This window comes from Arthrobacter sp. NPDC056886, from assembly GCF_042788715.1.
GTDB lineage: Bacteria > Actinomycetota > Actinomycetes > Actinomycetales > Micrococcaceae > Arthrobacter.
The window spans coordinates 111466-224385 of the sequence record NZ_JBHUBT010000001.1 but is presented as its reverse complement, the minus strand read 5'-3'; the positions used below and the strand labels follow the sequence as shown (position 1 = coordinate 224385).

Below are 112920 nucleotides of genomic sequence, written 5' to 3'. Positions count from 1 at the left end.
CGTCTGCCGTCCCGCGGGCGAAGTCCTTCACGACGTCGCGCTGCCGGGCATCGGAGGCGACATTCGTCCACCACAACTGCCACGCCACAAAGAGCAGGAGAATGACGCCAGCGCTCATGAGCAGCTCGCCCGCGATCTGGATGCCGCGCAGGAGCGGACCGCGGCTGCGGGCCGTCGGGCCGGATCCCTGCGCAAACTGCAGCACTGCGGGTTCTCCTCCTGGGCAATTACGGGGTCCACGGTGTGGCCGGAACTACAGCTAGAATTGGCTCCGATAAAAGAATTCAAACTTGACCAAGAGTGCGTTGGCCGGCGGGGCTCACTTCCTGCAGGATATCAAGCCACGTTGCCGCTCTTGTTCCAGCCCGCCAAGGAGGATCAGTGCCCGAGTCGAAGCCGCGTAAAAGGACTGCCCGTGTGGCCCCGCAGACTTCTGCTGCGGAGGCCTACAAGCCCAATCCGGTCTGGTTCAAGCCCGTCATGTTTGGCCTGATGATCGTTGGCCTGCTGTGGATCATCACGTTCTACATCACCGAAGGCGCCTTCCCGGTTCAGGCTTGGGCCTCGTGGAACATCGTCGCCGGATTCGGAATCGCGATCATCGGCTTCCTGATGACCACACGCTGGCGTTCCTGAACCAGGCCCCCGTGGCGCAATTCCCTGACGGGCCGGTACACACAGTGTGCCGGCCCGCCGTCGTTAAACCCCGACACTAATCTCAGCCCCAGCGAAGGAATCCAGATGACCCCGGCAGTAAGCGGCTCAACCATTGGCAACGACGGACTGGCGCGGCCGGCGTGGGCGTCAGTTGATCCCATGCTCCGCGAGTACTACGACAACGAGTGGGGCATGCCCGTCCGGGATGAGCAGGGCCTGTACGAACGGATCAGCCTCGAGGGGTTCCAGGCGGGGCTGTCCTGGGCCACGATTCTGCGCAAGCGTCCTGCTTTCCGGGCGGCATTCAAGGATTTCGACCCGGACCTCGTGGCCCTGTTTACGGACGCCGACGTAGAGCGGCTCATGCTCGATGCCGGGATCGTCCGGAACCGGCTGAAGATTCAGGCAACCATTACCAATGCCCGCGCTACTCTGGCGTTGAGGGACGACGGCGGCCTGGTTGACTTCGTGTGGGGATTCCAGCCTGCGGCCACGCCCCGGCCCACCTCGCTCGACCAGGTCCCCACCACCTCTGCCGAGTCCATCGCGCTTTCGAAGGCGCTGCGCAAGAAGGGCTTTGCCTTCGTCGGGCCCACCACGATGTTCGCGCTGATGGAGGCTATCGGAATGGTGGACACCCATCTGCTGGACAGCCACCGGCGTGGAACGTCGGGCGTCTGGCCGCACTGACGGCCGGGTTGGATGGGGCGTCCCGAGCTTATCCACAGCTGTGCACAAGTCTGGGGAAACTTATCCACATTGTTTATAAGTTTCCGAGTTGTCCCAGCGTTTCGGCTCGGTTTAAAGGCCACAGCCGGGCCCAGCGCGGATGATGAGATCCACGGTTGGCGTTGAATTACAGGGTTGTAAGTTATTAACAGTGTGGATTGCCTGTGGAGAAGTACGGCGGACCCCGCCCATCGGCCCGATCAGACCTGGCGTGGCGCTGCGGCGTCCTCCCTTGACAGGCCCGCTCCCCGAATGAAGCCGCCCTACCGCGCTGAGAAGTAACCCGGCAAGTTATCCACTTAATAACACCCCACTACCCACAAGTTATCCACAACTGGGGATAACGACGGGAGGTTGGGAGCCGCTAGCCCCGCTGGGGGGCCATGAGCCGGGTTAGTTCCCCCGGAGAGTTCGACCATCGAGTTATTAACACTGTGAATAACCCTGTTGAAACACACTGCGGCTGTCCCAAGACCGTTCATTCCTATGGCCGGGCTCTGTGGCACTCTCCCATCCCCATCCGCCAGCAGAGGCGACAGCATGGGTAGGGGCAGTGCGGCGTAGACGACGCGGCGGTGGCGCGACAGGTACTCGCGCCAGAGACAGCGCCAGGCGTCATTCCGGCCGGCGGAGCGCGGGCTCGCGGATCACAGTTGTCCACTTACTCACAGGGCAGCCCACAGGAGTTATCCACAGGTGTGGAGATCAGGCCGGCCGCATCACCTGACCACGGCAAAATCGCCAGCACGGGCGGTCAGATCCGGGTGCCCACTAGGAACTACACGGTTGTAAGTTATTAACAATGTGGATAACCCTTGTGGAAAACTTTCGGGCCGCACCTGTGATCTTAGGCATTGGGACTGAATTCGGGCGTTGCGGCTTCGGCCCGAGATGGCACGCGCGAAGGTCCCCTCCTCTGGGAAGCAAGGAGGGGACCAAAGGCGAGGATGGAGGGTGGTGCGGACAGCAAACCCAGGCCCGCCGAATGCTACCGGGAATTGGCAGGGCTAAAGGAGCGGCTAAGCGCTGGCGCCGGCCATCCGGACGACGGACACGACGATCACGAGGGCAAGGACCCCGGCCAGGCCGATGGCCTGCAGCAGGGTCTGGCGGGGGCCGCGGGGGGTATAGGCAATCACAGCGGCGCTCAGGGCACCGGTCATGAGGCCGCCGAGATGGGCCTGCCAGGCGATCTGGGGCACCATGAAGCCGATGACGCCGTTGATGGCGATCAGGACTATGAGTTGGCGGACTTCTCCGCCGCGCTGTCGCTGGACCACCAGCAGCGCGCCGAACAAACCGAAGATGGCGCCGGAGGCGCCCACGAGACCGACGGGGCCGTTCACGGGGTACACCGGGGTCAGCAGGAGGAACCCGACCGAGCCGCCGACGGCCGAGAGCAGGTAGATGGCCAGGAAGCGGGCGTGGCCAAGGAGCGGCTCAAGGATCTGGCCGAAAATCCACAACGTATACATGTTCAGGACGATGTGGAGCAGGAATCCCTGCGAGTGCAGGAACGCCGAGGTGAGCAGCCGCCACGGTTCAACGTCAGTCAGGGCAGGAGCGTACGCCAGTTGCTGGTAGATCCCGTCGTTGGGAACTATCCATTGCAGTGCATAGACAAGGGCGCACAGCCCGATGATCACGTAAGTGACCACGGGTTTGCCGGCGCTCACGGCGCCGCCGTAGACGGTCCGGACAGTCGGCGTCGTGCGTTTGGTTTCGTTGACACAGTCAACGCATTGGAATCCGACGGCGGCCGCCCGCTGGCAGTCTGGGCACGCAGGGCGCCCGCACCGCTGGCAGCGCACATAGGCGGGCCGGTCCGGGTGCCTGGGGCATACCGGGACCTCTGCGGACGGCTCTGCCGCCGGAACTCCGTAGCTCATGGTGTGGGGTTAGAGCTTTTCGATATCAATGCTGTTGATGGTGACATCCTCGACCGGGCGGTCGCCCATGCCGGTACGGACGCCTTCGATCGCGTCGACGACCTTCTTGGAGTCCTCATCGGCGACTTCACCGAAGATGCTGTGCTTGCCCTGCAGCCAGCCGGTGGGGATGGTGGTAATGAAGAACTGCGAACCGTTGGTGCCGCGCCCCATCTGGACCCCGGCGTTGGCCATAGCCAGCTTGTACGGCTCGTTGAAGGTCAGTTCCGGGTGGATTTCATCGTCGAACTTGTAGCCCGGTCCACCGGTGCCGCGGCCCAGGGGATCCCCGGCCTGGATCATGAAGTCCTTGATGATGCGGTGGAAGATGGTGCCGTTGTAGAGCGGCGTGCCGGTCTTGTCCTCGCCCGTTTCCGGGTGGGTCCAGGCCTTCTCACCGGTGGCCAGCCCGACGAAGTTGTCTACGGTCTTCGGCGCGTGGTTGCCATAGAGGTTGACGACGATGTCGCCGAGGCTCGTGTGGATAGTGGCTTTTGCGGTTGCGTTGGCAGTCATAGCGCCTATTCTTCCATGACGGCTCCGCCCACATAGGGCCGCACAGTCAGTTCCGCGCTGGGTGAAATCCACTGGAAATCGGTCTGAAGAATAGCCGGTGCGTTCCTAGACACGTAGGCTAACAGCAGAACCGTCACATTAATCGGGAGGTAGTTGTGAAGAAAACGGATCGTATTGCCCGTGACCTGGAGCAGTCAGTCAGCACCGGAGTAGACAGCGCCAAGGATTGGGCGGCACCGCGGGTTGAGGCTGCCGTGAACTGGGCTGTTCCCCGCCTGCAGCATGGGCTGGATACCGCCTCTCCCAAAATCCAGGAGGGGCTCAAGTCGGCAGCCCACAATCTGGCCGGCGGCGTCGCCACCGTCACCCCGCGCCTCCAGGATGGCCTGGCCCAGCTTGCGCCGAAGATCCACGACGCCGCGGAAAACGCGACTCCGCGACTGCACGAGGCTGTAGACAAGGCGGCACCGGTGATCCTCAACGCACGAGACCGGGTGGTAGTCGAGTACCTGCCCAGGCTTTCCGACCAGATCGGACAGGCTTCCGTGGCCGTCCACCGCACTCTGGAAAACGCTCCGGCCCACGTGGACGCCGTCGCACAGAAGCTTGTTGATTCCGGCGTGGTCCACGGCGTCCAGGCACAGGCCCAGACTGCTAAGGGACATGCGAAGAAGGCGGGAAAGAACATCAAGGCGGCCGCCACCGAAGTTAGCAAGACGGCCAATGCCAAGCTCGCCAAGCAGCAGAAACCTAAGCACCGCGGCCTGCTGATCTTCGGCATCATCGCTGCCGCAGCTGCCGCCGGTGTCGCCGCCTGGAAGGCCTCCCGGCCCGTGGAGGACCCCTGGAAGGTCCCGACGCCGGTAGCGCCTGCCCCCGCCGCCCCCGCCAGCGAAACGCTGAAGGACGACGCCGCCGACAAGGTTGGCTCCGCGGCTGTTGCGGCAGCGGACACTGCGGCCGAAGCTTCCAAAGAGGCATCCGATTCCGTAGCTGCCGCGGCGGACAAGGCGAAGGAAGCGGCCAAGGACGCTGCCGACGACACCGCGAAGACTTCGGCCAAGGTTGCCACCGATGCCAAGACCGCCGTCCGCAACATTGCGGCCAACCTGAACAACGGGGCGAACAAGCCGGGCCAGTAGCTCCGGCTGGCAAAGGCCGGCTGAGCCGCGACCCTGCCAAGGGCAGTCCGGCTGCCGGCAGGTGTCCCGCATTCTCCCAAGGAGGGATTCCGCTTCGGCGGGATCCCTCCTTTTGTTTCACACGGTAGGTTTCACGCGGCGGATGTTACCCGGACTGCGCAGGTGCGTCGCGGTCCCCCATCAAACGGCAGGCTAGATGCTAAATTTGTGGTGATGTCACCCCATAGATCACCCCAGGATGCCGTGCTTACTGCTCCGCCACCGGCTGTATCTATTGTGATCCCGGCGTACAACGAGGAAAGTGTCATCCGGCAGTGTCTGATCGCCGCGGTCTATCAGTCGGTGCCTGCCCACGAAATCATTGTGGTAGACAACCTGTCCAAGGACCGCACGGCGGAGATCGTGCGGCAGATGCAGCTGGAGTATCCGGAGAGTCCCATCATCCTGCTCAGCCAGGACCGCGATCAGGGGCTGATCCCTACTCGCAACTTCGGTCTGGACCACGCCACGGGCGACATCCTCGGCCGGATCGATGCCGATTCCGTCCTGGAACCGGATTGGGTGGAGCAGGTACAGAACGCCTTCGCTGACGAGTCGGTGCACGCCGCGACCGGGCCGGTGGTCTACTACGACATGCCTATGCGCCGCTTTGGGCTCAAGGCGGACGACAAAATGCGTCAGCTAATGCTCAGGCTTGCCAAGCACCAGTATCACTTCCTCTTCGGCTCCAACATGGCGCTACGCCGCTCGGCCTGGGAAACCATCCGTGCAGAAGCCTGCCTGGACGAGCGGGACGAGATGCACGAGGACATCGATCTTTCGCTGCACCTGGCCGACCACGAACTCCGGATCCAGTACTGGCCGCAGATGATCTCGGGCATGTCGGCCCGGCGGCTCGAGGATTCGCCGCGGGATTACCGCTACTACGTGACGCGCTTTGACCGCACCTACAAGGCCCACAACGTCAAGAAAATGGCACTGAAGGCACCCATGGTGGTCTTCTTCTCGGTCTATTTCCCGGCAAAATTGCTCCGCGCCATTCACACGGTCAACGCGGCACAGCCGACCCGCCGCGGCGGCCAATAGGCCCGCCCCACCAACACGGCCACTAGGCCCGGCCACCAAGCGCGGCCCAGCCGGCGCCTAGTCCGTGCCGAGCTCCGCCAGCCGCTCCGAACCGGGGCCCTCCGCAGTGCGCCCCTCGGCCGTGCCCCGGACTGGGCGTGAGCCGCGCTGCCCAAGGACCACGACGGCTAGCCCCACCAGGATCATGGACAGTCCGGCATAGGTCCCGGCCGGGAGCGTCTCGCCCAGGAAGGCGGCAGCCAAAAGGGCCGCTCCGGGGATTTCCAGCAGGATGATCATGGACACCAGCAGCGGGCTCATGGTTGCCAGCAGATAGTTGAACGCAGTGTGCCCCACCAGCTGGGCGCACACGGTGATCGCGAGGATCCCCAACCAGCCGCTGGCTTCGAACCCCGCCAGCGGCTGTCCGGCCAACAGTGCCATGCCGGCCACAATCGCGGCGCACATGCCGTAGCACAGGGTTGTGTAGACCCCGGTGCCCAGGCTCTGCCGCGCCTTGCCTCCGGCGAGCGTGTAGATGCCCGCAAGGGCGCCGCCGGCCACGGCCAGGAGATCGCCCACGAGAGCCTCGGGCGAGGTGCCCATATCAAAACCGGTGATCGCCACGACACCGCCGAAGGCGAGCCCCAGCCCTACCAAGACCGGCCAGCGGTGCCGAACTCCCCGGAAGAGTTGGAAGACCGCGATCCAGCCTGACTGAAGACACACCAGCGCCGTCGCCGCCGCGACGGAGGTCAGCTGCAGGGACGTAATGAAGCACGCAAAGTGCAGGGCCAGGGCCACCGCAGCGGCGAGCGACCAGCGGAACTCGGCACCGGTCACCCTTGCGAACTGACGGGGGTTGCGGACCACAACGGGACCGGCCATCACCACTGCTCCGATAGCGTTACGCCAGAAAGCAATGGCCAGGGCGCTGACCGACGTGGCGCCCAGCGTGGCGGCAGTCAGCGGCCCGGACGAGGCCACCCCGAGCACCCCGACGGCTGCAAGTAAGAAGTTCACGTTCCAACCCTAATGGGACGGACCTCGGTGTCCCCTGCAGCCGCTACGCCTTGACCGGTACATACCCCAGTGCCACCCTTAAGTCGCGGTCTCACATCCCGATCTCGCCATCATCGAACAAGGAGACCATCATGGCGTCAATGATCCGCAAGAGCCTGGACAATCCCGAAGAAACACGTCCTGTTGCCCAGGGCATGGGCCGGGTGGACCTCGTCAACCTGGACTCCGGCCCGGTGGGGCGGGCCACATTCCTCCCTGGCTGGAAATGGTCAGATCACGTCAAGCCGATCGCCAAAACTGACAGCTGCATGGCCAGCCATACCGGCTACACGATTTCCGGACGCATCAAAGTCGTCATGGATGACGGCGAAGAACTCGAATTCGGGCCGGGCGACTTCGGCGTCATCCCGCCGGGGCATGATGCCTGGGTACTCGGCGACGAGCCGTATGTGTTCATCGACTGGCAAGGCATGGCAGATTACGCCAAACCTAAGGAGTGACTTCGAAAAGGGCATGAAAAAAGCCCCGGACCGCGTTTCCGCGGTCCGGGGCTTTTCCTATGGTGGAGGCACGGGGACTCGAACCCCGAACCCCCTGCTTGCAAAGCAGGTGCGCTACCAATTGCGCCATGCCCCCATAAGAAGCAACCCGACAATCATACCCTAGGTCCGGCGAGCTGATTTCCAGCGTCCATCCCCAGTTTCCGGGCTAGTCAACCGTATCGGTTGAATTGCTCCAGATCACTTTCCGGGCTTCGGATTCCTGCACTTTCCTGTAGAGGAGAACGCCTGCGACCGTGGCTGCGATAACCAGCAACTTCTTCACATGCACTCCGTTCCGGTTCAGTCATTGACGAACCTTCACTAACCTCTATCAGAACCAGTACAGGTTCCGTGGGCGTACCAGGACTTGAACCTGGGACCTCTTCGTTATCAGCGAAGCGCTCTAACCGCCTGAGCTATACGCCCCGATGCCTCATCGGGCCGAGATATGACTGTACAGCACATCCCGGCCCGATCTCAAATCGAGGCCTTTTCCCGCGGTATTCCGCGGAAAAGTGCGGGAATTAGTCGTCCGTGAGGGTCACGCCGATACCGCCCACGAGCGTTGCCGCAATGTTGTACAGCACCGCCGAAAGCATCGACAGGGCCGTCAGCAGCACCACGTTGATCACGGCGATGATGGTCGCGAACGAGGCCACCTGCCCGAGGGACGCTACCTTCTTCAGTTCAAAGCCGCCGCCTTCGGAGCCCGCGAGGGTCCCCAGCAGGCTGTCCACCTGGTCAAAGATCCCGGTCAGATCCAAAACGGTCCAGAGCACGATGGCCGCCACGACCGTAACGATTCCCAGCGCCACGGAGAGCAGGAAGGCCATCTTCAGCACGGACCAGGGGTCCACCTTGCTGACCAGCAGCCTGGCACGGCGCACCTTGGCCTTGGGAGCTGGCTTGATTAGCCCGGCTGTTCCCTGCCCGCCGGACTGGGCGGGGCGCTGGCCCGGGACAGCGGGGCGCTGGCCCGGGACAGCGGGGCGCTGGCCGGGGACCGTCGGGCGCTGGCCGGGCGCGGGGGGACGCTGTCCCGTTCCTGCGGCCGCGCCGGACACGCCAGGGCGCTGCTGCGGACGCGAGGGAGCGCCGCCTACGCGCGGTGCGGCGGCGGGTTGCCGCACTCCGCCCGGCACGCCGCTGCTGGGCTTGGGATATGAGTCGGAATTACTCACTCGTTACCTCCGGTGTTGTCTTCGTCCAGCTCGGCATTGCCTGATGACTCATCTGACTCCGGGGCCGGTACTGATTCTGCCACTGCGGAGTTGTCATGCAATCCGCCATTTCCAGCCAACGTTACGTCATCCGGCGCGGAAGCCCGATTTCCGGCGTCGTCAACTGCACCCTCGCCTGTATCTTCACCTGTGTTCTCGCCGTCGGCCGAGTCGTCGCTTTCCAGCCCGCGTTCGCTGTTGCGTGCAACGGCGATGATGCGGTCGTTCTTATCCGGCTTGGCAAAGATCACACCCATAGTGTCGCGGCCCTTGGCCGGCACACCGGTGACCGAGGAGCGGACCACCTTGCCGCCCTCCATGACCACCAGGACTTCATCCTCTTCCTGGACAATCAGGGCACCGACAAGGTGCCCGCGCTCCTCCTGGTACTTGCCGACCTTGATCCCGAGCCCCCCGCGGCCCTGGAGCCGGTACTCCTCCACTGCCGTCCGCTTGGCGAAGCCGCCTTCGGTGACGATGAAGACATATGAGCCGTCCTTGACGACGTCGGCCGCGAGCAGTTCGTCGTCCTCGCGGAACTTCATGCCGGTCACGCCGGAAGTGGCGCGGCCCATCGGACGCAGCGCATCGTCCGTCGCGGTGAAGCGGACGGACTGCCCCTTGCGGGAGACCAGCATGAGATCGTCGGTTTCGGAAACCAGCTGGGCCGAGACGAGCTCGTCGCCGTCGCGCAGGTTGATGGCGATCACGCCGGCGGACCGGTTGGTGTCGTAGTCCTCGAGCCGGGTCTTCTTGACCAGGCCGCGCTTGGTGGCAAGCACCAGGTACGGGGCGTGCTGGTAGTCGCGGAGGTCCAGCACCTGGGCGATGTGCTCGTCCGGCTGGAAGGCCAGCAGGTTGGCCACGTGCTGGCCCTTGGCGTCGCGTCCGGCTTCGGCGAGCTCGTAGGCCTTGGCCCGGTAGACGCGTCCGAGGTTAGTGAAGAACAGCAGCCAGTGGTGCGTGGTGGTGACGAAGAAGTGCTCCACGACGTCGTCCCCGCGCAGCTGGGCGCCCTTGATGCCCTTGCCGCCGCGCTGCTGGGAGCGGTAGTTGTCGCTGCGGGTGCGCTTGACGTAGCCGCCGCGGGTAATGGTGACCACCATCTCCTCTTCGGGAATCAAGTCCTCCATCGACATGTCGCCGTCGAAGCCCATGAGCACCTTCGTGCGGCGGTCGTCGCCGTGCTTGGCCACGATTTCGGCCAGTTCCGTGCTGATGATCTCGCGCTGGCGTTCCTCGGACGCCAGTATCGAGTTGTACTCGGCGATCAGGGCCTCGAGTTCGGCATGGCGGTCCTGGATCTTCTGGCGTTCCAGCGCCGCGAGCCGGCGCAGCTGCATGTCCAGGATGGCCCGGGACTGGGTTTCGTCGATGTCGAGCAGTTCCATCAGCCCGTCGCGCGCGGCCTCGGTGGTGTTGGAGGCGCGGATGAGTGCGATAACCTCGTCGAGCATGTCCAACGCCTTGAGCAGGGCGCGGAGGATGTGTGCTTCCTCCTCGGCCTTGCGCAGCCGGTACCGGGTGCGGCGGGCGATGACGTCCATCTGGTGGGTGACCCAGTGGCGGATGAACGCGTCGAGGCTGAGCGTGCGCGGCACCCCGTCAACGATGGCGAGCATGTTGGCGGCGAAGTTGTCCTGCAGCTGGGTGTGCTTGTAGAGGTTGTTCAGCACCACCTTGGCCACGGCGTCACGCTTGAGCACAATCACCAGGCGCTGGCCCGTGCGGCCCGAGGTCTCGTCGCGGAGGTCGGCGATGCCGGAGATCTTGCCGTCCCTGACCAGTTCGGCGATCTTGATGGCCAGGTTGTCCGGGTTGGCCTGGTACGGCAGCTCGGTGACCACCAGGCATGTGCGGCCCTGGAGTTCCTCGACGCTGACCACCGCGCGCATGGTGATGGAGCCGCGGCCGGTGCGGTAGGCATCTTCGATGCCCTTGTGGCCGAGGATCGTGGCGCCGGTCGGGAAGTCCGGTCCCTTGATGCGCAGGAGGAGCTCTTCGAGTAGTTCCTCGCGGCTGGCGGTCGGGTTCGCGAGGTACCACTGGACGCCGTCGGCGACTTCGCGGAGGTTGTGCGGCGGAATGTTGGTGGCCATGCCGACGGCGATGCCCGAGGAGCCGTTGACCAACAGGTTGGGGAACCGGGCCGGCAGGATGGTCGGTTCCTGGTTCTTGCCGTCGTAGTTGTCCTGGAAGTCGACTGTTTCCTCGTCGATGTCCCGGACCATCTCCATGGCGAGGGGCGCCATCTTGGTCTCGGTGTACCGCGGGGCGGCCGCGCCGTCGTTGCCGGGCGAGCCGAAGTTTCCCTGCCCGAGCGCCAGCGGGTAGCGCATGGTCCAGTCCTGGATCAGGCGAACCAAAGCATCGTAGATCGCGGTGTCGCCGTGCGGGTGGTACTGGCCCATGACCTCGCCCACCACACGGGCGCATTTGTTGAAAGAGCGGTCCGGGCGGTAGCCGCCGTCGAACATCGCGTAGAGCACGCGGCGGTGGACGGGCTTGAGGCCGTCGCGGACATCCGGCAGTGCACGGCCCACGATCACGGCCATGGCGTAGTCGAGGTAGGAGCGCTGCATTTCGGTCTGCAGGTCCACCTGCTCGACGCGGTCGGTCAGTACGTCGCCGTCGAGGATGGCGCCTTCAAGGACGGGCTCGGAGCCGGCCGGCACCTCGGGTGTTTCGTCACTCATAGTCTATATTTTCCGTTTCAGGTATATATCAGCTCTGGAATATTAGGCGGGCTTGCGCCCCTAGATGTCCAGGAACCGAACGTCCTTGGCGTTCTGCTGAATGAAGTTGCGGCGCGATTCAACGTCCTCGCCCATCAGGACCGAGAAGATCTGGTCGGCCGCCAGGGCGTCGTCCATCGTCACCTGCAGCAGGGTCCTGTGGTCCGGGTCCATGGTGGTGTCCCACAGTTCCGTGTAGTCCATCTCGCCGAGGCCCTTGTAGCGCTGGATTCCGTTGTCCTTGGGGATGCGTCGGCCGGCGGCCGAGCCCGAGAGCAGCTTCGCGTCGCGTTCACGGTCGCTATAGACGTAATCGTGCGGCGCATTGGACCACTTGATCCGGTACAGCGGCGGCTGGGCCAGGTAGACGTAGCCGTTTTCGATCAGCGGGCGCATGTAGCGGAACAGCAACGTCATCAGCAGCGTCGTGATGTGCTGGCCGTCGACGTCGGCATCGGCCATGAGCACGATCTTGTGGTACCGCAGCTTGGCGATATCGAAGTCCTCGCCAATGCCGGTGCCGAACGCCGTGATCATGGACTGCACCTCGGCATTGCCGAGCGCCTTGTCCAGCCGGGCCCGCTCGACGTTCAGGATCTTGCCGCGCAGCGGCAGGATGGCCTGGGTCTCCGGGTTGCGGCCGCGCTTGGCGGAGCCGCCGGCCGAGTCACCCTCCACGATGTAGACCTCGCACCTCTCCGGGTTCTTCGAGGAGCAGTCGGACAACTTGCCGGGCATGCCGAAGGATTCCAGCGGGCTCTTGCGGCGGGCGTTGTCCCGGGCCTTCCGCGCGGCCATGCGGGCCTGCGCGGCCGAGATGGCCTTGCGGATCACGTCCCGGGCGGGGCCGGGGTTGCGCTCGAGCCAGTCGCCCAGGCCGTCGGTGACAACGCGCTGGACAAAGCCCTTGACCTCGGAGTTGCCGAGCTTGGTCTTGGTCTGGCCCTCAAACTGCGGCTCGGAGAGCTTCACGGAAATGACTGCCGTCAGGCCCTCGCGGATGTCGTCCCCGGTGAGGTTTTCTTCCTTTTCCTTGATGATGTTCTTCTCCCGCGCATAGCGGTTGATGAGTGAAGTCATCGCGGCCCGGAAGCCCTCTTCGTGCGTGCCACCTTCGTGCGTGTTGATTGTGTTGGCGTAGGTGTGGACGCTCTCGGAGTAAGCGTTGGTCCACTGCATCGCCATTTCCAGGGCGATGTGCCGTTCCGTGTCCTCGGTCTCGAAGGCGATGACGTCCTCGTGGACCACATCGACCTTCTTGCCGGAGTTCAGGTGCTTGACGTAGTCCAGCAGCCCGTCGTCGTACTGGTAGACCACGGTGTGGAATTCCGCGGGGATTTCGCCTTCGGTGGGGACGGTGTCCAGGTCCAGGTCGTCGTCGTCGGACGCTTCCTCCGGAGCGCGGCGCTCATCGGTCAGAGTGATGCGCAGTCCCTTGTTGAGGAAGGCCATCTGCTGGAAGCGGGCACGCAGTGTTTCGAAGTCGAAGTAGGTGCTCTCGAAGATGGTGGCATCGGGATAGAACGTCTGCGTGGTGCCGGTTTCGGCGGTTTCCTCGCCCTGGACCAGGCCGCCTTGAGGCTTGCCGCCGTCGGCGAAGGACATCCGCCAGACGTGTCCCTGGCGGCGGACCTCGGTGTCGACGCGGCTGGAAAGGGCGTTGACCACCGAAATGCCGACGCCGTGGAGGCCGCCGGAGACGGCGTAACCGCCGCCGCCGAACTTGCCGCCGGCGTGCAGGATCGTCATGACGACTTCCACGGTGGGCTTGTGCTCGGTGGGGTGCATGTCCACGGGAATGCCGCGGCCGTTGTCGACCACTTTGACGCCGCCGTCGGCCTGCAGCACGATTTCGATGTGCGTGCAGTAACCGGCCAGGGCCTCATCCACCGAGTTATCCACCACCTCGTAGACCAGGTGGTGCAAACCGCGGGGTCCGGTGGAACCGATGTACATGCCGGGACGTTTCCGGACAGCTTCCAGGCCTTCAAGTACGGTGATGTCGCTGGCGCCGTATTCGCGCGATGTCGCGGTCCCCGAGGACGGCGCTGCCGCCGCCCCTTGCACTACCGCTTCCGCTACGTCTTCCACTGCCGGGATCTCTGCATTGTCGTTAGCCACAGGCGCTTTCGACTCCTCTATGTTCGTTGAAGGCCGGCCGTTGCCCCTTCCGTGGAAAAGGCTCCTGCCAACAGGCGCGTCACTGATGACGCCGGGTGTTCCGCTGACTTGGGATCCCGTCCGCCGCACGCTGAAATTGCGTCGGAAACGGACTCAGTCAACGCTTCACCGGCGCCCAGTTATCTACACCGATTCTATCGTGTTATAGGAGCCAAACCCGCATTCCAGGGGGCCAAACGGGCGGGAAAGTGCCGCTGAGAGGCCGCTGGCTCCCCCTGCAAGGCATTCGGGGTCCAGCCCTAGGGTGCCTATACGACTCAGGGGCGTTCGAGCGCCCTACACGCCGCTTGCGGATTTTTCAAGGTTTTTTGCAAGAAGTGCTTCAGATCCGGCGCGTGCCTGGGCCGGCGGGGCTAGCCGTACGTGTCGCGGGGCCCTCGGCCGTTGACCGTCCGGAGGCCCTTGCGCCAGCTCGGCGCGGCCGGTCCGAGCACTTGGATGCTGGTGACAACGCCCTCACCCAGGTCGGTGCGGAATTTCTCCAGCAGGCTGCTGCTGAGCAGCCGTAGCTGGGTCGCCCACGCCGTGGAATCGGTGCGCACATGCAAGGTGGTGTCAGTGAAACTCTCAGGGGTGCAGTGGGCCGAGATCTCCGGGCCCACCAGCACGGCCCACTGCGCCATGACGGAGCCGACGGCCACCGGCGAGCTCCAGCCTCGTTCGGCCACGAGGCGTCCCACAACCTTTCCCAGTCCCAGCGGATCCCGGCCGGTGCCATGGAACTGGGAGAACCCGCGGGTTCCCCGCGCCGTGCGGCCGGGTTTCTGGGCGGCGGCGCCGGGGCGGGGCGGAGCTTTGCGCCGGATTTCGCCGCGGGCCGCGGCGGCATCGCGCATCCTGTTCAGTGCGGCCTGCGCGGCATCGATGTCGTCGGGGTCGCGGCCCGGTTGCAGGCCGCCGTCGGTATCCTTATTCATCGATTTTCCTGCTCATCGATTCCTCCGGGGATGACCTTCACCCGCCGGCCGGTCAGTTCCGCCGGGATATCGGCCTCGACGGCGGCAGTGACCAGCACCTGCTCGGCGCCGGATACTATTGCCGCCAGTTTACGCCGCCGCTGGACGTCAAGTTCGGCAAAAACGTCGTCCAGGATCAGGATCGGGGGCGAGCCTCCGGTGCGGGCGTCATCGAGCATGACGTAGTAGGAGGCCAGCCGCAGGGACAGGCACATGGACCAGGTTTCCCCGTGCGAGGCATAGCCCTTGGCCGGGGCGGATCCCAGCACCAGCTCAAGCTCGTCGCGGTGCGGCCCGACCAGGGAGATGCCCCGTTCCAGTTCCTTGCGGCGGGATGCGGCAAAGGCCTGGATGTAGCGGTCGGTGAGCTGCCCGACGGAGAGCAGGCGCAGGTCCTCCGCCGGCTCGGCCGCCGCGGCGGGGCCATCCGCAGGTCTGGTCGCAGAACTGGCGCCAGCGCCGTCGTCATCCATGATGTCCTGCAGCGTGGAACGGTACACCGCAGCGGCCTCCTTGGAGCCGTCGGTCAGCTGCGCGTAGGCGTTTCTCAGGTGTGGCTGCAGGCGGTCCACAAGCTCCAGGCGCGCGTGCAGCAGTTCGGCCCCGGCCCGGGCCATGTGCTGATCCCAGACATCGAGCGTTGCCTCGTGGCCGGCGGTGAATTTTCCGGTCCGCCCCGATTTGAGCAGCGCGTTCCGTTGCTTCAGCACCCGGTCATAGTCACTCCTGGTCGCGGCGTGGCGCGGCATGAGGCTGACCAGCAGTTCATCCAGGAACCGGCGGCGGTTGGACGGATCGCCCTTGACCAGGGCCAGGTCCTCCGGGGCGAAGAGCACCGTCTGGCAGATGCCAAGCAGGTCCCGGGCGCGGACCGGGTTGCTCCGGTTGATGCGCCCACGATTGGCCCGGGACGCGTTGATTTCCAGTTCGAGCACGGTGGCTTGCTCACCGCGGACCAGCTTGGCTCGGATCATCGCCCGCTCGGTGCCAAAGCGCAGCAGCGGCGCGTCCGTGCTGACGCGGTGCGAGTTGAGTGTGGCCAGATACCCGATCGCTTCCATCAGGTTGGTCTTGCCGATGCCGTTGGAGCCCACCAGGACGGTGACTCCGGGCTCCAGGCTGAGATCGACCTGGGCGTAGCTGCGGAAATCTGTGAGCGAGAGTTTTTCTAGGTACACGCGGGATTCAGGACTTCGCAGGCAAGATTAATTGGCCGGCCGGGTCGCGTGGCCGCCGAACTGGTGGCGCAGCGCGGACACCATCTTCATGGCCGGCGAGTTGTCCTCGCGGGAGGAGAACCTGGCGAACAGCGCAGCCGTGATTGCTGGTGCCGGCACAGCATTGGCGATTGCTTCCTCGACGGTCCAGCGGCCTTCGCCCGAATCCTCGACGTAGTCCGAAATCGATTCCAGTCCGGGATCCTCGTCCAGGGCCTTGACCATGAGGTCCAGGAGCCAGGAGCGCACAACAGTGCCCTTTTGCCACGCCCGGAACGTCCCCGGCAGATCGGCGACGATGTCCTTTGCGGCCAGGAGTTCGTAGCCTTCCGCGTAGGCCTGCATCAGGCCGTATTCAATCCCGTTGTGGACCATCTTGGCGTAGTGGCCGGCACCAATGCCGCCGACGTGCACGAAGCTGTCGGCGCGTTCGCCGGCGGGACGGAGCGCGTCAAAGACGGGCAGCGCCCGTTCGATGTCCGCGGCGTCGCCGCCCGCCATGAGGCCATAGCCGTTCTGGAGACCCCAGACTCCGCCGGAGACTCCGCAGTCCGCAAAGCTGATTCCCTTTTCGGCCAGTGCCGCGCCGTGCTTCTGGTCTTCGGTGAACCGGGAGTTGCCGCCGTCGATCACGAGGTCGCCGGCGTCGAGCTTGGTGCCGAGCTCGGTGATTACGGCATCGGTGATGTCGCCCGAGGGGACCATCACCCAGATGAGTCGCGGCGCCGGGACGGCGGCGATGAGTTCGTCCACGGTGGCGACGTCGGTGATGTCCGGGTTGCGGTCGAGGCCGGTGACCTCGATCCCGCCGTTGCGCAGTCGTTCGCGCATGTTGAAACCCATTTTGCCAAGGCCGATTAGTCCGATGTGCACGGGATGAACTCTTTTCTGCGCTGGGGTGCTTCGTTGGGGGACGGCCGTGCCGGCCAGCGGGCTGCTGCTGTCCCGGCGGTCCAGGGCAGCAGCGGCTGCGCTAGTTGGGCAGCCGGACCGGCATGACGAGGTAGCGGTAGTCGCCCTGGTCCTCGCCCTCGGCGTCCTGCTGCGCTGTAATCATGGCCGGCTTGGGCGCGGTGGTGAAGGAGAAGCGCACGAACTTGGTTTCGATGACGCTCAGGCCCTCGATCAGGTAGTGCGGGTTGAAGGCCACGGTGATGTCCTCGCCGGACAGCTGGGCTTCGAGTTCTTCGGAGGCCTGGGCGTCCTCGCCGGTGCCGGCATCCAGGTGCAGCTGGCCCTGGGTGAAGGCGAGCCGGACAGGGGTGTTGCGTTCGGCCACGAGCGAGACACGGCGGACGGCTTCGACCAGTTCCTGGGTCTGCACGGTGGCATGGATGGGGGTGGAGTCCGGGAAAAGCGAACGGATCTTCGGGTAGTCGCCGTCCACCAGAAGCGAGGTGGTGGTCCTGCCGCCGCTCTCGAAGCCGATCAGCCGGCTGTCGTCGTCGGCGAGGGCGATGTTGATGTCGCCGCTGCTGCCCAGTGTTTTTGCCACTTCGTTGAGGGTCTTGGCCTTGACCAGAGCGCTCGTGGAGATGCCGGGAGTCACAGGCTTCCACGGGACTTCCCGCATGGCCAGGCGGTAGCGGTCGGTGGCCAGGAGGGTGATGAGGTCGTCCTCGATTTCCATCCGCACGCCGGTCAGGATCGGCAGGGTGTCGTCCTTGCTGGCTGCGATGATCACCTGGGACACCGCCTGGGCGAACGAATCGCCGGGAACGGTGCCGCTGATGGTGGGCAGGGCCGGCAGCGGCGGGTATTCGGCCTCGGGCATCGTGGCCAGGTGGAAGCTGCTTCGGCGGCACGTGAGTGTCACCTTGTTGCCGTCGGTTTCGACCTCGACGGGTGCGGACGGCAGGCTGCGGCAGATGTCCGCGAGCAGGCGGCCTGAAACCAGGATGGTGCCTTCGGTGCTGATGTCAGCAGGGATTTCGAGCCTCGCGGAGGTCTCGTAATCGAAGCTCGAGAGGCTGACGGTACCGGCTTCAGCCTTCAGGAGCAGGCCTGAAAGTACGGGAACGGGCGGCCGCGGAGACAACGACCGGGCGGTCCAAGTCACGGCTTCTGCCAGGACGTCCCGTTCGACTCTGAACTTCACGGAAGGGTGCCGCCTTTCATTGCTGCTGTTAGTGCCGAAAATCGTTAGGACTGCTCAAGCTGCCGCGGACCTCGGCAGGGACGCCGAACTCCGTCAACAGCCGAATTCCGTCAACAAGGGAATCGTCCGCCCTTCCCGGGCCTCATGGCCCGTTGGGAACCACAAAAGATGTCCGGGACGGACGCACTGCAGACAGCTTAGCCCCAAGGTGAGCGTTTCTCCCATCCCCGGGTTACATCAGTGTTGTTCGCGGGGCCGGTCTGCTGTGCCGGTCCGGAACGGGCCTGGGCACTGCTCGGAGGTGGGAACGAGATTGTTGTTTGAGGGAATTTCATTTTCTTGGGATTAGTAGTGTTAATAACTGCTGTGGAAACTGTGGATAACTCGATCCTGCCGTGCGATTCCGCGGTTAAGCCCTGTTCATGGACTGTGGGCGGAGCAGGTTTTAAACAGGGTGTGGATGGGGACAAGTTTTTTGGCCGGTTCGCTGATCCACAGGCGCCTTAAGGGTTTTAAGCCCATTAACCGCGGTTGTCCCCTTAAGTATCCACAGGGTTGTCCACAGGGCCCTGTTAATAAGGTAAGAGTGCGCCGACGGACGGCTCAGGAATTACGCTGCTGCTGCTTGATCCGGTTGGTCAGTTCGGTCACTTGGTTGTAGATGACCCGGCGCTCGGCCATGAGTTCGCGGATCTTGCGGTCGGCGTGGATCACGGTGGTGTGGTCACGGCCGCCCAGCTCCTGCCCGATCTTGGGCAGGGACATGTCCGTCAGCTCCCGGCACAGGTACATTGCGATCTGCCGTGCGGTCACCAGCGTGCGGGTGCGCGACTTGCTGCAGAGCTCTTCCATGCTGAGCTTGAAGTAGTCGGCCGTCTGCGTGAGAATCTGGGCCGAGGTGATCTCCTGGGCACCGTCGTCGGTGATGAGGTCCTTAAGCACCATTTCGGCCAGGGCCACATCCACCGGCTGCCGGTTCAGGCTGGCGAACGCCGTGACGCGGATGAGGGCACCCTCAAGCTCGCGGATGTTGCTGGAAATCTTCGAGGCGATGTATTCGAGGGCATCGTCCGGGGCGGAAAGGCCCTCGCTGAGGGCCTTCTTCCGGAGGATCGCGATGCGGGTCTCCAGTTCGGGCGGCTGGATGTCGGTCAGCAGGCCCCATTCGAAGCGCGACTTCATGCGGTCTTCGAAGCCGGCCAGCAGCTTCGGCGGCTGGTCCGAGGTGATGACCACCTGCTTGTTGTTGTTGTGCAGGGCGTTGAAGGTGTGGAAGAACTCCTCCAGCGTCCGGTCCTTGCCGGCCAGGAACTGGATGTCGTCGATCAGCAGCACGTCCACGTTGCGGTAGGTGGTCTTGAAGCTGGTGCCTTCGTCGTCTCGGATGGAGTTGATGAAGTCGTTGGTGAATTCCTCGGAATTGACGTAGCGGACACGGATCCCGCTGTAGAGCCGGCGGGCATAGTGGCCGATCGCGTGAAGCAGGTGGGTCTTGCCAAGGCCGGAGTCGCCGTAGATGAACAGCGGGTTGTAGGCCTTCGCCGGTGCCTCGGCCACAGCCACGGCGGCTGCGTGGGCGAACCGGTTGGAGGAACCGATCACGAACGTGTCGAAGACGTACTTCGGGTTGAGGCGGCCGAATTCGTGCGAAGTGCTCGGCAGCATCGGCTGCGGCTTCAACTCCACGGTCGGGTCGGCGGCGAGGGAAAGTTCGACGTCGGGTTCGGGTTCTGTGTGCAGGGGCACCAGATCGGTGTCGACGTCGATCGCGCAGCGGATCTCGTCGGAAAACACGCTGCGGAGGGCGTCGTCGAGGGCTTCCTTGACCTGGGTCTGCAGCACTTCGCGGGTGAGTTCGTTGGGGACGGCCACCAGAAGGGTGGAGCCGATCAGGCCCTGGGCCTGGGCCAGGATGACGAAGCCGCGCTGCCGGGGAGAGACACGGTGGTCGTTCTCCAGAAGGCTCACAACCCGCCGCCAGGAACTTCCGACAGTGTTGGCTTGGTTGGCTTCGTCTACTGTCATCAATCAGTTCCTCAAACTTGCTGGCCTGCATTACGTGCATCCACGCGGTCCGGAGCGGTACACCGGCCCGGCTCAATCCACAGGGTTATGCACAGTCCGTGGATAAGGGGTTACTGAGACACTGTAGGGGATGAAAACGCTAGAAGATAGCTGGGTTCAGTCCTGTGGATAATTACACCGTTGTGGTTCTCAAAAGGGGCGCGTGACGCACTTCATCCACAGGCTGCGGGAGCAGTTAGCCACAGCTGGGGATAGCTTGCGGAGCGACCCCCGGTTTGACTCGGGAGGTCGGCAAGCCCTAACGTTGTGAAGTCCCATGTGTACGCTTTTCGCCTCATCTGAATCTCGCCTGACGCTCCGCGTCGTGCGAGTTACGAGGGAAGCGGCACATACCAAAACTTAGCGTCGGCCAGTTCTTCCCCTTGATCGGGTGGGCGCACCTTTGATCCACTGGAGTAACTAACGTGAGCAAGCGGACTTTTCAGCCGAATAACCGCCGTCGAGCCAAGAAGCACGGCTTCCGCCTTCGTATGCGTACCCGTGCCGGCCGTGCCATCCTGGCAGCCCGTCGTGGCAAGGGCCGCACCGAACTGTCGGCCTAAATAACTGACTCGTCGGTCCATCCCTGTGCGAGTTGAACGGTGCTAGCCACCAGGAACCGTCTGCGGACATCAACCGATTTTTCAACAACTGTACGTTCCGGTGTCCGCAATGGACGCCGGAACGTAGTGTTATATGCGGCAGCTCTCGCTGCCGATGAACCAAGCCGGATCGGATTCATCGTTTCCAAGAGTGTCGGGAACGCTGTTGTCAGGAACCTCGTTAAGAGGAGACTGAGAGAAGCCGGTGCATTGTCGTTGCAGAAATACGGCAGCGGGTTCGCCATCGTGGTCCGGGCACTGCCCGCCGCGGCGGGGGCCAGCTGGGACCAGCTGCTCGCCGACTATGACGCCGCTTTGGAGACGACCATGAAACGGCTCGGCAACCGCCTTCCAGAGGCTGCTTCACCAGGTTCTTACGAGACAACACAGGAAGGGACCCCGCGTGCGTAACTCAACTGCCGCCGTCGTCCCTCCTGCAAAATCCACAGCAGCATGGCTGGGCCGGGCAGTCTGGAACTTGCCCCGCAACGTCCTCATTCTGTCGCTCCTGGCGTACCGCAAGGTGATCTCACCGCTGTACGGCCAGGTTTGCCGCTTCTTCCCCAGCTGCTCGGCCTACGCCCTCGAGGCGATCACCGTGCACGGCGCGGTGAAAGGAAGCTGGCTCGCGGCGAGGCGTCTGTCGCGCTGCCATCCCTGGAATGCCGGTGGTGTGGACCATGTCCCCGCCGGCAAACGCGAGTGGCCCGCAGACCGCACCCCCACAATTGTTGTGCTGAACAATCCGGACAAATACCTGGCTGCTCAGACTGATGGAGAAGGCCGCTCTGCGGCCTGACGAATAGGGATATCGTATGGACTTCTTTGAAACAATCATGTTTCCGTTCAAGTGGCTTGTGTCGGCCATTATGGTGGGCTTCCACGATGGCCTGAGCGCCATCGGCATGCCGGCCGCCAATGGCTGGACGTGGACCCTGTCCATCATCGGGCTGGTGCTGGTCATCCGCGCCGCCCTCATTCCCGTCTTCGTCAAGCAGATCAAGGCCCAGCGCGGCATGCAGCTGCTGCAGCCCGACCTGAAGAAGATGCAGGACAAGTACAAGGGCAAGACCGACCAGCTGTCCCGCCAGGCCATGGCGCAGGAACAGATGGCGCTGTACAAGAAGCACGGCACCAACCCGTTCTCGGCCTGCCTGCCCATGCTGATCCAGATGCCCTTTTTCTTCGCACTCTTCCAGGTGCTCTCCGGCATTAGTTCGGCGAAGGCGGGCGGCCATGGCATTGGTGCCATGAGCGCCGAGCAGGTCAAGCAGTTCGACGAGTCCACCATTTTCGGCGCTCCGCTGTCGGCATCGCTGCTGCACGGCAGCACCGCTGGCGGCGAGGTTGCCGTGTGGATCCTCTCCATCGTGATGATCTTGGCCATGACGGCCTCGCAGTTCATCACGCAGAAACAGATCATGGCCAAGAACATGTCCGAAGAGGCCCTGGCCAGCCCGTTCATGCGCCAGCAGAAAATGATGCTGTACATCCTGCCGATCGTCTTCGGCGTGGGCGGCATCAACTTCCCCATCGGCGTCCTGATCTACTGGACCACCACCAACCTTTGGACCATGGGGCAGCAGTTCTTCGTGATCCGGCGGATGCCTACCCCGGGATCGCCGGCCGCCAAGGCTCTCGCAGAGCGCCGGGCAGCCAAGGGCCTGCCCGCACTGCCCCTCTTGGGCGGCAAAAAGGCCGACGCCGAGGCAGCGGCGGCTTCCGCCGCGGCCGTCGTGGAAGCCAAGTCCCAGCGCGTCCAGCCGCAGCGTAAGAACAGGAAGAGGAAGTAATGTCTGCCGAGAGCACCGAAAACGCTATTTCCGCTGAGTTTGACGACGACCAGGACGCGGTCCAGGACTCGTCTGAGGACGTAGCCCAGGGCGCGGAGGCCGGCACCGGCAAGAGTATTTCCGCAAGCCGCCTCGAAGAAGAAGGCGACGTCGCTGCGGACTACCTTGAGGAGCTGCTGGACATCGCGGACATCGATGGCGACATCGACATCGAGGTCCGCAACGGTCGCACGTATATCTCGATCGTTGCCGAAGAAGAGTCGGCCGGGCTGGAGAGCCTGGTGGGCCGTGACGGCGAAGTCCTCGAGGCGCTCCAGGAGCTGACGCGGCTCGCAGTGCTGTCCGCGACGGAAAACCGGTCCCGCCTGGTCCTGGACATCAACGGGTACCGTGCGGAGCGTGCCGGCGACCTGCAGAAGATCGCTGAAGACGCCGTCGCCGCGGTTAAGGATTCCGGCGAGGCCGTTGCCCTGGCCCCGATGAGCGCCTACGAGCGCAAGATCGTGCACGACGCCGTCGCCGATTTGGGACTCGTCAGCGAGTCCGAAGGCGAAGGCGCCGACAGGCATATCGTTGTCTCCGCAGACTGAACCGTTGACTAGCTTGATGGTTGAAATTACCCCCGCCGAACTCAAGGCAGCAGAGTCCATCTTTGGTGACCGCCTGGAACTGGCAACCCGCTATGTTGAGCACCTGGCGACGTCCGGGACAGAACGGGGCTTGATCGGCCCCCGCGAAGTACCCCGGCTGTGGAGCCGGCACGTGCTTAACTGTGCCGTCATCGAGAGCCAGATTGCCCACGGAAGCCATGTTGCCGACGTCGGCAGCGGTGCCGGCCTGCCCGGACTGTGCCTGGCCATCGCCCGGCCGGACCTGGAACTGACCCTGATCGAACCGCTGGAGCGCCGTGTCATCTGGCTCCAGGAGGTGGTGGATGATCTTGGCCTCGAGAACGTCACCATCATGCGCACCCGCGCGGAACTCGCGGTGGGACTCGTGAACGCCGACGTCGTTACGGCACGCGCAGTATCCGCGATGGCCAATCTCGCCGGACTGACCATTCCGCTCCTGGCCGGCAAGGGTGAAGTCGTTGCCATCAAGGGACGGAGCGCCGGCGAGGAAATCGAAAAGGCCGCCAAGATTATTCGCAAACTGGGCGGCACTAAGACGTCCGTGGTAGTGGTGGGTGAGGACATGCTCGAGGAACCCACCACCGTTGTGCGAATCGTAGTGAACAAGCCTCAAAAGATTACCTAGCACCGGCCCCGGTGCCCGGGGAGTCCGAGGGGAAGAGGTTAGGCTAGTAACCGGCAGTAAAAGCCGAATGAGAGTGAGCGTGTCATAGTGAGCAGTAGCGAAGCCTCCACACAACGGATCCCGCCGTTTGTGTCCCTGGGGTCCGCACGGGCGTTTACGGCTCCTGCAGTAGCTTTTGACTTCTCCGGAAATCACACGGCTTCGGTTGCAAAGGCGACCGGGATGGCCGGTGTTTCACGTGAAACCTCTCTTTCGCATTCCGGGAACGTGCTCGACTCGATCGACGATTCCAGCCCCATCGCCCGGGAGCTCGCGCATGAAAACAAGCGCCGCGAGCGGTTGTTCGGCCGGCAACTGCCCAAACCGGAAAAAACCCGGGTCTTCACCGTTTCCAACCAGAAGGGCGGCGTCGGCAAGACGACGACAACCGTCAACATCGCCGCCGCACTGGCGGCCGCTGGCCTGAACGTGCTCGTCATCGACATCGATCCGCAGGGCAACGCCTCCACTGCCCTGGGAATCGAGCACCACGCCGACGTCGACAGCATCTACGATGTCCTGATCAACGATGTCCCGCTGAAGGATGTTGTGGCCCCGTGCCCCGACATCGACAACCTGATTTGTGCGCCCGCCACCATCCACCTTGCCGGCGCCGAAATCGAACTCGTCAGCCTGGTAGCCCGCGAGCAGCGGCTCCGCCGCGCAATCGATGTGTATTCCAAGGAGCGCGCCAAGAATGGCGAGGAGCGGCTGGACTACATCTTCATTGACTGCCCGCCCAGCCTCGGGCTGCTGACGGTCAATGCTTTCTGCGCAGCTGGCGAAGTCCTCATCCCGATCCAGTGCGAGTACTACGCCCTTGAAGGCCTCAGCCAGCTCCTGAAGAACATCGAGATGATCCAGAAGCACCTGAACGCCGATCTGGTTGTTTCCACGATTCTGCTGACCATGTATGACGGCCGCACCAACCTCGCCGCCCAGGTGGCAGCCGAGGTCCGGGAGCACTTCCCGAAGCAGGTGCTCGGTGCGGTGGTGCCGAGGTCGGTGCGTATTTCCGAAGCACCGAGCTACCAGCAAACCGTCATGACGTATGATCCTTCTTCAAGCGGCGCCCTGTCTTATCTGGAAGCCGCAGCGGAAATCGCGGAACGTTAGAATCTTTTCAAGAATTGCACTAACCAGAGCCAGGTGAATCCCGGCTCTTCCACTGGAGGGATTTATCCATGAGCGATAAGCGACGCGGCCTCGGCCGTGGACTTGGCGCACTCATTCCAAGTTCCGCCGCGGCTTCCTCCGGAAACGGTGCTGCCCCATCCCGGCCCGTGGACCTCTTCTTTCCCGAAGCTCGAAAAAAGACCTCCGACGCCGAGACGGCCCCGGACGTCACCGCCGCGCAGTCCAAGGCGCCGGAGTCCGCCCCCGTCGAGGCCGAGCCTTCTGATGTCGCTATTGACGCCGTTGAAGCCGGCGGTTCTGCTGCCGAAACCGAGGTTGCCGCAGACGCTGCCGGGGCGGGGTCCAAGAAGACTCCTGCCCGGAAGACGGCTGCCCCGAAGTCGTCGCCTGCTGCTGTCAAGCAGTCCGCGGCCGACGCCGGCGAACAGTTGGAGTTCGAGTCCACTTCGGAGCCAGGCGACGGGCGATCCGTTGAACTCGTAGAAGTGCCCGGAGTCAGGTTCGCCGAAATTCCCGTCACGGATATCCATCCCAACCGCAAACAGCCCCGCTCGGTCTTCGATGAAGACGACATGGCGGAGCTGGTGCACTCCGTGCGGGAAATCGGCGTCCTCCAGCCAATTGTGGTCCGTACTTCAACCGAAGAGGGTGGCGAACCCTACGAGCTCGTCATGGGCGAGCGGCGGTGGCGTGCAGTACAGGCCGCGGGCCTGGAAACGATCCCCGCAATTGTCCGTGACACCACCGATGACGACCTTCTTCGCGATGCGCTGCTCGAGAACCTGCACCGCAGCCAGCTCAATCCGCTCGAGGAGGCCGCGGCCTACCAGCAGCTCCTCGAGGACTTCGGAACTACGCACGAGCAGCTGGCGGACCGGATTGGCCGTTCGAGGCCCCAGGTGTCCAACACCCTGCGGCTGCTGAAGCTCCCCCCGCTGGTCCAGCGGCGTGTCGCCGCAAGCGTCATCTCGGCGGGTCACGCCCGTGCTTTGCTGGCACTTCCGGACGCCGCAGCCATGGAAAGGCTGGCGCAGAAGATTGTGGCGGAGGGCATGTCGGTCCGGGCGACCGAAGAAGCTGTCACCCTGTACCAGAGCCCCGCCTCGCCTGCCAAGAACAACATCCCCCGCCCGGGTGCCCGCCACGAACGGCTGGACTACCTGGCGTCGTCGCTGTCTGACCGCCTCGACACCAACGTCAAGATCTCGCTCGGCGCCCGTAAGGGTCGTGTCAGCATTGAGTTCGCGAGCGTCGAGGACCTGAACCGCATCATGGACGTGCTGACACCCGGGGCACCCAGCTAGGCCGGGAAGCGCTGAGTATTTCAAGGAGGGTCTGTTTCACGTGAAACGGACCCTCCTTTCTTGTTAATTCCGCTACAGCGGAGGCCAGCAAGTTCTCTGGGACCGCTCCCACTCTCGTTCGTCCGGCCGGAGCCGGCCCGCATATTGCGGCGTCAGTTCGTGGGCGGACACTTCGCAGTTTACGTGGCCCAGCTTTTGGGGTGTTCAGCGCAGGGAGCCCGGAGGGTTTTCCCTCCTGCCCAGTGAACTGGTGTTGCTCAGCGCAGGTGTTTGTGGAGTGCCCTGTCTACGGCCTGCCTTTGTTGCAGATGCCAGCGGAAGAGATGGACAAGCTGGGCTCTGGGCTGCCCCGGCTCGTTTACCCGAACACTTAGACGGCCCCGGTTCTGCTTTCTGCAGTCTGCGCTATCCGCGTGGACCCTCCGGGTTCTGGACACTCTGGCTTTTGGAGACGCTGAACGGAGCACGTGTGGACGTGGGGCACGCTGCAGAGTCCGCGCCACCATGATCGTTTCTCAGCCAAGCGGCCATCATCGTCCCATTCCAGGGCTCGTCCGACGTCAGCAGCGGTGTCACCGATCCATGTTTCACGTGAAACAGGACGTGCCCACCTGCTGTTTCACGTGAAACCGAACCGAGCCGGTCTGCACGCGGGCGCTAACATACGCGGAGACCAGGGCGGTCGACGGACAAGTTGCAATGAGGGCGGAGGTATCCCCTCGACGGCTGGGGGCGTTTCCTCAACCGACGCCCCAGCCGTGGGCGTCCGCCGGGACTTGGCACTCCTACTGGCAGTAGCCATGATGCTCCTACATAACAATGCTGCTTTGAACAGGGGGAATCTGGGTTGAAGTTCGACCGATTGCTGATGATCGATCAGATCATCACGGGCTTTGTCAGAAGAGGGTTCGGCCTCCCTGGGGAGCTGTCCGGCCCGATCTAGTGCCACCTGCACCACGTCCGGTCCGTAGACTGGTGCCCCATTCGATCAGATAGCACCATTCCCACAACCAGAAGGGAGCATAAATGGCCCGACTACATGGCTCGTTCTTGAGATCGCTGTTGAAGATGGGAACCGTCGACGATGGCTGGAGCCTCCCGCAAGACTAAGGTCCGTGGGCAGTCGCGGCCTCCTGGGTTCCATTAGAGACCCATCCGATGGCCGAAATGCGCTGCACGGGCTACCCATTGATCCAATCAACGCGAAGTAGGCCGAGCCGCAGAGAACTGGTGCGGCGGCATGTGCCGTGCCGAATGCTTCCATCCTTCGCGGAGTTTGCCAGAGTGTTGACATCCTGTGCATCCAGTGGGAACTCGGTGAGGAGAACTCTGGAAGGCAACCCCGGAGAATCGAGTGCCATGATTCTGACCAGGCGATGATGTTGCCACAAAGTCTCTGGACGTGGGCGTCCTGGTGAGGTGACGTGGTGCATGTCCTCGACGCATTCGGTTTTCCGTCAGCGGTCCCACGAGTCGAGGACTGAGAAGCGCCGCGTCAATGGGGCGGGCCGGCGAGTTGCCGGTGGCCGTAGGCGCCGTTGTCGGACTGTGGGCTGCAATGTGAGTCGATATGGATTGATGTGGCACCGACACTGCACGACTACCCAACCCTCGTAGTGTTGCGGCGGAGTTTCCCCGTGGGAAGTCGTACAGGTCCGCCTGGCATCGCAGTTCAACCACCCCAACTCCCCCGGCGGCTCGCTGGCGTACCGAATTCTCCAGAGTGTCACCGGCTATCTCGTCTCGGCCCCATGTTGCGGTGGGGTCTGTTTGTCAGACTGTTTGCGCCAGATTGCCGCACCGCCCTGGCATCCCAGTACGGCAATATGCGGCGTAGCAGCACGCTTGCTCGTCTGTTCCCCGGCACCCGGGCACCGCTGTACGCGCAGCACGGGGCATTGCAGCATCTTGGCACGGCGGATCCCCGGCACCTCAACACAGCTGCTCGCGGCACTGCAGCATCTCAGTACCTCGGCATCGCGGATCCCCGGCATGTCAGCACGCGGCACTCCATCACCTCGGATCCCCGGCTTGCCAGCATCCGGCATGTAAGCACGCGGCACAGCGTCACGCTGGCACCTAGTCCCCCACCGAGTCCACCGACTGCGCCCTACTCGCCAGCTTCCTGACCCAGCGAGAGTGCAGCGACGTTGATCCATCACTAAATGCCAGCTACTCCCACTCAGGGAAATCTCAGTCACTTCCCTCAGCAGCGACAGCGCGTGGAGTTCACAGCTCGGTGGCCCGCGAATTGTGTGCGGAAAGCAGCGCCGTGCTCTGAATAGATTCGAATTGTTGGTCGGTTGCCCCTGCAGCAGAATCAGCCCGGCCGGAATCGTCTGATGAGCTGGGGTTAGCCGCGGGCGCCACGGATGGGGAAGCACCCCGACGTCTTCACAGGTCCATATCGACGAGATCGCCTGGCCGTGCGCCCTCGTACTGGTAGCCGTGCTCCGGGCGGGCACTGAACGTAAATCCAGTCAGACGACCACACGCGTGCGGCGGGACCCGGTGTCTGCTCACTGTCAGGGGCGGAAGGCGGTGATGGCGGTAACCCGAGGTGTCCCGGACGAAGTAGCCGCGGGCGTCCTGGACCGCCGGCCTGCTCACGTTTGGCATTCGGGCTGTTGAGTGTTGGTCTGCGCCGGCTCGGGCAGTCCGGAGAGTTGGTCGTTCCCTCGGGCCGGAAGCGTCTCAACCACCGTCATCCGGTCTGCCGGACACGCGCGCCACTTCGGCGTTGCGGGCGGCGGGCCGGTCGGCAGCCGGATGGCTGACGATCCCGCGTCTACGCAGAGCCGCCCGACGAGCTTTGCGTCTCGTTGTCCGAGGTGAAGTGGTCTGGGCCAAAGGGTCGGGCACTTGAAAGCTAAGTCGGGGCCGCGCTCAAAGGGGCTGAGATGCGGCCACCGAACGATGTTACGAGGACGCTCCCGGAGCCGCCCACCGCTCCCGCTCATTCCAACTGTCGGTGGATAGAGCAGTGGATAGTGCGGTGGATATCACTGTGGATAACTTTGTGGATTATTTTCGAAGGCAAGCTCTGTGGATCGGATTGAAAGGGACACCGACCATGGCCGTGAGACCCACCTCGATGTTCCAATAAATACTCGTGTTCCGTTTCACGTGAATCATGATCGTCCGTTGCAGGGACGAGGTCTAAAGCATTGGTGAAGATGTACTAAATCGCCGCTCTGGGGTTAATTATTCGAGCTAGTAGGCATGTTTTCGCGTACTGGTCCCCGGTGCACTGATTCGTTCCACCCCGCAGAGCTGAGGCATCGCGTCCGGCCGGCCAATCGGTCATCGCCTTAGGACTGTCGATGCGTATTGGGTCACCAGCACGGGGGTGTGAATAATCTCTCACGCCCTGTGGATAACCATGTGAATAACTTCTGTGGAGAACGTGGTGGATATCTTTGACGCGAAGGCTCCGGCGGGCTCTTGGACTTGCTGGACGTGGGGATATGGTGTCCGTTGTCGACCTCAATTCGGCTAACCGAGGTGCTGCAGTCATGGCCCAAACTTTGACGTTCTGGTCCTCAAGGCAATGTCCTCAATGCAGTGTCGATTTGCTCAGGGCACGACCAGGGATCCCCTTCCGGTGGAAACCGGCAGAGACCTACAGTCATGGCTTCACGGGGACCGGCACGGATGAGGAAGTCCGCCGGTGCTGCAGCCCCCTCACTGCAGTTCGACTACTAGCGCTCTAACACGAGCCCGGAAGGAGAAGGCGCACGCCACCCTCCAAGGAACGAAGAACCGCGGTCTCTCGAGGGGATCAAACCCGTATGACCGCCAGGTTGGAGAGGCTGTCCAGGGCACGATAGTTAGTGGTGTCATAGAAATTGAGGTGCTCGAGACTGAACTCATCCGGAAGTTGACAGTCCGTTCAGCAGGTCTGAGCAGAGCCGATAGACGAGGTGCGACGGACGGGCCCGACTCTGAACCGCTACGGGGATTTACGGGCTGGCGACGGCGGGGCCCGCACCTGAAGCGCCGCGAGAGTCGAGGGGCCGGACACTTACGGGCTGGACTCTGAACCTAACCGATGCAGAACAAGCCGGGACGAATAGGTCATTGACTGGGGGCAGGATGGGACCGAAAGTACTGACGGGTTCGTCCGGCAGGCTCCCGGTTCGGCCCCGTTGGCGTCGGTTGCGGACCTAGCGGGGCGAGACCTGTCGTTGCCGGACTCGGTGTAGCGGGCGAACGCTCGGTGGGAAAGAGCTCCGTTCCCGCCATCCGATCTGCCGTGCAGTGCCAGCTGTGCGCCGGTGACTGAATGGACGTGGACTGAATAGGGAGGCTTCCTGCCGGTGCCTACTGCTGACCTAATCCAGGATTCGACTGCCGGCGCTGCATTGTTCCTTAAATCAGACATCATTAGCCGCCGAGATATCAGTGCGTCCCGGGGGTCCACGTGGGTCCGCCGAACCGCTTTCAGCCGAGCGGTGACTGATCGTGCGTGCTGGCGCTGGCTGGCTGCGTTTCCATGGCAACAACGGTGGTAGACGCTCGGACGCTTGCCGCTGAACTGCCCCAGGGCGAAGAGGATAAGTCGTTCGAAAACGGGTTTCTTCCTCCTCAATCTCTGCGTTCATGTCCCCCATCGGATATTCCCATCTGCCTGGTTATCGGGCGGCTGACAGACCCTGGAAATGTGGCGTCCATCCCCCGCCACTAGCCGTGTGAGCTGTTGCCTCTGCTGACTACGCCTCCTTAGATTGCCGCACTGACATGGGCATGTTTCACGTGAAACCAGAAGGTGCTGCCGTTGGCTTACATCGAACGGTAGCCGTACGCGAGGATCGAGACTGGACATGGAAGCAATTGGGCCGCAAATAGTCGAGGGGTCCCGCTGGACATGAAATGCCAGGCCCGGCGCGGTTGCGACTCCAACTATGAGGAGTTCTGAGGACGGCAAGCAACGCTGCCGAGGAAGTCGCTCTGAGTCGGAACAGAAGACGCCCCAGACTGCAGTCGGTGCGAGATGGGCCCCCATTCTCATCTGCCTAGTGAACGAGATAAAGGGACAGGGGTGTGACTGAATGCAGATCTAAGAGTCCACTGTCACTTCGGCAATGCTGCTTGTCGGAAACGATTCACGACTCAGGCTTGGTTTCACGTGAAACCTTGCGTTGGTTCCGTTGGCTCTCTATCTCCCTCAGGAGCAATACATGTTTCACGTGAAACAGGATGCTGGCTCCTGGCTCGATCGAACCCCGAACTTGGCACGAAGCGGATGTTTCACGTGAAACATCGGAACAAGTAGTCACCGACCGAGCGAGTGGCCAGTGGCGGGCGGCAGCGACCAAGACCGACGGTAGGCAGGGATGAAGCGAAGGGCGGATCGGCGAGTCTGGTGTTCGAGATTGGCTGGTGATCGTCGCAGAAATTCGCGTCCATTTCTGGTCTGGCCCCGCTTCTGAGGATCGATCGCCGCTGGACCCTGCATTCCGGCGGCGTTGCATTGCAGTGCCACCGCCAACGGTCGTCTTGTTGTCGCGGAATGTTCGATCACCCACCAGCGAGTGGCATACAGTCGTAAACCGTTGATGATGGCACCATCAGCCCGCCGCGATCTCGACAGCCTCTTCTCGCGCGGCCATCTCCGCCGCTTGCCGCTCGTTATGACCTTGCACCTTGGTTCGATGTTTCACGTGAAACTGGCTAGGCGTTGTACGCACTCCACCATCGGGCGGACGTAGAATCGTGGCCGTACACTCGTGGCATTGGCATTGGCATTGGCATTGGCATTGGCATTGGCTGCGGCTGTGGCCAGCCCATACCACGACTAGCACCGTGCACCCCGTCTTGCCGCGGCTCGCGGATCCGTGAGAATGCCATCGACTGTAGAAGCGCGCGCGAGTCCTCCATCCCATGTTTCACGTGAAACAAGAGATTCACGTGAAACTGGGCAACCGGCAATTGACCGTCGGGCCGAACAGCACGATTCGAGCCGAACCGCATCCGCCGACGCCCGTCAGCATTCCATCGGCGGCCGGCCTCCCAAATCCCTGCGTGAATGTGGAGCGGGCAGAAAATTGCATCGATAGGAAACCCCTGAAACTTGTACCCCCGCTTTGGGACGGAAACTCTCGCGATCCGGCAGGCCTGTCCCCCTCGGTGAGCGAGAAACACAACAAAAAATAGCCCCCGCCAGAGGCGGGGGCCATTTTCCGTCAGCCTAGTCAGTCAGCCTAGGACAGAACGTCCGCAAATTCCTTCTCAAAGAACTGCTTGGGGCGGGCACCGATGACGGTGCTCTTGACCTCGCCGCCCTGGAACAGGTAAACAGCCGGGATGGAGGTGATGCCGTACTCGGCTGCGATGGCAGGGTTGTCGTCAACGTTCACCTTGACCACATCAACCTTCTCGCTGTACTCGACCGAAATCTCGTCGAGGATCGGCCCCAGCTTGCGGCAGGGCCCGCACCATTCGGCCCAGAAATCGACGATGACCGGCTTCTCGGAGGCCAGCACATCAGTGCTGAAGCTGGCGTCACTTACATCTTTTGCGTTGCTCATAACCTTTGTCTCTCTTCCGTTGGTTGCTGCTGCACGCCGCTTAGGCGTGGAAATCTGCGAGGTAGTGCTCGACGTCGAGGGCCGCCACGCAACCGGATCCGGACGCGGTGATCGCCTGACGGTACGTCGGATCGATCACGTCACCGGCGGCGAAAACACCTTGGATGCTGGTCTTGGACGTGCGGCCGTCGACCGCGATGGTTCCCTCTACTGTCAGTTCGAGCTTGCCCTTGACCAGATCGGTACGGGGATCATTGCCGATTGCAACGAACACTCCAGTTACAGCCAGTTCGGTTTCCGTGCCATCCAGCAGATTCTTCAACCGCAATCCGGTGACTTTGTCCTGACCCAGAACGTCCTCCACGCCGGTATTCCACACGAAGCTGATCTTCTCGTGGGCCAGGGCGCGGTCAGCCATGATCTTTGAAGCACGGAGGGTGTCGCGACGGTGCACAACGGTCACGGTTTTGGCGAACTTAGTGAGGAACAGCGCCTCTTCCATGGCAGAGTCGCCGCCACCGATCACCGCGATGTCCTGATCCTTGAAGAAGAAACCGTCGCAGGTTGCACACCAGCTGACACCGTGGCCTGAAAGCCGCTTCTCGTTCGGCAGTCCCAGCTCACGGTAGGCCGAGCCGGTGGAGAGAATGATGGAGCGGGCCTTGAAGGTCTCCCCCGTCCCGATGGTGACAGTCTTGACGTCGCCGTCGAGGTCAAGCTCGGTGACGTCCTCGAACTGGATCTCCGTGCCGAAGCGCGCGGCCTGCTTCTCGAAGTTCTCCATGAGGTCCGGGCCCATGATGCCGTCCGGGAACCCCGGGTAGTTCTCCACGTCCGTGGTGTTCATCAGTTCGCCGCCGGCCGTTACCGAGCCTGCCAGGAGCAGCGGCTTCAGGTTCGCGCGCGCCGTGTACACCGCTGCGGTGTAGCCCGCCGGGCCGGAGCCGACGATGATGACATCACGTACTTCGGAGGCAGTGTTTTCTGCGTTGCTCACTGAACGGTGAACCTCTTCCTTTGTCGATGCGCCGCCTCTATGGCCGGCCACATGGCACAACTATTGCCGGGCATTGAATATTCCGGCCGAAATGGGCGTCACGGAGCAACACCACTACTCAGGGTACCGGTTTGCCGCGGCTGGGGCCGGAGACGGCCCCGGAGTACAGGGCGCGACCGCGCCAGACTGCTCCGGAATTCAGGGCCGCGACCGTACAGCCCGCGACCGTACGAGGGCCGCTACTGAACCTTGATCTCGGCCAGGCGCAGGCCGTAGCCGTAGCGGGTCTTGGGAGCTGCGAGCTTGGGAAGTGTCTTGATGGACACGATCACGTATTGCGCCGTCACCGGTTCAGCCAGCGGCATCGTCAGGTCCGGAGAGGTGAAGCTGTTGCTGCCAACCTGCTTCGCGCCGTCCAGGGACGGGCTGTCATTGGTGAAGACGCTGATGCTGCCGCCGGAGGCGCCGAGTTGGCTCAGGGTGACGGAGGAAACCTTGGAGGGGTCCTTCAGCTTGACGACGAGCGGGACCTCGGAGGCCAGTCCGCCCCAGTCTTCCGTGGCGAATTCCATGTCAGACCAGAAGCTCGCGCCGTTCCCGTCAAAGGTCTTGACGAGGTCGGAATCGTAATTTCCGGCGAAATCGAAGTTGCCGAGTCGCGTCACGCCCTCGATGACGGGCGGCCCGGCGGCCGGTGCCTCGCTGGCGGTCGACGTCGGTTGCGCGCTGGACTGTTCCGGCGCGCTGGACTGAGCGGAGGAGGCGGCGTTGGTCTGCGGGCTGCTCTTGAAGAGGCTGCCGAGGTTGGTGACCGCGAAGATGAGGCCCACTACCAGCACGGCAGCCAGGAGGCCGCCCACCAGCCAGCGCATGGAGCGCGGCTCCCGGTTGGGCTCGTCTTCGTCTTCGTATTCGTACTCGTCCACATCCTCGTCGACGGCGGCACGCGCGGACGCGGGGAAGTTGCCCGGAGCCCGATCCGCGGTGCCAAAGCCCGGCCCGGCCACTCCGGCGGCCGCTGCTGCGCCGCCGTGGTGCTCGGCACCACGCTGGTTGTCGCCGGTGTAGTCGCCGTCGGACCACAGGGAAACTTTAGGTGCCGCGGCGGTTGCGGGCTGCTGCGCTGCCGGCTCGGCCTGGCGGGACGTCTGGCCACCCTGGACGGGCTGCGGCGCCGTCGTATGTGCCGCGGTCTCTTGCGGCGCGGTAGTGGGGGCCTTGGGGGCCCTGGCGGACGCTGCTGCCGCTCCGGCCGCCATGCCCGCCGCGGCGGCGGGAGCCGACGAGGGGCGGGACGGTACTCCGGCAGGGGGCCCCGCGGGAGAAACCGGCGCCTGTCCGGCTGCGGGCTGGGTCTGCCCGTAGTCGATGTACCCAGCGTCGACTTCCTCGTCGTCGTAGAGTCCGTCGTAGGTTTCGGGTTCGTGGGAGCGGGCCTGCCCAAAAATTTCGCTGCCCAAGGTGTCCGTGAAGAAGGGTTCAACGTACGGCGGGCTGGACGACACCACAAGATCCAGGAGGTCCGCCGCGGAGGTGTGGTTGGTGATCAGGTACGTGGTGGCATCGCTGACGCCAAGGTCAAGGATCTGCACGCTGCCGGGACGTTCGCCCGTTGCCACTTCACGGGCACTCTGGGCCACCTGATCGGCGTTGCCCGGGCCGGCGACGAGGATGCTCACGGGACGGTTCAGCACCTGGTCCACACCGTCCAGCACCAGATCCTGGTCATGTGAGGTCAGTACGGTGGCAGTGACCTTGTAGCGGCCACCGAGTACTGATCCGACATCGATCGGGTGGGACACGGGCTCCTCCTAGACTGTCCGGGACCTGCCGACGTGGTCACTCTGAGAGCGACCGAGTGCCCTCCGGTAAGCCGGTTGACCGCTGGTCCGCAACTTCCCTTGTTAGTCTTCGATCCTAGCCGATGCTCTGTCCAGGCCGCGTGAGCACGGCGGTTTGAAACGGAGCCGGGCTCATTTTTTCTTTTTCCGGCTAAACGGGAAATAGGGGTTGTGACCGGCCGGGCCCTGGTAGGTCCGGCGGCCCGGCAAGGGAGCATCGCCCCGGCCCAAACCGCCCTGAGCGGTGCTGGGGAGGTCCTCGGCCGGCAGATATCCGCCCTCCGGACCGGATCGACGCCCGTAAGGAAACGAGTCCTCTTCCCGGATGTCGGGGCCGACGCGGAACGACTCGGCGTCGAACCCGCCGGAGATTCGCGGAATCAGGCCTGTGTCCACCGAGACGGTGGCCCGCTCCGGCGCCCTTCGCACCTCCGGTACGCCGGCTGCCTGCGGCTCCGTGCCCGCCTCGGGGGCCGGCCCGGCGGCGCGGCGCCGGAGCCGCCCCAGCAGCGGCTGGAGGAGGTCCTGCAGCTCGGTTACCCGGAAGAGCTTGAGCAACAGGAAATAGGCGGCCATCATGACGGGACCGACGACGACGATCGTCACCAGGGCGGCGAGCCGGTCGCTCCAGGCGTAGCCGTCCGGGTTGTAGCTGCCCAGCATCCACAGGGCCACGGCTCCGGCCAAGGCGGAACCCAGGGCCGCGTAGCCCATGCGGATGTAGGAGCTGGCGATCCGGGGTCCGTCCAGGTGGCCCAGGAACCGGCGCAGGAAGGTCGCACTGACGATCACGGAGAGGATATTGCCACCGGTATAGAGGATGGCGATGGCGAAGATGATCTGACCGAACGGCAGGAACTGGATCGCGAATGCGGCCGCCACATTGACCAGCGCCAGTACCAGCTGGATAAAGAACGGCGTCCGGGCGTCCTCATTGGCGTAGAACACCCGCGACATCATGAAGTTGGCGCTCATGAAGGGGGTGCTAAGGGCCAGGATGGTGAGGGTTTGGGCCAGCATGACGCCGTCCTGGCGCTGCCCGCCGGAGAAGAACATGCCCAGTGGTCCGGCCAGCGCGAAGAGCGCCAGCGCACCGAACACCGTTGCCACGGCCATGGTCCTCAGCCCGTGGGAGAGGGCGTTGCGCAGCGCTACCCGGTCGCCGTCCTGCGATGCCCGGGTCATCCGGTTGAACAGCACTGTCGCCAGCGACAGGGCAATGATGGAGTGCGGAAGTAGATACAGCTGGCTGGCAACCTCCAGCACGGCATTACCCGGAATGCTGGCCGCTGCGGGGTCCCCTGCTTGTTGAAGGCGGAGCCGCTCAGCGCCCGGGATCGTGGCGATGCGCATGACGTAGAGGAACGCCAGCTGCCCCACGGCGGCCGTCGCCAGGGTCCAGATGCTCAGCTTCGCGGCATGGCCCAGCCCCACCCCGCGCCAGCCGAAGCGCGGCCGCAGCCCCAGCCGGAGCCTGAACACGGGAATGAGCAGGATGGCGGTCTGGGCGACCACGCCGATCGTGGAGAACCCGGCCACGAGGATGGTCTGGAACGGCCCCCAGTTGTCGATCGTGTGCGGATTGGCGGCATTGGCGCCCATGATGGCGATGAACATGCCCAGGCCGGCGATCGCAACGATGTTGTTGATGATCGGTGCCCACATCGCGGGCCCGAAGGCTCCGTGGGCGTTGAGTACCTGGGTCAGAAGGGCGTACAGGCCGTAAAAGAAAATCTGCGGAAGGCACCAGAACGCGAACGAGACCGCGAGGGCCTTCTGCTGCGGCGAGTAGCCCTGGGTGGTCAGTTGAATGACCGAAGGCGCCAGCAGCGTGACCAGCAGCGTGAGCACCAGCATCACCAGCACCGCCAGCGTCAGCAGCCGGCTGATGTAGTCCGCTCCCTTGTCCGGCGCCTTGCTGGCCTTGATGATCTGCGGCACCAGAACGGCATTGAACACCCCGCCCGCGACCAGCAGGAAGATCAGGTTGGGGAGGTTGTTGGCGTTGATGAAAGTGTCGTTGACCGTGGAGCCCAGGCCCAGGGCGGCGGCAAGCATCCAGGTCTTTGCGAAGCCCAGGAAACGCGAAACGAGGGTTCCGGCGGCCATGATGGCACCGGAACGGGTCTCTCCGGATTGGACAGCTTTGGAATCGGCGGGGCCGGAGGGTACGGGGGCGGGTTTGGCTGATGACATCGTCTTCATCGTCTCACCCGCGCGGGGCATTAGTCGCTATCCGTGGCCGTGACCATCCGCTTCTGCGGCCGTCAGCGGTCTTCCGGGAGGACTTCTTTGGCCAGATCCGCGATGCGGCGCTCATTCGGAAAGGACAGCTTGCGGGCCAGCTCCTGGATAGGAACCCACGCGACGTCGACTGCTTCCTTGTCCGGATCGTTTTCAATGGTGAGTTCCCCGCCCGTGGCCCGCAACAGGTAGTGGTGCACGGTCTTGTGGACGCGGTGCCCGCTCACGGTGAACCAGTAGTCGATGCTTCCCAGCGGTGCCAGGATCCTGCCTTCGATGCCGGTTTCCTCGGCGATCTCGCGGACGGCGGCTTCCTCGTTGCTTTCCTTGCCTTCCGGGTGCCCTTTCGGCAGGCACCACTCAAGACGGCCGCCGCGGTTGAGGCGCGCGATGATCGCTACCCGGAGGTCGGCGTCGGACATGTCCACCACGACGCCGCCGGCGGAGATTTCCTCGACGGTGGGCAGGGAAGCGTGGCCCGTGTGCTGGACAGGCGCGACGTTGGCACCTATTGCCGACGGCAACGGTGCGTTTGTCCTCCTGCCGGGAGCGCTCGGTACGGGATGGGCCATGAGGTCCACTCTAACGACTCTTGCCCGCTGTTGATGACCTAAACATGGCCGGAAAGTGGACGGCCGGGAAAGTCGGCCCGCGCCGGTTCGTCCACAATCGTGACGAACCGGCCGGATCCTTGAGGGTTCCGGTGTGGTGCTGGCGCGGTTTTCTGACAAGCTTAAGTAACTATGGCGCACGCACATCACAAGACTGACTCCCACACCGTTTCTTTCCAGGTGGATCCGGTGGTTCTGGAGCTCGGGCAGCGGTTCGTCGACGCCGGCCACGAGCTGTCCCTCGTGGGCGGGCCCGTCCGTGACCTGTTTCTGGGCCGGGTCTCGCCCGACCTCGATTTCACCACCGACGCCACCCCGGACCAGACCGTTGCCCTGATCAAGAAATGGGCGGATAACTACTGGGAGATCGGGCGCGCCTTCGGCACCATCGGAATGCGCAAGGGCGACTTCCAGATCGAAATCACCACGTACCGGGCCGACGCCTACGATCCGGAGTCCCGCAAGCCGCTGGTGGCCTTCGGAACATCGCTCACGGATGACCTGCTGCGGCGGGACTTCACCATCAACGCCATGGCACTGCGGCTGCCCATGCTGGAGCTCGTCGATCCTTTCGGCGGTGTCCGCGACCTGCACGCCTCGGTCCTCAACACCCCGGGACCGCCGGAAACGTCCTTCTCCGACGACCCCCTGCGAATGATGCGCGCAGCGAGGTTCGCGGCCCAACTCGGGGTGTCGGTGCACCCCGAAGTGCGCGAGGCGATGGTGCGGATGGCGGAACGGATCAGCATCATCTCGGCCGAACGCGTGCGCGATGAACTGATCAAGCTCATCTGCGCCGCACAGCCGCGGGCCGGCGTGGACCTGCTGGTCGATACCGGACTCGCGGACCTGGTGCTGCCTGAAGTCTCGGCCCTGCGACTCGAATCCGATGAACACCACCGCCACAAGGACGTCTACCAGCACTCGCTCCAGGTCCTGGAACAGGCCGCCGCCCTGGAATCGAAGGCGGACGGCCCGGTTCCCGGCCCCGACTTTGTGTTGCGGTTCGCGGCGCTGATGCACGACGTCGGCAAGCCGGCCACGCGCCGCTTTGAACCGGGCGGTGCGGTGAGCTTCCGCCACCACGACATGGTGGGCGCCAAGCTGACCGCTAAGCGGATGAAGGCGCTCCGCTTCGACAACGACACCATCAAGGCCGTAGCCAGGCTTGTGGAGCTGCACATGCGCTTCTACGGTTACGGTGAGGCCGGCTGGAGCGATTCCGCGGTCCGCCGCTACATCACCGACGCCGGACCCCTCCTGGAGCGTCTGCACCGGCTCACCCGCTCCGACGTCACCACCCGGAACCAGCGCAAGGCGGACCGGCTGTCCTTCGCCTATGACGACCTGGAGACCAGGATTGCGGCGCTGCGCGAACAGGAATCCCTCGACGCCGTCCGTCCGGACCTCGACGGCGGCCAGATTATGGCCCTGCTGGGCCTCAAGCCCGGCCCCGTGGTGGGCCGCGCCTACAAATTCCTGCTCGAAGAACGCATGGAGCACGGTCCGCTCGATCCAGCCGTCGCCGAGTCCCGCTTGCGGGACTGGTGGGCGGTCCAGCCCGAGGCGGCGCCCGCCGGCCCCGAACTTTCCACCACCGAGGAGTCCTAAGTGTCTGCACCATCTAACGGCCCCCGCCCCCAACTGTGGATCCTGCGGCACGGCGAAACAGAGTGGTCCAAGAGCGGGCAGTACACCGGGCTCACCGACATGCCCCTCACCGTGGAAGGCGAGCAGCAGGCCGTGGAGGCGCGGCGGGTGCTCGAGACCGTCGACTTCGACCTCGTACTGACCTCGCCGCTGCGCCGCGCCCGCCGGACCGCCGAACTCGCCGGCTACCCTGACGCCCAGCTGGAGCCGCTGGCGGTGGAATGGGACTACGGCGACTATGAGGGCATCAGCTCAGACCTCATCCGCAAGGACAACCCCGAATACCTGATCTGGACGCACGGCGTGCCCAACGGTGAAGCGCTCGACGACGTCGCCGCCCGGGCGGACAAGATCGTGGCCCGGGTACTGGAATCCGGCCTCGACAATGTGCTGATCGTCGCGCACGGACATTTCTCCCGCATCCTGACGGCGCGGTGGCTCGGACTCGACCCCCGGGAGGGCCGGCACTTCGTGTTGGGAACTGCCAAAGTCTGCACCCTGGGATGGGATAAGAAGACCCCGGCAATCGTGCGCTGGGGACTCTAAAACCGCTTCTTAAAACAAAGTCAAAGAAAGTTTATGAATTCGGTAGGCAACTGCCGCATTCGTAGTGTATTTTTATTTCTGACCCCAGAGCGACTTGCCGGGGTCACGGCGCCCGTCGCCCGGCCAGTCAGCCGGAGCCACGGCAGAACAGAAAAGGAGGTTGGGAAAATGATGATTACTTTGACTAGCGGATGGATGTACACCGCCACCGCCACCCCGGCCTCGTTCGCTGTGCCGCGCCCAAATGTCGGACTGACTGTTTCCTGACCGCTCTCCCGTCCCAGGTAATGCAACCTGGGGCCGGCGGCAGCTGGCTTCCTCAACGGAACGCCTGGTAACGGCAGCCTGAACAGGCGGAACCACGTGGTTGCGCAGCCTCCCCATAGTTCGGAACCCAGCTTCTTGTTGGGGTCTCGGCGCTACCGCGTCCAGGGGCCATTCTCCATCGAATAACTTCTCCGTATCCGGAATTCCGGCTTAGTTAAAGCCTACGAATTTGGCGTCTATTGGTCGCGCCCGGAATCGGCTATTCGAATTCACTGCACTAATGGCTCTATTTGCCGTGCCCAAAATACCCCCGCCCGATTCGCCGATCCATTCCTGTCTGTCGGCTGTTTCCCGTCAGCCAGGCAGCAATCCCCACCAATGAAAGGTCCCTATGCCAACCCCAACCACCGCTTCAACCCACCAGACCGCCCCATCCGCAGTGCCCGCCGCCAAGTCGTACCGACCAAGCCCCCGAGGGGAGGTAAGAACCATGATGAACAAGCTCTATGCGATCCTGTTCCGAAAGCTGGCACACCGGGAGCCGACCCGCTTCAACGGCCAACTCTTGGACCAAAAGCGAGACGACACCTTCCTCGCCATGCATCAGGCCGGCCTGATTCGCTGAACCCCTGATCTGCCGAGTACCGGACACTTCCGCCACTGGTGCACGGACCAACCCCGTGCAGGGACGAAACCCGTGACCGGAAGGACTGTCCGCAGCGAAGGAGAACCTGATGGCTGAGATCGGAACCGATCCCAGGGAGCCCGTGCGGCGACGCGCGGGCTCCCCCATTTAAGCCCCCTCATCTCCCCCAGTTGCGCAAGGGGGCGATCCGACGTGCCAGAAACGCCACAGCGCCGCATGGGGCAACCGCCCCCGGTAAGCTCAAGGACATGCAGGAGACAAAGCCGCCGGAGCGCAAACGGATCCGATTGGTCATCCCGAGCCGCAGCGACCCTTTTCTCCGAAGCTTCACGGAACTGGTAGGCGGTCCATTGGGCCAGCGCTCGGCGCCCGGGATTGTTTCGCCAGGATTCTTCACGGTGGAGCGTGTTCTGGTGATCCTCACAGTCCTCGCGGCCCTGGCCGGGATTCTGCTCAAGAACTTCTGCCGCGCCCACGGCTGGGAAACACCCGGACAGTTCTACGCCACCTGCTACTCGGACTTTCCGGAACTGTTCCGCAACCGCGGCCTCGGCGATGGGGCCTTCCCCTTCATCACCCAGGGAAGCCTCTTTGAGTACCCTGTGCTGATGGGGTTCATCGCGGGCGCCACGGCGCTTCTGGTGCCCGGCGCCGGCACCGGGGACCCCCGCGTCCTCGGCTACTTTGACGTCAACGCCACCCTGATCGCCGCGGTCTGGATCGTCACCGTACTGGCCACGGCACGGACAAACCGGCCGCGGTCCTGGGACGCGGCGATGGTTGCCCTTGCCCCCGGCATTGTCCTGGCCGGTGTCATTAACTGGGACATGTGGGCCGTGTGCATGCTCGCCCTTGGCATGTACTTCTTTTCGCGAAACAAGCTTGTCCTGGCCGGAATCCTCATCGGACTGGGCACGGCCACCAAGCTCTACCCCCTGTTGATCCTCGGTGCCGTCCTGCTGCTGGCGCTCCGGAGCGGACGCATCAGGGCGCTCCTAATCACCGCCGGCGCCGCAACCGCGGCCTGGCTGGCGGTCAACGTCCCGGTGGCCGCGGCAAATCCGGACGGCTGGAAGTACTTCTACCAGTTCACGCAGGAACGGCCGGCGGGCTACAGCTCCCCCTGGTTCGCCTACAACCTGGTGGCCGACCGGCTGGGCTGGACCCCGCTTGAGGCCGAAGCCATCAACTCCCTGGCCCTGGACCTGTTCCTGGTGGCCTGCATCCTGATTGGCGTCCTCGCCCTGACAGCACCCCGGCGGCCGAGGATCGCGCAGTTGGCCTTCCTGATCGTGGCCGCATTCATCCTGACCAACAAGGTGTACTCGCCCCAGTTCGTGCTCTGGCTGATCCCCCTGATCGCCCTCGCCCGGCCCCGCTGGCGCGACTTCCTCATCTGGCAGACCATCGAAGCACTGCACTGGGGCGCCATCTGGATGTACCTCGGGCAGGCGACCAGCGGCGGCTCGACGCAGCACAACATCGACATGCCCTACTACGTCCTGGCAGTGGTTGCCCACATGCTCGCCACCGCCTACCTAATGGCCCGCGTTGCTTGGGACATCTGGGATCCGTCCTATGACGTGATCCGCCGCCACCGGATCGATGATCCGCACGGCGGACCCTTCGACGGCGCCCCGGACTGGCTGCGGATCAATCTCCGCCGGCCTGCGGCGTCCGTAATGCCGTGGCGGAAGGGTGCCGTGGCGGAAGGCCCCCGCACATGACTGACGTCGCCGTCGTCGGTTCCGGCCCCAACGGGCTGGCCGCGGCGGTCACCATGGCGCGGGCCGGACTCAAAGTCCACGTTTTCGAGGCGGCCGCTTCCCCCGGCGGCGGACTCCGCACCGCCGAACTGATGGAAACGGGCCACTTCCACGACGTCTGTTCGGCAGTGCACCCCATGGTTCTGGCCTCGCCATTCTTCCGCCGGTTCGAGCTGTCCCGGCGCGTGCCCCTGGAGGTGCCGGAAGTCTCGTACGGATCCCCGCTCGACGGCGGCCGTGCGGCGCTGGCCTACCGTTCCCTTGACCGTACTGTTACAGAACTCGGACGCGACGGCTCCGCGTACCGCCGGCTCATGGAGCCTCTCGTGCGGCGGGTGGAGGGAGTGGCAGACCTGACCCTGAACCAGCTGCTGCGGATTCCGAGGGATCCGGTGGCAGCCGCCGCATTCGGCCTCCGTGCGCTCGAACAAGGCTCGCCGCTGTGGAACGCGAGGTTCAGCCAGGACTTGGCTCCCGCACTGCTGAGCGGGGTCGCCGCCCACGCCGTGGCGCCGCTGCCCTCGGTGGCCGCCGCCGGGGCGGGCCTCATGCTGGCCGCCCTGGGGCATGCCGGCGGCTGGCCCATTCCGCGCGGCGGATCGGCCGCGATTGCCCAGGCCCTGACCGCGGACATCGAAGCCCACGGCGGGGTGATCGAGACCGGGAGGCAGATCACTTCACTCGCGGAGCTGCCGCCGGCCCGGGCCACCCTGCTGGATGTGGCGGCCCCCGCGCTGCTGCGCCTGGCTGAGGGCAGGCTCCCGGCACGCTACCGGAGCTCCCTGGAGTCCTTCCGCTTCGGAAACGCGGCCTGCAAGGTCGACTTCATCCTCTCCGGGCCGGTGCCGTGGGCGGCGCAGGGCCTCGCCGATGCCGGGACTGTGCACGTGGGCGGCACCAGGGCAGAAACCGCCGAAGGGGAGCGCCTGGTTGCGGCGGGACGCCATCCGGACCGGCCCTACGTTCTGGTCTCCCAGCCCTCGCGCTTCGATTCCGGCCGCGCCCCGGCCGGCCGGCACATCCTGTGGACCTATTGCCATGTTCCGGCCGGCTCCGCGGTAGACATGAGCGACGCAGTCATGGCCCAAATGGAGCGCTTCGCACCCGGCTTCCGGGACCTGGTGGTCGAGTTCAAGGTGACGACGGCGGCAGGCTTGGCGGCGTACGACGAGAACTTCGTCGGCGGGGACTTCGGCGCCGGCCGCATGGACCTTTGGGGGGTGCTGCGGCGGCCGGTGCTGAGCCCCGTTCCATGGCGGACCCCGCTGGCCGGCGTGTATTTGTGCTCGTCGTCCACCCCGCCGGGTCCCGGCGTCACCGGGATGCCCGGCTTCCACGCCGCCAGGTATGCCCTTAAGGACATGTTCGGGCTCGGCGTTCCTGGCCTCGGCTACCGGGTCCCCTAAGCCAACGGCGGTAACCCAACGGCGGGGCCGCCAACCGCGTGCCCGCTGCAGCCGGCGTCGCGGCCATGGAGGACAGCCGTCCGTCCCGCATGCTCGCCACGGCGTCCGTGAGCGGGACGAAGTCGGTGTCGTGGGTGACCATGACGGTTGCCACGCTGAACTCGTCCGTGACCTGCCGCAGCAACCGGACGATCGCCTCGCTGCGGTGGTGGTCAAGGGCCGCCGTAGGCTCGTCCACCAGCAGCACGGCTGGATCTCCCATGAGTGCCCGGGCAATGTTGACGCGCTGGCGCTGCCCGCCGGAGAGCTGGTGGGGCCGCTTCGCGAGGGCGTGCCCGAGGCCCACCAGATCCAGCAGACCTGCGGCGCGTTCGGCGGCCGCCCGGGCGGCTCCTCCGCGCAAGCGCTGGGTGATCACCAGCTGTTCCACCGCCGTGAGGGAGGGCAGGAGGTTGGGCTGCTGGAAGATGATGCCGATCTTGTCCCGGCGCAGTGCGGTGCACCCGGCGTCGGGCAGTCCGCCGGCGTCCTCGCCGTCGATCAACACCAGGCCGGCGGAGGGCGGGACGAGTGTGGCGGCGACGGCCAGCAGGGACGACTTTCCGGACCCCGAGGGACCGATCAGGGACACAAACTCCCCTGCGTGAACCTTGAGGCTCACGTGGTCAAGGGCCTTGAGGGTGCCGTCTCCGTCCGGGTACTCCAGCGTGACGTTGACCAGGGTAAGAGCGGGCTGCTTCAGGGCGGACTTGCTCAGGACTGTATGGTTCACTGCGGAATTCACTAAATATGCCTTTCGAGGAATATACGGGGCGAGGGTCTGGGGACCGGTCAATTGCCGCCGAGGGCGATAAGCGGATCGACGCGGGCGACGCTGCGGACCGCGAGGGCCGCCCCGGCCAGGCCCAGGAGCACGATTCCGGCGATGGGCAGCAGCGTTGTCCCGGGCGTGAGGAGGAACGGCGCCGCCTGGGACGCGAGGACCCCGCCGGCCACACCGGCCAGCCCACCCACCGCGGCGCCGGCCAGCAGAACCAGGGCTGCCTGCGCCATGGCGTCCCGGAGGATGTAGCGGGCGGAACCGCCAAGTGCCTTCAGAACGGCGATGTCCCGGGTGCGCTGGACCGTCCAGACGGTCAGGAAGGCGACAATCACGAGGGCCGAGATGCCGTACAGGAACGCCTGCATCAGCAGCAGCGAGCCGTTCTCGCTCTTGTAGGAGCCGAGGGCCTGGAAGGATCCGTCGACAGTGGTGCTGACGGTTCCCGCGGCTGCGTTGGCGGCGCCCGTATCCGCCCCGGGTCCGGCGTCGGGGTCAAACGTCACGGCCAGCACCGTCGCGGCGCCCGCGGCCTGGATATGTGCCAGTTTCTGCCAATCGGCCAACGTGGTCCACACGACTCCGGTGTGTGAATACCACTGCTCCGGAACGACGGCCGCCACTACGAAGTCGGTGCCGCCCACCGAGGCGCGGCTTCCGATGCTGAGCTCCAGGTCTTTCGCCAGTCCCGCTCCGACGGCGACGGTCCCCTCGGTCAGCGCGACGGGGGCCAGGGGTGTGCCTGGCTCGGTGCCGAAGACCGCAACGCTCGCCGTGCGTGCCGGCACGCCTCCGGCGCCGAGGGCCTGGAAGCGGCTCTGGCTGATCCCTAAGGCGTCGGCCCGGGCGACGCCGTCGCGCGCTGTCCATTCCGCCTGTTGGGCGCGGGTGACTTCGGATTCCGTGAATGAGGCCTTGGGTGGGCTCCCGGCCGGGGGGCCGAAGACCAGCTGGTCGGCCGGCAGGGCGGCGAGGGCCGACGTCGACTGGTTTCCCAGTCCGGCCGTGAGCCCGGAAAGCATGACGAGCAGCAGCGTGATGAGCGCGACCACCGCGCCCATCAGGGCGAATCGGCCCTTGGCAAAGCGGATGTCGCGGATGGCGAGATACATGGTTGTCCTTTTTCGTGACGTTTGCGGCGTTGCTTCCAGCCTTCCGTCCGCCCGGCTCCGAGGCATCGGCCGGCCGGTTGGACCGCCGGCACCGCGCGGACGGCGCCGCGATCAACCGAAAGGTTGATTCCGCCTGCGGCGGGCCGTTTTCCGCAGGAGCCCTGCCCCGCCGGCACTACGCTGGAAGCATGGAGGGCAACGCCAGCAACACGGTCCACGACTGCACTGGACAAGCGGGCACTGGCCACGGGGTCACACAAAACGCCGGCACACCGGATGGTGGCTATCAGCAAGCGGGTACGGAGCCCACCGGGGCGGCCGTCATTCTGCGCGTCCTTCGCGTGAGCCTTCACGTCGGCTTCGCGGTGCTGCTCCTGGTGGCACTGGTGCGGCTCCTGGCCGGCGGAATCACGGGCCAGAGCTGGGTCACCTTGCTGCTGGCCCTGCTGCTGGCCGCCTTTTACCTGGTGGGCACCGTCCTGGAGAAGCGGCACGCTACCAACCGGTCCCGGTTCGATCCGCGGCCCTACTCGGCCTGGTGGCTGGGCGGCGTCAGCGTCCTGTGGTTGCTCCTGGTCTGGACCAGCTCCGACTTCGTCTGGCTGGCTTTCCCGCTGTTCTTCCTGCAGCTGCACGTGCTCCGGCGCCGGCTGGCGCTGCCCGCGATCGCATTCAGCACCCTCTTTGTCATCGGTGCGCTCTGGCTCCACAACGGCGGTGCTGCATCTCCTGATCCGGCCAGTGTGGCGCCGCAGCTGCCCATGGTGCTCGGACCCGCGTTCGGCGCAGCCTTCGCCGTGGTCACCGGGCTGGCCTACCGGGCATTGTTTCTGGAGGCCGAAAACCAGCGGCTGGCGGCCGAGGAGCTCCGCCGCACCCGTGCCGAACTCGCCCGAACCCAGCACGATGCCGGCACCCTGGCCGAGCGCACCCGGCTGGCCCGCGAAATCCACGACACCCTGGCCCAGGGCCTGTCCAGCATTGTGCTGATGGGGCGCGCGGCCGAGAAAGCGCTGGACGACGGCCAACCCGCCGTGGCACGGGAAAGGCTCCGCATTGTCAGGGACACGGCCGCCGCCAATCTTGCGGAGGCCCGCAACTTCGTCCGGGCGCTCCAGTCCCCCGATCTCGAGGACGGCTCCCTGGTGGCCGGTCTCCTCCGGTTGTGTGAGGCGACCGAGGCGGAGACTGCCGCGCGAGGTACCGCACTGCGCTGCCGCCTCGACGTCGAAGGGGTTCCGGTGGAACTCCCGGGCGCCCACCAAACTGCCCTGCTCCGGGCTGCCCAGGCGAGCCTGGCCAACGTCCGGGTTCATGCGCAGGCGCGCACCGCCGTCGTCACCCTTTCGTTCCTGGGCCCGGAAGTGGCCATGGACATCTACGACGACGGCACCGGGTTCGAGCCCGCGGCCTTGCCGGCCCGTCCCGACGGTTCCGGCTATGGGCTGACGTCGCTACGGGAACGCGTGGCCGCCCTCCATGGCCAGCTGGACATCGAGTCTGCCCCGGGAGAGGGAACCGTGGTGGCCATCCGGCTGCCACTGGCGCAAGCGCCTGATTCCGCGCCTGATTCCGTGCCTGGTACCGCTTCAGGTGCCAACGCCGTCTCGGGGCAAGCCAGCGGGGGCCGGCCATGAGCAACATCCGGGTCTTCCTGGTGGACGACCACCCGGTGGTCCGGGCCGGGCTGCGGGCGATGCTGGGTGATCTGCAGGGCATCACCGTGGTGGCCGAGGCCGCCGACGGCGGCGCCGCCGTGGCCGGGCTGGCCAGGCTCCACACCCTGGGCGAGCCCGCGGACGTGGTGCTCATGGACCTGCAGATGGGCGCGGGCATGGACGGCGTGACCGCCACCGGCAAGATCAAGGCCGGAGAGGCTGGGCAGCCGGCGCCTCCGGTGCTCATCCTCACCACCTATGACTCCGACGCCGATATCCTCGCCGCCGTCGAGGCCGGCGCCAGCGGCTACATGCTCAAGGATGCCCCGCCGGAGCAGATCCGCCAGGCGGTGCTCGCCGCCGCGGCCGGCGGGACGGCGCTGGCACCCGAGGTCGCCGCCAGGCTGATGGGCCGGATCAGGAATCCGGAGCCGGCCCTGTCCGCCCGCGAGATCCAGCTGCTCGAGCTGCTGGCCACCGGGATGGGGAACCGGGCGATCGCGAAGCAGCTGTTCATTTCCGAGGCCACGGTCAAGACCCACCTGGTGCACATCTACGGCAAGCTCGGCGTCGACAACCGCACCGCCGCGATCGCCGTGGCCGCGCAGCGCAGGATCATCCGGCGGCCCTAGGCAGCCTGAGGCGTCCCCTGTGCCTGAGTTGGTGACGGTGTGATGCGCCGGTGTTGTGTGCGGGTGCTTTGTGACAGTCCGATGTGACAGGGGAGTTGTCAGTGGTCCGGGGCATAATGGCCGCATGGGGAACACATCCAAACTTTCACTGGCCCTTGTGGGTCTTGTTCTTGGCGCCTCGCTGGTGGCCTGCGGGGACGGCCGGGAGGGCGCAGAAGGCGCCGCCCGGCAGCTCGCCATCGCGGTGTCCGCGCTCGACGTCGGCTCGGTCGCCTTCGAGGGGACGGAATCGGGTGCCGCCAACGCCCAGCTCAAGGAAATATTCCAGGGGCTGGACCCGGACAAACCGGCCGTGCAGGCCGGCGAGCTGACTTTCGAGTCGGACACGGCCACGTTTCCGCTGGACTACACCTGGAAAGTCGGCGCGGAGGAGTGGAAGTACACCGTTTCCGCGCAGCTGAAGAAATCCGGCGACAAGTGGCTTCCGGTGTGGAAGCCGGCCATCCTGGCCCCGGACCTTGCCGACGGGGAGATCATCACCCGTGCCACCCAGACGCCGCAGCGGGCCTCCATCCTGGGCGCCGGCGGCGCCCCGCTGGTCGCGTACCGGCCAGTGGTCAACGTTGGCATCGACAAGCCGGGACTCGGCGGCGCGGACCCCGCCGACTCCGCCACCAAGCTTGCCCAACTGGTCGGTGTCGACCCGGCAGCCTTCGCCCAGCAGGTCGCGGCGGCCGGTCCGGACGCCTTCGTTCGGGCCATCACGTTCCGTGAGGACGGCTCCCGGACCATCACGGACCAGCAAATTTCCGCAATCCCCGGCGGCCGCGCCATCCCGGACAGCCTGCCGCTGGCACCCACCCGCACATTTGCGCGGGCACTGCTGGGTACAGTCTCCGAGGCGAACGCGGAGCAAATCGAGAAGTCCGGCGGCGCGCTCAAGCCCGGTGACACCACCGGAGCCGGGGGCCTGCAGCAGCAATATGACGCGCAGCTGCGCGGAACCGACGGCATCGTGATCCGGGCACAGAAAGCCGGACTCACCGCCGCGGAAATCCAGGCGGCCTCCCCCGACCCGAGGCGGGTGCTGTTCGAGACCGGCATCAAACCCGGAACCCCGCTGAAAACCACCCTGGACCCGAAGCTGCAGCAACTCGCCGAAGACGTGCTTGGCAAGGTCGGCCCCGCATCGGCCATTGTGGCGCTCCGGCCCTCCAGCGGCGCCGTTCTGGCGGCTGCGTCCGGGCCGGGCAGCAACGGCTACGACACCGCGATGCTGGGACAGTACGCACCCGGATCGATCTTCAAGATGGTCGATTCCCTGGCCATGTTCCGCGACGGAATGACCCCCGATTCCAAGGTGGACTGCCCGGCGACCCTCACGGTGGACGGCCGCACCTTCAAGAACGCCGAGGGATACCCCGAGTCCTCCCTGGGCTCCGTGACACTGCGCGACGCCTTCGCGCACTCCTGCAACACCGCGTTCATCAACGCCCGCGACACCGTCAGCCAGGCGCAGCTCGAGTCAGCCGCGACCTCCCTCGGAGTCGCAGTCGAAGCGCCCGCGCTCGGAGCCGCCGCGTTCCTCGGCTCGGTCCCCGGAGAGGCCGAGGGAACGGAACACGCCGCTTCCATGATCGGCCAGGGCAAAGTGCTCCTGTCCCCGCTGGCCGCCGCCATCATGGCCGGCTCGGTAGCCAAGGGTGCCCCAGTGGCCGCCCAGCTGGTATTGAACCCGAATGAAGGTGCCGCTTCCCCGAGCGCCGGCGGCACCGCCACTGCCGGCAGCGGAACCGGTACCGAGCCGGCCGCCCCGTCCTCCGGTGATGCGACGGCGTCGGCCGAGGCACCGGCCAAGGCGGCCGAAACGCCCGTAACGGCAGCGGAAGCCGCGGCGTTGGCTGGCATGATGCGCGCCGTCGTGACCAGCGGGCATGCCGGGTTCCTGGCCTCCGTCCCAGGCGAGCCCGTCGGCGCGAAGACCGGAACGGCTGAGTTCGGCAAGGACACCCCGCCCAAAACCCACGCCTGGATCGTGGCTGTGCACGGTGACCTGGCCGTCGCCGTCTTCGTGGAGGACGGCGGCCTTGGAGCCACCACGTCCGGACCGCTGCTCAAGGAGTTCCTCACCCGGGCCAGCTGAGCAGGAAAATCCGCGCCGCCCGGCTGCGGGAAGACCGTGGGAAGATTGAACGCGTGGCTCATATTGACGTTTCCGGCATCGACTACTTCCTCTCCGACGGCACCCAGCTGCTCAACGGGGTGACGTTCAAGGTCCCGGACGGCACCAAGACGGCGCTGATCGGGCCCAACGGAACCGGCAAGACCACGCTGTTCCGGATCATTTCCGGCGACCTCGTTGCTGATGAAGGCGTGATCGGCCGCTCCGGCAACATGGGGATCATGCGCCAGTTCGTGGGCCAGGTCCGGGATGACTCCACAGTCCGCGACCTACTGGTCTCCGCCGCGCCGCCCGCGCTGGCTGCTGCCGCGCGCACCGTCGACGAGGCAGAGCTTGCCATGGTGGAGCACGATGACGAACCCACCCAGATGGCCTATGCCCAGGCCATCGTGGACTGGGGAGACGCCGGCGGTTACGACGTCGAAACGGTCTGGGACGAGGTCTGCATGGCCGCCCTCGGCCTGCCGTTCGACCGTGCGCAGCACCGCCCGGCGTCGAGCCTCTCCGGCGGCGAACAGAAGCGGCTGGTCCTTGAGGCCCTCTTCGCCGGCCCCGACGAACTGCTGTTGTTGGACGAACCGGACAACTACCTCGACGTTCCGGGCAAGCGCTGGCTCGAAGCCAAGCTGAACGAGTCGAAGAAGACCGTGTTCTTCATCAGCCACGACCGGGAACTGCTCAACAACGCCGCCGGCCGCATCGTCACGCTGGAACCGGGCATCAACGGCGCCGGCGCCTGGATCCACGGCGGCGGTTTCGGCTCCTACGTCGAGGCCCGGGCCGACCGGAACGCGCGCTTCGAGGAGCTGCGCAAGCGCTGGGACGAGGAGCACGTAAAGCTCAAGGAACTCGTCAACATGTACAAGAATAAGGCCGCGTTCCGTTCCGATATGGCCAACCGCTACCAGGCTGCGCAGACCCGGCTCGCGAAGTTCCTCGAGGCCGGTCCGCCCGAAGCCCTGCCGATCGAGCAGAACGTGCAGATGCGGCTCAAGGGCGGGCGCACCGCCAAACGCGCCGTCGTGGCGGAGAAGCTGGAACTGACGGGCCTGATGAAGCCGTTCTCGACCGAGATCTGGTTCGGCGACCGGGTGGGCGTCCTTGGCTCCAACGGTTCGGGCAAGAGTCACTTCCTGCGCCTGCTCGCGACCGGCGGCACGGATCCGGAGCGGGAGCACCTGCCGGTGTCCGAAGTCGAAATCGCGGAAGTGCCGCATGAGGGCACCGTGAAACTCGGCGCCCGGATCCGGCCTGGCTTCTTCGCCCAGACCCACGTCCGGCCCGACCTGCTGGGAAAGACCCTGCTCGAAATCCTGCACCGGGGCGACGAGCACCGCTCCGGGATGGGCCGCGAAGCCGCCGCCGGGGCGTTGGACGGCTACGGGCTGGCGGCGCAGTCCGAGCAGAAGTACGAATCCCTCTCCGGAGGCCAGCAGGCTCGGTTCCAGATCCTGCTGCTACAGCTCTCCGGAGCCACGCTGCTGCTGCTCGACGAGCCCACCGACAACCTGGACCTGCACTCGGCCGAGGCCCTGGAACGGGCGATCGATCACTTCGAAGGCACCGTCCTGGCGGTCACCCACGACCGCTGGTTCGCCCGCACCTTCGACCGCTTCCTGGTCTTCGGTTCCGACGGCAGGGTTTACGAGTCCGCCGAACCGGTCTGGGACGAAAAGCGCGTCGAACGCGCCCGCTAAAGCCAATACGCGTCGCTCAGCGCCGGTTCCGACGGAATCCATGGGCGCTGAGTGACCCTGTGTTGCCGTTGAACCGTGCGCAATATCCGCAACAAATGACTAAGTGATCACGAACCGTTAGCATTTGAGCATGAACACTGATGAGCGGCACCGCCTGATCGGCGGACTGCTTCGCAACCGGGAACAGGTGACGGTGGACGACCTCATGGCCGCCTGCGGTGCCTCCGGCGCCACCATCCGGCGCGACCTCGACACCCTGGCCCTGCACGGCGTGCTGCGGAGGATCCACGGTGGAGCCAAGAGCCTGGTTTTCGGCGGTGAAAACCCGCAATACGGCCAGCGCGAGCTGGAGGACCACACCGCCAAGATGCGGATCGCCGGCGGTGTGGCCGCCATGCTCCAGGACCGGGGACACCTCTGGCTGGACAGCGGGACCACCGCCACGGAGATCGCCCGCCAGTTGCGCCAACGCGAGATGACGATCATGCCGATGTCGTTGCGAGCCGTCACCGCGCTGTCCCTGGACGACGTGCCTGCCGGGCGCCGCCCCGAACTCCTGATGCCGGGCGGCAGCCTCGTCCCCGGTGAACTGTCCTTCCGCGGGCCCATGACGGAATCCAACATCCGCTCGCTGCGCTTCGACACCGCCGTCGTCACGCCCTGCGCCCTGAACCTCAAGGACGGGATGTTGGCCCACGACCTCGACGACGCCGCAGTCAAGCGTGCCGGCCTGGAATCCGCGGCCCGGGTAATCGTCGCGTGCGCCGGATCCAAATGGAACGCCAGCGCCGTCGCCCTTGTCGCATCCCTGGACGCCGTCGACGCCATCGTGACCGACCGACAGCTCAGCCCTGAAGAACTTGACCAACTCGCGCAACACTCGGTGGAAGCAGTGATCGTATGACCAGTACCGCAACCGTCCCGCAACTTAAAGCTGCCACCGGGGCGACCTTCCTTGTCTTCGGGATCAACGGATTAGTGTTCGCCAGCTGGGCGGCCCGCATCCCGGCGGTGACGGAGATCCTGCAGATCACCGCGGGCCAGATGGGAACCCTCCTGCTGTGCCTGGCGGTCGGCTCGCTGATCGCCCTGCCCACGGCCGGCTTCGTCGTCGGGCGGATCGGCACGGCCAACACGGTCCGGGGTGCCGGCCTTGTGGCCGCGTCGGCCGGCGTCGGCGTCGCGCTGTCCCTGATGGCGGCCTCCGTCCCGGGGACGGCGATTGCCCTGTTCTTCTTCGGGATTGGCGTCGGGCTCTGGGACGTTTCGCAAAACATTGAAGGTGCCGACGTCGAACACCGGCTCGGGCGGACCATCATGCCGCAGTTCCACGCGGCCTTCAGCGGTGGCGCGTTCGTCGGCGCCCTGATCGGCGCCGGACTCTCCACCCTGGGCGTCGGGCTCCCGGAGCACCTGCTGGTCATAGCCGCCGTCGTCGCCATCCTGACCACGGTGGCCCCGCGGTACTTCCTGCCGCACGTGCCCGCCGAGGTACCCGCCGAAGGGGACACCGACCACGCAAAGGGCGGGTTGGCCTGGCGGGACGGCCGCACGCTGCTGATCGGCGTCGTCGTTCTCGGCGCCACCCTGACGGAAGGCGCCGGCAACGACTGGATCGCCAAGGCCGCTGTTGACGGCCTGGGCGCCGAACAGTCCACGGGGGCGCTGCTCTTCGCCGCCTTTGTGCTCGCAATGACCGCCATGCGCTTCTTCGGCGGCCGGGCGATCGACGTCTACGGCCGCGTGGCCGTGCTCCGCGCCAGCATGGCCGCGGCAGCCGCGGGCCTCTGCCTCTTCGTCTTCGCAGGAACCATCTGGCTGGCGGCTGCCGGTGCCGTGCTCTGGGGCGTGGGCGCGGCCCTCGCATTTCCGATCGGGATGTCCGGCGCGGCGGATGACCCCAGGAAGGCGGCCGCCCGGGTGTCCGTCGTCTCCACGCTGGGCTACGTTGCCTTCCTGGCCGGGCCGCCGCTGCTGGGCTACCTGGGCGACGTCACCGGTATCAGGGCCGCCCTGCTGGCGATCGGGATTCCGATTCTGGTGGCCCTGGTGCTGGCTGGAGCCGCGAGGCCCTTGCGCTCGAGGTAATTGCTCGTGAACTAGCCGCGCCCGCCCGGACCGCTGAACTCGCCTGCGGCCTGCCTCTCCGGCAGTATGGTGGTCAAATGCGATCCATGCTGAGGAAGGCCCCCGGCCGGCTGTCGAAATTCGACCGCAAACTCGTCCGTGCCGTCTCCAATCTGCCGGGCGGAGGCCATGACGACTTCTTCCGCCGCCTGTCCGCTGCCGCCAACAAAGGCAAACTCTGGTTCTGCGTTGCCGGGGCCATGGCCCTGGTGCCCGGAAAGACGCGCCGGGCAGCGGTACATGGGCTGATCGCCCAAGGCGTGGCGTCGGCAGTGACGAACCTCGTGTTCAAGACCCTCCTGCCGCGGACGCGCCCCCTGCCCGAACACCTTCCGGTCTTCCGCTTCGTTCACCCGCAGCCGACAAGTTCGTCCATGCCGTCCGGCCACTCGGCCTCAGCGGTGGCGTTCGCGCTCGGAGTGGGCATGGTCCGCCCGGCTCTGGGCGCGGCGGTTGCCCCCGTTGCAGCCGGGGTGGCCTACTCCAGGATCCACACCGGGGCCCATTGGCCCTCGGACGTGCTGTTCGGTTCCGCGATCGGCGCCGGCGCGGCCATGGTGACGCGGAAGTGGTGGCCCGTCCGGCCGCCGTTCCCCGAAACCCGCCGCGCCGCCGTCCGCGCCGCGGAACTCCCGGAGGGAGAGGGGCTCGGCATCGCCGTCAACACCCTCGGCGGGTCCTATGCTGACGAGACAGTTGACGCCCTGCAAAAAACATTCCCCAAAGCGTATATAAAGAAAATCGCGCCCGACGAGGCCATCGACGCGGGCATCGCCCAGGTCGCAACACGGCCGGGCATTGCGGCGCTGGGCGTCTGGGGCGGGGACGGAACCGTGGGTGCCGCGGCCGCCGCCGCCGTCGAACGTTCCCTCCCGCTGCTGGTGCTCCCCGGCGGAACGCTCAACCACTTCGCCCGCGACGCCGGGACGCCCACCCTGGTGGCGGCGGTCCAGGCGGGCTCGCGCGGCGAGGCCGCCGTGGCCGACGTCGGCCACGTGAGCGTCGAACGCGGGCGCGCCGACAGCCCCGAGCACCTCGAACTGATCATGCTCAACACGGCCAGCATCGGTCTCTACCCGAATCTGGTCCGCCGGCGCGAACAGCTCCAGCCGGCACTCGGGAAACCCTTGGCCGGAGTGGTGGCCATGTTCCGGACCTTTGCGGCCGGCACCCCCACCACCCTGATCGTCAACGGAGTGCGGCACCGGCTGTGGATCCTGTACATCGGCCGCGGGCGCTACTACCCCCGCGACCACGCGCCGCTGGTGCGCCCCGTGCTGTCGGACGGGATCCTGGACCTGCGGATGATCACTGCCGATGAGCCGTTCGCCCGGCTGCGGCTGCTCTGGGACGTGCTCACGGGCACCGTGGGCACGTCCGGGATCACCCATCTGAGCGAAACGGACCGCATCACCGTGGAACCGGGGAACGGGCCCATGGTGCTGGCCGTCGACGGAGAGGTCATGCCCGGGGTGCGGAGCGTGGAATTCACGGTTCGCCGCGACGCACTGACCTACTATTCACCGCTCGGCTGAGCCGCGCCCGCCACACAGATCCACGGCCAGATCCGCGGCGGGCGGGCGTGTCATCCTCCCGGACTACCCTGATTCGCCCCTGAATCATCCCTGAGACCGGCGAAATACGGTGACGGCCTCGGTAGCGTGGGGTGCAGACGGGCCCGTGACTGCGGTGACCCGGACCATCTCCCGCTACGCAAAGGAACGCTTCCATGATCGAAGCACGAGGCCTGACCAAGGTTTACGGCGACAAGACCGCCGTCGCCGGCGTCAACTTCACCGTCGAAGCCGGCCGGGTCACCGGCTTCTTGGGTCCGAACGGGGCCGGAAAATCCACCACCATGCGCATGATCATGGGGCTGGACCGGCCGACGTCGGGCTCAGTGACCGTCAACGGGTCGCCGCTGGCCGGGCACGCTGCCCCGCTGCGCGACGTCGGCGCACTGCTCGACGCCAAGGCCGTCCACACGAGCCGCTCCGCCTACAACCACCTGCTGGCCATGGCCGCGACCCACAGCATCCCCAAGAAACGGGTCCACGAAGTCATTGAGATGACCGGGCTGGCCGAGGTGGCCAAGAAGAAGGTGGGCGGCTTCTCGCTGGGCATGGGCCAGCGGCTGGGCATCGCCGCCGCCCTCCTGGGCAACCCGCAGACCGTGATCCTGGACGAGCCCGTCAACGGTCTTGACCCGGAAGGGGTGGTGTGGGTCCGCAACCTGGTGAAGTATCTGGCCTCCGAGGGCCGTACGGTCTTCCTCTCCAGCCACCTCATGAGCGAAATGGCCGTCACGGCGGACCATCTGATCGTGATCGGCCGCGGAAAGATCATTGCCGACGCCCCCATCCAGGAAATCATCACCGGCAAGGGCCAGGGCCGCACCCGGGTCCGCACCGACCAGCCGGACCGGCTCATGCAGCTGCTGGCCGGAACCGGCGTCTCGGTGGAGGCCCGGGAGCGCGAACTCCTCGAAGTCACGGGCCTGGACCCGCGGCAGATCGCCACCGCAGCGCTGGAGAACCACGTCATGATCTACGAACTCACCCCGCTGCAGGCCAGCCTCGAGGAGGCCTACATGGAACTGACCAAGGATGAGGTCGAATACCACTCGCTGATCACCACGGGCGCCGTGCCCGTCGAAGCCGGAGGCAACTAAGCCATGAGTTCCACAACCGTTGAATCCACGCCCTCGCCCCGCGGCGCCGAAACCCGGGAGCAGCGGTCCGGAGACGGCAGCAGTTCCGGCCCCGGCCCCAGCTTCCTGCGGGTCCTCAACTCCGAATTCATCAAGTTCCGCACGCTGCTCTCCACACTGATCCTGCTCGGCTCCACAGTGGTGGTCATGGTGGGGTTCGGGGCGCTTTCGGCCTGGGGTACGGGCCAGTTCTCCCAGGCCGCGGCCCAGGACCCGGAGGCGGGCGCCAGATTCGCGGCCCAGGGCGGTGACCTCGCCGTCAGCGTCCCGACTTCCGGCATCGCGTTTGCCCAGCTGATCCTGGGCTCCCTCGGCGTGCTGCTGATGAGCTCCGAGTTCACCACCGGCATGGCCCGGTCCACGTTTGCGGCGGTGCCCAAGCGCATCCCGGCGTTCGCGGCCAAGCTCGTGGTGGTGGTGCTGACCTCCTTCGTCATCACCGCCGCCTCCACCCTGGTGGCCGGGTTCGTGTCAGTGCCGATCCTGGATAACTACGGCCTCGGCCTGGACCTGGGCAGCTCACAGTCGGTCAAGCTGCTCGTGGTGAACAGCATCTATGTGGCAGCGGTCGCGGCGATCGGCATGGCCCTGGGCACCCTGATCCGCAATTCGGCGGGCGGGATCATGAGCCTGGTCGGGCTGTTCTTCGTGGCGCCCATCGCGTTCCAGCTCATTCCGGGCGACTTCTTCGTGGAGGCCCGCAAGTACCTGCCCGGCAACACCGTGGAGCCGCTGACCGCCGTCGAGCATCTCCCGGACACCCTCGAAGCCTGGCAGGCCGGCCTGGTGCTGGGCGCCTGGGTTGTGGTCCCGGTGCTCCTGGCCGGCATCCTGCTCAAGAAGCGGGACGTCTAAGCCGGGCCCACGGGCCCAGCGTCTAGGCTCAAAGCATGATCGATGCAGTACCTGTAAGGGATGCGTCGGCCGGTCCGGCCGACGCGTCCCTCGCCGAACTCACCGCCCGCCGCCGCGGCCGGCTCCGGCGCTACCTGCTGGCCAACCCGCGGGTCATGGATGTCCTGGTGGTGCTCTGCTACCTGGTCCTGGTCACGCCCACGGCGGTCGAGTCGATCCTGCACGGCGACTGGCCGGTGGCCGTCCTGCTCGCCGCGGCCGCGCCGGTCCTGCTCTTCCGGCGGGCCTATCCCGTGCAGGTGGCGGCGGCCGTCGGGGCGCTGGAACTGGCCGTCACCTTCCTGCATCCTTGGGGATCCAACGTCTCGGCCGGGCTCTGGTTTTCGCTGTATGCCGTCGCGGTGGTCCGCTCGCGGCGGTTCGCCTTTGCGGCCCTGGCCCTGACCACCGCCCCGCTTCTGCTCCTGTACTTCCTGCTGGCCGTGGGCCCGTTGGACGGGCGGCTGCCGGACATGGCGGTCCGCACGCCGGAGAATTTCCAGCTGCTCACGTCCATCGCGGCCGGCATCGGCATCACGCTGTCCAACGTGATCGCCACGGGGATCGGGATCTCGGTGCGGCAGCGTCGCGAGCACGAGCACGAGATCGCCGCCTGGGCCGCCCGGGCCCAGCAGCTCGGTTCGGTCACGGAACGGAACCGGATCGCGCGCGAAATGCACGACGTCGTGGCGCACTCGCTGACGGTCATGATCAGCCTGTCGGACGGCGCCGCCGTCGTGGTCAAGAAGGATCCGGCGCGCGCCGCCGGCGTCCTGGCCGAACTCTCCCGGACCGGACGCACAGCGCTGGCCGACATGCGGCGCGTCCTTGGCGTGCTGCGCGAGGACGCCGCCACGGGACACGCCCCGCGTGGGCCGCTGGTGGCCGCAGGCAGCCTGGCCACACTGCTGGAGGGCTTCCGCACCGCGGGACTGCCGCTGCATTACACGCACACCGGCCCGTCGCTGCCCGGCGATGCGGCGTTCCAGCTGACCGTTTACAGGATCGTGCAGGAGTCGCTGACCAATGTGCTGCGCTACGGCCGTGCGCTCAGCCGCGTGGATGTCAGCATTGTCCGCAACGGTTCCCGGGTCACCATTGAAGTGGTCGACGACGGCAGGGGCACCGTTGACTCCGGCACCGCCGGGGCCGGCGCACAGGCGAAGCCCGATTCACTGGACACCTACGGCACCGGGCACGGAATTGCCGGGATGCGGGAGCGGGCCAGGATCTACGCGGGCACCGTGCACGCCGGGCGCGCGGGTGAGCGCGGCTGGCGCGTGCACGCGGAACTGAATTGCAATGGCGAAAATGCCACGGACACAGGGGGGGACAATGCTCGACAACGGACCGGTACGCGTTCTGCTGGTGGATGACCAGCCGCTGCTTCGGATGGGCTTCCGGCTGATCCTGGAGGGCGAAGACGATTTGTGCATCGTGGGCGAGGCGTCCAATGGTGCCGAGGCGGTCCGCCACGTCCGGGAACTCGCGCCCGACGTCGTCCTGATGGATGTGCGGATGCCGGTGCTGGACGGGATCGAGGCCACCCGGGCCATCGCGGCCTCGGGTTCGGAGGCCAAGATCATCATCCTGACCACCTTTGACCTCGATGAATACGCCTTTGCCGGGCTGCGGGCCGGGGCCTCGGCGTTTCTGCTCAAGGACGTGGCGCCGGCGGACCTGATCAGCGCGGTGCGGGTGGTGGCCAGCGGCGATGCCGTCGTGGCCCCGCGGGTTACCCAGCGGCTGCTGGAGACCTATGTCCGCGGCGCCGGTGCCGGCATGGATCCTGCCGCAACGGACCGCGACGGCGGCGGCCAGCGCGCTGGGGCGGACGACGGCGGCCAGCTGGCCGGCAGCCCGGCACGGCCGGCGAGGGATCCGTTGCTGGAGGACCTGACGCCTCGCGAAAACGAGATGCTCGGAGCGATGGCGGAGGGGCTCTCCAACGCCGAAATCGCGCACAGGTACTTCCTGTCGGAGGCCACAGTCAAGACGCACGTGCGCCGGATCCTGACCAAGCTCCACCTCCGTGACCGTGTCCAGGCTGTCGTGTACGCGTACGAGACCGGCCTGGTGGTGCCAAGCAACGCAGACTACTGACGGGAGCGGCCTGCCGGCCGTGCGGGCCCGTTACCGCTGGGTAGAGCCTGAAGCAGTGGTTTCAGGCACATTGCGGAATTGCCCATGAGGCAACTTTTGTTGTGCCCGACGCCTTCCTGTTGGGGGATGGCCCGGTCATGCGGGTCGTCATTTGTGGGATTGCACAAGACGGAGCGTGCGCCGGGCGGTCTAGTGTGAAACGACACTGTGGTCCGCCGCACAGCACGGATTCGATTCCGTGCCGGCAAAGAGCGGGCCTGAACCCCCCCACGAAGGACGGCGCTTCCATGCCCGCTGACCAGCAGCTCTCAAAATCCCTGAAACCCAGGCATCTGTCCATGATCGCCATCGCCGGCGTGATCGGCGCCGGACTGTTTGTCGGTTCGGGTGCGGCGATCCAGCAGGCCGGCCCGGGCATCCTGGTTGCCTACGCCGCGGCGGGACTCGTCGTCATCCTCGTTATGCGGATGCTGGGCGAGATGGCTGCGGCTAACCCGGAAACCGGCTCGTTTTCCACCTACGCGGACAAGGCCCTGGGCCGCTGGGCCGGGTTCAGCATCGGCTGGCTGTACGCATGGTTCTGGATTATTGTCCTTGGCATCGAGGCCACGGCCGGGGCCGCGATCATGCACCGCTGGGTCCCCGGCATTGACCAGTGGGTATGGGCGCTTATCCTCATGGTGCTGCTGACGCTGACAAACCTGGGGTCCGTGAAGTCGTATGGCGAGTTCGAGTTCTGGTTCGCTTCCATCAAGGTCGCCGCGATCGTGCTCTTCCTGCTCTTCGGCGCTGCCGCGATCCTCGGCCTCGTCCCCGGCGTTCCGGCGCCCGGCCTGGACAACCTGATCGGCAACGGCGGGTTCATGCCCAACGGCCCCGGCGCCGTCCTGGCCGGCATCCTCGTGGTCGTCTTCTCCTTCTTCGGGGCGGAAATTGCCACCATCGCCGCCGGTGAATCCGAGAACCCGGTCGACGCCGTCAAGAAGGCCGTGAAGTCCACGGTCTGGCGCATCCTCGTCTTCTACATCGGCTCCATCGCCATCGTGGTCACCCTGCTGCCCTGGAACTCCGCCTCCGTCGCCAAGAGCCCATACGTTGCGGTCATCGAACTCTTCGGCATCCCGGGCGCCGGAACCATCATGGACATTGTGGTGCTGACCTCGGTGCTCTCCTGCCTGAACTCGGGCCTCTACACCGCGAGCCGCATGCTGTTCTCGCTCTCCCGCCGCGGCGACGCCCCCAAGTCATGGATGCGGATTTCGAAGCGCGGCGTGCCTGCGGCGGCCGTGCTGGCCTCCACGGTGGTCGGTTTTGTCACCGTAGGCCTGAACTACATTGCCCCGGACACGGTCTTCCTGTTCCTGGTCAACACCTCCGGCGCCATCGCGCTGTTCGTGTGGCTCGTGATTGCCTCCTCCCAGCTGATCCTGCGCCGCCGCATGGGCGCCGCCGCCAAGGACCTCCAGCTGAAAATGTGGTTCTTCCCGTACCTGACCTGGCTGTCAATCGTCAGCATCGTGGCCCTGCTGATCGGCATGGTGATCCTGGAATCCACGCGGGAATCGCTCCTGCTCTCGCTGGCTCTGGCCGCCGTCGTGGTGGGGATCGGCGTGTTCCGCTACCGCAGCAACGGCTCCAAGGCCACCGTTCCGGCAGCAGGTGCCGCCGGGACCCCTGCCGGGGACGCCACGGTGGCTGACGCCGACGCTGCTGCCGACGAAGCTGCCGGCGCTGCCGCCGAGGGCACCGCGGTGGGCGCCCGCCCGGGGTCGTAGGTCCGGGTCTGATAGCTCCGGGTCTGATTTAGGCGAGGGTCAGTCGGGTTTGGATCTGTTTTAGGGCGAGGGCCTGCCCAGGTTCGGGTCTGTTTTAGGGCGAGGGCCTGAGCCGGGCCGGGGTCTGTTTCGGGAAAAGGTCTGCCCAGATTCCGGTCACGGGCAGCCCGGGCGCAGGTTTGGGCCACGGGTAAGCCGGGCGCAGGTTTGGGCCACGGTTACGCCGGGCGCAGCTCGCCCGGGCCGGCCCCACACCACCGGACATGCTCTCCCCCGGCGCCCAGCGGTGGACATAGTGGCATTATGTCCATCCTTTGGCCCGAGGCGTGGGCATGTCCGTGGGGCACGCGGGACATGCCCATTCCCAGATGCGGAAAGTGGGCATGTCCGGCGTAAACGGGGACATGTCCATTCGCGGGTGCGGATGGGAGCCCGGTCCGCGGGGAAGACGGGACATGTCCATTCGCGCGTGCGGGTGGGAGCCCGGTCCGCGGGGAAGACGGGACATGTCCATTCGCGGGTGCGGGTGGGAGCCCGGTCCGCGGGGAAGACGGGACATGTCCATTCGCGGGTGCGGATTGGGGGTGCGCTCGGCGGGGTAAACGGGGACATGTCCATTCCAGGCTGCACGCGGAAGGGCCGGCCCGTAAGGCATGCGGGACATGTCCAGTCCCGGTGCCGACCAATGGACATACTGGCATTATGTCCATCATTGGGCGCGAGGCATGGGCATGCCCGTGGGGGCGCGGGGGACATGTCCCTATTCCCGGGCTTTGCGGAGGGCATGTCCAGTCAAGGCACAGTCGATTCACAGGCACAGCCGCTTCACAGGAAGGGACTAGCCAGCCCATAGCGCTGCCGGGTTCGATGGGATCATGACAAAAAGGCCCCTGCCCCCGTACGAGCCGCACCCCAACCATGACCGCGGCCTGGAATTCGATCTCTCCACCCTCATGAGCCGCCGCTCGCTGGGCATGTTCCTCGGCGCGGGAACGGCCGCCGCCCTGGCCGCCTGCACCCCAGGCGGCACCAGCGGCAGCGCGACCTCGGCTCCGGCCGCAGGGACGTCGGCGGCGTCCGCGCCCACCACTTCGGCCGCGGCAGCAACAACGACGGCGTCCGCCACTCCGACGCTGACCCGGGCGATCGCCGAGTGCGGGGTCGAAATACCGCAGGAAACCGCCGGTCCGTTCCCCGGTGACGGTTCCAACGGGCCCAACGTCCTCGAAGCGTCCGGGGTGGTCCGCCAGGACATCACGTCCAGCTTCGGGACCTCCACCAGCAAGGCCGAGGGCGTGCCGCTGACCGTCACGCTGACGCTGCTCGACAACGCCAACGGCTGCACCCCGCTGGCCGGCGCCGCCGTCTACGCCTGGCACTGTGACCGCGAGGGCAGGTACTCCATGTACGATTCCGGGCTCCAGAACGAGAACTACCTGCGCGGCGTCCAGGAGGCCGACGCCAACGGGCAGGTCACGTTCAAGACCATCTACCCCGGCGCCTACAGCGGCCGCTGGCCGCACATCCACTTCGAAGTGTTCGAGTCCATGAGCAATGCGACGGCGGCCGGCCAGGTCCTGGCGGTGTCCCAGATTGCACTGACCGAGGCGGCGTGCAAAGAGGTCTACGCGTCGGCCCGCTACGAATCCAGTGCGCAGAATTTTCCCCGCACCACGCTGAAATCCGACAACGTTTTTGGCGACGACGGCGGGATCTACCAGCTGGCCGCGATGAGCGGCTCGGTAGCGGCGGGCTACGCCGCCGGTCTCAACGTCACCGTCTAGCCCAGGCGGACACCGGCACCGGCCCTCTGCGTGCCGGCGGTCCGGCACCCCGGCGCCAGGGGCCAGGTGCGAGCCCGGCGTCAGGCCCTTCCCCGGGCCCAGCCCGGCGCGCCACCCGGGACCAGGCCGAACCCAGCCCCTTCCCCGGGCCCAGCCCGGCGCCCCACCCGGGACCAGGCCGGACCCAGGCGCCGGCCCCGGCCGCCCGGCACCGCGCCCGGGGGCCCGTGCGTGCCGGGCTAGACTCGGAGCCATGCCAACACCGAGCACTGCCGAAGAGCACATCCAGGACCTCGGCGCGTACGTCAGCGCGTCGCCGTCGAGCTTCCACGCCGTCCACGAAGCCGCGCGCCGGCTGGACGCGGCGGGCTTCACGGGCCTGGATGAACTGCTGGCCTGGCCGGAGCCACAGGCCGCAGCTGCCGGCAAGTTCTACGTGATCCGCGACGGCGCCCTTATCGCCTGGGTGGTGCCCACAGGTGCCGGACCGACCACGGGTTTCAACATCCTCGGCGCCCACACGGACTCGCCGTCCTTCAAACTCAAGCCGAAGCCCACAACAGGCAAATTCGGCTGGCTGCAGGCCGGCGTCGAAGTCTACGGCGGGCCCCTCCTGAACTCCTGGCTGGACCGCGAACTCCAGCTCGCCGGCCGGCTCGTCATGCGCGACGGCACACAGCACCTCACGGCCACAGGCCCGCTGCTGCGCTTCCCGCAGCTCGCCATCCACCTGGACCGGTCCGTCAATGACGGCCTGGCCCTGGACAAACAGCAGCACATGAATCCGGTCTTTGGCCTGGGCGATCCCGCCGACGAGGACCTGCTTGGGCTCCTCGCGGACAGGGTTACCGGTGCCGCGGTGGATCCGGCGCAGATCGGCGGGTACGACGTCGTCATTGCGGACACCCAGGCCCCGGCCGTGTTCGGCGCGCGGGGCGAATTCTTCGCTTCCGGCCGGCTCGACAACCTCTCCGCGACGCACGCCGGGCTCACCGCGCTGATCGCCCACGCCGCCGGGCCGCTTCCGGGCGGCGCGCCGATCGCCGTGCTGGCCGCCTTCGACCACGAGGAAATCGGCTCAGCGTCCCGCTCCGGAGCGTGCGGACCCATCCTGGAAGACGTCCTCGTGCGAATCTCCGACGGGCTCGGAGCCTCGGCAAGCCAGCGGCGGCAGGCCTTCGCGGCGTCCTTCTGCGTCTCGGCGGACGCGGGCCATGCCGTGCACCCGAACTATCCGGAGCGGCACGATCCCGCCAACCGGCCGGTCCTCAACGGCGGACCACTGCTGAAGATCAATGCCAACCAGCGCTACGCGACCGACGCCGCCGGGGCCGCCCTCTGGGCGCGGCTGTGCACCGACGCCGGGATTCCCTACCAGGAATTCGTCTCCAACAACGTGATGCCGTGCGGCTCGACGATCGGCCCGCTGACCGCCACCCGGCTGGGGATCCGGACGGTCGACGTCGGCGTGCCCCTGCTCTCGATGCACTCGGCACGCGAGCTCTGCGGGGTCCAGGACCCGCACCGGCTGGCCACGGTGACCCGGACGTTCTTCCGGACGGCGGCGTAAGGTCCCCGCGCGGACTACGCGGCGACCCCGACCACGAGGTTGATGGTGGTAGCCAGGATGATTGTCCCGAAGAGGTAGGACAGCAGGCTGTGCTTGAGTGCTTCTGCCCGGATGCCGTGGTTCTGCAGGGCGGTGTCCGAGACCTGGTACGTCATGCCAAGGCTTGTGGCCAGGTAGGCGAAGTCGGTGTACTGCGGCGGCCGGCTCTGGTTGAAGTCGATGCCGCCCACCTTGGAGCCTGCCTTCTTGCCCGTGCCGTAGTACAGCTCCGCGTAGCGCAGTGTGAAGAGCGTCTGCACCAGCGTCCAGGACAGTGCCACCGAGACCAGCGCGAGCAGCCCGCCCCCGATCCGGGACACGATGTCCGTGTTGTTGTGGGAATCCACGATGACCGCCCCGGCCGCCGCCAGGCTGGCCACATTTGCTCCCAGGATGAGCAGGTCCGTGGTGCTCCGCGACGGATCCTCCGCTGTTGCGTGCAGCCGTGTGTCCGCCGGATCGAGGCGGCCGATGACCAGCCACACCCAAACGATGTAGGTCAGCGCAGCCCCGCACCAGCCAATTGTGGGCGCCTGCACCCAGTGCCCGGCGAGGCCGGCTGCCGTAGCGGCAAGCAATCCCGCCAGCAACATGACAGCGAAACGCAGGCGGCTCTTCCTGGTGCGCACGGCACGTCGGTGCGGGGATCCGGTGTTCATTCCCTGATCATGGCATGCCGACGGCGGCCGTCCCGCCGCACCAGTTGTCCACATGCGGACCGACACTCTTCCTGGCCCGGCCGCAGGGCCATACGGTAGGGGCACGGAATCGCGGAAACCGGTCCGGATGCACTAAGCTATTGAAGTCTGTGCTGCGCCCTGCCTCCGTTCCGGCGGCCGGGCATTGCATGACACCGCAAATGAACCTCCTGTTACGGAAATGCCGTAACCGCTTAGCCCAAAGGAGGTGGGTTCACATATGCGTCCTTACGAATTGATGGTAATCATCGACCCCGAGGTCGAAGAGCGTGCCGTTGAGCCGTCGCTTCAGAAGTTCCTGAACGTCATCACCAACGATGGTGGAACCATCGAAAAGGTTGACATCTGGGGCCGTCGTCGCCTGGCTTACGAAATCCAGAAGAAGTCCGAAGGTATCTACGCCGTGGTGAACTTCACCTCTGAGCCGGCTACCGCCAAAGAACTTGACCGCCAGCTGAGTCTCAACGAGACCATCATGCGCACCAAGATCACCCGCCCCGAAGAGCAGAAAGTTGTTGCTGAGTAATTCAGCGACCAACCTTCAATCTTCATCCCCGCAGGAACGCACAAGGAGGCAGTAGATGGCAGGCGAAACCACTATCACGGTTGTCGGTAACCTCACCAATGACCCCGAACTCAGGTTCACACCGTCCGGTTCGGCTGTAGCGAATTTCACCATCGCGTCTACTCCCCGCACCTTCGACCGGCAGTCCAATGAGTGGAAGGACGGGGAAACCCTGTTCCTCCGCGCATCGGTCTGGCGCGAAGCAGCCGAAAACGTCGCCGAATCCCTGACCAAGGGCATGCGCGTGATCGTCTCCGGCCGCTTGAAGAGCCGTTCCTACGAAACAAAAGAAGGCGAGAAGCGCACCGTTATCGAGCTCGAGGTCGATGAAATCGGCCCGAGCCTGCGCTACGCCAATGCCAAGGTCAACCGCACCCAGCGCTCCGGCGGTCAGGGTGGACAGGGTGGCTTCGGCGGCGGCAACAGCGGCGGTGGCTTCGGTGGCGGCCAGGGCGCAAGCCAGGGCGGCAACACCGGCGGAACATGGGGCGGCAACCAGCCCGCCGCGCAGGAAGACCCGTGGGCCACGCCCGGGGTCAGCAATGCGGGCGGCGGCTGGGGCAACGGCCCGGATTCCGAACCTCCCTTCTAAACAACATCTAAGGTCCGGCGACGAAAACCGCCTGGACGCCGCAAGGCGACCGGGTGCAGACCGCGCCGGATCACCACCATCCCGTGGATCAATATCCACGGGCTCCATCGAATAGGAGCTCCACGATGGCTAAGGCTGAACTCCGTAAGCCCAAACCAAAGTCCAACCCCTTGAAGGCCGCTGACATCACTGTCATCGACTACAAGGACGTAGCATTGCTGCGCAAGTTCATCTCCGACCGCGGAAAGATCCGCGCCCGTCGCGTCACTGGCGTCACGGTGCAGGAACAGCGCAAGATCGCCCAGGCAATCAAGAACGCCCGCGAAGTTGCTCTGCTGCCTTACTCCGGCGCTGGCCGCGGCTAAGGAAGGGATTAACTAACATGGCAAAGCTCATTCTGACCCACGAAGTAACCGGTCTCGGTGCTGCTGGCGATGTTGTCGAGGTCAAGGACGGTTACGCACGTAACTACCTGCTGCCCCGCAACTTCGCCCTGACCTGGTCCAAGGGCGGCGAGAAGCAGGTTGAGTCCATCAAGGCTGCTCGCGTTGCCCGCGAGCACGCTTCCCTGGAAGACGCTCAGAAGCAGGCCGCTGCACTCTCCGCCAAGCCGGTCAAGCTGATCGTCAAGGCTGGCGCAACCGGTCGCCTGTTCGGCACCGTCAAGCAGGGCGACGTCGCCGACGCTGTTGAGGCCGCTGGCCTGGGCCGCATCGACAAGCGCAAGGTTGAACTGCCGGCACACATCAAGTCGACCGGTTCCTACCAGGCAAACGTCCGTCTGCACGACGACGTTTCCGCTGTGATCGAACTCGACGTAGTCGCAGGCAAGTAGCCCTCACCGGCTGCAGTCCTGAACTGCTGGAAGGCCCCCGCCTCCGGACCCTTAAGAGGGACCGAAGGCGGGGGCCTTCTGCTTTAGCCGTGCAAATTCAAGCCGTGCCAATTCAAGGCTGCCGATTCAAACCTGCCAATTCAACCCGGTCAATCCGAGCCCTTGAGCCCCCAGGCGGGGTGGGCTGCACTCAGCCGTGGTGCAGCTCCGTGGTGACATGCCGGTAGCCGAGCCGAACCAGTTCCGCCAGCACGGCCTCGTCGACGTCGTCGAGCTTGTTGACGTACAGGCACCCGGCGCCGACCTTGTGCTTGCCCAGCCTGCCGAGCAGTTCGGCGGCCTCCGGCCCGTACGTGAGGCCATAGAGCGACAGGCTGGATTTCCTGGGGGAGAATCCGACTGCCGCGGCGTCGCCCTCCCTGCCGCTCGCGTACTTGTAGTGGTAGCGGCCGAAGCCCACAATCGTCGGACCCCACATTTGCGCCGGTTCCCCCGTGATTTCGGACATCAGCGCCAGCAGACGGAGCCCGTCGCCGCGCCGGACCGGATGCTCGACGGCGGCCAGGAAGTCCTCCACCGACGCGCCGGTTGCCTGCGTTTTGTTTTCAGCCATGACGGCAGTCTGGCAGAGTGCGGCACTCCTGTCAGGCAACGCGAGGGCCCGGGAATAAATCCAGGCACCCGCCGCTTCTAGAGGTAGATGCAAACGCATGTAAAAGCGTTGCTGACCAGGATTCAACTTAGGAGCACTCCGTGGAAACCCGCCGTATCACCGTTATCTCCGCCGGACTCGGCGTCCCCTCGTCGAGCCGCCTGCTGGCAGACCAGCTGGCGGCCTCGGCCGAACGGCAGCTTGCCGCAGCCGGCTACGCCGTGGACATCGAGGTTGTGGAGCTGCGGGACCTCGCCGTGGACATCGCCAACAACTTCGTGACCGGCTATGCGGCTCCCCGGCTGGCCGAAGTGATCGCCGGCGTCGAGGCCTCTGACGGCCTGATCGCCGTCAGCCCCGTGTTCAGCGCCTCCTACAGCGGACTTTTCAAGTCCTTCATCGACGTGCTCGATCCCAAGGCGCTGGAAGGCAAGGCGGTTCTGCTCGGGGCCACCGCCGGCACGGACCGGCACCAGATGGTGCTGGACTTCGCGATGCGGCCGCTCTTCACCTACCTGCGCACCCGGACCGCCGCCACCGCGGTCTTCGCCGGACCGCAGGACTGGGGGAACAACGACGACGACGGCGGCTCGCCGCTCTCGGTGCGCGTGGACCGGGCAGCGGGGGAGTTCGTCGGCCTGCTGCGCGACTCAGGGCCGCAGCAGAAGCCGGCCGCGCTGGAATCCCTACCGTTTGAGCAGCTGCTCGCCGGGATCAGCAGCCAGCGGTAAGGCCTGCCGGGCCTTTCGAACCCGCCGGGCTTTCGACCCTGCAGGGCCGTCCGAACCTTTTGGTCGGTCCGCTCGTTGTCCGGGACATGAAGTGTCCCGTGGATTCTATTGACCTGATCATGAGTGAACGCAGCGGTGTGGAGATCGACTACTGCCCCCAGTGCCGCGGAGTGTGGCTGGACCGGGGGGAGCTGGACAAGATCATCGACCGTGCGGCGGAGTCCCTGGGCCCTGCAGCAGCCGTCCCCGCGGCCCCGCAGCCGCCGGCGGCGTTCCCGCCTGCGGCGCACATTCCGCCGCCGCTGTACAACCTCGACCCCCGCCGGGATGACCGGCGCCCCGACGACCGCCGCTATGACGACCGCAGGTACGATGAGCGCCGCGACCGTCCGCGCCCTGATCAGTCGCGCACAGAACAGTCGGGGTATCAGCAGCCGCGTTACGATGAGCGCCGCCGCCCCAAGAAGAAGGAAGGCTGGCTGGGGGACCTGTTCGACTTCTAGTCCGGCGGATTCCGGCTTGCCACGCGGAGCCCACCGGACAGACCCCCGGGATGTCCCCACGGAGCCCGGGCCGCCCTGGGCTCAGTCGCCGAGCAGTGCGATGAATTCCCTGGCCTGCTTCATGGAAATATCCGAGTGGCGGGTCAGGGCTGTCGCTGCCGCCTCGGTGTCGCCGCTCTTCGCCAGGGTGCGGATCCTCCCGTAGATCTCGTCATTGAGCATATTGCTGCTCACCTCGCGTGTGACATCACCTTTGCTGGCGATCGCGCGGTAGCGGTACGCGAAGCGCTGCGGCACGTCGTCCTCGTCCGGAACGGGCTCCTGTGCTGCCTCCGGCGCGCGGAACGGCTGGGGGTGCTCCGCCAGTGCCGCGACAGCGTCACGGGACGCCCGGAGGCCCTCGCCCGTGGCCTCGAGGTACACCTTGATGGCTGCCATCGCCTGCCCCTGCGCGATCAAGGCATACAGCTGCCTGTGCTGCTCCTGGGTGAGCCTTGCCGCCGCCGTACGCGCCAGCTCGGCCGAGTCAGGGCCCGGCTGCGGCATGGGTGCAGGCCTGGGGCGATCGCCGCGGCGGCTCCAGGCGCGGACCACCATCAGCACGCCGGCGGCCACGAGCACCAGGATCAGTACGGGAATGAGCATGGAGTCCATGTGCTACAGCCGATCTACGTAATTCTTTGCGGTCTTGAAGTCCGTGTGGGTCGACTGCCGCAGCAGCCGGGCAGCCTTCGTCTTCTGGCCGTCGCGGGCCAGCGACTGGAGCTGCAGGAGGAGGTGGGGACTCAGGTGTCCGACGGCGAGCAGGGCGTCATCGCGGCCGTGGCGCGCCCGTGACGGGGCGGAACCGATCCGGGCCAGCAGCGCGGAACGGGCGTTGTCGGCCTGTTGCGACTGCTGCTGGGTGTTTTGGCTGGGGCGCGTGGTCGCTTCAACCCGGGCGCGTGCGGCCTCGGCAGCCTGAACCTGCGCCGAGTAGTGGGCCAGGGACTTCACGGCCAGTTCCCGCTGGTAGCGCTCGGCGTCGGAGATGCCGAAATTCCGCGGCTTCAGGGCCGTGGTCACCGCCCAGAGCACTGCCGCCAGAATGAGGGCAGGCAACATGACTAGCAGTACATCGCCCATGTTTAGAGCTTATGCCAGATTGCCGTTATCCACAGCATGCTCCGCACCTCGCCTACAGTGCGCCAAGGCCGGCGTCAATTCGGTGCGGAGGCGTGAGTCCGGTCACCAAATGTGCACATCGGGCGGCAAATGTGGCCTCCGGCGCCGCAATGTATCCCCAGCCGCAAGGTGCAGGCTGTGGATGAAGCTTGGCGGAAAATGTTTTGTGTCCACAAGATGAATCCAATGTTTCCGCAGGTCAAGTACGTATTACGGACCCAACTTTTTTTCTATCCACAGCTCTACCCACAGACTGTGCACAAGCATCTGGCACTAGTGCACAGGTTATCCACAGGGCAACAGGCCGACCGGGTTGGTGCCTGACCGATCGGCGGATAACGTTGCAGGATATCGCGGCTGGGAAGCGGAAACCTGCGGTCGCCAGGTGGTGCCAACCAGGGCCCGGCCACCGGATCCCGGTGGCATACGGCCGCACCAACGCTGTGGATAACGGCGGCCGGCCGGACCGGCGCGGACTGTCGGAGCTCGTTGATAAGAATGGGGCAACCGGCACGTGCCAGGTTTTGCCACTGGGCAGCACAGCAGCTGGGCAGCACAGCAGCTGGGCACCACAGCAGCTGGGCACCACAGCAGTTGAGCATCAGGGCACTGGGCACTCAGGCGTCGCGTACTAAGGCGCTGGGTACTAAAGGCACAGCGCATTAAGGCACAGCGCATTAAGGCACTGGGCACACGCGCCGCGGCGAACGGACATCCGCCACGGCACACAATGAAGGACGGCAGTTTTGTCAGTTACGCATCTGGACTCGGTCGAGGGTACGCGGGGAGGCGAGGGCAGCCGCAAGCCCCCGCAGGACATCCCCGCGGAGCAGTCAGTCCTGGGCGGCATGATGCTGTCCAAGGACGCCATCGCCGACGTCGTCGAGATCCTGCGTGGCCAGGACTTCTACCGTCCGGCGCACGAGACCATCTATGAGGCCATCATCGACCTCTACGGCCGGGGCGAACCTGCTGACGCCGTGACGGTCTCGGACGAACTGACCAAGCGCGGCGAGATCAACAGGATCGGTGGACCCGCCTACCTGCACGAGCTCATCCAGACCGTCCCCACAGCCGCCAACGCCGGTTACTACGCCGAAATCGTGGGCGAACGCGCGGTCCTGCGCCGCCTGGTCAACGCCGGCACCAAGATTGTCCAGCTCGGCTACGGACAGGACGGCGAGGTCGAAGACCTCGTCAACCAGGCCCAGGCCGAGGTCTACGCCGTCGCCGAACGCCGGACCGCCGAGGACTATGTGGTCCTCAAGGACGTCATGGAATCTACCGTTGACGAGATCGAGGCCTCGGGCCACCGCGGCGAGGGAATGACCGGCGTGCCCACCGGCTTCTACGAGCTCGACGAGCTGACCCACGGCCTGCACCCGGGCCAGATGATCGTCATCGCCGCCCGCCCGGCTGTCGGCAAATCCACGTTCGCGCTGGACTTCGCCCGCTCGGCGGCAATCAAGAACAACCTCGCGACCGTTATGTTTTCCCTCGAAATGGGCCGCAACGAGATCGCCATGCGCCTGCTGTCCGCCGAGGCCACCATCGGTCTCCAGGACCTCCGCAAGGGCACCATCAAGGACGAGCAGTGGTCCAAGATCGCCACCACTATGGGCCGCATGAACGATGCCCCGCTGTTCATTGATGACAGCCCCAACATGTCGCTGATGGAAATCCGGGCCAAATGCCGGCGCCTGAAGCAGCAGCATGACCTCAAGCTGGTGATCCTGGACTACCTGCAGCTCATGAGCTCGGGTAAAAAGGTGGAATCCCGCCAGCAGGAAGTCTCCGAGTTCTCCCGCGCCCTGAAGCTCCTGGCCAAGGAACTCCAGGTGCCCGTGATCGCGCTGTCCCAGCTGAACCGTGGCTCCGAGCAGCGCCAGGACAAGCGCCCCATGGTCTCTGACCTGCGCGAATCCGGCTCCATCGAGCAGGACGCCGACATGGTGATCCTGCTGCACCGCGAAGACGTCTATGACAAGGAGTCACCGCGCGCCGGCGAGGCGGACATCCTGATCGCCAAGCACCGTAACGGCCCCACAAAGGACATTGTGGTGGCCTTCCAGGGCCACTACTCGCGGTTTGCCAACATGGCGGCCGACGCCGGTGGGGGTGGCGGCGGCTTCTAGCCGGCCCTAGCCCTCGCCCGCCCCAAGCAGGTGGTTGGGCAGCCGGTTCCCCGGCGCCCGCCCGCGGATTTCCAGCAGTTCGCGGGCGTGCGCGTGGAGCCGGACGTCTTCTTCGGACACCGGCACCCACTGCGGAATCGGAACCGAGGTGCCGGTCTCGTCGCGGGCGACCATGACCGTCAGGCAGTACGTGGTGAGGTTCAACTCGCGCCCTTTCGGGTCCCCGGACCGGACGTGGACGGCGATGTGCATGCCCTTGGTGCCCGTGTAGACCAGCCGGGCCTCCACCTCCACGACGTGGCCGATCAGCAGCGGCCGGTAGAACCGCACGCCGCCGGAGAACACAGCCACGGTGTCCTTCCCGCAGTAGCGGGAGGCGCAGACGTAGGCCGCCTCGTCGATCCACTTCATGACGATGCCGCCGTGGACCTTGCCGCCCCAGTTCACGTCCGTGGGCGCGGCCATGAATCGCAGCACCACACGCTCTGCCGTGCCGGCGTCGGTATATTCCTGTCCGCTCATGGCCTGGACGATGTCCTCGCGGACCTTGATCCGGGCCAGCGCGTCGTCCCGCTGTGCGATTTCTTCCGGAGTCACCGGTTCAAACTGCGGCACCGGGATGGGTTTGCCGTCCGCACCCACGGCCACGAAGATCACGATGCACTGGCTGCGCATGGTGGCCGGCCCGCCCTTGGGGTCTCCAGAGGACACCACGGTGCGGATATGCATCGAGGACCGGCCGGTGTAAACGATCGTGGCCTCGACCTCCACCATGTCGCCGCTGTTGACCGGGTCCGCGAAGTGGATGTTCCCCACGTAGGCCGTCACGCAGTAGGACTTTGCCCAGCCGACGGCGGCGGCATAGGCCGCCTTGTCCACCCACTCGAGCACTGTGCCGGCGTCGACCGAGCCGCTGTGGCCGACATCGGTGGGGGCCGCCAGGAAGCGCAGGGTTACGGAATTGGGCGCGTTCTCGCTCATGCAGCGAGTTTACTGAACGGCCCGGCAGGCGCCGCGGGCCGGCGACACAATCGCTGTCCGGGACGCCATAACCCGCAGAGACACGACTGCGGGCGGCCACCAGGAGGTGACCGCCCGCCGTCGCGCGCTATGGGCTTGGAGCGTGAATGCCTTAGGCCAGGACGCGGAGCTTCGAGTTGGCGCGGCCGAACAGCACCTTGTCCACGGAGACTTTGCCCGCGCCGACCAGGGCCACGGCCAGGGCGGCGGCAGCAAGGATCAGGACGAGTTCGTAACCGCCGGTAGCGGCAAACACTCCAGCGGAGGCATGGACCAGGAACAGGGCGCCGAGCATGTCTACGGCGAGGAGGGCGGCGAACACGCGGGTCAGGATGCCCAGGATCAGGGCGATACCGCCGACCAGTTCCAGGGTCGCGATCACCGGGGCCGCAACTTGCGCCGCCGGGACGCCCATCTGGGTGAAGGCTGCCTGGGTGCCGGGGATGGTGAACTCGGAGAACTTCTGCCAGCCGTGGGCGGCAAATAGGAAGCCCGCGATGACGCGCAGGACGGTTCGGGCGGAGGTGGTCAGGGCGGGCTGGTTCATGGAAATACCGTTTCGTAAATAGGAGGCGTCGCGGCTGGTTGCGGCCGCAACTTCGGTTGCGTTCACGATCAAGTCTTCCCGATTTTTAGTTGAAATGTCAACTAAAAGACGTGCGGTGTCGATTCGTGGGCCCGGCTAGGGTTAAGCCGTGCATCCTTCCCCGCCGCTGTCCACCACCCTGCCGCCGCCTACAGGGCACCGGCGGGAAATCCTGCGCCTGGCCGTGCCGGCCTTCGGCGCGCTGATTGCCGAGCCGCTGTTCCTGCTCGCGGATTCGGCAATTGTGGGTCATCTCGGCGTGGCCGAGCTCGCCGGCGTCGGGCTGGCCTCGGCGGTCCTTCACACGGCAGTCGGACTCATGGTGTTCCTCGCCTACTCCACGACGCCGGCCGTGGCGCGGGCCGTCGGCAACGGCCAACTGGCGAAGGCCCTCGCCGCGGGGCGCGACGGCGTCTGGCTAGCGCTCCTGCTGGGACTCGTCCTGGCGGCCGCCGGCTTCCTGGCCGCCGGGCCGCTTCTGGAACTGATGGGCGCCCGCGGTGAGGTGCATGGGTTTGCCGTGGACTACCTGCGCGGGTCCATGCCCGGCCTCGTGGCGATGCTGCTCATCTTCGCGGGCACCGGGGTGCTGCGCGGACTCCAGGACACGCGGACCCCGTTGATCGTCGCCGCCGCGGGTTTCACGCTGAACATCGCGCTGAACCTGGTCCTCGTCTACGGGCTGGGCTGGTCCGTGACCGGCTCGGCCGTGGGCACGAGCATTGCGCAGTGGGCCATGGCGGCCGTCTATGTGCTGATCGTCCGGCGCAACGCCCGCAACAACGGGGTTCCCCTGCGCCCGGACTGGCGCGGCATCCGCGCACTGACCAGGGTGGGCTCCTGGCTGATGCTGCGCACGCTCAGCCTTCGCATCGCAATTCTCGCCACGGTGGTGGTGGCCACCGCCCAGGGTCCCGTCAATCTTGCCGCGCACCAGCTGGCCATGACCATCTTCACGTTCTTCGCCTTCGCGCTGGACGCCCTTGCGATTGCGGCCCAGGCCCTGATCGGCAAGGAACTCGGCGCGGCCCGGCCGGTGGCGGCACGCGCGCTGACGCGCACCATGACGCGGTGGGGGCTCGGCTTCGGGGTCCTGACCGGGATCGTCCTGGCTGCGGCGGCGCCGTGGGCGGGCGCCCTCTTCACGTCCGACGCCGAAGTCCAGGGGGCGCTGACGCTCGCCCTGTGGGTGCTCGCCGCCGGGCAGCCGCTGGCCGGTTACGTCTTCGTCCTCGACGGCGTCCTGATCGGCGCGGGTGACGCCCGCTACCTGGCGATCGCCGGCGTCGTCAATCTCGCGGCCTATCTGCCGCTGCTGTTGGCCGTGGGGAATTCGGGCGCCAGCGCCGGCGGGGGACTGCTCTGGCTGTGGGCCGCCTTCTCCCTGGGCTACATGGCGGCGCGCGCGCTGACGCTGGGCCTGCGGGCCCGGACGGAGAAGTGGATGGTCCTCGGCGCGGGCTAGGTGCGCCGAGTCGGAACCGCCGGAGTGCGCACTGCGCCGGGCCGGCGCGCGCAGTGGGGGCTTCGCACTAAACTGGACGGGTGACTCTTCCCGCAGCGCCTGACGCGACCCCTGCCATCCGCGCTGCGGCCGACCTCTGGAAGCCCGTGCTGGTCAGGGCGGCCGTTGCGCTCGTGTTTGGCGCGATCACCGTGTTCTGGGCCGCGCCGTCCGAGGCCGGCATGGGCTGGGCCGGCGGCCTCTATCTGCTGGCCACCGGTGTGGTGATGCTCTGGACCGTGCCCAAGACCGGATTCCGACCCCGGGAAGGCGCCGGCAAGATCCTCTCCGCCGGCGGAGCAGCTCTGGCCGGGGCGGGCGCAGCCGTGGCACTGATCCCCGCCCCGCTCGTCTTCGGAACGATCGCAGCCTTGGGCCTGGGCGTTGCCGGCGCCGCAGAGCTCGTCGCGGGCATTTCCGCCCGCGGCCGGTCCGTGCTGGCCCGCGACTGGATCACCTCCGGCGTGATCGGGCTGGGCACCGCAATCGCGCTGCCGTTCTTCATCGGCCTCGGCCCGCACGCACTCCTCGGCGTTGCGGGCGGCGGGGCCATCATCAGCGGCGTCCTGTGGATGCTGTCCGGCCTGACCCTGCGGCATGATGCTCCGGGCGATTCCGCGGAGGCCGTAAACTAGTACGGACAGGTTCTACCCGGCGTAGAACAATTGCGGTAACAAGACAGCCACGCTACCCCGCGCGGGCTGCAGGAGGAAAGCACCTTGGCACAGCAGAAACCCGGAGCGTCCCGCAGCCTGCGGACATCGGTCAAGGGACCGCTCATGTTCTCCGCGTTCTGGGCCGTGGTGGTGTTCTTCGGCGTCCTGATCTTCGCCTCGGGCGGCAGTGCCCGCTCACCCCGGTTCGACCTCGCACTCATCGGTGCCGGGATCGCCTTCATTGTGATCCTGGTGGTGGCCGCCATGCTCGCAATGAGCCACAAGGAAAACCCTGAGGACCTAGGCAAGGGCTCCGGCGTCAACCTCAGTTCCAAGCGCCCGTCCTCCGGCCACGGCGGCCCGTCGGCGCGGCCCCGCCCCGAGGCCGGCTCTGGCGATTCCCGTGACGGCGGCCCGCAGGCCTAACGGCCCAGCGCTAACGCCACTGGCCTGACAGCGCACGGCTAACGCCTCAGGCTTAGCTGCGGAGCCTCAGCGGCGGACACCGCGGCACGGGGCCGCTGTCAGGACGCGGCTTTCCGCGCCCGGTACGCGGCCACGTGTGCGCGGTTGGCGCAGTTGCCCGTGTCGCAGTAGCGCTTCGAGCGGTTGCGGCTCAAATCCAGTACGACGGCGTCGCAGTCATCCGCGGCGCACACCAGCAGGCGGTCCATTTCCTTGCTGCGGATCACGTCAACGATCGCCATGGCCGCCTCCGTGCTCATCCGGTCGGCCAGCGGCGCCTCCGGGGTGGTGGCGTGCAGGTGCCAGTCCCAGGGATCATGCTTGACCAGCTGGGGCAGCGCCCGGGCCTCCCGGAGCAACCGGTTCACGGTCTCCGCGGCAGTGGCCTCCTCCGCCAGCCAGAGCTCGGCGAGCTCGCTGCGCAGGCGCCGCACGCTGGCCAGCTCGGCCTCGTCCCGGGTCCGGGAGCCGGTGAAGCCCTCGGCCTCCAGGAAGTCATCCAGATCCTTGGCGGTGGCCAAGTGTTCTTCACCGTTGGCCGCGGTGTTGATGAGGTTGACCACAGAACGCAGGGCAACTTCCGTGTCAGGGGCAAAAACCATCTTGACTCCTTACCTCGTACGGGCGTAATGTCATGACCATAACCCTACTTTACTCCTGACAGGAGATTGCCGTGTCTGCCACCCAACGCCCCGCCGCCGCCCCGGTCCGAGACCTCGCCGCTCTGCGGCCTGCCTCCGAACCGGCCGGCGCCACGCAGGGCGCAAGGCCGGGTGCCGGGCAGGGGGCCAAGCGGGCCGGCGCGGCGTCGGGCTTCATGGCCTCGGGCCTGGGGGTCGCCCTGTTTTCATCCGCGGTGTTCGGGCTCTCCGGATCATTCGCCAAGGCGCTCCTGGAGACGGGGTGGACACCCGGCGCGGCCGTCACGGCCCGGCTCACGGGCGCGGCCCTGATTCTGGCCATCCCGGCAATTTTCGCCCTGCGTGGGCGGTGGCATCAGCTCCGGAACAACTGGCTGACCGTCGTGCTGTTCGGATTCATCGGCGTCGCCGCCTGCCAGCTGTTCTACTTCAACGCCGTGTCCCGGCTTTCGGTGGGTGTCGCCCTGCTGCTGGAGTACCTTGCGCCGGTCCTGATCGTGCTCTGGCTGTGGGCCGCCAGCCGGAAACGGCCGCGGCCGCTGACCATTGGCGGAACGCTCCTGTCCCTCGGCGGGCTGGTCCTGGTCCTGGACCTCACCGGAGCCGTGAAGGTCGACTTCGTCGGCGTGCTGTGGGGGATCGCGGCCGCCGTCTGCCTCGCCATCTACTTCTTCATTACGGCCAAAGAAAACGATACCCTCGCGCCGATCGTCCTGGCCTCTAGCGGGCTCATGGTGGGCGCGATCGTCATGTGGCTGACCGCGGCTACCGGGCTGCTGCCGATGGCCTTCAGCACCGCCGACACCCGCCTGGGGCCCTGGGTCACCCCGTGGTGGGTGGCGCTGGGCGGCCTCGTGCTCTTGGCCACGGTGGTGGCCTACGTGTCCGGCATTGTCGCCGCGCGGGCGCTCGGCTCGAAAGTCGCCTCCTTTGTCTCTCTTACCGAGGTGCTGTTCGCCGTTATTTGGGCGTGGCTGCTGCTCGGCGAACTGCCCGGACCCATCCAGCTCCTGGGCGGGCTGCTGATTGTCGGGGGCGTGGTGCTGGTCCGGCTGGACGAGCTCCGGGCCCCGGCCGGCACCGCTGCGGCAGCGCTGGACCACGCGAACGACTGCGAGCCCGTGCCGTAAACACCCGCCTGGGCGCCCGGCAGGCCTGCCTGCCGGGTGCGAGCATTCTCACGCGGGGCCCTCGTTCCCTGGCTCCAAGGCACCTAGCATGGAGATATGTGCCGAAACATCAGGACCCTCCACAATTTTGAGCCCCACGCCACCACCGCCGAGGTAGAGGCCGCGGCACTGCAATACGTGCGCAAGATCAGTGGCAGCACCAAGCCTTCCAAGGCCAACGAAGAGGCCTTTAACCGGGCGGTCCACGAGATTGCCCACGCGACGCAGCATCTGCTCGACTCCCTGGTGACCCATGCCCCGGCCAAGGACCGCGGGGAGGAAGCCGCCAAGGCCAAAGCCCGGGTTGCCATCCGCTATGGCGCGGCCTGAGCCAGGGGCACCTGGGGGAACGGTGCCCGGGCCAAGCCCGGCCTAGCTGCCGAAGCTGCGCAGCCGCAGCGAGTTGGCCACCACCAGCACCGAGCTGGCGGCCATCGCGGCGCCGGCGATCATCGGGTTGAGCAGGCCCAGGGCTGCCACCGGGATGCCCACGGCGTTGTAGAAGAACGCCCAGAAGAGGTTCGTCTTGATGGTGCCGAGCGTCCGGCGCGAGAGCTCGATCGCCTGCGCGACCTGCCCGAGGTCATCGCCCATCACCGTCAGGTCCGCGGCCTCGATGGCGACGTCGGTACCGGAGCCCATCGCGATGCCCAAGTCCGCCTGCGCCAGCGCCGCGGCGTCGTTGACCCCGTCCCCGGCCATCGCCACAGTGGCCCCCGCCGCCTGCAGTTTGCGCACGGCGTCGACCTTGCCCTCCGGGAGCACCCCGGCGAAGACGTCGTCCGGACTGATCCCGACGGCGGCCGCCACCTGCGCGGCCACGGCGGCGTTGTCACCGGTCAGCAGGATCGGCCGGAGCCCAAGTTCCCGGAGCCGGGTGACCGCGGCCGCGGAGCCGGGCTTGACGGTGTCCCGCAGGCGGATGACGCCCGCGATATCGCCGTCTACGGCAACCCAGATGGCCGTGGCGCCCGAGTCCTCGGCAGCGGCCAGCGCCTCCCGCTGGGTCAGGGCCGTGACGATGCCGAGCTCCAGCAGCCAGCCCGTGCGCCCCGCGGTGACCAGCCGGCCGTCCACGGTGCCCTGGACGCCGCCGCCCGGCGCGGAACGGAAGCCGGCGACGGCGGGGTGGCCGGCGCCGTCGTTGTTCAAGCGCTCTGCGGCCAATGCCGCGGTGGCGATGGCCCGGGCGATCGGGTGCTCGGAGGCGTTTTCCACGGCCCCTGCGAGGCGCAGTACCTCGGCTTCGGTGTGCGGTCCAAAGCTCTGAATGCCGTCCACGGCAAGCCGACCGGTGGTGACGGTCCCGGTCTTGTCCAGCAGGATCGTGTCCACCGTCCGGGTGTCTTCGAGGACCTGCGGACCCTTGATCAGGATGCCGAGCTGGGCGCCGCGGCCGGTTCCGGTGAGCAGCCCCACCGGCGTGGCCAGCCCCAGGGCACAGGGGCAGGCGATGACCAGCACGGCGACGGCGGCCGTGAAGGCTGTCCGGACGTCGTCGGGGCCCGCGGCCGGTCCGGCCGCCATCAGCCAGGCCCCGAAGGTAAGGGCGGCGATGGCCAGGACGACCGGGACGAAGACGGCGCTGATCCGGTCTGCGAGCCGGGCGATGGGTGCTTTGCCGGTTTGCGCCGCAGAGACAAGGCGGCCCATCTGGGCCAGGGTGGTTTCGGATCCCACCCGCGTGGCGCGGACCAGGAGCCGGCCGGAGGTGTTGATGGTGGCCCCGGTGACCTGGCTGTCCGGGCCAACTTCCACCGGCACGGATTCGCCGGTCACGAGGGAGGCGTCTACGGCCGAGGCGCCGTCGAGGACCACGCCGTCGGTGGCGATCTTCTCGCCGGGGCGGACCACCATCACGTCTCCGACGGCCAGCTGGTCGGCCGGGATCTTGTGCTCGGTGCCGCCGCGCAGGACGGTCGCGTCTTTTGCGCCCAGGTCCAGCAGGGCCCGGAGGGCGTCGCCTGCTTTCCGTTTGGCACTGGCCTCGAGGTAGCGGCCGAGCAACAGGAACGTGGTGACTACGGATGCGACCTCGAAATACAGGCCGCCGGAGCCCATGCCCTCTGCTGCCGGGTGTGCGGTCATGCGCGGGTCGGCAAGGAGCTGGCCGACCGAGAACGCGTAGGCAGCAACCACACCGATTGATACCAGGGTGTCCATTGTCGAGGCCAGGTGCCGGGCATTGGTGGCCGCGGCACGGTGAAACGGCCACGCCGCCCACGTGACCACCGGCAGGGCCAGGACGGCGGCCGCCCAGCCCCAGTTCGGGAACTGCAGCGCCGGGATCATCGAGATCGCGAGCACCGGCACGGTGAGTGCGGCTGCCACTACGAGCCGCGGTCGGAGCGAGGGTGCGCCCGAGCCGGCCGGAACCGCGGTGCCGGCCGGGGGTCCGGCGGGTTCAGCGGCGTTGCCCGGGGCCCGCGGGGCCCGGACCGTGGCCTTGTAGCCAGCGGCCGCGACCGTGGCGGTGATTTGGTCGTCGGTAATGTCCGGCGGGACGCTGACACGGGCCGACTCGAGGGGCAAGTTGACGCTGGCCTCGACGCCGTCGAGCTTGCCGAGCTTGCGCTCGACCCGGTTGACGCAGGAGGCGCAGGTCATGCCCTCGATATCGAGGTCAATGACCCGGCTTCCGGCCCGGTCCAACAACTGCTCGCTGCTCACTGTGTCTTCCCTGTCGGTTCGCCTTGTTGATTCGCGCTGTGCCGTCCGCCGGCGGCCCTGTTGGTCGGCGGTCCTGCTCGCCGGCCGGTGCGCCCGCCAGCGCGAACGCCATTCAGGCTTCGCTGGCGACCACGAGGTAGCCGGCCTCGGCGACTGCCTCGCCGATCTCGGAGGAGGAGAGTGTTTCGCTGGAGGTGATCGTGACGGCGGAGATGCCGCCGGCTTTGAGGTCGACGTCGACCTTCTCGACGCCGGAGAGCGCCTCAAGTTCTTCACTGACGGAGGACACGCAGTGGCCGCAGGTCATGCCGGATACGTTGACGGTGGTGGAAACGGTGGCCATGGCGTGCTCCTTGTCGCTGGGCAGGTGACGATTCCCCGGCCCGGTGGTGTGGTGGGTGGTGCGGGTCCTAGCGGAGGAGGCGTCCGATGGCATCGGTGGCTTCCTTGACTTTGAAATCGATGGCCTCGGCCCGAAGGTCGGGATCCGGCTCGGCGGCGGCGCCGACTACGCAGTGGCCGATGTGCTCTTCGACGAGGCCCAGGCTCACGGCATGCAGGGCCTTGGTGACGGCGGCGACCTGGGTGAGGATGTCGATGCAGTACTTGTCCTCGTCAACCATCCGGGCGATGCCGCGGACCTGCCCTTCGATCCGCTTGAGCCGGCGGAGGTAGGCATCCTTGTTGGCCGTGTAGCCGTGCTGCTCGTGGGGTGATAGGTCCAGGGGTGACGGGTTCAGGCGCGCCGTGTCCAGCGCCGTGCCGGGGACTTCTGACTCGCTCATGCCCCCAACTTATACCCCCTAGGGGTATCTTTCAAGCCTTCGTGCCGGGCCGTGCCGAATCTGGGACGTTGCGGACATTAAAGAGCTCCGGAGTGCGTTATTGGGGGATACGCACTCCGGAGCAGCTTTGGGGTAGGCGGTTCTTCCGGCCTACACATCGAGCTTACTCGGCGGACGTGGGATAACACCAGAACTCCGAATAAGTACTTTCGCTTTATTTTCTTCCCGCTGGAGCGGCCGCCGGCACCATCAGGATCGGACGGTCCTGATGGTGGCTTAACCACGCCGCCACAGAGCCGTTGAGCGCCGCGGAAATGCGGTGGCCGATGCCGCGCTCGGGGGTCCCCACCACGATCATGCAGGCGTTGGCGTCGGCGGCCAGCCTGCCGATAGCCCGCGCAGGGTCTCCGGCCAGGGTGCGCAGCGTCCAGTCGATCCCCAGGCTGGCGCAGCGTGCCTCGATGACGGAACGCAACTCCCGGGTGGTCTCCCGGATCCGGGCGTCGTCCGCGTCCGGGTGCAGCGACAGGCGGTGCGCGGACCGCGCCGGATCCCACTCCACGAGGTAGCTTGCCTCGTCCACGTAGGCGCAGATCATTGGCGCGGCGAGGGTCTTCGCCAGAAATGCCGCCATCTGCAGCACTTCGGGATGCTGCCCAGGAACCACGCCCACCACCAGGGGCGCCGTGCCGTTGGCGGGGTTGTCAGACATACTTCATTCTGGCTCCGGGGTGCCGGCCTGAACAGGGGCTTACTTCCCGTTCCCGCAGCTCGGGAGGGTGCTGGCGCAGTTTGCCGCGAAGTCCCTTGAACAGCCCGGGGACGGGGCCTACGGTTGAAGAACACAGGAGGAGGTGGCCGCCGTGGAGATTTACATGTGGTGGTTGGATCTGGATTTGGCGAGCAAGGAATGGCTCCGGGAAAACCTCCGGACCATCGAACTGCCCGAGGCCGTACAGCAGGGGATCGCCGCCGCAGGCGGCCCGCGTCCCGCTGAACCATCCGCCGGCGGCGCCGCAGTATTGACTTCTGCGGACTGGGACTTCATCGAGACGCAGTCGGAGTTTGTCGACTGATACGGATGCCACCGGCGCGGTAGCGCATACCTGCGGCGCGGGTGGGAAACCATTGCGGCCTTCCGGCGGGGATGGTTGCATGGGACCCATGGCTACTGCAGAGAGTTATGTCCTGGCGATCGGGACCAAGAAGGGCCTTTGGCTGGCGACCAGCCCGGACCGAAGGGACTGGTCCCTGTCCGGTCCGCATTTTCTGATGAGTGAGGTGCCCAGCATCGGCATCGATAACCGCGATGGCAGGACCCGGATCCTGGTGGGCGTCCGCTCCGAGCACTGGGGTCCCACAGTTTTCCACTCCGATGACCTGGGCGAAACCTGGAGCGAACCCGAAAACGGCGCCATCACGTTCCCCGACGGCACCGACGCCGCCTTGGAACGGATCTGGCAGATCCACCCCGACGCCGACTCCCGCCCGGGCGTCGTGTGGGCGGGCTGCGAACCGATCTCCGTCTGGAAATCCACTGACGGCGGCGAGCACTTCGAGCTGAACCGCGGCCTGTGGGACCATCCGCACCGCAGCGAATGGGGCGCAGGCTATGGCGGCGCCGCGGCGCACTCGATCGTCGTTGACCCCACGGGCGAGAAAGTCCACGTTGCCATGAGCACGGGAGGGGTCTACCGCTCGCTCGACGGCGGCACCTCCTGGGAGCCGCGCAACAAGGGGATTTCTGCGTACTTCATGCCGGACCCCAACCCGGAATTCGGCCAGTGCGTCCACAAGATCGCGGCCGACGCCGCCGTCGACGGCCGCCTCTACGCCCAAAACCACCACGGCGTGTACCGCAGTGACGACGACGCCGAATCGTGGGAATCGATCGCCGAGGGGCTGCCGGCGGACTTCGGCTTTGTGATGCTGACGCATCCGCGCCGGGCCGGGACGGCCTGGGTGATCCCGCTGAAGGCTGACGGCGAACGAATTCCGCCGGACGGGAAGCTGGCCGTGCACCGGACGGATGACGCCGGTGCCAGCTGGAAGCGGCTCGATGCCGGGCTCCCGGAACCCGAATACAACGCCGTGCTGCGCGATGCTGCCAGCGTGGACGGCGCGGAGCCCGCGGGCGTCTACTTCGGGACGCGGGGCGGCAGCGTCTACGCCAGCGCTGACGAGGGCGAACACTTCACCGAAGTGGCCTCGCACCTGCCGGATGTGCTGTGCGTGCGGGCAGCCGTGGTTTCCGCGGCCGTGCTTCCGGCGCAGCTGTGAATCCCGCGGCGTTGTGAAGGGATGGACAATCGCATGGACAGCCCCATGATCAGCGGCGACTCCGGGCCGGCGGACTCGGCGATCAGTGTGGTCCTGCCGAGCGTCCTTCAACCGCTGGCCGGCGGGCAGTCCATCCTGACTGCGCCCGCAGAGGCGGCGGTGACGGTGGAGTGGCTGCTGGATGCGGTGACCGGGGACTATCCGGCGTTGTCGCGGCGGTTGCGGGACGAGACCGGAGCTGTTCGCCGTTACGTGAATATATACGTCAACGGGAATGAAATCCGGCGGCTGCAGGGCCTGGTGACTGCCGTGGCGCCAGGCCAGGAAGTCCTCATCATCCAGTCAGTGGCGGGAGGCTGACGCCTCAAGCGACCCGCCAGACGGTGCATTCGTCCGCATTGATGGCTTTGCGCATGCCGGTTTGGCGGTCCATGATCCAGACGACGCCGATTCCGGGGGCCGTTTCCTGGACGCTGCCGCGGCGGACCACGACGTCGTCGTAGTTGGGGCCGACGCGCAGCCGGGCCTCGATCTCGTCGCCGCGGTGCAGCTGGTCGAGGGCGCGGATACGGGTTACATGGGTTTTCGCTTCCTTCAACATGACGGGGCCTCCTGGACTGGAGTTGGTGCCTGCTCTTGCCGGCAGTTCCAGTGTCCTGCGTCAATGTTGCGTCCGCGTTTCAGCACGGTAAGGGGACGGTTAGTTTTCGACGGCGCCGCGGTTACTGGCCTCCTGCCTGCCTGCGCCCTTTTGCCGGCGGCCGGGAATGCAGGCTGGAACCTCAGGGGAGTTGGCGTTCCCCCGGGTGCTGGACCCGGAACCACCGGTACCCGTAGCGGTCCAGCGGGAGTTCGAATGAGCCGTCGTCGGAGAGCGGGATGTCCTCGCGGCCGAGCAGGTCCCGGAGCACGGCCCCGGCGTACGAAGGCCCCGCACCGGCTGTTCCGTCCGGAGCCTCCGGTCCGCCTTCCTCGCCTTCCACGCCGTCCTCCGGCGGTGCTACGGGCACCGTGGCCGTCACGGACGCCGGCTCGGCGCCGAAGTTGTGGGCGACAATCACCATGGAGCCGTCCCAGGTGCAGCGGTGCAGCAGCACTGCCGGTGAGGCCTGCTTGATGAGTTCGAACCTGCCCCAGCCGAGTTCGGGGCATTCCCGGTAGCGCTGGATCAGCGTCGCGACGAAGTTCCACAGCGAGTCCGGATCGCGTTTCGCGGCCGCGGCGTTGATGTGCGCAGGGCCGAAGGGTCCGTCCACGGGCTGGGCCACGAGGTCCCCGGCCGGGGCGGTCGAGAAGCCGCCGTTCCCGGTGTCGTCCCACTGCATGGGCGAGCGGACGGCCGAGCGGCCCTTTGCCCGCAGGTCCTCGCCCATGCCGATCTCTTCGCCGTAGAAAAGCACGGGCGTGCCCGGCAGCGAGAACATCAGGGAGTAGACCATGCGGATCCTGGCCGGGTCGCCGTCGAGCATGGTGGGCAGCCGCCGCCGCAGTCCGCGGCCGTACATCTGCATGTCGGGATCGGGGCCGAAGGCCGCGAAGACCTCCGCGCGTTCGGCATCGCTGAGTTTGTCCAGCGTGAGCTCATCGTGGTTCCGGACGAACATGGCCCATTGGTTGTCGGGGTTGATCCTCGGGCGGCTGCTGAGCGTCCGGGCCAGCGGCCGGGCGTCCTGCCTGGCCAGCGACAGGTACATGTTCTGCATCGAGAGGAAGTCAAACTGCATGTTCAGCTCGTTGCCGGCCGGGCCGCCGAAGTACTTCAGCTGCTCCTTGTACGGGAGGTTGACCTCGCCCAGCAGCACGGCACTGCCGTGGCGCCGGTTGAGGAAGCTGCGCAGGGCGCTCAGGTACTGGTGCGGGTCGATTTTCGCGGCTTGGTCCTTGGGCTCGCCGAGCAACTCCAGGAAGAACGGCACAGCGTCCAGCCGGAAGCCGTCCAGGCCCAGTTGGAGCCAGAATCCCATCGACTTCGCGATCTCGTCCCGCACCTTGGAGTTCATCACGTTCAGGTCCGGCTGGTGTTTGGCGAACATGTGCAGGTACCACTCACCGGTGGCTTTGTCCTGGCTCCAGATGGACGTTTCCTCGCCCGGAAACACCACCTGGTCCGAGGTGTCCGGCGGCGTGTCCTTCCGCCAGACGTAGTAGTCGCGGTAGGGGTTGTCCACGGATTTGCGCGCCTGGACGAACCACGGGTGCCGGTCGGAGGTGTGGTTGATGACAAAGTCCGCGATCACCCGGATGCCGCGGTCATTGGCGGTGCGGATGAATTCCACCAGGTCCCCCGGGCTTCCCAGCCGGGGGTCCACGCCGTACATGTCGGTGACATCGTAGCCGTCGTCGCGGTCCGGGGAGGGGTAGAAGGGCATGAGCCAGATGCAGGTGATGCCGAGCGCGGCAAGATAGTCCACGCGCTGGATCAGGCCGCCGAAGTCCCCGGTGCCGTCGCCGTCGCCGTCGAAGAATGTCTCCGGGTCCAGGCAGTAGATCACCGCGTTTTTCCACCAGAGGTCAGAGGTTTCGGCGATTCTCACAGCGCACCGTCCGTTCCGGTCAGAATCTGTCCAGCGGGCCGGAGCTGGGGGAGGACGTGTTCGGCGAAGACGTCGATATACGGCGCCTGCTCCTGGCCGACGAAGTGCAGGTACAGCTCCTCGAATCCGAGGTCCAGGTAGGAGGCGAGCCACTGGGCGTGCTGACCGGCATCGGCGGAGATGTTGACGGCCGCCCGGACCTGGTCCTCCTGGACGCCGGCGCTGACGCCGTCGAAATGGGCCGCCGTGGGCAGGTCCCAGGGAATCGGCGGCGCAAAGACGTTGGTGCGCCACTGGTCCACGGCGATCGCGACGGCCTCGGCCTCTGTCGGCGCCCACGACAGGTGGACCTGGAGGGCAGCGATCCCGCGGCCACCGGCGTCCCGGTAGGCCGCCAGCATGTCCTTCAGCTTGTCGGGCGGCTGGTTCACGGTGACCAGCCCGTCCGCCCAGGCCGCCGCCCGGCGCGCTGTTTTCACGCTCACGGCCGGGGCAATGAGCGGGGGCCTGGTCTCCGGAACGTCCCAGATCCGGGCTTGCTCCACTGTGACCAGCCCGCGGTGCGTGACAACGTCGCCGGCGTGGAGCCGGCGGATGATGTCAACGCACTCTTCCAGCCGGCGCTGCCGCGTCTCCTTGGGCGGCCAGGCCTCGCCGGTGACGTGCTCGTTCATGTACTCGCCGCTGCCCGGGGCCATCCAGAAGCGGCCGGGGAACATGTCCGCCAGGGTGGCCGAGGCGTGCGCGATGATCGCCGGGTGGTAGCGCTGCCCGGGCGCCGTTACCACCCCGAAGCGCAGGCCGGTGGTGGCCAGCGCGGCCCCGAGCCAGGACCAGGCGAACCCGGAGTGGCCCTGCCGGGCGGACCACGGCTCAATATGGTCCGAGCACATGGCGGCATCGAAGCCGGCCTGCTCGGCCAGCTGCACGTCCTTCAGGAGGCGGCCGGGGCTGATCTGTTCATGCGAGGCGTGGAACCCGATGGTAGCCATCACCCATGTCTACCGTGGGGGCGGGGCCGTGTCGAGGGACCCGGCCGTTGAGGAGACCCTGTTGAGGAAACCCTGCCGAGGAACCACTGCGTGGGGGTGGCGGTGCCCGGCCCGCGGCGCAAGAATGGGCGCTATGCGACTGCCGTTGATGCCTCCCATTGCGCCCATGCTGGCCAAATCCCTCGCCGCCCTGCCGGTGCCGGACACCGGGAAGGGCTGGCTGTTTGAACCGAAGTGGGACGGATTCCGCTCCATCATCTTCCGCGACGGCGACGAGGTGGAGATCGGCAGCCGGAACGGCAAGCCGATGACACGCTACTTCCCCGAGCTCGTCGAGGCGCTGAAGACCGAGCTGCCGGAACGCTGCGTGGTGGACGGCGAGATCATCCTGGTGGCGGCCTCCGGGGACCGGCTCGATTTCGATGCGCTCCAGCAGCGCATCCATCCGGCCGCCAGCCGGGTGAAGCTGCTCGCCGCACAGACCCCGGCGCGCTTCGTGGCGTTCGACCTGCTGGCCCTGGGCGACGAGGACCTCACCGGCAAACCCTTCGCCGAGCGCCGCCGGGAACTCGAACGCGCACTCGCGGCCAGCGCCGCCCCGGTGCACCTGACGGCCGCGACCTCCGACCGGGACACCGCACAGCGCTGGTTCCGGCAGTTCGAGGGCGCCGGTCTGGACGGCATCGTGGCCAAGACGCTGGAAGGCACCTACCAGCCGGACAAGCGCGCGATGGTCAAGGTCAAGCACGAACGGACGGCGGACTGCGTGCTTGCCGGATACCGCGTGCACACCTCCGGTCCGGACCGGATCGGCTCGCTGCTCCTGGGACTCTACGACGACACCGGGGTGCTGGCGAATGTCGGCGTGGTGGGCGCCTTCCCGATGGCACGGCGCACGGAGCTGTTTGCCGAGCTGCAGGAGCTGGTCACCGGTTTCGAGGACCACCCCTGGGCCTGGGCCCGGCAGGAGGAGGGGGCGCGGACGCCGCGGAATGCCGAGGGAAGCCGGTGGAGCGGCGGCAAGGACCTGTCCTTCACCCCGCTGCGGCCCGAGCGCGTGGTGGAAGTGAAGTACGACCACATGGAGGGCTCACGGTTCCGCCACACCACCCAGTTCGTGCGCTGGCGTCCGGACCGGGATCCGCGCTCCTGCACCTATGACCAGCTGGAGGAGCCGGTGAAGTTCGATCTCGCCGCGGTGCTGGGCGCCGGCAACAGCTAGTGGCGGCCGGTCTCCTCTGCGCTCCTTCCCGGTTGCTTTTCCGGCCGTGCCCCGACACACCGAAAAGCCCGGCGTGTCCTGTGGACACGCCGGGCCATCGGGCCGGCAAGTGGGCGGGAACGCAGCGCCCGGCTTAGTACTGGCCGAGTTCCCGGGTGGGGACCCGGAACGTCTCCTTGGCCGTCAGTGCCGCGACGGTGGCGATCAGGCAGATGATGCCGGTGAAGACGCTGATCTGGACCCAGCCGCCGGCCTGGATGCCGCCCATGGCCGCAACGATCGCCGGAGCGAACCCGGCCATCAGGAAGCCCAGCTGGGTGCCGATTGCGAGGCCGGAGAAGCGGACGTTGGTGCTGAACATCTCGGCGTAGAAGGAGGGCCAGACCGCGTTGGCTGCAGCGTAGCCGAAGGAGAAGAACCCGATGGCCGCCAGGAACATCAGCGGGACACTGCCGGATTCGAGGCTCAGCAGGAAGACCGGGGTCAGGACCGCGCTGGACAGTGCGCCGTAGATGAAGACCGGTTTGCGGCCGATCTTGTCCGCGAGCATGCCGAAGAGCGGCTGCGTGCCCAAGGCCATGAAGTTGGCGCCCACCACGAGCCAGAGGGTGGTGGTGCCGTCCACGCCGGCGACGTTCTTGGCGTAGCTGATGGCCAGGGTGCCGAAGACGGTGGACACGGCGGCGATGAAGGCGCAGGCGATGACGCGGAGGACATCGCGCCAGTGGTCCTTGAGGAGGTCGGCAACCGGGAGCTTGGAGATCTGCGCGGTCTTCTTGGCTTCCTCGAACGCCGGCGGCTCGTGCAGGGTGCGGCGGATGAAGAACGCGATCAGCACAACCACGGCGCTGAGCCAGAACGGGATGCGCCAGCCGATGCTGTACTTGATCTCATCGGGCAGGGCCAGGACGGGGATGAAGACGAGGGCGGCGAGGATCTGGCCGCCCTGGGTTCCGGTCAGGGTCCAGGAGGTGAAGAACGAGCGGCGGTTGTCCGGGGCGTGCTCGAGCGTCATGGAGGAGGCGCCGGCCTGCTCGCCGGCTGCGGACAGGCCCTGGCAGAGCCGTGCCAGCACCAGGAGTGCCGGGGCCCACCAGCCGACCGTCTTGAAGTCGGGAAGGCAGCCGATGACGAAAGTGGCGGCCCCCATCAGCAGCAGCGTGAACATGAGGACCTTCCGGCGTCCGATCCTGTCGCCGAAGTGGCCGAGGACGACGGCGCCGACCGGACGGGCCACGTAGGCGAAGCCGAAGGTGGCGAAGGACATGATGGCCGCGTTGGTGTCCGCATCGGGGAAGAAGACGTGCGGGAAGATCAGCGCCGCTGCGGAACCGAAGATGAAGAAGTCGTAGTATTCGACGGCGCTGCCCAGGAAGCTGGCGAGGGCAGCCTTCTTCGGCGTCCCTCCTGTGGTGATACCCGGCGTCGTGGACGGGACAGTGTGGCTCATGGTGTTCCTTTGGTGTGACGACGTTGTCGCGGATGGATCAGGTAGGTCTCGGCTGCCGTTTGTTCAAGTGTGGTGCAACCGGAAGTCCGTGGAAAGACCCGGACGAGTAGCCACATGGTGGAAGCTACTTGTGCGATGTAGCAAGCATGACTGTGAGCGCAGTCACTTGTCAAGAAAAATAATCACCATCTAGAAATAGCTCTCACCATGTGGGAACATGAATGCATGAGTGTGAATCAAGACACAGATGTCCCCGCCGTTTCCGGCCCGCCGCTAGAAGCCCCCTCCAAGCCCGTCAAGGCTGCCAAGGAAGACTCGCGGACGGACATGGTGGGCAAGGCGCTGGGGCTGCTGGTCCTCCTGGGGGATGAGCCGCGCGGGGCCAGTGCCGCGGAAATCTCCCGGCGGGCCGAGCTGCCGTTCAGCACCACCTACCGCCTGCTCGGCTCCCTGACGCGCGACGGTTTCGTGGACTACGAGCCGGACGGCCGCCGCTACCACCTGGGGCTGCGGGTCTTCCAGCTCGGCCAGCGCGTCTCCAACCACCACGGCTTCGCGGGTACGGCCCTGCCCATCCTGCGGCGGGTCACTGAGGAGACGGGCGAGGCGACCATCCTCTCCGTGCGGGATGGCATCCACCACCTGACGGTGAACAAGGTGGACGGCCCGCAGACCTTCCGGGTTACCAGCGACCCCGGTCATCTCGGGGCACTGCACACCACCTCGGTGGGCAAGGCGCTGGTGGCGTTCGCAGATGACGCAACCCGCGCCCAGCTCGTCGACGAGCTGCCCCTGGAGCCGCTGACGGCGCTCTCCATCACGGACCGCGAGGCGTTCCGGGCGGAAATCGAACAGGTTCGGCGCCAGGGCTACGCCACCATGGACGAGGAAAATGAGCTCGGCATGCGCGCCGTCGCTGTCCCGGTCTTCAATGCCCAGGGCCACGCCTTCGCGTCGCTGGCCACGGCTGTCCCCGTGTTCCGCCTGAGCATGGAGGCGCTGGTGGCCCTGGTGCCGCTGCTGCAGGCGGCGGCCGCGGAGCTGTCGGCCCGGCTGCCCCAGCGGTGATGGCCGGTTGTCCCCAGCGGTAACGGCGCCGCCGGCGTAACAAGGTGTTCCGTAATAAAAAGTTCGTCATTCGAACAATAGTGCAACATGTGAACAAACTCTGTAATGTAATCCCCATCACCCGGACCGCCGCGGACGCCGCAAGCGTCACCGCCCGCCGAGTGCAGTTGTCAAAGGAGCTAACCGGATGAGCAATCGAGCAGAGTCCTTCCTCGTGGGCCTCGTGGGAGACGGCGTCATGCCCTCCCTCACGCCCTACATGCACGAACGCGAGGGCGACGTGCAGGGCTTCCGCTACCTCTACCGCCCCATCGACCTCACCGAACTCGGCCTGCCCGGCCAGGCCGTGGGGGAGCTGCTGGCCGGCGCCCGGAGCCTCGGGTTCAACGGATTGAACATCACGCACCCGTGCAAGCAGCTGGTGCTCGACTACCTCGACGAGGTCTCGGCCGATGCCCGGCGCCTCGGCGCCGTCAACACCGTGGTCATCCGCGAGGGCCGCTTCATCGGCTACAACACTGACTTTTCCGGCTTCGCGGCGGCGCTGGCCTCCGGGCTCCCAGACGCCACGCTGGACCGGGTGGTGCAGCTCGGTGCCGGCGGCGCCGGTTCCGCCGTCGCCTACGCCCTGCTCACCGCGGGAGTCCGCGAGCTGGACCTCGTGGACACCGACGCGGCGCGCTGCGCCGCCCGGGCTGCCGAACTCGCCGGATTCTTCCCGGACCGGACCGTCACCGCCCGGACGACGGCGGAGCTCCCGCAGCTCATGCCGCAGGCCGACGGTCTGGTGCACTGCACCCCCGTGGGCATGGCCGCCCACCCGGGCGTTCCGCTGGACATGTCGCTCGTGGAGTCCCGGCACTGGGTGGCAGACATCGTGTACCGGCCCATCGAAACCGAGCTTGTCCGCGAGGCGCGTGCTAAGGGCTGCAAGGTGCTCGACGGCGGCCGGATGGCCGTGGGCCAGGCGGCGGACGCCTTCCGGATCTTCACCGGGCGCCCGGCCGACGCCGACCGGATGCGCTCCCACTTCCTGGAACTCGTCGCCGCGGAAGAAGTGTCCGCCTGATGCGCACCGGAATCGCCACCGTCTGCCTCGCCGGCACCCTGCGGGAAAAAATGCAGGCCTGCGCCGTGGCCGGCTTCGACGGGATCGAGATCTTCGAACAGGACCTCGTGACCTCCCCGCTGAGCCCGGAGGACGTCCGGAAACTGGCCGCCGACCTCGGCCTCACCCTGGACCTCTACCAGCCGTTCCGCGACTTCGACAGCGTCCCGGAGGACTTGCTCGCCGCCAACCTGCGGCGCGCGGACGCCAAATTCCGGCTCATGTCCCGCCTGGGCATGGACACCATGCTGCTCTGCTCCAACGTCGGCACGGCCACGATCGACGACGACGAGCTCCGCGCCACCCAGCTCGCCCGGCTCGCGGACCTCGCGGGTGACCACGGCGTCAAGGTGGCCTATGAGGCCCTGGCCTGGGGCAAGTACGTCAACGACTACGAGCACGCCCACCGGCTGGTCGAGACGGTGGACCACCCCAACCTGGGCACCTGCCTGGACTCCTTCCACATCCTCTCCCGGGACTGGGACGCCGCGCCGATCGAGGCCTTTAACCCGGAGAAGATCTTCTTCGTGCAGGTCGCCGATGCCCCCAAGCTCTCCATGGACGTGCTGTCCTGGAGTCGGCACTACCGGGTGTTCCCGGGCGAGGGCCAGTTCGAGCTCGCCAAGTTCATGGGCCACGTGGTCCGCGCCGGCTACACCGGACCGGTGTCGCTGGAGGTGTTCAACGACGTCTTCCGCCAGTCCGACGTCGAACGCACCGCCGTCGACGCCATGCGGTCGCTGATCTGGCTCGAAGAGCAAAGCGCCGCCTGGCTTGAGGCAAACCAGGCCCCCGCCGCAGGCGGTGTGACAGGCCAGGCCCCCGCCGCAGGCGGTGTGACAGCTGCCCGGCGCCGCTACCCCATGGAGCTCGTCACGCTTCCCCGGGTGGCCGAGCCCGCCGGCTTCAACTTCGCCGAGGTCCGGGCAGGGGACACCGCGGGCCTGGAAACCCTGCTCGGCCAGCTGGGGTTTGCGTTCAACGGGCGGCACCGGACCAAGGACGTGCAATTGTGGACCATGGGCCATGCCCGCGTGATCATCAATGAAGAGCCGCCCGCCGGCGGCCAGCCGACGTCGGATCGTTCCGCTGCAATTTCTGCCTCCATTTCCGCATTGGGATTCGACGTCGACTCCCCGGTGATCGCAGCCGCCCGCGCCCAGCAGCTCAAGGCCCCGGCCGTGCCGCGCAAGAGCCAGGCCAATGAGGAGATTTTCCAGGGCTTCGCGGCCCCGGACTCCACCGAGATCTTTCTGTGCCAGGGAAACCCGGACGGCACGGCCGCGTGGACGCGGGAATTCGGCGACGGCCTGGACCAACCCGCGGCGGACCGGACCGGGAACCCGGGCGCCGTGATCGATCACGTCAACCTCGCCCAGCCGTGGCAGCACTTCGACGAGGCCGTGCTCTTCTACACCAGCGCCCTCGCGCTGGAACCGCAGCCGTTCGCCGAGGTAGCCAGCCCCACCGGGCTGGTCCGGTCCCAGGTGATGCTCACGCAGGGCCGCGGCGTCCGCCTGGTGCTGAACCTGGCCCCGCTGATCCAGCAGGAAGGAACCACACCAGGCACCGCCGCTGGCATCGGCGGCATAGCCGGCCCCCGCCCCGGCTACCAGGAACACGTCGCGTTCGCGGTGGATGACCTGGTGGCGACGGCCCGGGCCGCACGGGACCGCGGCCTGGACTTCCTGCAGATCCCGGCGAACTACTACGAGGACCTCGATGCCCGGTTCGCGCTGGAGCCGGAATTCCTGGCCACGCTCCGCGAGCTCAACCTGCTCTACGACCGTGATGCCGACGGCGAATTCCTGCATTTCTACACGGCCACGGTGGGCAGCGTGTTTTTCGAAGTGGTGGAACGCCGCGGCGCCTACGACGGCTACGGCGCTCCGAACGCGCCCGTGCGGCACGCAGTCCAGTACGACCACCTGCACCAGCTGGCCCGCCGACCCTGATCAGTTGCCCGAACAACAACCACAACACCGAAAGGAGGCTGCTGTGCCTGAAGAAATCAACCTCGAGATATTCAACGCCGACCCGATCACCGAGGACCTGGCCAACCAGACCACGAAGGCCGCACCAAAGACGTATTCCAATGCCGTCCCTGCCGGGGACGCCGCCGCTGAGTCCCAGGCAGACCTCAGTGCTGAAATGAAGGCGATAGGCGCGGCCTATGCGCGGGCCCTCAAGGATGGAGCCCCGGCCGAGATCCAGCCGCGGCTGGACTACGCGCCGTACCGCAGCAGCGTCCTGCGCCACCCCACGAAGAGCCTGCACCACGCGGATCCGGAAACCATTGAGCTGTACTCGCCGGCGTTCGGGCACATGGACGTCCACGCGCTCGAGTCGGACCTCACTATCGCGCACAACGGCGAGCCGCTGGGCGAACGCATCATCGTCTCGGGCCGCGTGCTCGACGGCGACGGACGCCCCGTCGCCGGACAGCTCGTCGAAATCTGGCAGGCCAACTCCGCCGGCCGCTACATCCACAAGCGCGACCAGCACCCGGCGCCGATCGACCCCAACTTCACCGGCGTCGGCCGCTGCATCACGGGCCCGGACGGCAGCTACAGCTTCACCACCATCAAACCCGGCGCCTACCCGTGGAAGAACCACCTCAACGCCTGGCGGCCGGCCCACATCCACTTCTCTTTGTTCGGCTCCGAATTCACCCAGCGGATCATCACCCAGATGTACTTCCCGGGCGACCAGCTGTTCCCGCTGGACCCGATCTACCAGTCGATCGTGGACCAGGACGCCCGCGACCGGCTCGTGGCCACCTACAACCACGAGCAGACCAAACCCGAATGGGCCATGGCCTACAACTGGGACATTGTCCTCACCGGATCCAAGCGGACCTGGACCGAAAACGAGGCCCTCGGAGCGGAAGGCGACGAGAATGAATAGGAGCGCCATGAATAAGCCCACCCAGCTGGCGCCGACACCGGCGCAGACCGTCGGACCGTTCTTCGGCTACGCCCTGCCCTACGCCAAGGACCGCGAGCTCCTGCCTCCCGGTTCCCCGGGATCCGTCCGGCTCCAGGGCACCGTGTATGACGGTGCGGGCCACCCGATCCCGGACGCGATCCTGGAAATCTGGCAGGCGGACGCGGACGGCAACGTCCCTCACCAGACGGGCTCCCTGGTCCGTGACGGCTACACCTTCACGGGCTTCGGCCGCACAGCCGTGGGAAACACCGGCACGTTCACGTTCACCACCCTGAACCCGGGACCCACCGAAGCCGGAGCCGCGCCGTTCATCGCGGTGGCCGTGTTCGCCCGCGGCCTCATGAACCGCCTGTTCACCCGGGTCTACCTGCCGGAGGACGAGGCGGCACTGTCCCGGGACCGCCTGCTCAGCTCGCTGGATCCGGAACGGCGGCGGACCCTGATCGCGCGCCGGGATCCCGACGGCGGCCTGAGCTGGGACATCCGCCTGCAGGGCGACGGCGAGACCGTGTTCCTGGATTTCAACGACGCCGAGGGTCCCTCGACGTGACGTCCTTCGAAACCGACGGCGGCGCCGGCCTGCACGGCGACTTTGACCTGCACGGTGACTCTGGCCTGGGCGGCGACTTTGGCCTGCTGAGCCCCGTGTCGGCGTCGCCGCTGGTGGCGGCGCTGACCGGGGACCGTGCGGTGCTCGCGGCCATCCTCAAAGTGGAGGCTGCCTGGGCGGCGGTCCTGGACGAGGCTGGTCTAGCCCCGGCTGGGTCCGCCGAGGTGGTGGCCGCCGCCGCGGACGTGCAGCGCTACGACGTCGCGGCCATCGCCGTCCGAGCCCAGGGCGGCGGCAACCCCGTCATCCCGCTGCTGGCCGACCTCCGGGAACAGGTCAGGCACCTGGACGCCGCCGGACTTGGCGCGGTACACGCCGTTCACACGTCGCTGACCAGCCAGGACGTGCTCGACTCGGCGCTGATGCTGCTCGCTGCCGACGCCGTGCGCGAACTGCTCACCGACCTCAAGGCGGCAACGTCCGCCCTCGCAGGCCTCGCCGAAGCCCATGCGGCCACGCTTTGTGTTGCACGCAGCCTGACCCAGCACTCGCTGCCTTACACCTTCGGGCTGCGGGCCGCGCAGTGGTTCAACGGGCTCGCCGCCGCGGCCAGCCGGCTCGAGGCCCTCGAACTGCCGGTGCAGACCGGCGGCGCCGCCGGGACCCTCGCCGCCGGCACGGTGTTGACCGATAGCGCGGTGTTGTCCCCGTTGGACCTCGCCGACCGGCTGGCCGCCCGCCTGGGTCTCGCCACCGTGCCGGCCCCGTGGCATACCAACCGGCTGGCCGTGACCTCGCTCGGCGACGCGCTGGCGGCCGTGACGGACGCCGCCGGCAAAATGGCCGCCGACGTCCTGTTCCTAAGCCGGCCGGAAGTGGCCGAGCTCGCCGAACCGCGCGCCGCCGGGCGGGGCGTGTCCTCCGCCATGCCGCAGAAGCAGAACCCCGTGCTCTCCGTGCTGATCCGCAGCGCCGCCCTGCAGTCCCCGGCCCTGGCCGCACAACTGCACCTCGCCGCCGCCAATTTCAACGACGAACGCCCCGACGGCGCCTGGCACAGCGAATGGGCCGCCCTGCGCCAACTGCTGCGCCTGGCCCTCGGCGCCGCAGCGCAGCTGCGCGAACTGGCCGAAGGGCTGGAGGTCTTCCCGGTGGCGATGCGCCGCAACCTGGACCTCGCCGGCCCACTGCTGCTCTCCGAAGCCGTCAACGCCGCCGTCGCGCCGCTTCTGGACGGGCCTCCGCTTTTGGACGTGAACAGCGCCGGGACGGGACCGGGCCGGACCGGAAAACAGCGTTTGCAGGCCGTCGTCGACGCAACACTCCAGGCCCCGGCCGCGGAGCAGGCGGCCACCTACCGGGCACTGCTCCGCGCGGCCGTCCCGGACGATCTGCTCACCGACGCCCGGCTTGAGCAGCTTTTGAACCCCGCCAACTACGTCGGCCAGGCCGTTGACATCTCCCGCCGCATCCTCGGGGCCTACCCCGAATACGCCGCTTGCCCGGCCTCACCTGAAGATGACCGTGCCACCGCCTCCCACCTCCAGAATGGAGCCTCCCGTGGCTAGACCCACCGTCAAAGCAGTCCTGCTCTCGCCCCAGCGCGCACTGGGCGAGAAGCCCCTCCTCATCGTCGGACCCTCGCTCGGAACATCCTCCCTGGTGTGGAGCCAGGCCGGCGCCCTGCTGGGCGACGACGTCGATGTCGTCGCCTGGGACCTGCCCGGGCACGGCGTCTCGCCGGCGGCCCACGAGACCTTCACGGTCGCTGACCTCGCGGACGCGGTGATCGGCCTGGTCGATTCGATCGCCCCGGGTGCGCGCTTCCACTACGCCGGCGTGTCCCTCGGCGGGGCCACCGGCCTGCAGCTGGGCATCAAGCACGGCGACCGGCTCAAGAGCCTCTCCGTGCAGTGCTCCGGCGCGAAGATCGGCACTCCCGAGGGCTGGCTGGAGCGCGCCGAAACCGTGCGCACCCAGGGAACCCCGGTGATGATCCAGGGTTCGGCGCAGCGCTGGTTCGCCCCGGGATTCATGGAGAGCCAGCCCGAACTCAGCAGCCGGCTCCTGCACACGCTCCGGGACGCCGACCGCGTCAGCTACGCCTTCTGCTGCGAGGCCCTGGCCGGCTTCGATGTGCGGGACCAGCTCGGCACCATCCGCGTCCCCACCCAGGTTGTTGCCGGCGCCCTAGACGCCGTGGCTCCGCCGTCGATGGCCGAGGAAGTGGCCGCGGGCATCGTTTCCGGCGGCGGCACGGCAACGGCCGTCAGCCTGGAGGGCGTGGCCCATCTGGCTCCGTTCGAGGCGCCGGGCCACATCGCCGAGCTGCTGAAGGGCCTCATCACCTGGACCGAGACCCAGGGAGCGGGCGCATGACCGGCCCCGACCTGACCGGCCCCGGCATGACCGGCCCCGAACGGAATGGTGTGGTCCAGCCCGGCGCGACCAGCCAGGAAATCTACGACGGCGGCATGAAGGTCCGGCGCGAGGTCCTCGGCGCCGCCCACGTGGATCGCGCCAACGCCAACAAGGATTCCTTCACCGAGGACTTCCAGGACATGATCACCAGGATCGCCTGGGGCGGGATCTGGACCCGGCCAGGGATCAGCCGGCAGATGCGCTCCGCCGTCACGCTTACGGCCATGGTGGCGCACGGGCACTGGGAAGAGCTGGCCATGCACATCCGCGCCGCCATCACCAACGGCCTGAGCCGGGACGAAATCAAGGAAATCCTGCTCCAGACCGCCATCTACTGCGGCGTCCCCTCCGCCAACACCGCCTTCAAGACCGCCCAGCAAGTGTTCCATTCCATGGACCAGGCAGAAATGGACAGGGCAGAAATGGACCAGAAACCATGAACCAGGCATTTGTGTACGACGCCGTCCGGACCCCGTTCGGCAAGTTCGGCTCCGGCCTCGCAGCCGTCCGCCCGGACGACCTCGCCGCCCACGTGATCCGTGAAATCGTCAAGCGCGCCCCGGCCCTGGACGTCGAACGGATCGACGAGGTGGTCTTCGGCAACGCCAACGGCGCCGGCGAGGAAAACCGCAACGTCGCCCGGATGGGCACCCTGCTGGCGGGGCTGCCGGTCTCGATCCCCGGCACCACGGTCAACCGGCTCTGCGGTTCCTCCCTGGACGCGGCGATCATCGCCTCCCGCCAGATCAACACCGGTGACGCCGAGCTCATGCTGATCGGCGGCGCCGAGTCGATGTCCCGCGCGCCCTGGGTGCTGCCCAAGACCGAGAAGCCCTACCCGGCCGGGGATCTGACCCTGGCCTCCACCACGCTGGGCTGGCGGCTGGTGAACCAGGCCATGCCGGCGGACTGGACCATCTCCCTGGGCGAGGCCACCGAACGGCTGGCCGAGAAGTACGGCGTGGGCCGGCAGGCGCAGGACGAGTTCGCCGCGAACTCCCACAACCTCGCTGCCGCAGCCTGGGACGAGGGCTTCTACGACAACCTCGTCGCACCGGTCCCCGGCACGGACCTGGTCCGCGACGAGGGCATCCGGGCCGGCTCCTCGGCCGAAAAACTGGCCGGGCTGAAAACCGTGTTCCGGACCGCGAACGGCACCGTCACCGCCGGGAACGCCTCCCCGCTCTCCGACGGCGCCTCCGCCGCCTGGCTCGGGTCCGAGGCCGCCGCCGGGATCCTGGGTGTGGAGCCGCTGGCCCGCATCGCCGGGCGCGGCGCACACGCCAACGACCCCCAGTACTTCGGCTACGCCCCGGTGGAGGCCGCGAACAAGGCCCTCGCCAAGGCCGGCATCGGCTGGGACCAGGTGGGCGCCGTCGAACTGAACGAGGCATTCGCCGCGCAGTCCCTGGCCTGCATCAACGCCTGGGGCATCGACCCCTCCATCGTGAACCGGCACGGCGGCGCGATCGCCATGGGCCACCCGCTCGGCGCCTCCGGCGCCCGGATCCTCGGCACCCTGGCCCGGTCCCTGCAGGCCTCCGGTGAGCGCTGGGGCGTCGCCGCGATCTGCATCGGCGTCGGCCAGGGCCTCGCTGTGGTCCTCGAAAACGTAACCGCCGCCCGTGGGGATAACCCGTCGGCAAAACCAGCGAAGGGCTAGGGAAGATGCTGAATTTCATTGACACCGTGGGTGAGGCTGTCGCCGGGATTAAGGACGGCTCCACCGTGATGATCGGCGGGTTCGGCAACGCCGGCCAGCCGTTCGAACTGATCGACGCGCTGCTCGACGGCGGCGCCACCGACCTGACCGTGGTGAACAACAACGCCGGCCAGGGCGACCAGGGCCTGGCCCTGCTCATCAAGGAAGGCCGGGTCAAGAAGATGATCTGCTCCTTCCCGCGGCAGTCCGACTCCTGGCACTTTGATGAAAAGTACCGCGCCGGCGAGATCGAACTCGAACTCGTCCCGCAGGGCAACCTCGCCGAGCGGATCCGTGCCGCCGGCGCCGGGATCGGCGGCTTCTTCACGCCCACCGGCTACGGCACCATGCTCGCCGAGGGCAAGGAAACCCGCATCCTCGACGGCCGCGGCCAGGTCTTCGAAACCCCCATCCACGCCGACGTCGCCCTCATCAAGGCCCTCACGGCGGACGGCCGGGGCAACCTCGTCTACCGCAAAACCGCCCGGAACTTCGGTCCCATCATGGCCGCCGCCGCGAAACACACCATCGTCCAGGTCTCCGAAATCGTCCCCACCGGCGGCCTGGACCCCGAGGTCATCGTGACCCCCGGAATCTACGTCAACAGCATCGTCCGTATTGATTCCAGCGGTACCGCCACCGGCAAGACAGAGGTCGGCAAGACAGAAAGCGTGGCCTGAGATGAGCATCCCAACCAATGACCAGGCCAGCCTTCGGACCGTCAGCCAGGCCAGCGACAAGCCGCTGGGCCGTGACGATCTCGCCCGCCTCGTGGCCCGCGATATCGCCCCCGGATCCTTCGTGAACCTCGGCATCGGCCAGCCCACCCTGGTGTCCAACTACCTCGAGCCGGAGCAGAACATCACGCTCCACACCGAGAACGGCATGCTCGGCATGGGACCTGTTGCCGCCGGGGACCAGATCGACGGCGACCTCATCAACGCCGGCAAGATCCCCGTGACCGAGCTTCCCGGGGCGTCCTACTTCCACCACGCGGACTCCTTCGCGATCATGCGCGGCGGCCACCTGGACATCTGCGTGCTCGGCGCCTTCCAGGTCTCCGCCACGGGGGATCTCGCCAACTGGCACACCGGCGCCCCTGACGCGATCCCCGCCGTCGGCGGCGCCATGGACCTCGCCACCGGCGCCAAGGACGTCTTCGTCATGATGACGCTCCTGACCCGCGACGGCGCGTCCAAGATCGTGGAGGCGTGCACCTACCCGCTCACCGGAATCGGCTGCGTGACCCGTGTCTACACCGACAAGGCCGTCTTCCTGACCGGACCCGACGGCGTCCAGGTGCGGGAGACGTTCGGCTGCACGCTCGAGGAACTCCAGGCCATGGTCCCGGTGCCGCTCCGGGCCGCGGACCCAAGCTGACAATCCTGCGGCCGGATGACGTGGGCCCCGCTAAAGTGATGCGGGACCGAGAGGCGAGAAATGATTGAGCCAGCCAAGAGCGGCGGCGCGCCCGCGGCCAGCGACCAGTACGTGCAGTCGCTGGCGCGCGGGCTCGCCGTGATCCGTGCCTTTGACACGGACCACCCCAAGATGACGCTGACTGAGGTGGCGGCGCGGACCGAGCTGACCCGGGCCACGGCCCGGCGGTTCCTGCACACACTCGCGGAATTGGGCTATGTCCGCACCGACGGCAAAATCTTCGCCCTCACCGCCAAAGTGCTGCAGCTCGGCTACGCCTACCTGTCCGGGCTGTCCCTGCCGCAGCTGGCCCAGCCGCACCTGGAAGAGCTCTCGCTCGAACTGGGGGAGTCGACGTCGGCCGCGGTGCTCGAGGGCACAGACATCGCCTACATCGCCCGGGTGTCCACCCGGCGCATCATGACTGTCGGCATCACAGTGGGCACCCGCTTCCCCGCCTATGCGACGTCCATGGGCAGGGTGTTGCTCGCGGCCCTCCCGCCGGCGAAGCTGGCGGACTACCTCGCGGCCGCCGAGATCCGGCCCCTCACGCCGGGAGCCATCGGCACGCGGGCTGCCCTCCTGGCGGAGCTGGAGACGGTCCGCGCCCAGGGCTGGTGCCTGCTGGACCAGGAACTGGAGCTGGGACTGATGTCCATTGCGGCGCCGGTCCATGACGGGCCCAAGGTGGTGGCGGCGATCAACGTCTCGCTGCAGGCCCAGACGGTGTCCGCGCAGGCGGACCCCGAGGCCTACCTCAGAGCTGTGCGTGAGGCCACGGTGGCCACGGCGGAAGTCATCTCCGAGGACCTGACCTCGGGACGGTGAATTACGACTCTGGCGGGCTGGAAGAGAGCCGTCAGGGAGCGGAGTCCGGGACGGGTTCTGTGGAAACCGTGATGGTGACGCCCCCGGGCTCGTCACTGATTTTCAGGTGCAAGTTCCTGCCCACCACCAGGGCATGGATGTCCTCGCTGTCATCGGGTGCGATCTGCTCGGCCAGCCGCGTGAGCGCCAGTGCCATCGCCCGGCCCCAGTCGTGGGGATCCATGCTGGATGATTCAGCCGTTGCTGAATACTTCTCTGGTTCAGTCATCTGCCCCCGCTTTCGGCGTCCGGAGTGCAGCCCCCGGAACATCACGAAGCCCAGTCTAGTGAGGTGGCGGAGCGCACGTCCACGATTAGCGCGGGCCCTGCGGCTAGGCTTTCAGTTCGGGTACTATTTCGCCCAATTGCCCCTAAGGACGCCATGACAGAGAACAACACCGCGACTCCGGGAAACCCGAAGACCCAGGCCAACGCAGCGTCCCGGCGCGCCGCCGTGGTTATCAACCCCGCCAAGTCAGCTGGTCCCGCGCTCAAGGGCGCAATCTTCCGGCTGTGTGAGACGCAAGGGTGGGCAGAACCGCTCTGGCTCGAAACCACGGTCGAAGATCCGGGAGCCGGCCAGGCCCGCGAGGCGCTGGAGGCCGGAGTCGACGTCGTAATCGCGGCGGGCGGGGACGGAACGGTCCGTTGCGTGGCAGAGGTGCTCGCGGGCACCGGAACGCCCATGGGGCTCGTGCCGCTGGGCACCGGAAACCTCCTGGCCCGCAACCTCGGAGCGGACATCACCGATCCCTTATCCGCCTGCTTCGACGTCCTGAACGGCAGCGACAGATCCGTCGACGTCGTCAAGGCGACCCTTGATCGGTCGGATGATGAGCAGGTGTTCTTGGTGATGGCCGGACTGGGGTATGACGCCGCCATCATGGCCGACACCGTGGACGTGCTCAAGGACCGGATGGGCTGGCTTGCCTACGTTGAGGCGGGCATCCGCAAACTCCCCGGCAAGCCGGTGAAGGCCAGGATCAGCGTCGACGGCGGGGAACCCGTCCGCCGCCGGATCCGCAGCGTCATGGTAGGCAACTGCGGCCGGCTCATGGGCGGCATCGAGATCTTCCCAGAGGCGAAACCTGACGACGGCGTCCTTGACCTGTTGATCCTGTCGCCCCGTGGGCGGCTCGGCTGGCTCGGCGTGATTGCCGGCATCTTCGGCCGGAACAAGAATAAGAACGAGACCGAGTCCGTGGATTACTTCCAAGGGAAAACGGCCGAAATTACCCTGGAGCGCGAGCAGGAGTTTCAACTGGACGGCGATCATCTCGGTACCGGGAAGCACCTGGCCGTGACCCTGGAGCCGGACGCGCTCAAGATCAGAATGGCCGCCGTCTAGGCGACTCCGCTTAGCCGGCCGGGCAGGGGCTAGCGTGCCGCCGTCCGGTGTGCCAGGATCTCGGCGAGTTCGGCCAGCCGGTGCGCGCGGGCGGATTCGGCCGGCGTGAACGGTTCGCCGGGCCGCGAAAACGTAATGGGCCCGTGCCACGCCGTAGGGATTTTCAGGACCGTCCCGTCTCCGCCCGTCCGGGGTGGCACCCCGGCGTTGCCGGCTGCCGGTGCGGGGATGATCCGTGCCCGCAGGAGTTCCGCGACGGCCAGCGGCAGCTCCTCCGGACTGGCGGCGATCCGGGCGGCCAGGCTCAGTGCGCCGGTTTGCCCGTCGGCCATGGCCAGGGCGGTGGTCGGCCAGAGGTGCGGATCCGCTCCGCCGCCTGCCCGCAGCGCCCGGAGCAACTCGGCTTCGCGCACGTCACCGGGTGCCGAGAGCACGAACTCGTCCAGCACGCCGCCGGCCACGGGGTGAACATGAATGCTGAGGATGTTCGTGTTCAGCCCGGCCAGGGCCTGCGTCAGCTTCTGCAGCGATCCCGGCTTGTCTTTCAGTACGGTCCGCGCCCGCCACAGGGCAGGCGCTGCGACCAGCCGTTTGCGGTGGCGGAGGGCCGGAGCATGCAGCCAGCCCCTGAGCATCCGGGCTGCTGAAGGTTCGGCCACCCAGATCACCAGGATGGTCGCGGTCACGGTCAGAACCAGGACCTTTGCAACGTAAGGCAGGTGGGTTCCCACCACCGCAGCGTGCACCAGCAATTCGATCGGAAGCATTACGGCGACATTGGCCAGGGTCAGCCGCGCCTTGGTCGGTTCGGGCATCTGGCCACACACTTCGCAGCTCAACTCGGAGGCGGCAGGGTGCTGGGCTTGGACTGGGGTTCTGGCAAGGTTTTTGCCTGCGGCGGTGCGCGTCATGTTCCCATGATTCCGGCCAGCTGTTTCGGCCGGGTTGCCGCCGGGTGACAGTTTCGGACGGGATCGGGCGGTCGACAGTCTCGCTAGAGGCCCGGGCCACGTTCCGAGCCGCCCAGCAAGTGGCGGTGCGCGTAGAGGTCTCGGAGCAGGGCGACCTCGGCCAAGTGATGGATCATCTCGCGGTTGATGTGCAGGACCAGTGCCGCGAGGGGCGCATCGGCATACGGACCTTCGGCTGGGCCGCAGGGCGCCCCCAAACCTGCCTCGTCGAGGCTCTTCACGCCCTGGACCCACCGGGCGTAATACTCGTCCAGCTGCCCCAGAGCCAGGGAGGCGGTGGCCGGGTAAGCGAAGTTTTGGTAATCCACGGCTGGACCGCCAAAGTGCGATGCCGTCCGCGCGCCCAGCACGCCGACCAGAATGTGGCACAGGCGCCAAGCAATGGTGGTCACCGGAGCCGGAACGGGCTCCGGGTAGCTGAAATCGATGGTGAAATCACCGGCACCTGGCGCGTCCGGGGGCGTTGAGGCGTCCTTGCGCCGGAGGCTCCAGCCCGGAACGGGCTCCCAAAAATATTCGTCATCAGTTAACCTGTCCAGCCTGGGGCGGGCCTGATGGGCAAAATGCCATTCCAATTGATCCACCAGCTCGTGGTTCCAGCTAACATCCGGCATGGCGTTCCTCCTCGGCATCCAGGCTCGAGCGGCGGGCGTGTCTACATCAAAGTACTCCGCACCTTCCGCCCGCCATAGGACGCGCAAGAAAAATCAGTGACAAGCACCCTTGACAGGTGTCAGAGCCGGGTTCCAAGATGAAGCCATGACAAACAAACTTGACAGCAAGGACCGTAGCGAGGGCGACCGCGAGAAGTCCCGCGCGTATCAACGTGAATTTTGGCCGGGCATCGTCGCCTACGCGGTGGTGCTCGTCGGCGTGCTGGTTTGGGGGGATCTGGACGGCGATAGTCCCTGGCGATTCCTCTGGGCGGTCCTGCCGGTGATTCCGGCGTTGTGGATCGTACGCGCCGTGCTGCGCCATGTGCGCCGGATTGACGACTACCAGCGGCTGCTCCTGCTGCAGGCGCTCGGGGGAGGGTTCGCCGTCGCCATGATTGCCTCCGTGACCCTGGCCTTCCTAGAGATTGCCGGGCTTAGCGTTCCCGGCGTCGGCTGGATCATCTACAGCGCGGGCATGCTCGGGTGGATTGTCTCCGGAGCGGTCGTAGGCCGACGATGAAAAACCAGCTCAAGACGCTGCGGGAGGACCGCGGCTGGACCCAGGGCGCCCTCGCTGACCGGCTCGGCGTCTCACGGCAGACCGTAAACGCCTTGGAAACAGGCCGCTACGACCCCGCTTTGCCCTTGGCCTTCCGTATCGCCCGGCTCTTCGGCCAGCCCATTGAGTCCATCTTTACCCCGCCCGAGGAGCAGGACGTCCGAGAGTTCTAAGCCTGGCGGCTGAGTTGTAGGTCTGCGGGTGGTTTTAAGCCTGGCGGCGGCTTGCGACTCCGGCAGGGACGGCCGACGGCGCGTTCCTGTCCAGGCGCTCCCCGACGCCGGCACTGCCGCCGTCGGACGCGGGACCGGCCAGCGTGGCCAGAAGGTCGCGAATCTCGGCCAGCAGCGCGGTGTCGGCCGGGATCGGTTTCTCCTCGGGCTCGGCGGCGTTAAGCCGGTTCTTGACCATCCGGTTGATCCGGTTCATGGGGGCCACGAAGATGAAATACACCACCGCGGCGGTGATGAGGAAGGTAAGGAAGGCCGTTACCACGGCGCCGATGTTGACGAAGGTCTTGTCGTTGCCCGGCCAGACATAGAAGCCCAGGCCGTGGGTTTCTACGCCGCCGGCGGCAGCGAGGATCGGGTTGACGACGTTTGAGGTGAAGGCGCTGACCAGGGCCGTGAACGCGGTGCCGACCACGACGGCGATGGAAAGTTCGATCACGTTGCCGCGAAGGATGAAATCCTTGAATCCTTTGAGCATGGGGAACCTCCGGTGTGCGTTGCTGGCTTGCTTCAACCGATAGACGCTACCACTTCGACCGGTGTCCGGCCGATCCCGATCAACGGATTCCGATGCCGTCGCCGCGCCGTTCCGGCGTAAACTCGGCCGTGGATGCCAGCGCCGCCGTCGTACCACTCCGACCGCTGCGAAAAGGAGCCCCAACCCGTGAAGACACGCCCGTGAAGGCACGCCGCGAAGTCCTGCCGCCGTGGGGCAGGCGCCGTGAAGTTGGCCCCGAGGAGTCGGCGCTGTGAAGCTGTTCTCCGAGATGTTCACCATCGCCCCGGGCAACAAGGACCACCAGGTCGCCTTCCGCTGCGCCGTGGGGGTCTTTGTTCCGCTGATCACCCTGGTGCTGCTGGACCGGCTGGATCTGGCAATCTTCGCTTCCTTCGGTGCCTTCACCGGGATTTACGGCCGCAATGAGCCGCACGCCAGACGGCTGACCCTCCAGATGCGGGGCGGTGGGCTGATGCTCCTGGTGATGTTCCTGGCCGCCCTCACTGCGCGCGTGGACGCTCTTGCAGGGCTTTCTGCGGCAGCCACCACCTGGGTCCTGGTGGTGGCCACCACGGTGATCGCGTGGGGCTGCTCCCTGGTGGTCGCGTGGTGGCGCCTGCGCCCCGCGGGTTCGCTGTTCCATATCTTTGCGTTCGCGGCCATCGCATCGATCCCCAACCAGCCGCCGCTGTGGCAGTGCATGCTCGTCGCGGTGCTCACGGTCGCGTTCTCCCTGCTGCTCGGCCAGTCTTCGCGGGTGGCCCGGAACCGCCGGACCCCGTGGGTGAATCCGAGGCCTGCGGCCCTCACTCAGGAGGAGAAGCGCACCGCGTGGCACGAGAGCTGGGGCTACCTTGTGGCGGCAGGCATGGCGGGAACGCTGGGGACCCTGGCCGGGGAATGGCTGGGCATTGGCCACAATTACTGGGCGATGGTGGCCGCCGTCGTACCGCTCGTGGGTCACACCACCCGGCACCGCGTCAGCCGGGGCCTGCAACGCATCGCGGGCACCGCCTTGGGACTGGTGCTGCTCGCCGGAATCCTGCTCCTGCAGCCGACGGCCTGGCAGACAGTGTTGGTGATCGCCGCGTGCCAGTTCGGCGCCGAGATGTTCATCGCGCGGCAGTACATGCTGGCGCAGGTTTTCGTCACGCCGCTGGCCCTGACCTCCACCCTCCTCGTGGCACCCGTGCCGCCCGGCCTCCTGCTCCGCGACAGAATCGTGGAGACGATCATCGGGGCCGCCGTCGGCATCGCCGTCGTACTGGCGCCCGGCGTGTGGCGCCGCCTCAAGGGCCGCCGCGGCGCCAGGACCCCCGGGCGCCTCTCCTAGGAGTGCCCGACTAGGAGTGCCCGACGCTGGCGCCGGTGCGGGACGTCGCCGCGACGGTCTGCGGGACGAAGGCGAGGGCGAGGACCGCCAGGACCGCGGCGGCGGCAAAAACGTAGAAGCCCCACGGGTAGGCAATCCCGGCGGCGACCAGCGCGCCCGTGACGGCCGGGCCCAATATGGCCCCCAGCCGGCCCACACCGGCGGCAAAGCCCAGGGCGGTGCCGCGGAGCCGGACCGGGAAGAGTTGGCTGACCCAGGCGTAAACCAGGACCTGGGAGCTGAAGACGAACACGCCCGTGACAAAGACGGCGGCGTAGAGCACGACTTCGTTCTGGATCTGGATGCTGAGTGCGGCGAGGAACACGGCGGAGAGGCCAAACCAGAGCAGGACGATCCTCTTGGTGCCGTGCCGGTCCGCCAGGACCCCGGCGATCAGGAGACCCACAACAGCGCCCACGTTCAGGACCAGGAGCAGTGCGAGGCCGGCGTTCAGGCTGTAGCCGGCGGAGGCCATGAGCTGCGGCAGCCAGGTGTTCAGGCCGTAGACCAGCAGCAGCCCCATGAAGGATGCCACGGCCACGCCGGCTGCGATCAGCGGGTAGGGCTTCCTGCCCAGATCCCGGAAGCTGGCGCGTTCTTCCGCTGCCGGAGCCGGGGCTGTGGCGGCCGCCTTCTCCGCGCGGACCTGGGTGGCGGCCGGGGACTTGGCGACCGCAGGGATGTGGATGACCGGCGGGAGAGTTTCCGGAAGCTTGAACCACAGGAAGGGGACCAGGACAAGGCCGGCCAGGCCGCCCACCACGAACATGGTCCGCCAGCTCGGAATCACCATGAGGGCCAGGAACGCCGTGGCCACGGCGCCCACGTGGTAGCCGGTCATGGTCCGAGTGGTGGACTTTCCGGCCGTCCCGGCAGGTGCGTAGTCGTTCATGTAGGCCAGCGCCGCGGGCAGGCAGGCGCCCAGGCCGAGGCCGGCGAGCAGCCGGAACGTGCTGAACCAGGCCACGTTCGTTGCGAAGACGACGGCGATCGTAAAGATGGAGAACCATGTCACGCAGGCCACCAGCAGGTTCCGCCGGCCGAGGCGGTCTGAGAGCGGGGCGATGAAGAGCGCCCCGAGCCCCACGCCCACCAGGGAGATGGTCGCCGCAAATGTCGCCCCGACTGCGTCGAAGCCAAGTTCCTGCGACTTGATGAGGGTGGGAATGACCGTGCCGAGCACCACCAGGTCAAAGCCGTCCAGCACCATGGCCAGCCAGCAGAGCCACACGGGCCACCGTGATTTTTTCCCCGACGACGACCTGTCCAATGACGACATTGACATTGTTACCTCAGCGCTAGAATTTACGTGATTCAGGGTGCCCGGCCGATGATGGCCGGACCCTTCCTATGATGAGAGTTCTATCACTCGAGGGTGTTGCATGGGACACTAAAGCCCATTCAATGGAAGGAGGGGCGTGGCCAATTCGAACTCCGGCGATTCGGTGGTGGACCGGATCCTGCGGCTGATTGCCGCCTTCCCGGAGGGTGTCACCGCCCTGCCGCTCTCGGAGCTGGCCGCGCGGGCAGAGCTCCCGCTGACCACAGCGCACAGGCTAGTCCGGCAGCTGGCCGGGCACGGCCTGCTTGAGGTCGGCCCCGGCGGCTCCGTCAGCCTGGGCCTGCGGCTCTGGGAGCTCGCCAACCGCAGCTCCCCCACGCTCGAACTCCGCCAGGCCGCCCTGCCGTTCATGGAGGACATTCAGCAGGTGCTCCACCAGAACGTGAACCTCGCCGTGCTGGACGGCCGGGAAGCGCTCTTTGTGGAGCGGCTGTCCCGCCGTGGCTCGGTCGCCAACCGCGCGCAGGTGGCCGGCCGGATGCCCGTGCATGTGTCCTCGGCCGGGCTGGTGCTCATGGCCAACCAGCCCCGCGCCGTTCAGGTTGAGTACCTTGAAGGATTCAGCGATCCGACCGGACGGCTGGTCCCCGAGGACATCCTCGCCCTCCTTGGCGAGGCTGTCCACCAGGGCTATGCGCAGCTCGCCGGCGTCGTAGATCCGGACACGTGGGGGATCGCCGTGCCCGTGCTGGACCGCAAAAAGCGCGCCGTGGCGGCACTCGGCGTCGTCGTTCCCCTTCGCGAAGTGCGCCTGCAGGCGCTCGTTCCCGCCCTCCAGACCGCGGCCCGCGGGATCGGGCGGCGGCTTGGTGAGTCCCGCCAGACCCCAGTATTCCATTCAGCGGAATCAATGTAACGTGCATCACGCCTCCGGGGGCACACTGTTAGCCGGAAGACGAAAACGGCCCGGGCCCTGATCCCCGGACCCCGCGACGAAGCGAGACGCACATGGCACAGCGAAAAGTCATCAACACGCAGGTAGCCATCATGGGTGCCGGCCCGGCCGGGCTCATGCTGTCCCATTTGCTGGCCAAGGCCGGCATCGAATCCACCGTCCTCGAGCTGCGCAGCCACCAGGAGATTTCCGAGACGGTCCGCGCCGGCATCCTGGAGCACGGCTCGGTCAACATGCTCGTCGACAGCGGTGTCTCGGACCGCGTGCTGCGCGACGGTGACCGCCATGACGGGATCGAACTGCGCTTCAACGGCGAAAGCCACCGGATCGACTTCCAGGACCTCGTCGGGGAATCGGTGTGGCTCTACCCGCAGACGGACGTGTTCCTGGACCTCTCCGCACGGCGGGCGGCCGACGGCGGCGACGTCCGGTACGGCGTCTCGGACACCACCATCCATGACCTCGAAGCCAAGCCCAAAGTCTGGTTTACGGATGCGGACGGCGCCGAGTACGAACTCCAGGCCGACTTCATCGCTGGCGCGGACGGTTCGCGCAGCCACTGCCGCCTCCAGATTCCCGAGGCGCAGCGCAAGTGGTACTTCCACGAATACCCCTTCGCCTGGTTCGGCATCCTGGCCGAGGCGCCGCGCAGCGCCGATGAGCTGATCTACGCCAACTCGGAGAACGGCTTCGCCCTGATCAGCCAGCGCACTGAGACGGTCCAGCGGATGTACTTCCAGTGCGACCCCAACGAGGACGTCAACAACTGGGATGAGGACCGCATCTGGGACGCCTTCCGCAGCCGCGTCAACGGCAACGGCTTCGAAGTCAAGGAAGGGCCGGTGATCGACAAGACCGTCCTGAAATTCCGCAGCTTTGTCCACGCCCCCATGCGGCACGGCAACCTGTTCCTCGCCGGAGACGCCGCGCACACCGTGCCGCCCACCGGGGCCAAGGGCCTGAACCTGGCGCTGAACGACGTCAAGGTCCTATTTGAGGGATTCGACAGCTTCTACGCCACCGGCTCCACCGCCCTCCTTGACGCCTACGGCGGCCGCGCCCTGGACCGGGTGTGGAAGGCCCAGCAGTTCTCCTACTGGATGACCTCCATGCTGCACACCCCCGCCGACGCCGACGACTTCTCCCGCGCGCGCCAACTCGGCGAGCTTCATTCCGTGGTGTCCTCCCGCCACGGCCGCGCCTATCTGGCGGAGGCGTACACCGGCTGGCCCGGCGCTCGGTAGGGCTCCGGCAGGGGCCGCATTTTCCGTCGACAGGTACCGGGGCCAGGACTACCCTTGAA

General features: G+C 66.5%; 107 protein-coding genes and 2 tRNA genes (1 of these 109 only partly in view). 66 read left to right on the top strand and 43 right to left on the bottom strand.

What is annotated here, in order from left to right:
- Positions 1–205 carry the beginning of a class E sortase gene (locus ACFRJ8_RS01085; RefSeq protein ID WP_377984306.1) on the bottom strand. 563 nt of this gene lie to the left of the window's left edge, so only the first 205 of its 768 coding nucleotides appear in the window; the start codon lies at positions 203–205; its stop codon lies off the left edge, out of view.
- Between the two features lie 176 nt (positions 206–381).
- On the opposite strand from ACFRJ8_RS01085, the gene ACFRJ8_RS01080 reads away from it, so the two are divergent.
- Together ACFRJ8_RS01080 and ACFRJ8_RS01075 are read left to right on the top strand one after the other, a co-directional pair.
- A complete protein-coding gene (locus ACFRJ8_RS01080; RefSeq protein WP_377984305.1) occupies positions 382–636 on the top strand; it encodes a cell division protein CrgA in 255 nt (84 codons plus the stop codon).
- A 105-nt stretch (positions 637–741) separates the two neighbouring features.
- Positions 742–1347, top strand: a complete 606-nt coding sequence (locus ACFRJ8_RS01075) for a DNA-3-methyladenine glycosylase I (RefSeq protein WP_377984304.1) — start codon at positions 742–744, stop codon at positions 1345–1347.
- Between the two features lie 1058 nt (positions 1348–2405).
- Here ACFRJ8_RS01075 and ACFRJ8_RS01070 read toward each other — a convergent pair.
- Positions 2406–3275, bottom strand: a complete 870-nt coding sequence (locus tag ACFRJ8_RS01070) for a rhomboid family intramembrane serine protease (RefSeq protein ID WP_377984303.1) — start codon at positions 3273–3275, stop codon at positions 2406–2408.
- A gap of 9 nt (positions 3276–3284) precedes the next feature.
- Positions 3285–3830, bottom strand: coding sequence for a peptidylprolyl isomerase (locus ACFRJ8_RS01065; RefSeq protein WP_229993508.1), 546 nt, complete (start codon positions 3828–3830; stop codon positions 3285–3287).
- A gap of 155 nt (positions 3831–3985) precedes the next feature.
- On the opposite strand from ACFRJ8_RS01065, the gene ACFRJ8_RS01060 reads away from it, so the two are divergent.
- Entirely contained in the window at positions 3986–4972 is a 987-nt protein-coding gene (locus tag ACFRJ8_RS01060) for a hypothetical protein (RefSeq protein ID WP_377984302.1), read from the top strand.
- Between the two features lie 213 nt (positions 4973–5185).
- Positions 5186–6058: a glycosyltransferase gene (locus ACFRJ8_RS01055; RefSeq protein ID WP_377984301.1), complete on the top strand. Its 873-nt coding sequence runs from the start codon at positions 5186–5188 to the stop codon at positions 6056–6058.
- 57 nt (positions 6059–6115) lie between these two features.
- Here the strand turns inward: ACFRJ8_RS01055 and ACFRJ8_RS01050 are convergent, their stop codons facing one another.
- Positions 6116–7060: a DMT family transporter gene (locus ACFRJ8_RS01050; RefSeq protein WP_377984300.1), complete on the bottom strand. Its 945-nt coding sequence runs from the start codon at positions 7058–7060 to the stop codon at positions 6116–6118.
- A gap of 131 nt (positions 7061–7191) precedes the next feature.
- Between ACFRJ8_RS01050 and ACFRJ8_RS01045 the strand changes: the two genes are divergently transcribed.
- A complete protein-coding gene (locus ACFRJ8_RS01045; protein WP_377984299.1) occupies positions 7192–7560 on the top strand; it encodes a cupin domain-containing protein in 369 nt (122 codons plus the stop codon).
- Between the two features lie 60 nt (positions 7561–7620).
- Here the strand turns inward: ACFRJ8_RS01045 and ACFRJ8_RS01040 are convergent.
- The 11 genes from ACFRJ8_RS01040 to dnaA form a co-directional block, all read right to left on the bottom strand.
- Positions 7621–7696 (bottom strand) — tRNA-Ala (locus ACFRJ8_RS01040).
- Between the two features lie 72 nt (positions 7697–7768).
- The gene (locus ACFRJ8_RS01035; RefSeq protein ID WP_216699097.1) at positions 7769–7885 is read right to left on the bottom strand and encodes a DLW-39 family protein; all 117 of its coding nucleotides are present in this window, start codon (positions 7883–7885) and stop codon (positions 7769–7771) included.
- A 69-nt stretch (positions 7886–7954) separates the two neighbouring features.
- Positions 7955–8028 (bottom strand) — tRNA-Ile (locus tag ACFRJ8_RS01030).
- 98 nt (positions 8029–8126) lie between these two features.
- Positions 8127–8783: a DUF3566 domain-containing protein gene (locus ACFRJ8_RS01025; protein ID WP_377984298.1), complete on the bottom strand. Its 657-nt coding sequence runs from the start codon at positions 8781–8783 to the stop codon at positions 8127–8129.
- On the bottom strand, positions 8780–11518 hold the full coding sequence (gyrA, locus tag ACFRJ8_RS01020) for a DNA gyrase subunit A (protein ID WP_377984297.1): 2739 nt from the start codon (positions 11516–11518) through the stop codon (positions 8780–8782). Before gyrA ends, ACFRJ8_RS01025 begins: the two co-directional genes overlap by 4 nt.
- Before the next feature lie 60 nt (positions 11519–11578).
- Positions 11579–13678: a DNA topoisomerase (ATP-hydrolyzing) subunit B gene (gene gyrB, locus ACFRJ8_RS01015; RefSeq protein WP_377984296.1), complete on the bottom strand. Its 2100-nt coding sequence runs from the start codon at positions 13676–13678 to the stop codon at positions 11579–11581.
- Positions 13679–14091: 413 nt separating this feature from the next.
- The gene (locus ACFRJ8_RS01010) at positions 14092–14655 is read right to left on the bottom strand and encodes a DUF721 domain-containing protein (RefSeq protein WP_377984295.1); all 564 of its coding nucleotides are present in this window, start codon (positions 14653–14655) and stop codon (positions 14092–14094) included.
- Positions 14652–15872, bottom strand: coding sequence for a DNA replication/repair protein RecF (recF, locus tag ACFRJ8_RS01005; RefSeq protein ID WP_377984294.1), 1221 nt, complete (start codon positions 15870–15872; stop codon positions 14652–14654). The genes ACFRJ8_RS01010 and recF overlap by 4 nt, the downstream gene beginning before the upstream one ends.
- 27 nt (positions 15873–15899) lie before the next feature.
- Positions 15900–16784: a phosphogluconate dehydrogenase (NAD(+)-dependent, decarboxylating) gene (gnd, locus tag ACFRJ8_RS01000; RefSeq protein ID WP_377984293.1), complete on the bottom strand. Its 885-nt coding sequence runs from the start codon at positions 16782–16784 to the stop codon at positions 15900–15902.
- A 100-nt stretch (positions 16785–16884) separates the two neighbouring features.
- Positions 16885–18009 (bottom strand): DNA polymerase III subunit beta, encoded by a 1125-nt coding sequence (gene dnaN, locus ACFRJ8_RS00995; protein ID WP_091560743.1) that lies wholly within the window; start codon positions 18007–18009, stop codon positions 16885–16887.
- Positions 18010–18612: 603 nt separating this feature from the next.
- On the bottom strand, positions 18613–20034 hold the full coding sequence (gene dnaA / locus ACFRJ8_RS00990; RefSeq protein WP_277524928.1) for a chromosomal replication initiator protein DnaA: 1422 nt from the start codon (positions 20032–20034) through the stop codon (positions 18613–18615).
- A 464-nt stretch (positions 20035–20498) separates the two neighbouring features.
- Between dnaA and rpmH the strand changes: the two genes are divergently transcribed.
- From rpmH to ACFRJ8_RS00950, 8 genes are all read left to right on the top strand, one after another.
- Positions 20499–20636 (top strand): 50S ribosomal protein L34, encoded by a 138-nt coding sequence (rpmH, locus tag ACFRJ8_RS00985; RefSeq protein WP_003800212.1) that lies wholly within the window; start codon positions 20499–20501, stop codon positions 20634–20636.
- Between the two features lie 39 nt (positions 20637–20675).
- Positions 20676–21086: a ribonuclease P protein component gene (gene rnpA, locus ACFRJ8_RS00980; RefSeq protein ID WP_091560741.1), complete on the top strand. Its 411-nt coding sequence runs from the start codon at positions 20676–20678 to the stop codon at positions 21084–21086.
- On the top strand, positions 21079–21474 hold the full coding sequence (gene yidD, locus ACFRJ8_RS00975) for a membrane protein insertion efficiency factor YidD (RefSeq protein ID WP_377984292.1): 396 nt from the start codon (positions 21079–21081) through the stop codon (positions 21472–21474). Before rnpA ends, yidD begins: the two co-directional genes overlap by 8 nt.
- Positions 21475–21490: 16 nt before the next feature.
- Positions 21491–22468 carry a membrane protein insertase YidC gene (gene yidC / locus ACFRJ8_RS00970; protein ID WP_377984291.1) on the top strand — a complete coding sequence of 326 codons (978 nt, stop codon included), beginning with the start codon at positions 21491–21493 and terminating at the stop codon, positions 22466–22468.
- Positions 22468–23058, top strand: a complete 591-nt coding sequence (locus ACFRJ8_RS00965; RefSeq protein ID WP_377984290.1) for a protein jag — start codon at positions 22468–22470, stop codon at positions 23056–23058. Before yidC ends, ACFRJ8_RS00965 begins: the two co-directional genes overlap by 1 nt.
- A 16-nt stretch (positions 23059–23074) precedes the next feature.
- Positions 23075–23725 (top strand): 16S rRNA (guanine(527)-N(7))-methyltransferase RsmG, encoded by a 651-nt coding sequence (rsmG, locus tag ACFRJ8_RS00960; protein WP_377984289.1) that lies wholly within the window; start codon positions 23075–23077, stop codon positions 23723–23725.
- A gap of 87 nt (positions 23726–23812) precedes the next feature.
- Complete coding sequence (locus tag ACFRJ8_RS00955; protein ID WP_377984288.1) at positions 23813–24880, top strand: ParA family protein; 1068 nt, start codon at positions 23813–23815, stop codon at positions 24878–24880.
- A gap of 68 nt (positions 24881–24948) precedes the next feature.
- A complete protein-coding gene (locus ACFRJ8_RS00950; RefSeq protein WP_377984287.1) occupies positions 24949–26205 on the top strand; it encodes a ParB/RepB/Spo0J family partition protein in 1257 nt (418 codons plus the stop codon).
- 2394 nt (positions 26206–28599) lie between these two features.
- Here ACFRJ8_RS00950 and ACFRJ8_RS00945 read toward each other — a convergent pair.
- The 6 genes from ACFRJ8_RS00945 to ACFRJ8_RS00920 form a co-directional block, all read right to left on the bottom strand.
- The gene (locus tag ACFRJ8_RS00945) at positions 28600–28815 is read right to left on the bottom strand and encodes a hypothetical protein (protein ID WP_377984286.1); all 216 of its coding nucleotides are present in this window, start codon (positions 28813–28815) and stop codon (positions 28600–28602) included.
- 3593 nt (positions 28816–32408) lie between these two features.
- On the bottom strand, positions 32409–32735 hold the full coding sequence (gene trxA, locus ACFRJ8_RS00940) for a thioredoxin (RefSeq protein WP_377984285.1): 327 nt from the start codon (positions 32733–32735) through the stop codon (positions 32409–32411).
- A 40-nt stretch (positions 32736–32775) separates the two neighbouring features.
- Entirely contained in the window at positions 32776–33732 is a 957-nt protein-coding gene (gene trxB / locus ACFRJ8_RS00935; RefSeq protein WP_377984284.1) for a thioredoxin-disulfide reductase, read from the bottom strand.
- Between the two features lie 239 nt (positions 33733–33971).
- Positions 33972–35534: an ABC transporter substrate-binding protein gene (locus ACFRJ8_RS00930; protein ID WP_377984283.1), complete on the bottom strand. Its 1563-nt coding sequence runs from the start codon at positions 35532–35534 to the stop codon at positions 33972–33974.
- 171 nt (positions 35535–35705) lie between these two features.
- Complete coding sequence (murJ, locus tag ACFRJ8_RS00925) at positions 35706–37778, bottom strand: murein biosynthesis integral membrane protein MurJ (protein ID WP_377984282.1); 2073 nt, start codon at positions 37776–37778, stop codon at positions 35706–35708.
- Between the two features lie 62 nt (positions 37779–37840).
- Positions 37841–38389: an NUDIX hydrolase gene (locus tag ACFRJ8_RS00920; protein WP_377984281.1), complete on the bottom strand. Its 549-nt coding sequence runs from the start codon at positions 38387–38389 to the stop codon at positions 37841–37843.
- Positions 38390–38560: 171 nt separating this feature from the next.
- On the opposite strand from ACFRJ8_RS00920, the gene ACFRJ8_RS00915 reads away from it, so the two are divergent.
- The 5 genes from ACFRJ8_RS00915 (at position 38561) to ACFRJ8_RS00895 (ending at position 44709) form a co-directional block, all read left to right on the top strand.
- Positions 38561–40039: a CCA tRNA nucleotidyltransferase gene (locus tag ACFRJ8_RS00915; protein WP_377984280.1), complete on the top strand. Its 1479-nt coding sequence runs from the start codon at positions 38561–38563 to the stop codon at positions 40037–40039.
- Positions 40040–40624, top strand: coding sequence for a histidine phosphatase family protein (locus ACFRJ8_RS00910; RefSeq protein ID WP_377984279.1), 585 nt, complete (start codon positions 40040–40042; stop codon positions 40622–40624).
- A 757-nt stretch (positions 40625–41381) separates the two neighbouring features.
- Positions 41382–41516: a hypothetical protein gene (locus ACFRJ8_RS00905; protein ID WP_377984278.1), complete on the top strand. Its 135-nt coding sequence runs from the start codon at positions 41382–41384 to the stop codon at positions 41514–41516.
- A gap of 269 nt (positions 41517–41785) precedes the next feature.
- Entirely contained in the window at positions 41786–43264 is a 1479-nt protein-coding gene (locus ACFRJ8_RS00900; RefSeq protein WP_377984277.1) for a glycosyltransferase family 87 protein, read from the top strand.
- Entirely contained in the window at positions 43261–44709 is a 1449-nt protein-coding gene (locus tag ACFRJ8_RS00895) for a phytoene desaturase family protein (protein ID WP_377984276.1), read from the top strand. The genes ACFRJ8_RS00900 and ACFRJ8_RS00895 overlap by 4 nt, the downstream gene beginning before the upstream one ends.
- Here the strand turns inward: ACFRJ8_RS00895 and ACFRJ8_RS00890 are convergent.
- Positions 44657–45481: an ABC transporter ATP-binding protein gene (locus tag ACFRJ8_RS00890; protein ID WP_377984275.1), complete on the bottom strand. Its 825-nt coding sequence runs from the start codon at positions 45479–45481 to the stop codon at positions 44657–44659. The two genes, ACFRJ8_RS00895 and ACFRJ8_RS00890, sit on opposite strands and share 53 nt — an antisense overlap.
- 59 nt (positions 45482–45540) lie before the next feature.
- Positions 45541–46641 (bottom strand): ABC transporter permease, encoded by a 1101-nt coding sequence (locus ACFRJ8_RS00885; RefSeq protein ID WP_377984274.1) that lies wholly within the window; start codon positions 46639–46641, stop codon positions 45541–45543.
- A 188-nt stretch (positions 46642–46829) separates the two neighbouring features.
- On the opposite strand from ACFRJ8_RS00885, the gene ACFRJ8_RS00880 reads away from it, so the two are divergent.
- The 14 genes from ACFRJ8_RS00880 to ACFRJ8_RS00815 all read left to right on the top strand — a co-directional run bounded on the left by ACFRJ8_RS00880 (position 46830) and on the right by ACFRJ8_RS00815 (position 65773).
- Positions 46830–48278, top strand: a complete 1449-nt coding sequence (locus ACFRJ8_RS00880) for a sensor histidine kinase (RefSeq protein ID WP_377984273.1) — start codon at positions 46830–46832, stop codon at positions 48276–48278.
- The gene (locus tag ACFRJ8_RS00875; RefSeq protein ID WP_377984272.1) at positions 48275–48931 is read left to right on the top strand and encodes a response regulator; all 657 of its coding nucleotides are present in this window, start codon (positions 48275–48277) and stop codon (positions 48929–48931) included. Before ACFRJ8_RS00880 ends, ACFRJ8_RS00875 begins: the two co-directional genes overlap by 4 nt.
- Before the next feature lie 124 nt (positions 48932–49055).
- Positions 49056–51074 (top strand): penicillin-binding transpeptidase domain-containing protein, encoded by a 2019-nt coding sequence (locus ACFRJ8_RS00870; RefSeq protein WP_377984271.1) that lies wholly within the window; start codon positions 49056–49058, stop codon positions 51072–51074.
- A gap of 53 nt (positions 51075–51127) precedes the next feature.
- Positions 51128–52810, top strand: coding sequence for an ABC-F family ATP-binding cassette domain-containing protein (locus tag ACFRJ8_RS00865; RefSeq protein WP_377984270.1), 1683 nt, complete (start codon positions 51128–51130; stop codon positions 52808–52810).
- A gap of 130 nt (positions 52811–52940) precedes the next feature.
- On the top strand, positions 52941–53714 hold the full coding sequence (locus tag ACFRJ8_RS00860; protein ID WP_377984269.1) for a DeoR/GlpR family DNA-binding transcription regulator: 774 nt from the start codon (positions 52941–52943) through the stop codon (positions 53712–53714).
- The gene (locus ACFRJ8_RS00855; protein ID WP_377984268.1) at positions 53711–54898 is read left to right on the top strand and encodes an MFS transporter; all 1188 of its coding nucleotides are present in this window, start codon (positions 53711–53713) and stop codon (positions 54896–54898) included. Before ACFRJ8_RS00860 ends, ACFRJ8_RS00855 begins: the two co-directional genes overlap by 4 nt.
- 77 nt (positions 54899–54975) lie before the next feature.
- Positions 54976–56472, top strand: a complete 1497-nt coding sequence (locus ACFRJ8_RS00850; protein WP_377984267.1) for a phosphatase PAP2 family protein — start codon at positions 54976–54978, stop codon at positions 56470–56472.
- Between the two features lie 194 nt (positions 56473–56666).
- A complete protein-coding gene (locus ACFRJ8_RS00845) occupies positions 56667–57608 on the top strand; it encodes an ABC transporter ATP-binding protein (protein ID WP_377984266.1) in 942 nt (313 codons plus the stop codon).
- A 3-nt stretch (positions 57609–57611) separates the two neighbouring features.
- Entirely contained in the window at positions 57612–58502 is an 891-nt protein-coding gene (locus tag ACFRJ8_RS00840) for an ABC transporter permease (RefSeq protein ID WP_377984265.1), read from the top strand.
- Positions 58503–58537: 35 nt separating this feature from the next.
- Complete coding sequence (locus tag ACFRJ8_RS00835; RefSeq protein ID WP_377984264.1) at positions 58538–59917, top strand: sensor histidine kinase; 1380 nt, start codon at positions 58538–58540, stop codon at positions 59915–59917.
- On the top strand, positions 59877–60644 hold the full coding sequence (locus tag ACFRJ8_RS00830; protein ID WP_377984263.1) for a response regulator: 768 nt from the start codon (positions 59877–59879) through the stop codon (positions 60642–60644). The genes ACFRJ8_RS00835 and ACFRJ8_RS00830 overlap by 41 nt, the downstream gene beginning before the upstream one ends.
- 287 nt (positions 60645–60931) lie before the next feature.
- The gene (locus ACFRJ8_RS00825; RefSeq protein ID WP_377984262.1) at positions 60932–62419 is read left to right on the top strand and encodes an amino acid permease; all 1488 of its coding nucleotides are present in this window, start codon (positions 60932–60934) and stop codon (positions 62417–62419) included.
- Positions 62420–63294: 875 nt separating this feature from the next.
- On the top strand, positions 63295–64203 hold the full coding sequence (locus ACFRJ8_RS00820) for an intradiol ring-cleavage dioxygenase (protein WP_377984261.1): 909 nt from the start codon (positions 63295–63297) through the stop codon (positions 64201–64203).
- A 253-nt stretch (positions 64204–64456) separates the two neighbouring features.
- Complete coding sequence (locus ACFRJ8_RS00815; RefSeq protein WP_377984260.1) at positions 64457–65773, top strand: M18 family aminopeptidase; 1317 nt, start codon at positions 64457–64459, stop codon at positions 65771–65773.
- 14 nt (positions 65774–65787) lie between these two features.
- Here the strand turns inward: ACFRJ8_RS00815 and ACFRJ8_RS00810 are convergent, their stop codons facing one another.
- Positions 65788–66471 carry a DUF1345 domain-containing protein gene (locus tag ACFRJ8_RS00810; RefSeq protein WP_377984259.1) on the bottom strand — a complete coding sequence of 228 codons (684 nt, stop codon included), beginning with the start codon at positions 66469–66471 and terminating at the stop codon, positions 65788–65790.
- 259 nt (positions 66472–66730) lie between these two features.
- Here ACFRJ8_RS00810 and rpsF point away from each other — a divergent pair, with 259 nt between their 5' ends.
- The 4 genes from rpsF to rplI all read left to right on the top strand — a co-directional run bounded on the left by rpsF (position 66731) and on the right by rplI (position 68502).
- Entirely contained in the window at positions 66731–67036 is a 306-nt protein-coding gene (gene rpsF / locus ACFRJ8_RS00805) for a 30S ribosomal protein S6 (RefSeq protein WP_090582123.1), read from the top strand.
- A 55-nt stretch (positions 67037–67091) separates the two neighbouring features.
- The gene (locus ACFRJ8_RS00800; RefSeq protein ID WP_277524846.1) at positions 67092–67667 is read left to right on the top strand and encodes a single-stranded DNA-binding protein; all 576 of its coding nucleotides are present in this window, start codon (positions 67092–67094) and stop codon (positions 67665–67667) included.
- Positions 67668–67792: 125 nt separating this feature from the next.
- Positions 67793–68032: a 30S ribosomal protein S18 gene (rpsR, locus tag ACFRJ8_RS00795; RefSeq protein WP_003800144.1), complete on the top strand. Its 240-nt coding sequence runs from the start codon at positions 67793–67795 to the stop codon at positions 68030–68032.
- A 17-nt stretch (positions 68033–68049) separates the two neighbouring features.
- Positions 68050–68502, top strand: a complete 453-nt coding sequence (gene rplI / locus ACFRJ8_RS00790; protein ID WP_091560672.1) for a 50S ribosomal protein L9 — start codon at positions 68050–68052, stop codon at positions 68500–68502.
- A gap of 190 nt (positions 68503–68692) precedes the next feature.
- Here the strand turns inward: rplI and ACFRJ8_RS00785 are convergent, their stop codons facing one another.
- Positions 68693–69115, bottom strand: coding sequence for a DUF1801 domain-containing protein (locus ACFRJ8_RS00785; protein ID WP_377984258.1), 423 nt, complete (start codon positions 69113–69115; stop codon positions 68693–68695).
- A 140-nt stretch (positions 69116–69255) separates the two neighbouring features.
- Between ACFRJ8_RS00785 and ACFRJ8_RS00780 the strand changes: the two genes are divergently transcribed.
- Complete coding sequence (locus tag ACFRJ8_RS00780; RefSeq protein WP_377984257.1) at positions 69256–69885, top strand: FMN reductase; 630 nt, start codon at positions 69256–69258, stop codon at positions 69883–69885.
- 86 nt (positions 69886–69971) lie between these two features.
- Complete coding sequence (locus tag ACFRJ8_RS00775; protein WP_377984256.1) at positions 69972–70388, top strand: zf-TFIIB domain-containing protein; 417 nt, start codon at positions 69972–69974, stop codon at positions 70386–70388.
- Positions 70389–70469: 81 nt separating this feature from the next.
- Here the strand turns inward: ACFRJ8_RS00775 and ACFRJ8_RS00770 are convergent, their stop codons facing one another.
- Positions 70470–71042 carry a hypothetical protein gene (locus ACFRJ8_RS00770; RefSeq protein ID WP_377984255.1) on the bottom strand — a complete coding sequence of 191 codons (573 nt, stop codon included), beginning with the start codon at positions 71040–71042 and terminating at the stop codon, positions 70470–70472.
- Positions 71043–71045: 3 nt separating this feature from the next.
- On the bottom strand, positions 71046–71513 hold the full coding sequence (locus ACFRJ8_RS00765; protein WP_377984254.1) for a hypothetical protein: 468 nt from the start codon (positions 71511–71513) through the stop codon (positions 71046–71048).
- A 785-nt stretch (positions 71514–72298) separates the two neighbouring features.
- Between ACFRJ8_RS00765 and dnaB the strand changes: the two genes are divergently transcribed.
- Entirely contained in the window at positions 72299–73687 is a 1389-nt protein-coding gene (gene dnaB, locus ACFRJ8_RS00760) for a replicative DNA helicase (protein WP_277524682.1), read from the top strand.
- A gap of 6 nt (positions 73688–73693) precedes the next feature.
- On the opposite strand, the gene ACFRJ8_RS00755 is transcribed toward dnaB, so the two are convergent.
- Together ACFRJ8_RS00755 and ACFRJ8_RS00750 are read right to left on the bottom strand one after the other, a co-directional pair.
- Positions 73694–74668: an acyl-CoA thioesterase gene (locus tag ACFRJ8_RS00755; protein ID WP_377984253.1), complete on the bottom strand. Its 975-nt coding sequence runs from the start codon at positions 74666–74668 to the stop codon at positions 73694–73696.
- 151 nt (positions 74669–74819) lie between these two features.
- Complete coding sequence (locus ACFRJ8_RS00750) at positions 74820–75254, bottom strand: DoxX family protein (RefSeq protein WP_377984674.1); 435 nt, start codon at positions 75252–75254, stop codon at positions 74820–74822.
- 148 nt (positions 75255–75402) lie between these two features.
- On the opposite strand from ACFRJ8_RS00750, the gene ACFRJ8_RS00745 reads away from it, so the two are divergent.
- The 3 genes from ACFRJ8_RS00745 to ACFRJ8_RS00735 all read left to right on the top strand — a co-directional run bounded on the left by ACFRJ8_RS00745 (position 75403) and on the right by ACFRJ8_RS00735 (position 77879).
- The gene (locus ACFRJ8_RS00745) at positions 75403–76758 is read left to right on the top strand and encodes an MATE family efflux transporter (RefSeq protein WP_377984252.1); all 1356 of its coding nucleotides are present in this window, start codon (positions 75403–75405) and stop codon (positions 76756–76758) included.
- Between the two features lie 80 nt (positions 76759–76838).
- Positions 76839–77432 carry a hypothetical protein gene (locus ACFRJ8_RS00740; RefSeq protein ID WP_377984251.1) on the top strand — a complete coding sequence of 198 codons (594 nt, stop codon included), beginning with the start codon at positions 76839–76841 and terminating at the stop codon, positions 77430–77432.
- Positions 77433–77516: 84 nt separating this feature from the next.
- Entirely contained in the window at positions 77517–77879 is a 363-nt protein-coding gene (locus ACFRJ8_RS00735) for a hypothetical protein (RefSeq protein WP_377984250.1), read from the top strand.
- A 98-nt stretch (positions 77880–77977) separates the two neighbouring features.
- On the opposite strand, the gene ACFRJ8_RS00730 is transcribed toward ACFRJ8_RS00735, so the two are convergent.
- Positions 77978–78520 carry a CGNR zinc finger domain-containing protein gene (locus ACFRJ8_RS00730; protein WP_377984249.1) on the bottom strand — a complete coding sequence of 181 codons (543 nt, stop codon included), beginning with the start codon at positions 78518–78520 and terminating at the stop codon, positions 77978–77980.
- Positions 78521–78735: 215 nt separating this feature from the next.
- Between ACFRJ8_RS00730 and ACFRJ8_RS00725 the strand changes: the two genes are divergently transcribed.
- Together ACFRJ8_RS00725 and ACFRJ8_RS00720 are read left to right on the top strand one after the other, a co-directional pair.
- Complete coding sequence (locus tag ACFRJ8_RS00725) at positions 78736–79689, top strand: DMT family transporter (protein WP_377984673.1); 954 nt, start codon at positions 78736–78738, stop codon at positions 79687–79689.
- Between the two features lie 96 nt (positions 79690–79785).
- On the top strand, positions 79786–80058 hold the full coding sequence (locus ACFRJ8_RS00720) for a DUF2277 domain-containing protein (protein ID WP_377984248.1): 273 nt from the start codon (positions 79786–79788) through the stop codon (positions 80056–80058).
- 42 nt (positions 80059–80100) lie between these two features.
- Here the strand turns inward: ACFRJ8_RS00720 and ACFRJ8_RS00715 are convergent, their stop codons facing one another.
- The 4 genes from ACFRJ8_RS00715 to ACFRJ8_RS00700 form a co-directional block, all read right to left on the bottom strand.
- Entirely contained in the window at positions 80101–82398 is a 2298-nt protein-coding gene (locus ACFRJ8_RS00715) for a heavy metal translocating P-type ATPase (RefSeq protein ID WP_377984247.1), read from the bottom strand.
- 112 nt (positions 82399–82510) lie between these two features.
- A complete protein-coding gene (locus ACFRJ8_RS00710; RefSeq protein ID WP_277524670.1) occupies positions 82511–82741 on the bottom strand; it encodes a cation transporter in 231 nt (76 codons plus the stop codon).
- A gap of 67 nt (positions 82742–82808) precedes the next feature.
- The gene (locus ACFRJ8_RS00705; RefSeq protein ID WP_377984246.1) at positions 82809–83183 is read right to left on the bottom strand and encodes a metal-sensitive transcriptional regulator; all 375 of its coding nucleotides are present in this window, start codon (positions 83181–83183) and stop codon (positions 82809–82811) included.
- Between the two features lie 214 nt (positions 83184–83397).
- A complete protein-coding gene (locus ACFRJ8_RS00700; RefSeq protein WP_377984245.1) occupies positions 83398–83895 on the bottom strand; it encodes a universal stress protein in 498 nt (165 codons plus the stop codon).
- Between the two features lie 151 nt (positions 83896–84046).
- Here ACFRJ8_RS00700 and ACFRJ8_RS00695 point away from each other — a divergent pair, with 151 nt between their 5' ends.
- The 3 genes from ACFRJ8_RS00695 (at position 84047) to ACFRJ8_RS00685 (ending at position 85823) form a co-directional block, all read left to right on the top strand.
- On the top strand, positions 84047–84259 hold the full coding sequence (locus ACFRJ8_RS00695) for a hypothetical protein (protein WP_377984244.1): 213 nt from the start codon (positions 84047–84049) through the stop codon (positions 84257–84259).
- A 79-nt stretch (positions 84260–84338) separates the two neighbouring features.
- Positions 84339–85463 (top strand): WD40/YVTN/BNR-like repeat-containing protein, encoded by a 1125-nt coding sequence (locus ACFRJ8_RS00690; RefSeq protein WP_377984243.1) that lies wholly within the window; start codon positions 84339–84341, stop codon positions 85461–85463.
- Between the two features lie 33 nt (positions 85464–85496).
- The gene (locus tag ACFRJ8_RS00685; RefSeq protein WP_377984242.1) at positions 85497–85823 is read left to right on the top strand and encodes a MoaD/ThiS family protein; all 327 of its coding nucleotides are present in this window, start codon (positions 85497–85499) and stop codon (positions 85821–85823) included.
- Positions 85824–85827: 4 nt separating this feature from the next.
- On the opposite strand, the gene ACFRJ8_RS00680 is transcribed toward ACFRJ8_RS00685, so the two are convergent.
- The 3 genes from ACFRJ8_RS00680 to ACFRJ8_RS00670 all read right to left on the bottom strand — a co-directional run bounded on the left by ACFRJ8_RS00680 (position 85828) and on the right by ACFRJ8_RS00670 (position 88989).
- Positions 85828–86064, bottom strand: coding sequence for a hypothetical protein (locus ACFRJ8_RS00680; protein WP_377984241.1), 237 nt, complete (start codon positions 86062–86064; stop codon positions 85828–85830).
- A gap of 181 nt (positions 86065–86245) precedes the next feature.
- Positions 86246–87997 carry an alpha-amylase family protein gene (locus ACFRJ8_RS00675; RefSeq protein WP_377984240.1) on the bottom strand — a complete coding sequence of 584 codons (1752 nt, stop codon included), beginning with the start codon at positions 87995–87997 and terminating at the stop codon, positions 86246–86248.
- Complete coding sequence (locus tag ACFRJ8_RS00670) at positions 87994–88989, bottom strand: TIGR03885 family FMN-dependent LLM class oxidoreductase (protein WP_377984239.1); 996 nt, start codon at positions 88987–88989, stop codon at positions 87994–87996. Before ACFRJ8_RS00670 ends, ACFRJ8_RS00675 begins: the two co-directional genes overlap by 4 nt.
- A 133-nt stretch (positions 88990–89122) precedes the next feature.
- Here ACFRJ8_RS00670 and ACFRJ8_RS00665 point away from each other — a divergent pair, with 133 nt between their 5' ends.
- Positions 89123–90211, top strand: coding sequence for an ATP-dependent DNA ligase (locus ACFRJ8_RS00665; RefSeq protein WP_377984238.1), 1089 nt, complete (start codon positions 89123–89125; stop codon positions 90209–90211).
- Between the two features lie 133 nt (positions 90212–90344).
- On the opposite strand, the gene ACFRJ8_RS00660 is transcribed toward ACFRJ8_RS00665, so the two are convergent.
- On the bottom strand, positions 90345–91661 hold the full coding sequence (locus tag ACFRJ8_RS00660; protein WP_377984237.1) for an MFS transporter: 1317 nt from the start codon (positions 91659–91661) through the stop codon (positions 90345–90347).
- A gap of 225 nt (positions 91662–91886) precedes the next feature.
- Between ACFRJ8_RS00660 and ACFRJ8_RS00655 the strand changes: the two genes are divergently transcribed.
- The 12 genes from ACFRJ8_RS00655 (at position 91887) to ACFRJ8_RS00600 (ending at position 103706) form a co-directional block, all read left to right on the top strand.
- Positions 91887–92729, top strand: coding sequence for an IclR family transcriptional regulator (locus ACFRJ8_RS00655; protein WP_377984236.1), 843 nt, complete (start codon positions 91887–91889; stop codon positions 92727–92729).
- A gap of 187 nt (positions 92730–92916) precedes the next feature.
- On the top strand, positions 92917–93798 hold the full coding sequence (locus ACFRJ8_RS00650) for a shikimate dehydrogenase (protein ID WP_377984235.1): 882 nt from the start codon (positions 92917–92919) through the stop codon (positions 93796–93798).
- Complete coding sequence (locus ACFRJ8_RS00645) at positions 93798–95792, top strand: bifunctional sugar phosphate isomerase/epimerase/4-hydroxyphenylpyruvate dioxygenase family protein (RefSeq protein WP_377984234.1); 1995 nt, start codon at positions 93798–93800, stop codon at positions 95790–95792. Before ACFRJ8_RS00650 ends, ACFRJ8_RS00645 begins: the two co-directional genes overlap by 1 nt.
- 97 nt (positions 95793–95889) lie before the next feature.
- The gene (pcaH, locus tag ACFRJ8_RS00640; RefSeq protein ID WP_377984672.1) at positions 95890–96744 is read left to right on the top strand and encodes a protocatechuate 3,4-dioxygenase subunit beta; all 855 of its coding nucleotides are present in this window, start codon (positions 95890–95892) and stop codon (positions 96742–96744) included.
- Positions 96745–96751: 7 nt separating this feature from the next.
- Positions 96752–97336: a protocatechuate 3,4-dioxygenase subunit alpha gene (gene pcaG / locus ACFRJ8_RS00635; protein WP_377984233.1), complete on the top strand. Its 585-nt coding sequence runs from the start codon at positions 96752–96754 to the stop codon at positions 97334–97336.
- Between the two features lie 47 nt (positions 97337–97383).
- Positions 97384–98904, top strand: a complete 1521-nt coding sequence (locus tag ACFRJ8_RS00630; protein ID WP_377984671.1) for a lyase family protein — start codon at positions 97384–97386, stop codon at positions 98902–98904.
- Positions 98897–99715 (top strand): alpha/beta fold hydrolase, encoded by an 819-nt coding sequence (locus ACFRJ8_RS00625; protein ID WP_377984232.1) that lies wholly within the window; start codon positions 98897–98899, stop codon positions 99713–99715. The genes ACFRJ8_RS00630 and ACFRJ8_RS00625 overlap by 8 nt, the downstream gene beginning before the upstream one ends.
- On the top strand, positions 99712–100197 hold the full coding sequence (gene pcaC, locus ACFRJ8_RS00620) for a 4-carboxymuconolactone decarboxylase (RefSeq protein ID WP_377984231.1): 486 nt from the start codon (positions 99712–99714) through the stop codon (positions 100195–100197). Before ACFRJ8_RS00625 ends, pcaC begins: the two co-directional genes overlap by 4 nt.
- Complete coding sequence (locus ACFRJ8_RS00615; protein ID WP_377984230.1) at positions 100194–101420, top strand: thiolase family protein; 1227 nt, start codon at positions 100194–100196, stop codon at positions 101418–101420. Before pcaC ends, ACFRJ8_RS00615 begins: the two co-directional genes overlap by 4 nt.
- A gap of 5 nt (positions 101421–101425) precedes the next feature.
- Positions 101426–102139, top strand: coding sequence for a 3-oxoacid CoA-transferase subunit A (locus ACFRJ8_RS00610; RefSeq protein WP_377984229.1), 714 nt, complete (start codon positions 101426–101428; stop codon positions 102137–102139).
- 1 nt (position 102140) lies between these two features.
- Positions 102141–102839 (top strand): 3-oxoacid CoA-transferase subunit B, encoded by a 699-nt coding sequence (locus ACFRJ8_RS00605; RefSeq protein ID WP_377984228.1) that lies wholly within the window; start codon positions 102141–102143, stop codon positions 102837–102839.
- Between the two features lie 60 nt (positions 102840–102899).
- Complete coding sequence (locus ACFRJ8_RS00600; RefSeq protein WP_377984227.1) at positions 102900–103706, top strand: IclR family transcriptional regulator C-terminal domain-containing protein; 807 nt, start codon at positions 102900–102902, stop codon at positions 103704–103706.
- Positions 103707–103737: 31 nt separating this feature from the next.
- Here the strand turns inward: ACFRJ8_RS00600 and ACFRJ8_RS00595 are convergent, their stop codons facing one another.
- The gene (locus tag ACFRJ8_RS00595) at positions 103738–103974 is read right to left on the bottom strand and encodes a hypothetical protein (RefSeq protein ID WP_377984226.1); all 237 of its coding nucleotides are present in this window, start codon (positions 103972–103974) and stop codon (positions 103738–103740) included.
- A 153-nt stretch (positions 103975–104127) separates the two neighbouring features.
- On the opposite strand from ACFRJ8_RS00595, the gene ACFRJ8_RS00590 reads away from it, so the two are divergent.
- Positions 104128–105093: a diacylglycerol/lipid kinase family protein gene (locus tag ACFRJ8_RS00590; protein WP_377984225.1), complete on the top strand. Its 966-nt coding sequence runs from the start codon at positions 104128–104130 to the stop codon at positions 105091–105093.
- 29 nt (positions 105094–105122) lie between these two features.
- Here the strand turns inward: ACFRJ8_RS00590 and ACFRJ8_RS00585 are convergent, their stop codons facing one another.
- Both ACFRJ8_RS00585 and ACFRJ8_RS00580 read right to left on the bottom strand, forming a co-directional pair.
- Complete coding sequence (locus tag ACFRJ8_RS00585; RefSeq protein ID WP_377984670.1) at positions 105123–105908, bottom strand: ACT domain-containing protein; 786 nt, start codon at positions 105906–105908, stop codon at positions 105123–105125.
- Between the two features lie 179 nt (positions 105909–106087).
- Positions 106088–106678, bottom strand: a complete 591-nt coding sequence (locus tag ACFRJ8_RS00580; RefSeq protein WP_377984224.1) for a DinB family protein — start codon at positions 106676–106678, stop codon at positions 106088–106090.
- 145 nt (positions 106679–106823) lie between these two features.
- Here ACFRJ8_RS00580 and ACFRJ8_RS00575 point away from each other — a divergent pair, with 145 nt between their 5' ends.
- Positions 106824–107240 carry a hypothetical protein gene (locus ACFRJ8_RS00575; RefSeq protein WP_377984223.1) on the top strand — a complete coding sequence of 139 codons (417 nt, stop codon included), beginning with the start codon at positions 106824–106826 and terminating at the stop codon, positions 107238–107240.
- A complete protein-coding gene (locus ACFRJ8_RS00570) occupies positions 107237–107452 on the top strand; it encodes a helix-turn-helix transcriptional regulator (protein ID WP_377984222.1) in 216 nt (71 codons plus the stop codon). Before ACFRJ8_RS00575 ends, ACFRJ8_RS00570 begins: the two co-directional genes overlap by 4 nt.
- 34 nt (positions 107453–107486) lie before the next feature.
- Here ACFRJ8_RS00570 and mscL read toward each other — a convergent pair whose 3' ends face one another.
- Positions 107487–107987: a large conductance mechanosensitive channel protein MscL gene (gene mscL, locus ACFRJ8_RS00565; RefSeq protein ID WP_377984221.1), complete on the bottom strand. Its 501-nt coding sequence runs from the start codon at positions 107985–107987 to the stop codon at positions 107487–107489.
- A 271-nt stretch (positions 107988–108258) separates the two neighbouring features.
- Here mscL and ACFRJ8_RS00560 point away from each other — a divergent pair, with 271 nt between their 5' ends.
- On the top strand, positions 108259–109341 hold the full coding sequence (locus tag ACFRJ8_RS00560) for an FUSC family protein (protein ID WP_377984220.1): 1083 nt from the start codon (positions 108259–108261) through the stop codon (positions 109339–109341).
- 10 nt (positions 109342–109351) lie between these two features.
- Here the strand turns inward: ACFRJ8_RS00560 and ACFRJ8_RS00555 are convergent, their stop codons facing one another.
- Positions 109352–110590 carry an MFS transporter gene (locus ACFRJ8_RS00555; RefSeq protein WP_377984669.1) on the bottom strand — a complete coding sequence of 413 codons (1239 nt, stop codon included), beginning with the start codon at positions 110588–110590 and terminating at the stop codon, positions 109352–109354.
- Positions 110591–110798: 208 nt separating this feature from the next.
- Here ACFRJ8_RS00555 and ACFRJ8_RS00550 point away from each other — a divergent pair, with 208 nt between their 5' ends.
- Positions 110799–111578 carry an IclR family transcriptional regulator gene (locus tag ACFRJ8_RS00550; RefSeq protein ID WP_377984219.1) on the top strand — a complete coding sequence of 260 codons (780 nt, stop codon included), beginning with the start codon at positions 110799–110801 and terminating at the stop codon, positions 111576–111578.
- Between the two features lie 92 nt (positions 111579–111670).
- On the top strand, positions 111671–112861 hold the full coding sequence (locus ACFRJ8_RS00545) for a 4-hydroxybenzoate 3-monooxygenase (protein WP_377984218.1): 1191 nt from the start codon (positions 111671–111673) through the stop codon (positions 112859–112861).
- Positions 112862–112920: the final 59 nt, after the last annotated feature.

Bases quoted from the DNA above. Each gene is read 5' to 3' on its own strand.
- ACFRJ8_RS00850 (WP_377984267.1), top strand. From the start codon at position 54,976: ATGCGATCCATGCTGAGGAAGGCCCCCGGCCGGCTGTCGAAATTCGAC.
- trxA (WP_377984285.1), bottom strand. From the start codon at position 32,735: ATGAGCAACGCAAAAGATGTAAGTGACGCCAGCTTCAGCACTGATGTG.
- ACFRJ8_RS00650 (WP_377984235.1), top strand. From the start codon at position 92,917: ATGAGCAATCGAGCAGAGTCCTTCCTCGTGGGCCTCGTGGGAGACGGC.
- ACFRJ8_RS00770 (WP_377984255.1), bottom strand. From the start codon at position 71,042: ATGGACTCCATGCTCATTCCCGTACTGATCCTGGTGCTCGTGGCCGCC.
- ACFRJ8_RS00915 (WP_377984280.1), top strand. From the start codon at position 38,561: ATGGCGCACGCACATCACAAGACTGACTCCCACACCGTTTCTTTCCAG.
- ACFRJ8_RS00720 (WP_377984248.1), top strand. From the start codon at position 79,786: ATGTGCCGAAACATCAGGACCCTCCACAATTTTGAGCCCCACGCCACC.
- ACFRJ8_RS01075 (WP_377984304.1), top strand. From the start codon at position 742: ATGACCCCGGCAGTAAGCGGCTCAACCATTGGCAACGACGGACTGGCG.
- ACFRJ8_RS00730 (WP_377984249.1), bottom strand. From the start codon at position 78,520: ATGGTTTTTGCCCCTGACACGGAAGTTGCCCTGCGTTCTGTGGTCAAC.
- ACFRJ8_RS00555 (WP_377984669.1), bottom strand. From the start codon at position 110,590: ATGGTGCTGGACGGCTTTGACCTGGTGGTGCTCGGCACGGTCATTCCC.
- ACFRJ8_RS00875 (WP_377984272.1), top strand. From the start codon at position 48,275: ATGAGCAACATCCGGGTCTTCCTGGTGGACGACCACCCGGTGGTCCGG.
- ACFRJ8_RS00920 (WP_377984281.1), bottom strand. From the start codon at position 38,389: ATGGCCCATCCCGTACCGAGCGCTCCCGGCAGGAGGACAAACGCACCG.
- ACFRJ8_RS00595 (WP_377984226.1), bottom strand. From the start codon at position 103,974: ATGACTGAACCAGAGAAGTATTCAGCAACGGCTGAATCATCCAGCATG.
- murJ (WP_377984282.1), bottom strand. From the start codon at position 37,778: ATGAAGACGATGTCATCAGCCAAACCCGCCCCCGTACCCTCCGGCCCC.
- ACFRJ8_RS00855 (WP_377984268.1), top strand. From the start codon at position 53,711: ATGACCAGTACCGCAACCGTCCCGCAACTTAAAGCTGCCACCGGGGCG.
- dnaA (WP_277524928.1), bottom strand. From the start codon at position 20,034: ATGACAGTAGACGAAGCCAACCAAGCCAACACTGTCGGAAGTTCCTGG.
- ACFRJ8_RS00810 (WP_377984259.1), bottom strand. From the start codon at position 66,471: ATGAACACCGGATCCCCGCACCGACGTGCCGTGCGCACCAGGAAGAGC.
- ACFRJ8_RS00905 (WP_377984278.1), top strand. From the start codon at position 41,382: ATGATGAACAAGCTCTATGCGATCCTGTTCCGAAAGCTGGCACACCGG.
- ACFRJ8_RS00605 (WP_377984228.1), top strand. From the start codon at position 102,141: ATGAGCATCCCAACCAATGACCAGGCCAGCCTTCGGACCGTCAGCCAG.
- rpsR (WP_003800144.1), top strand. From the start codon at position 67,793: ATGGCTAAGGCTGAACTCCGTAAGCCCAAACCAAAGTCCAACCCCTTG.
- ACFRJ8_RS00710 (WP_277524670.1), bottom strand. From the start codon at position 82,741: ATGGCCACCGTTTCCACCACCGTCAACGTATCCGGCATGACCTGCGGC.
- ACFRJ8_RS00820 (WP_377984261.1), top strand. From the start codon at position 63,295: ATGACAAAAAGGCCCCTGCCCCCGTACGAGCCGCACCCCAACCATGAC.
- ACFRJ8_RS00950 (WP_377984287.1), top strand. From the start codon at position 24,949: ATGAGCGATAAGCGACGCGGCCTCGGCCGTGGACTTGGCGCACTCATT.
- ACFRJ8_RS00830 (WP_377984263.1), top strand. From the start codon at position 59,877: ATGCTCGACAACGGACCGGTACGCGTTCTGCTGGTGGATGACCAGCCG.
- ACFRJ8_RS00680 (WP_377984241.1), bottom strand. From the start codon at position 86,064: ATGTTGAAGGAAGCGAAAACCCATGTAACCCGTATCCGCGCCCTCGAC.
- ACFRJ8_RS00610 (WP_377984229.1), top strand. From the start codon at position 101,426: ATGCTGAATTTCATTGACACCGTGGGTGAGGCTGTCGCCGGGATTAAG.
- ACFRJ8_RS00700 (WP_377984245.1), bottom strand. From the start codon at position 83,895: ATGTCTGACAACCCCGCCAACGGCACGGCGCCCCTGGTGGTGGGCGTG.
- ACFRJ8_RS00545 (WP_377984218.1), top strand. From the start codon at position 111,671: ATGGCACAGCGAAAAGTCATCAACACGCAGGTAGCCATCATGGGTGCC.
- ACFRJ8_RS00725 (WP_377984673.1), top strand. From the start codon at position 78,736: ATGGCCTCGGGCCTGGGGGTCGCCCTGTTTTCATCCGCGGTGTTCGGG.
- ACFRJ8_RS00750 (WP_377984674.1), bottom strand. From the start codon at position 75,254: ATGAACCAGCCCGCCCTGACCACCTCCGCCCGAACCGTCCTGCGCGTC.
- ACFRJ8_RS00575 (WP_377984223.1), top strand. From the start codon at position 106,824: ATGACAAACAAACTTGACAGCAAGGACCGTAGCGAGGGCGACCGCGAG.
- ACFRJ8_RS00815 (WP_377984260.1), top strand. From the start codon at position 64,457: ATGCCAACACCGAGCACTGCCGAAGAGCACATCCAGGACCTCGGCGCG.
- ACFRJ8_RS00895 (WP_377984276.1), top strand. From the start codon at position 43,261: ATGACTGACGTCGCCGTCGTCGGTTCCGGCCCCAACGGGCTGGCCGCG.
- ACFRJ8_RS00580 (WP_377984224.1), bottom strand. From the start codon at position 106,678: ATGCCGGATGTTAGCTGGAACCACGAGCTGGTGGATCAATTGGAATGG.
- rplI (WP_091560672.1), top strand. From the start codon at position 68,050: ATGGCAAAGCTCATTCTGACCCACGAAGTAACCGGTCTCGGTGCTGCT.
- ACFRJ8_RS01010 (WP_377984295.1), bottom strand. From the start codon at position 14,655: ATGAATAAGGATACCGACGGCGGCCTGCAACCGGGCCGCGACCCCGAC.
- ACFRJ8_RS00645 (WP_377984234.1), top strand. From the start codon at position 93,798: ATGCGCACCGGAATCGCCACCGTCTGCCTCGCCGGCACCCTGCGGGAA.
- ACFRJ8_RS00860 (WP_377984269.1), top strand. From the start codon at position 52,941: ATGAACACTGATGAGCGGCACCGCCTGATCGGCGGACTGCTTCGCAAC.
- ACFRJ8_RS00670 (WP_377984239.1), bottom strand. From the start codon at position 88,989: ATGGCTACCATCGGGTTCCACGCCTCGCATGAACAGATCAGCCCCGGC.
- ACFRJ8_RS00965 (WP_377984290.1), top strand. From the start codon at position 22,468: ATGTCTGCCGAGAGCACCGAAAACGCTATTTCCGCTGAGTTTGACGAC.
- ACFRJ8_RS01055 (WP_377984301.1), top strand. From the start codon at position 5,186: ATGTCACCCCATAGATCACCCCAGGATGCCGTGCTTACTGCTCCGCCA.
- ACFRJ8_RS00845 (WP_377984266.1), top strand. From the start codon at position 56,667: ATGATCGAAGCACGAGGCCTGACCAAGGTTTACGGCGACAAGACCGCC.
- ACFRJ8_RS00775 (WP_377984256.1), top strand. From the start codon at position 69,972: ATGAAGTGTCCCGTGGATTCTATTGACCTGATCATGAGTGAACGCAGC.
- ACFRJ8_RS00840 (WP_377984265.1), top strand. From the start codon at position 57,612: ATGAGTTCCACAACCGTTGAATCCACGCCCTCGCCCCGCGGCGCCGAA.
- ACFRJ8_RS00705 (WP_377984246.1), bottom strand. From the start codon at position 83,183: ATGAGCGAGTCAGAAGTCCCCGGCACGGCGCTGGACACGGCGCGCCTG.
- pcaG (WP_377984233.1), top strand. From the start codon at position 96,752: ATGAATAAGCCCACCCAGCTGGCGCCGACACCGGCGCAGACCGTCGGA.
- mscL (WP_377984221.1), bottom strand. From the start codon at position 107,987: ATGCTCAAAGGATTCAAGGATTTCATCCTTCGCGGCAACGTGATCGAA.
- ACFRJ8_RS00755 (WP_377984253.1), bottom strand. From the start codon at position 74,668: ATGAGCGAGAACGCGCCCAATTCCGTAACCCTGCGCTTCCTGGCGGCC.
- rpsF (WP_090582123.1), top strand. From the start codon at position 66,731: ATGCGTCCTTACGAATTGATGGTAATCATCGACCCCGAGGTCGAAGAG.
- ACFRJ8_RS00870 (WP_377984271.1), top strand. From the start codon at position 49,056: ATGGGGAACACATCCAAACTTTCACTGGCCCTTGTGGGTCTTGTTCTT.
- ACFRJ8_RS00690 (WP_377984243.1), top strand. From the start codon at position 84,339: ATGGGACCCATGGCTACTGCAGAGAGTTATGTCCTGGCGATCGGGACC.
- ACFRJ8_RS01070 (WP_377984303.1), bottom strand. From the start codon at position 3,275: ATGAGCTACGGAGTTCCGGCGGCAGAGCCGTCCGCAGAGGTCCCGGTA.
- pcaC (WP_377984231.1), top strand. From the start codon at position 99,712: ATGACCGGCCCCGACCTGACCGGCCCCGGCATGACCGGCCCCGAACGG.
- ACFRJ8_RS00900 (WP_377984277.1), top strand. From the start codon at position 41,786: ATGCAGGAGACAAAGCCGCCGGAGCGCAAACGGATCCGATTGGTCATC.
- rsmG (WP_377984289.1), top strand. From the start codon at position 23,075: ATGGTTGAAATTACCCCCGCCGAACTCAAGGCAGCAGAGTCCATCTTT.
- ACFRJ8_RS00825 (WP_377984262.1), top strand. From the start codon at position 60,932: ATGCCCGCTGACCAGCAGCTCTCAAAATCCCTGAAACCCAGGCATCTG.
- ACFRJ8_RS00785 (WP_377984258.1), bottom strand. From the start codon at position 69,115: ATGGCTGAAAACAAAACGCAGGCAACCGGCGCGTCGGTGGAGGACTTC.
- ACFRJ8_RS00660 (WP_377984237.1), bottom strand. From the start codon at position 91,661: ATGAGCCACACTGTCCCGTCCACGACGCCGGGTATCACCACAGGAGGG.
- ACFRJ8_RS00800 (WP_277524846.1), top strand. From the start codon at position 67,092: ATGGCAGGCGAAACCACTATCACGGTTGTCGGTAACCTCACCAATGAC.
- ACFRJ8_RS00590 (WP_377984225.1), top strand. From the start codon at position 104,128: ATGACAGAGAACAACACCGCGACTCCGGGAAACCCGAAGACCCAGGCC.
- ACFRJ8_RS00615 (WP_377984230.1), top strand. From the start codon at position 100,194: ATGAACCAGGCATTTGTGTACGACGCCGTCCGGACCCCGTTCGGCAAG.
- gyrA (WP_377984297.1), bottom strand. From the start codon at position 11,518: ATGAGTGACGAAACACCCGAGGTGCCGGCCGGCTCCGAGCCCGTCCTT.
- ACFRJ8_RS00885 (WP_377984274.1), bottom strand. From the start codon at position 46,641: ATGTATCTCGCCATCCGCGACATCCGCTTTGCCAAGGGCCGATTCGCC.
- ACFRJ8_RS00655 (WP_377984236.1), top strand. From the start codon at position 91,887: ATGAGTGTGAATCAAGACACAGATGTCCCCGCCGTTTCCGGCCCGCCG.
- ACFRJ8_RS00835 (WP_377984264.1), top strand. From the start codon at position 58,538: ATGATCGATGCAGTACCTGTAAGGGATGCGTCGGCCGGTCCGGCCGAC.
- ACFRJ8_RS01045 (WP_377984299.1), top strand. From the start codon at position 7,192: ATGGCGTCAATGATCCGCAAGAGCCTGGACAATCCCGAAGAAACACGT.
- yidC (WP_377984291.1), top strand. From the start codon at position 21,491: ATGGACTTCTTTGAAACAATCATGTTTCCGTTCAAGTGGCTTGTGTCG.
- ACFRJ8_RS00600 (WP_377984227.1), top strand. From the start codon at position 102,900: ATGATTGAGCCAGCCAAGAGCGGCGGCGCGCCCGCGGCCAGCGACCAG.
- ACFRJ8_RS00880 (WP_377984273.1), top strand. From the start codon at position 46,830: ATGGAGGGCAACGCCAGCAACACGGTCCACGACTGCACTGGACAAGCG.
- ACFRJ8_RS01065 (WP_229993508.1), bottom strand. From the start codon at position 3,830: ATGACTGCCAACGCAACCGCAAAAGCCACTATCCACACGAGCCTCGGC.
- ACFRJ8_RS00685 (WP_377984242.1), top strand. From the start codon at position 85,497: ATGGACAGCCCCATGATCAGCGGCGACTCCGGGCCGGCGGACTCGGCG.
- ACFRJ8_RS00570 (WP_377984222.1), top strand. From the start codon at position 107,237: ATGAAAAACCAGCTCAAGACGCTGCGGGAGGACCGCGGCTGGACCCAG.
- ACFRJ8_RS00665 (WP_377984238.1), top strand. From the start codon at position 89,123: ATGCGACTGCCGTTGATGCCTCCCATTGCGCCCATGCTGGCCAAATCC.
- ACFRJ8_RS00765 (WP_377984254.1), bottom strand. From the start codon at position 71,513: ATGGGCGATGTACTGCTAGTCATGTTGCCTGCCCTCATTCTGGCGGCA.
- ACFRJ8_RS00585 (WP_377984670.1), bottom strand. From the start codon at position 105,908: ATGCCCGAACCGACCAAGGCGCGGCTGACCCTGGCCAATGTCGCCGTA.